This window comes from Thioalkalivibrio sp. AKL17 (assembly GCF_000377885.1).
GTDB classification, from domain to species: Bacteria; Pseudomonadota; Gammaproteobacteria; order Ectothiorhodospirales; family Ectothiorhodospiraceae; genus Thioalkalivibrio; species Thioalkalivibrio halophilus.
This window is the reverse complement of the sequence record NZ_KB898765.1, coordinates 314,822-427,650: the sequence shown is the minus strand read 5'-3', so window position 1 is coordinate 427,650 and position 112,829 is coordinate 314,822. Positions and strand designations below refer to the sequence as shown.

Sequence of the window (112,829 nt, the reverse complement as noted above, 5' to 3'; positions counted from 1 at the left end):
TTTCATGCCCAGCAGGCGGGCGATCAGGATCAGGTTCTCGCGCCCGGTCAGCTTCTCGTCCACCGATGCGTACTGGCCGGTCAGGCCGATGATCTCGCGCACCCGCGCCGCCTCGTCGACGACATCGAGGCCGCCGACCCGCGCGCGACCGGCGGTGGGCGAGAGCAGGGTCGCCAGCATGCGCACCGTGGTGGTCTTGCCGGCGCCGTTCGGGCCCAGCAGCCCGAGTACATGGCCGGCGGGGACCTGCAGGCTGACCTCGTCCACCGCGCGGGTGCCGGCGAAATCCCGGACCAGGCCTTCCACTTCGATGGTGTTGTCCACGCTCACCTCCGCTCGCGCGCGGACGGTCAGGCGTGCTGCAGCTCGCGCGTCAGCTCGCGCCGGATCATCCAGTCCACGTACAGGAACCCGAAGGGCACCACGCCCATGATCAGCACCAGCAGCCACTTCAGAACCGACCAGCCGCGCATGTGGCTGGCCACCACGGTGGCGGCCGCATAGATCAGGAACAGGATGCCATGGATCCAGCCGACCCAGGTGACCGCCATGTGCATGTCCGCGTAGGTGCGCAGCGGCATGGCGACAAACAGCAGCGTGATCAGGGAGATACCCTCGATCACGCTGATCGCGCGAAAGTATTTCATGGCCTTCCGGTATTGCTGGTGAAACGGCCGCGAAGGGTAGCACGCGGGCGCCCCGTTGGCGGCATTCCCGGTGCCTGACGCAGCCCTAAGGGAAACACTGATCCATGTACACGCTCGCGCTTGAGTCGCTTTTGCGTGCGAACAAGGCGCGGCGACCGCCGTGCAGTCATTCTGCACAAGGAAGCCGCAACGCCGTGCGCGCGCAAAAGCGGCCGAGCCCCTACGGGGTTGGGCCCCGGGTTCCCCGATCCGGCGTTGCGCCGCTTGCGGGTAGAACCACTACCCACTGCACGACGCGCCTTGTCTCGGAAAACCCGGGGCACCAACGCGAGCGTGTACATGGATCAGTGTTTCCCTTAGGGGGTGATGGTGACCGGGGGCTCGAGGGCGCCGAGCAGGGCGTCGCCCTGCGGGCCGGCCAGCAGCGGGCTGCGGCGGCCGAGCACCACTTCGGCCGCCGGCTGACGTTCCAGTGTGCGGAGCAGCTCGCGGGGAGCGCTCGAGCGCAGCGAGCGAACCCGCACCGGAGGGTCGTCGGTCGCCACCCATTCGCTCAGGGCCCGGTCCCGCTCCCGCGCGGCGTCGGGGTCGTCCAGCGGGACGAGCAGCACGGTCAGGGGGCGCCTTTGCTGGCGGGCCCGGGCGCGGGCGAAGACGAGCGCTTCGTGCGCGGTCTCCGGGGCATCGACCACCACCAGGACCGGGCTGTCGGGGCGTGTCGGCCGGGTTCCGGTGAGGTGGACCCGTCCCGGGGCTTCATGGACCAGGCTGCGCGCGGTGGAGCCCAGGCGGCTGCCGGTCGCGGCCGACCATCCGATCTTGCCCAGCACGAGGAAATCACCCGGGGTGGTCAGCGCAAGCACCTCGCGGCGCACCGATCCGCGGCGGACCTCGAGCGAGCAGTGGATCCTTGCACGCGCGGCGGCCTGTTCGGCCGCACGGCGGAGGTGGGCGGCGCGGCGCCGCAGGCGGGTTTCCAGCAGCCCGGTTTCCAGTGGCCGCGGCTGTCCGGAGAGCGAACCGATCTCGCGGGTGAAGGGGTAGGCGGCGCTGCGCAGCAGATCGGCCTCCTCGACAAAGATCGCCTGCAGCTCGCCCTGCAGCGTGGCGGCCAGGGTCGCCGCGGCCTCGAGCGCGGCCTGGCTGGCGTGCGAGGCGTCGAGCAGGACCAGGATGCGCCCGGCCTCCGCCGACGGGAGCGGCTGGGTGCCCGCGGGGTCAGTCATCGTCCTCGGCCCGAGGAACGGGTCCGGCGTCCTCGGCGCCCGCGTCGTCGTGCCGGCGATGCCGCGCAAGGCGGGCGAAGGTCGCCAGCCGGTCGGCGACCGCACGGTTGAAGCTCTCCGCCGGGAACTCGCCATCGGCGTCCGCTTCCCCCGGGGGCATGTCGGCGAGCAGGGCAACGGCGTCGTCCACCGTGCGCAGCGGGTACACGCGGAAGTGGCCGCCTGCCACGGCCTCGCGCACGTCGCGGCGCAGCATCAGGTGCTCCACGTTGCTGGCCGGGATGAGCACGCCGTGGCCGTTCATCTCGCCCGCTTCCCGACAGACATCGAAGAACCCCTCGATCTTTTCGTTGACCCCGCCGACGGCCTGGACTTCGCCGTGCTGGTTGACCGAGCCGGTGACCGCCAGCGCCTGCTTCAGCGGGATCCGTGCGATGGCCGACAGCAGGGCACAGATCTCGGCCACCGAGGCGGAATCGCCCTCGATCCCGCCGTAGGACTGCTCGAAGGCGAGACTGGCCGACAGCGACAGCTCCGCATCCCCGGTGTAACGGCTGGCGAGAAAGCGCGAGAGGATCATCACGCTCTTGCTGTGGATGGGTCCGCCCAGTCTGGCCTCGCGCTCGATGTCGATGACCTGGCCCTTGCCCGGCCGCGCGGTCGCGGTGATGCGCATCGGGCGTCCGAACAGGTGGCTGCCCAGCTGCATCACGGACAGCCCGTTGACCTGGGCCGTCTGCGTGCCTTCCGTGGCGATCATCACCGTGCCGCGGCGGATCTGTTCCAGGCTGCGCCGCTGCACGCGTGCCGAACGCTCGATGCGTTCCTCGATCGCGCGTTCGATGTGGGCGGCGCCGATGGTTTCGGCCTCTGCCTGACGCGCCCAGTGGTCGGCCTCCATCAGCAGGTCGCGCAGGGTGCGGTCGTGAGCGGTGAGTTTCGTCTGATCCCCGGCCAGACGGCTGGCGTGTTCGATGGTGCGGGCCACGGCGCCGCGGTCCAGCGGGCGCAGCTCGTCGCGCCGCGCCATGCTGGCGAGCATGCGCGCGTACAGGGCGTAACCGGCCTCGTCGCGCTCGAGGTCGTCCTCGAAGTCGGCCTCGACCTTGAACAGCTCGGCGAAGTCCGGGTCGTAATGCGACAGCAGGTAGTACAGCAGGCGGTCGCCCACCAGCACCACCTTGGGCGATACCGGGACCGGCTCGGGTTCCAGGCTGACCGTGCTGACCAGGCCGTAGAGCCGCTCCAGTGATTCGATGCGGATCTCGCCGGAGAACAGCACGCGCTTCAGGCTGTCCCACGCCATTGGCTGCATCAGCACTCGCCGGGCGTCGAGGATCAGGTAGCCGCCGCTGGCATGGTGCAGCGCACCGGCGCGGATCAGCGAGAAGTCGGTGTACAGCGCGCCGTTGTGCACGTGGTGTTCAATCTGGCCGGTCAGATGCTGGTGATTGGGCAGATCCTCGTAGATCACCGGCGCCCCTTCGGTTTCCGCATGGTCCACCAGCAGGTTGGCGCGAAAGCGGGCCAGCATCGCTTCCGGGGGCGCGTGATCCTGCCCGCTCTGCTCATCCTGCCCGCCGTGTTCGTCGTGGCCGCCGCGGAAGATCTCCGCGTGTTCCACCACGTGGCCGTGGATGGCGTCGAGCTGTTCCGCCACGCGTGGCAGGTGCGCCCACTTCTCCTTCAGATCGTGAATCGGATCGCCGAGGGTCAGCTGCACCATCTCCTCGTTCAGCGAGTGGACCTTCTCCCGCAGTTCCTTGCGCAGGCGGGGCACCTGCTGGATGGCCTGCTGCAGCTGTTTCTGCAGCTCCTCGGCCTTCTGCTCGATGCGCTCGCGTTCTTCCTCTGGCAGCTTTTCGTATTCCTCGGGGTCCAGGACCTCGCCGTCACGCACGGGTGCGAAGGTGAAGCCGCTGGGGGTGCTGACCAGCTCGATGTCGTGCTTGTTGGCCTCTTCCTGGACCTCGCGGACGCCCTCGTTCTGGCGTTCGGACATCTCCTCCTGCAGTTCCCGCAGCCGCCCCTGGTATTCGTCGCTCTCGAAGGCGGCAGGGATGCTGGTGCGCATCTCCTCGACCAGGTTCTCGAGATCATCGCGCAGTTGACGTCCTTCGCCGGCCGGCAGGCGAATCGCGTGGGGGCGTTCCGGCCGGTCGAAATTAAAGACATGGCACCAGTCCGGCGGGACCGCCTCGCTGGCCGCGCGGCGGGCGAGAAAACGGCGCACCAGGTCGTGCCGGTCGCTGCCCTCGGGGCCGAGCACGAACAGGTTGAAACCCGCGCTGCGCATGCCCGCACCGAATTCCAGCGCGCGCAGCAGCCGGTCCTGGCCGCAGGGGAGTTCCAGTTCTTCCAGCTCTTCGGTGGTGTCGAACTCGAGCTGCTCCGGCGGGCAGCGATGGTAGGTCCGTTCCGCGTCCAGGGGTGTCGGTCGGGTCATGCCAGCTCTCCTTGATCCGTACCCCGGACCATAGCCGGATACGCGCCCCGGCGACAAAGACCTGTGCCCCGGGGTTGCCGGGCCGCGTTCCCGAAGCCGGGATCAGCATGCCGGGGTGCCCCTGGTTCGGATGGATGCCCGGGACGGGTCATTCGTTATGTTGCCTGTTGGTAAACCTTTTTCTACACTCTTCTTCGTGTGCCGGTTGAACTACAAGAAGTCGGCACTCAAGTGCCTGGCGCGGATGCCGCGTGGAGAGCGCCAGCGCGTGACCGGGGCGCTGAGCCGGCTGGCGCGGGACCCGGACGAACCGGGACTGGATGTCAGACCACTGCAGGGGCGCGAAGGTTACCGTCTGCGCATCGGCCGGTGGAGGGTTCTGTTTCGTCGGCAGGATGACGATCTGGTCATTCTGGTGTTGGACGCAGGCGCACGAGGAGGCATCTACAAATGAGTGAAGCGGTTCAGATCATCGAGCGCGACGGCAAACCCGAATATGCCGTGGTCCCCATCGACACCTATGAGCGCCTGGTGGCGAGCGCCGAAAAGGCCGAGGACATCCGGACTTTCGACCGCGCCATGGTCGAGCTGGAGCGTGGCGAGGACGAGGTTGTGCCGGAGGCGGTTGCGCAGCGGCTTCTGGCCGGGGACGAGCACCCGATGCGCGTCTGGCGTGAACATCGTGGGTTGACGCAGGAGTCGCTGGCGACGGCGGCGGGGGTGGGCAAGTCCTACATCTCCCAACTGGAAGCCGGTAGCAAGTCCGGTTCCGTGGATGCCATGCGTCGCATCGCCGCTATCCTCGAGGTCGACATCGAGGATCTGCTCCCGGTAGAGCCCTGAGGAACGGCGGCCTTTGGAGGCCCCCGGCGCTGACCGAATGCCGATCCGGGGACAACGCGGATACCCTGCTCAGGCGCGCCGACCGGGCGCTGTACTCGGCCAGGAACGACGGACGCGACCGGATCGAGGTGGTTGATCCGGGGGCCGAGCCGGGGGCGTTCGCTCCGGACCCCGCTGTCCCGGCCGATACGTCGCGAAACGGGCCCGGTGAGGCCCGCTCAGGCCGGTAGCGGAATCAGCCTTCCCCGCGGAACGGACCCAGTTCCAGCAGCTCCAGGCGGTGATTGCCCGAGGGGTGCGGCTCGGAGGGGCCCTGGACGAGCAGGGCCAGGCCTTCGTTGATGCCGTTCTCCGCGAGCCACTGGCGCGCAAAGTCGTTCCAGTCGCTGCGGTCTTCGGCGACGGCCACCGACTGTACGCCGTAGGAAAACTGCAGGCCCTGAGCGGTCTCGGGGTGCGGCGTAAAGGCCGCGATCCAGCAGGGCAGGCCCAGGCCGGCGATGCGTCGGGCGGTGGCGCCGCTCAGCGTGGGCACCAGCGTGACCTGCGGTCGGCTCCGGTGCGCGGTGTGGAACACGCTGCGCGCGATCAGGTCGGCGGCGCGCTCCTGCTCGGGCAGGTCGGGTTCATCCGGATGGTCGGTGCCCGCGGCCGCGTCGCGTTCCGGTTCGATCGAGCGGGCGATGGCCGCCAGCATCGCCACGGATTCCACCGGATAGCGCCCCATCGCGGACTCGCCGGAGAGCATCACGCAGTCGGTGCCGCCGAGGATGGCATTGGCCACGTCGGTGGCCTCGGCGCGCGTGGGCCGGCGCGAGTTCACCATCGACTCCAGCATCTGCGTGGCGGTGATCACCGGGCGGTTGTGTCGGTTGGCGCGGCGGGTGATGCGGCGCTGGGCGAGCGCAATGCTCGCGATCGGGATCTCCACTCCGAGATCTCCCCGCGCCACCATGATGCCGTCCGCGGCCTCGAGGATCCTGTCGAGTTGCTCCAGTGCGGCGGCGCGTTCGATCTTGGCGATGATGAACGGGTTGTAGCCCAGCGCCTCCGCCGCCTTGCGCACGGCCAGGATGTCGTCGCCGTCGACCACGAAGCTCTGGCTGACCGCATCCAGGCCGTGTTCCGCTGCAAACCGCAGCCATTGGTGGTCTTCCGTGGTGAAGGCGCGGATGCCGAGATCGATGCCCGGCAGATTCAGGCCCTTGCGCGAGCGCAGTTCGCCCCCAGTCTGCACGCGGCAGATGACATCAGGGCCTTCGACGCTCACCACCTCCAGTTCGATGTAGCCATCGTTCAGAAACAGGGCGTCTCCGGGCTGCACCGCCTCCGGCAGCCCGGAGAACGACACGCTGACGCGCGCGGCGTCGCCGGTGCAGTCCTCCGTGGTCAGGGTGATGCTGTGGTCGGCGAGCAGTTCGATGGGCTCCTCGCCCAGCTCCCCGATGCGCATCTTCGGCCCCGGCAGGTCGCCGAGGATCGCGACGCGGGCACCGGTCTCACGGGCGACTTCGCGGATACGGCCGATCAGCGCGGCATGGTAGGCGGCATCCCCGTGCGAGAAATTCAGACGCGCCACGTTGAGCCCCGCCTGCATCATGCGCCGCAGCGTCTCGGCCGAATCGGACGCCGGTCCGATAGTGGCCACGATCTTCGTCTTCTGCGCGGGAAATGGCATGGGTGCACCCTGATCCGATCAATACCCCTGAGAGTAAACCGCCCGTGCAAATCTGTCGCCGCAGGGCCGGTGACCCATCGCTTGGCATGCATACGTATCCGGAAGAAGGTGGGTGTCCCCCTCACGGGCCGACACCGTCATCGCGTGGCGCGCAGCGCCGTGGCGATCGCTGACGGGATGCCCGAGCGTTGAACGAGGCGGACATCCGGGGCGGCGTTTGGAGATGGCCGCGGCCCCTTCGGGGCCTCGCCATAACGGGGGCGGGAATGAGCTGCTTGCTGCGCTTCGGCTGCCCGCGCGGGTGGACTAGCGGGAGGTCTCGGCCTTGCGCGCTTCGGCCTCGCTCCGTTGCTCCGGGGTGAGCTGCTGGTGGATGTAGTCGCGCGCCTCGGCCGCTGGCTTGTGTCCCTGATCCGCGGCCCGCGCGAACCAGACCCAGGCCGATACCCGGTCGACCTCCACCCCATAGCCCTCGGCCAGCACGATGCCGAGGTTGTATTGCGCCGGGGCCAGACCCTGGCGGGCAGAGGCCTCATACCAGCGCGCCGCCGCCGCTTGGTCCTGCGGTACGCCCAGCCCCCGATCCAGCAGCACGCCCAGATTGGCCTGGGCCTGGGGATGTCCGGCTTCGGCCGCCGCCCTATACCAGTGCGCGGCCTCTGCCATGTCTTCCGCCGTGCCCTTGCCATCCCGACAGAGATTGCCGAGCTTCGCGGCGGCGTCGGGATCGCCGGCCTCGGCGGCCTGTCGATACCAGCGGACAGCGGCGGTGAGGTCCGGGTCCACCCCGTCGCCCTGTTCCAGGGCGAGGGCAAGGTTGAAGGCCGCGTCGCGGTGTCCTGCGCTTGCGGCCTGCGCGTAGAACTCGACCGCAGCGGCGCGATCCCGCTCGCAGCCGCTGCCTTGCTGGTGCGCCACACCGAGACTGTTCAGGGCGTCAGGGTCGCCGTGTTCCGCGGCGCGTTTCCACCACTGGACGGCTTCGGTGGCGGCGGCATCGTCGCCCTTGTTCTGCAGCAGAACGGCCAGGTTGTTCTGCGCCACGACGTGACCCGCCTCGGCCGCGTGGTGGTACCAGTGCCGGGCCGCCTCCGTATCGGCGGGGTCGGCCTTCTCCGCCATCACGCCCAGGTTAAAGCTGGCATCGCTCAGTCCCTGTGCCGCGGCCTGCTCCCAGTACCCGCGCGCACGCTCGGCATCGGCCTCCAGGCCCAGGCCGTCGGCATACAGAATCCCCATACCCAACCGGGCCCAGGCGGAGCCCGCCTCGGCGCTGGCCGCCCAGAGTTCCCCGGCGGTGCGGTAGTCGCCCCGTTCAAACGCGGCAAAGCCGTCCTGATCGGCTTTGCTCGGACCTTCGGGCGGTTCGTGGTCCGGGGGGCTGGTAGACGTGCCCATAAAAGTCGCTCTCGCTGGCAGATGTTGCGGAGCGTCCGAGAATACAGCCTGGACTACCGGCCGCAAGCAACCCCGGGCGCAGACCGCGCGTTGCGCAGTGTCTTACCGAGGTCCGATCCTGTACTTGTCCTTAATATCCTTTGTCGAGGAAAGAAGCTCTGGTGAATGGTCGGTTGGTTACGGGACGGTTGAGTGCCCCTTGTCGGGTTGATCTTCGAACCGCATCTGCTGGACCGCATCCAGCTTCACGTTCCTGCGTGCACACCAGAGGTCGTGCTGGCGCTGCATGGCCAGCCAGCTCTCCGGCGAGCGGCCGAGCGTTTTGGACAGACGCAGCGCCATCTCGGGACTGACGCCGCTACGACCCTGCAGGACGCGCCCCAGGGTGGACGGCGAGACATCGAGCTTGCTGGCTAGCTGGCGGGCACTCAGTCCAAACGGTTCCAGATAGATCTCGCGAATGAACTCGCCGGGGTGCGGAGGGTTGTGCATGGTCATCAGCGATAATCCTCGAAGCTTAAGGCAGTCGTCATAACCGGAAACGCACCGAAGGGGTCAAGTCTTGCCTTTTGCCCGCGTTGCGAGCAAAAAATGCCCGACGGGGCGTAAAACCTGCAGGGCCCAGGGCGCCGGCGGTCAGGTCTGCCACTTGACCGGCGCTCGGGGGTCGGGCTCATAGGCGAAGTAGGTACCGGTGCGTACGGTCCGCTCGAGGTGCTCGCCGAGCGCTGCATGGTGCTCGGCGATTCGATCGAGGGCGTAACGCAGTGACCGGGTTGCACTGGTTCGTGCCCGTTCCACGCCATCTCCCACCGTTCGGGCGCGGTCGTTCAGGCCCACGCCGCGGCGCAGCTCGTTGATCAGAAACTCGCGGTCGGCGCGGGCCAGTTCTGCCCGGTGAAGGTCGTTGTTGGCCTCGGCCTCTTCGATATCCGCTTCCGTTTCGGCGAGTCGTTGCCGATAGGCTTCGCGCGCCTTCGAGTCGAACACCTCTAGTCCCGCCTGGGCATCGATGTGCAGATCTTCCGCAGAGGATTCGACCGGCAGTGCCCCGCGTTCGGCAGACACCAGGTCGAGGACGTGGAACTCGCGACCGGGTTCTGCCAGCAGGCGCTCCAGATAGCGCATGCCCTTGAGGTCTTTGAGGCGCGCGGTGGTGCCGGCGTACGTTACCGTTCGCATGTCCGCCTCCCGGCTGAAGATGCAGCGTTCGGGCTCGGGTTTTATCCCCGCAGGTTTCTCTGGCGCCCGTTCGCGTGCGAGTTCGGCCCAGGGAGTGGCGTTGAGGTCCCGGAACGCGCTGCAGGCGGCCTCGATCTCCTGCTCGGCCGCCCGGCGGTCGTCTGCTGCGCGATAGGCTTCGGCCAGTTCGATGCGCAGGGTTGCTGCATCAAAGGGCATTCTCAGCGAGACCCACTCGGTGACGGCGTTACTCAACAGCCGGATGGCTTCTTCGGTTTGTCCGTCGTGGAGCGCCAGACGCCCCCGGGCCGCGACGGCCGCGTTGCGCAGTGTGTGGCTCTGATAGGCCTCCGCGGTGGCCTCCAGATCGGCTGCGGCGGCGCGCGCCACATCCACACGCCCGGCGGCCAGTGCGATCACCACCTCGGCATCGCGCAAGGGGGCCCGCCGCAGGGCGCCGGTAGGCGGGCGCTCTTTCGAAGGGATGTCGAAAGGATGTTCGAGTGCGTTCTCGATCATCGAGAAGGCTTCCTCGATGCGCCCCTGGGCCAGCCGCAGCCATGCAAGCCCCGGCTGGGGAAGCCAGGCGTTCTGGTAGGCAGCCATGAACGCCTCTTCGGCCCCGGCGAAATCACCCTTGCGCAGGCGCGCGTTGCCCAGTTCAGTGAGAGGCCAGCCGTACTCGCGGCGCATCCAGGGTCGCAGCTCTTCGCATGCGAGCAACGCCTCCTGTTCAGCCGCATCACAAGGCCCCCGCAGGCGCATGATCTCCGCCTGGTGGACCCGGCAACGCCCGCCAAGCCCCCCGAAGGCCGCGTCGTGCCGCCAGCGTTCCATGGCTTCGGTCCACTGTTCGGCACGGTCGTGTTGCCCGATCCATTGCATCGCACAGATGACCTCGCACCACATCTGACCGGAGGTCAGGGGATCGAGATTGCCGGCGCTCAGCTCAACGGCCACATCGTCCAGCGCACTCAGCCCTTCGTCGACCGCGCCATCATGGATGCGGACTCTGGCGTGGGCTACCTGTCCGATGATCTGCGGGGCCTTCAGGCCGTGCCTGTGTCCCCTTTCCATCGCCTTTCGCGCCCAGTGTCCGGTCCCCGGCATGTCGCCGCACATCAGACGTTCGTAGGTTCTTACCGCAGCGAGCCACGCCCGGACCGGGTTGTCCGGTGCATCCGCGACCAGGCGGTCTGCCCGAGACAGCCAGGCGCGCACGGGTGCCATCAGGCCCGAATCCATCATCAGATACATGCCCACATTTACGGCGGCCTGAGCCGCCTCGCAGGGCTCGTCGTTCTCGAGATGAAGGCGGTACAGGTCGCCATACGCGGCCAGAGCCCCTTCCAGGTCTCCGTCTCCATATGCCGCCATGGCCCGGAGTTCCAGCAGCTCCGACGAAGGCGGGAGGGTGAGGCCGTCAATCAGCTTGCGCGCCCGGGCAAAGTCACCGGCGTCGAGGGCCGCGCGTACCCGTGTCAGGTCTGGCTCCGTCATCTCTCACTTCTCCTTGTCCGTCTCGTAACAGGAAATGTCACGCCTTCCGTGTGGATGCTCGATGCATCTGTTCCGTTTTAACCAGAGCATAGGGAGTAGTTGTCATGTCCGAAACCGAAACGCTTTACGACCGGCTCGGTGGCCAGGCCGGAATCGACAAGCTCGTAAACCGCATTGTCGAGCTTCACCTTCAGAACCAGATGGTGGGTCCCCGATACTGGGCGCTCGACGACGATCAGGTCGACCACGCCCGGGAAAAGGTCAAGGAGTTCCTCGCGGCCGGATCGGGCGGACCGGTGGAGTACACCGGGCGATCCATGCTGGAGACGCATACCGGCATGAACGTCAGCGTGGACGAATTCGTGGCGGTACTCGACGACATCGTGCAGGCCATGCAGGAGATGGATTATCCGCGTCCGGTCTGCGACGAAGTTCTCGGTATTTCCTACTCTCTGAAGGAGGAGATCGTCCACAAGTAGGCCAACCCCGGGCGTCCCTTCTCGCCCGACGCAAAAGTGGAAACGGGGCCGGGTCTCTCGTTTTTTCCGGCCCCTTTCTCCTCCACCGCCCTCATGCACCGATACCGCTACCCCTTCGTATCGGTTGGCACAATCCGTCTCCAGCCGGGGATCCGTGATCCCGTATCTGACCGTAGATTACGGACCCAGTCGAGGAAACCGCCGGACAGCGCGAGTGCCGGGCCAGAGCCCGACGTATCAACCGCGGAGCCGCGTTAGCTCCGGCATCACTGTTTGCCCCGAGGTTCCGCGACCGAGGCCGTTGATTCCGGCCGGTGTGGCCCGGGACGAAGCGCGCCCGGCTTCATTCATCAGTCGAGGAGAGCGACGGATTTGACGAGGGCGTGGGCGCGGGCGCCGGGCTGGAGGGCAAGGCGTTCGGTGGAGAGGCGGGTGAGTTCGGCCATCAGGGTCTGGCCGTCGTCCTGGCGGCAGGTGGCCAGGATGCGGGCGGGTCCGTGGTGTCCGGGGGCCTCGTTCAGGGCCTCGATGGTGACGGGGATGATGTTGAGGATGGAGACGTCCTGGGGTGGGGACAGGGCGATGGAGACGTCGCGGGCGTCGATACGCAGGCGGGCCGGGCGGCCGGCGCCATTGGTGGCGCCGGGTGTCGACGGTACGCGGTATCGCGCTTCGGGTGGGCCGAACGGGTGCAGGCCGTGGGCGTCGGCTGGGCCCAATTCGCCTTGCAGGACGGAGACGGCGCCTTCGTCGCGGAACAGGGGGGAGTCGGCGCGGGCGAGGGCGTCGCGCAAAGGTTCCAGGCGTTCGAGCTGGCCGTCGTGCATGAAGGCGACGCGGTGGGCGAGGCGTTCGACTTCTTCCGGGGCGTGGGTGACCAGCAGCGTGGGGATGCCGGTCCTGTCTGAGAGGCGGGCGAGGAAGGGCATGATCTCGCGCTTGGTCTGGGTGTCCAGGGCGTTCAGGGGTTCGTCGAGCAGCAGCAGGTCGGGGCTGATCAGCAGGGCGCGGCCGAGGGCGACACGCTGGCGCTGGCCGCCGGAGAGTTGGTCGGCGCGGCGCTCCAGCAGCTCGTCGATGCCGAGGAGGTCGGCGACCTCGTCCAGGTGCAGGCGGCGCAGGGGTTCCGGCGTGCGCTTGTAGCCGTAGAGCAGGTTGCCGCGCACGGACAGGTGCGGCAGCAGGGTGGATTCCTGGAACACGAGGCCGACGCGGCGGCGGTGCAGCGGGACGAAGGTCTTGCCGGACTGCCAGGCGGTGTCGCCGAAGTGCAGCTCGGCGCCGGGTGGGTGTTCCAGGCCGGCGATGATGCGCAACAGCGTGGTCTTGCCGCAGCCGGAGCGGCCGAACAGGGCGGTGATGCCCTCCAGCGGTAAGGCGGTGTTCACGTCCAGCGTGAAGCCGGGGCGTTCCAGCCGGGCCTGGATACGCAGGGTTTCGCTCGTGGGCCGGGTCACAGACGCACCGTGTCGAAGCGGCGGTTGATGGCATAGACGATGAACAGCACGGCGAAGGCGAAGATCAGCAGGCCCAGCGACAGGCGGTGCGCGGAGGCGAAGTCCATCGCCTCGGCGTGGTCGTAGATCAGGATGGACAGCACCTGGGTCTCGCCGGGGATCGCGCCGCCCAGCATCAGGATCACGCCGAACTCGCCGAGGGTGTGGGCGAAGGCGAGCGTGGCGGCGACGATGAAGCCGCCGCGGGTCATCGGCAGGATCACGGTGACGAAGCGGTCAATGCGCCCGGCGCCCAGCGAGCCGGCGATCTCCACCGGGCGGCGGCCGAGGTTGGCGAAGGCCTGCTGCAGCGGCTGCACGGCGAAGGGCAGGGAGTAGATCACGGAGGCGATCAGGATGCCCTGGAAGGTGAAGGCCAGGTGGCTCAGGCCCCAGTTCTCGAGCGTGCTGCCGACCGGGCCGGCCGGGCCCAGCAGGACCAATAGATAGAAGCCGAGCACGGTGGGCGGCAGCACCAGCGGCAGGGCCACCAGGGCCTGCACGGCGGTGCGCAGGCCGCCGGGCGCGCGGCCGTTGGCCAGCCACCAGGCGATGGGCGTGGCGATCACCAGCAGGATCAGTGTGGTGTACAGCGCGAGCTTGAGGGTAACCTCGATCGCCATCCAGTCCGTGGGGCTCAGCTCGAACATGTCGGGTTACCGGGCGGCGGCGTCGGGCAGCTCTTCGCCGGGCATCATGAAGCCGTAGCGGCGCATGATGTCGCGGGCGGTATCCCCGTTCATGTAGTCGGCGAAGCGGTGCGCGGTCTCGTTGTGTTCGCCGCGCCGGGTGATGATGAAGCCCTGGGTCAGCGGTTCGTGCAGGGCGTCGTCGATCAGGTGGTGCGGGTGTTCGGCGAGATCGGGGAACTCGGCCAGCGACAGCGCGATGATGCCGATCTCGGCACCGCCGGCCTGGATCATGCGTGCGGTCTGGGCGATGTTGTCGCCGTTGACGATCTTGGACTGCAGGTCGTCCCAGATGCCCACGGACTGGAGCGCTTCCATCGCGCGCACGCCGTAGGGCGCGTGGGTGGGCGAGGCGATGGCGACGCGGCGGATATCGTCGCGCGTCAGGTCTTCCAGCGTCATCGTGGAGGCATCCATGCGGTTGCTCCATAGCACGATGCGGCCGATGGCGTAGACCTCCGGTTCGGTCACGGCGTGGCCTTCGGCGTGCAGCTTCTGCGGGTAGGCGATGTCGGCGGAGAAGAAGACGTCGTAGGGCGCACCGTTCATGATCTGCGTGGTCATGCGCCCGGAGGAACCGTAGGTCACGCGGACCGCGTCGTCCGGGTGTTCGCGTTCGTATTCCTCGATGACGTCGTCCAGCGCGAAGCGCAGGTCGGAGGCGGCGGCGATGGTCAGCGGGTCGTTGGCGGCCACCAGGCCGGGCAGCAACAGGAACAGGGTCAGGAGCAGGGTGCGCAGGTGCATCATCGGTCGTCCTTTTCTTCGGACTGAATGCGTCGGGGGAACGCCTTGTCGGTTCGTTCATCCCCGTACGAGGGTATTCGTACCTTTCACAGCGGATCGGGCCATGGCTGGAGGATCCGGGTGACAGGTCGGCAGGGATTTTTGCATTCGCGTTATGTTTAATGAAACATAACGGGCTCGATTAACCCGGTCAAGCATCGGGCGGTCGGGCCCGGTGGCCGCAGGGGCCGGGGGACCGCCGGCCGGCCGTGCATTCCGGATCCGGGATGCCTCGATTCAGCGCCTTTTTGAAGGAGTGCGCATGAGTAACGAAAGGAACGAACCGATGGACGAGCCGCAGCTGGAGATCAGCGTGGATGCGTCGCGCGAGCTGGTGGATATCGGGCTGGCGGTGCTGCTGGACATCCGCCAGCCGTTCGAGCTGGAGCTGGAAGGCGCGGTGGATGGTGCGGTGTCGGTGCCGCTGTTCCGGTTGAAGCAGCTGCTGGGCAAGCATCTGTCGGAAGAAGAACAGGAGCTGCTGGATGCGGACGAGCCGGACGAGCGGGACTTCCAGCACTTCCTGTCGCTGATCAACCAGCACCATGTGCGCCAGGATCAGATCCTGCTGTGCCTGTGCAACAGCGGGCGGCGCAGTCTGCGGGCCGCGCAGCTGCTGCGGGATCTGGGGTATGCCCGCAGCCTGTCGGTGCGCGAGGGGTTTCGCGGGTGGCAGGGGGCCGGGGAGGCGGATTGAGGGCGTCGGGGTGTTCGCGTGCGAGCACGCTCTCGCATCCGTGGCCTGTTCGCCGTCATGGCGCAGTAGTGGCACGGACTCCAGCTTCCCGCCCTTGCGGCTCACCCGAGAGCGCGTTGTTCCCGCACGGGCATCACATCGATCAAGTGTTTTCCTGGCGCCCGGACGTGCAGCAATGTGACGGGCCGACTATCACTTGATTCCGTAAGCGTCCGGCGAAATCCATTCTTTCGTCGTTCCGCCGCGGGTGGAAGGGAGCGCGGCGGCCGAGTTCGTGCCGGTGACGCTGGTGGGCGATTCGCCGACGGCGGGCGGTGCGGACCTGACCCTGGTGCTGGCCGGCGGGGTGCACCTCGAGATCGGGGTGGCCTGTCCGACCGAGACCCTGAAGCGGGTTCTCGGCGTCCTGCGGGCGTCTGCATGATCGCGCTGGACGCCTATACCCGGGTGTACCCGGCCCGGGGTCCCACAGACATGCGCTGTCAGATCGATGGTCTGGCGGCCCGGGTCGAGGACACGCTGCAGGCGGATCTGTTCTCCTCGCACCTGTTGGTGTTCTGCAACCGGGCGCGGGACAAGATCAAGGTCCTGGTCTGGTATCGCAATGGTTTCTGGCTGTGGTATCGGCGTCTGGAGAAGCAGCGCTTCTGGTGGCCGGAGGGAACCAAGCCGGGGCCGGTGGAACTGTCGGTGCGGGAGCTGCTCCGGCATCAGCGCTTCGGGCCCTAGGCGGAGGGGATCGCGAAGGAGCAATTGGCCCTGTTCGACGAGTCCGAGCAGCTCGGGGTACTGCCCAGACAGTACTATGTGATCCGGACCCGGCGCGCCAAGTACGCCCCGATCGATGCCAGGGGCCGGAGGCCGAGAAGGGGTTGCGCATCGCGCCGCGCCCGGCGCAGCTGCTGCCCAGGGCGATCGGCCACAGCTCCCTGCTGGCTGGGGTGGTCACCGGCAAGTTCGTTGATGGTCTGCCGCTGTACCGCCACGAGAAGATCTTCGCCCGCGAGGGACATCGAGCTCTCCCGCCAGACCCTGTCGGGCTGGCTGGTGCAACTGGTGACCCCGCTGGCCCCGGTGATGGCGGCCCTGAAGCGGCATCTGACCCGGGGCCCGGTGCTGCAGGTCGACGAGCCCCCGGTGCAGGTCCTCGACGAGCCCGGACGGGCCAACACCACGAAGTCCTACATGTGGGTCTACCGCGGCGGGCCGCCCGACCGTCCGGTGGTTTGGTTCCAGTACGCCTCACCCCGGACGATCTCAAAATCCCGACTCCGAACTTGTAAGCCGCAGTCCCTGGGTTGCCCGGACGCTTACGGCCTGCCCGACCCCAACGTCGTGCTGGTGCCCCTCAACGCCGTGTACTTCCTGGGCGAGTGGACCGAGCAGTTCGATCCTGACGACACCCGCGACGCGCCGTTCACCCTGGCTGACGGCGACACCGTCGAGGTAGCGACCATGCACCGCGACGACGACGAGCTCGAGGTCGAGCTCTCGCAGCGGGACGACCATCAGATAATGCGGCTGCCCTACGGCGAGGACGAGCGGTTCGGCACGGAGATCGTGCTGCCCGACGAGTCGCACGACCTCGACGGCTTCGCAGGGACCGAGGCGACCGCGGCGACCGGCGGGGTGATGGTCGAGTCCGAACCACCGGCGCTGCGCATCGACCGGCCGTTCGCCTTCACCGTCTCCGACCGCGAGACCGGCGCCATCCTGTTCCTCGGCACCGTGCACGACCCGCGCGGCTGAACTGCGGTGCTACGACCGCCGGGGTCGTGCCCGGGCGGGTAGCCGACCGCGGCCCGCCCCCGGTCCGGCCGCTGGGGTCAGCCGGTGGCGAGCTCCGAGGCCAGCTTCGCAGCCGCGCTGATCAGCTCCTGCTGATGTGCCTGGAGGTCCTGACCGGCGAACCCGCTGAAGATCGGGTCGAACGGATCCTCGATCCCGGTCGACACCCCGGTGAGCGTCTCGAGCACGGCCAGCCCGCAGAACGGCACGTACGCCGCGCTGTAGCCACCTTCGTGGGTCATCGCGATCCTGCCGTCGCAGACCTCGTCGGCGACCTCTGTCAGCATGCTGGTGATCCGGCGGTAGCCGGCGGCGGTCATCATCTGGCGCGCCAGCGGATCCGCCGCCGAGGCGTCGAAGCCGGAGGCGACCAGCAGCACGTCCGGCGAGAACGATCGCACCGCCGGCAGCACCACCTGCTCGAAGGTCGCTTCATAGGCCCCGACGCCGGAACCAGCCGGCAAGGGCACGTTCAGCGCCGTTCCGTGGGCTCGCCCCTCACCGCGCTCGTCGAGCTTGCCGGAGTCCGGTGGGAACACGTTGTCCTGATGGACCGAGACGGTCAGCACGTTCGGGTCGTTGACGAACGCGGCTTGCGTGCCGTTGCCGTGGTGGACGTCATAGTCGACCACGGCGATCCGCTCCACCTCGGTGGTGGCCAACAGATGTCGGGCGGCGATCGCAAGGTTGGAGAAGACGCAGAAACCCATGCCGGTCTCCGGGGTCGCATGGTGGCCGGGCGGGCGGATCAACGCGTAGGCGTTGCGCACGTCGCCGGCGACGACCGCCTCGGCCGCGACGATGGCACCGCCGGCGGCCAGCGAGGCCACCTCGAAGCCGCCGTGGCCGAAGGGGCTGAAGCCGTCGCCGGCGTCACCGCCCTTGGGCCAGGTGCTCTCCTCGCGGATCCGCGCGATGTGCTCGGCGGTGTGGACCCGGCGCAGCTCCTCCTCGGTGGCATGGCGCGGCGCGAGCGGCTCGAGGTGCGCCTGCAGCCCGCTGGCGCCGAGCAGCGAGTGCATGCGCACCTTCGTCTCCGCGTTCTCGAAGTGCTGCAGCGGCTGCAGGCCCGCCGCCGGGTCGCTCGGCAGGATCCCGACGTTGGTGCCGGTGTCGTGCCAGCCGAACAGCTCGTGCCAGACGTAGCCAGTGGTCATGGTCACTCCCTCGGTCGTGGACCTCTCCGGCCGTGATCCTGCCAGGTCCGCCCGGACCGCGGGCCACTGCACCTCGAGCACGTTCGTCGCAGTCGGCAGCACTGTGGCGTTCCTGCGCCGAGCGCCGCCACGGCCGGGACAACGATCGGTTCGCCACGCAGGCGGGGGCTCGGTACGATTCGCCGGAGGATAGGAATTCCAATTGCCTCCTTCGCAGTATCAAGCCACCGAGTGGACGCGATCAACCCGCGCAACACCCCGCCGTGGACACCGCACCCTTCACCGATGGCGATTCGGCGCCCGTTGGCGCCTTCCTCAATCCCCCCCCGTACACCACTTTCGACAGTAACTCCCGGGTTCAGGCGTTGCAGTTATTCTGTGAATTCAGGGCAGGATTGCTACCGGGTACCCCCCGGCGAAGAAGAGATTCGCCAGAATCAGCGGAAGGAAATAGACGGCATCGTGCGTGAGGTAAAACAGCAGGTACAACGTTGTCAGAACGAGTGACATTGTGGCAGTCAGGTTGGTGATCAGCACCTGGCGGATCACGGCCGGCGATTGGTGGTGAGCGCCGGTCAGCAATTTTGTCCTGAACCAATCCAGCATGACCTGACTCCTCGCCGCTGTAGGGTTTGTTCCGTGACTTCAGGCAGGGCGATGGCGGGCGAACGCCTGGATGGGAATGCTGCCGTGGGGGGTTATGGCGTTGTGAGCGCCTCGGCTACTACCCGGTCGCGGCCGGCTTCCTTGGCACGGTAGAGCAGCTGGTCGGCCGTGTGCACCAGCATCGCGGCGCCGGTTTCTTCCGGGCCGGGCTGCAGGGCGGTGGCGCCCACGCTCACCGTAACCCGACCTGCGGGGGCGGCCTCGCTGGGGATGGCGAGTTCGTGTACCGCCGCGCGAATCGTCTCGCCCGTGGTGCGGGCCCCGTCCAGATCGGTGTTTGGCAGGACGCAGACGAATTCCTCGCCGCCGTAGCGGGCGGCCAGGTCGGTGGGGCGCCGGGTCGAATCCGCGACCGTGCCAGCGACGGCGATCAGGGTTTCGTCGCCGGCCTGGTGGCCATAGTGATCATTGTAGTGTTTGAAGTGATCGATATCGAGCAGCAGGAGTCCCAGCGACGTTTCGCTGCGGGCGGCATTCTTCCATTCGCGTTCCAGGGTGTGTTCGAAGTGACGTCGGTTGGCCAGGCCGGTGAGGCCGTCGATGCTGGAGAGGCGGTTGAGCAGGTCGCGCTGGCGCTTGAGTTCCAGGTGGTTGCGGATGCGCGCCTGGACGATGGAGGGCCGGAACGGCTTGGTGATGTAATCCATGGCGCCCAGGTCGAGGCCCCGACGTTCGTCTTCCTCGCTGTCCATGGCGGTGACGAAGATTACCGGGATGCCGCGTGTGGCTTCGTCCGCCTGCAGCCGCCGGCAGACTTCGTAACCATCCATGCCTTCCATCTGGACGTCCAGGAGGATCAGGGAGGGCTGCACGGTTCGAGCGCGCTGGAGTGCCTGTTCACCGTCGAGGGCGACGCTGACCCGGTATTCGTTGCGCAGCATCTCGTGGAGCATCTGCACGTTGATGCGTTCGTCGTCGACCACCAGGATGCGCGGTGGTTCGTCGGAGGGCATGAGGTTGTGCTCAGGTGTCATCGGCGAGGATCCGGTCGAGGCATTCGAGCGCCTGTTCGAACTCGAAGGTGTCCAGGTGCTGCCCGAGGGCATCGAGCTGCGGCTGCTGCTCCGGGGCCAGGGCGTTGCGCAGGGCGGGCAGCAGATCGGCGGCCTCGGGGTCGAATTCGCCGAGCCGCGTACGCAGGGTGCGGAGAAGGGCCCGCGCCTGGTCGGAGTTGGCGGTGGTGTCCGGTCCCGAGTCGGGCGGGGTGCCTTCGGGCCGCCCTTCCAGGGTCGTGAGGCCATCGAGTACCTGCCGGAGCGCGTCTGCGAACGCTTCCACGGTCGCGGTGTCGGGGGTGCCCTCGCGCAGCGCGGCGTTCAGCGCGCCGGCGGTCCTGGCAAGCTCGGGTAGCACCAGGTTGGCGGTGGTGCCCTTGATCAGGTGGGTGAGCCGTTCCGCACCGGTAAGATCCCCCGATTCCAGCATCTCCCGCAGGCGGTGGTCGGCCTCCCGGTTGTCGTGCAGGAATTCCAGCAGCAGACGCCGGTAGAGGCCGGTATTGCCGCCCAGGCGTTGCAGCCCGGTGTCGACGTCCACCCCGGGCAGGTGCGCGGGCAGTGCAGCGCCGGTGTCTTCCCCGGTTGTTGCCGAGTCCCCGGTGTCTTGCTGGGGATTCGCGGTGGCTGCTGTTTCCTCCGCCGCGGGTAGCCAGCGCGCCAGCATGGTGTGCAGCGTATCCGGCTGCACCGGTTTGGAAAGGTAGTCGTTCATGCCGGCGTCGAGGCAGCGTTCGCGATCACCGGACATGGCGTGCGCAGTCATGGCGATCACCGGCAGCGACTCCAGACCGGGCCGGCGGCGCAGATTGCGGGTGGCGTCATAGCCATCCATGACGGGCATCTGTACGTCCATCAGCACGAGGTCGAAGGTGCCCGACTCGAATCGATCCAGCGCCTCCTGCCCGTTGTTGGCGACTTCCACCGTGACGCCGGTACCCTGCAGCAGTTCGCGGGCTACCTGCTGGTTGATGGGGTTGTCCTCGACCAGCAGTACGTGGCCGACCAGCGAGGCATCGGTCGGTGCCGGCGTGTGTCTTCGGGGAACCGGCGCGTCTGCGGGACCGGTGCTCAGGGTCTCCAGCAGGGTGTCGTGCAGCCGGGAGGGGGTGAAGGGTTTGAGCAGCAGTGCGTCGAGCTCGTCGCGGTCGATGTGGGTGAGCAGCTCTTCGCGACCGTAGGCGGTCACCATGATCACCGTTGGGGGGGGCGGCAGTTCGTGGTCCTGGCGCAGGCGGTGTGCCACCTGGACGCCGTCCATCTCCGGCATGCGCCAGTCCAGCAGCACGATGTCGTAGGGTGACTCGTCCTCGCGCGCCGCGCGATCGATTTCCGCGAGGGCTTCCCGGCCGCCGGCCACCTCGGTGACCTCGGCGCCGAAGTCGCCGAGCATGGCGCGCAGCACCTCGCGGGCGGAGGGGTTGTCGTCCACCACCAGCACCCGCCGTTGATACAGGGCGTGAGGGTCGACGGATTGCAGGGCGTTTTCGGCGCTGCGGGCCAGGCACACGGTGAAATGGAATTCCGTGCCTTGCCCGGGTTCGCTCTGCACCCCGATGGTTCCGCCCATCATCTCCACCAGGTGGCGCGAGATGGCCAGGCCGAGGCCGGTGCCGCCGAACCGGCGGGTGGTGGATGCATCCGCCTGGTTGAATGACTGGAACAGCCGTTGTTGCTGTTCCGGGGTCAGGCCGATACCGGTGTCGCGCACGGAAAAGCGCAGTTCCACCTCGTCCCCGTGGTCCTCGACCAGGGCAGCCTCCACCACCACTTCTCCCTTTTCGGTGAACTTGACCGCGTTGCCGGCCAGATTGTTGAGGATCTGCCCGAGGCGCAGGGGGTCGCCCTTCAGTGCACGAGGAACGCTCCGGGAAAAGGCGATCAGGAACTCCAGGCCCTTCTCCTCGGCGCGCGAGCCGACCACGGCTGACAGGTTGTTGAAGACGGTGTCCAGATCGAACGGGACCTGCTCCAGCTGCAGGCGGTTGGCCTCGATCTTCGAGAAATCGAGGATGTCGTCGATCAGTCCGAGCAGCCCGTTGGCGGCCGTCTGCTGGCGTTCCAGATATTCCCGCTGCTGTTCCCCCAGCTCGGTGCGTGCCAGCAGGTGCCCCATGCCGATGACCGCGTTCATCGGCGTGCGGATCTCGTGGCTCATGTTGGCCAGGAACTCGCTCTTGGAGCGGGTGGCTTCCTCCGCCTCCTGTTTCGCCTGCCGGAGGCCCTCCACGGCGCGGCGGCGGGCGAACGTGCCAGCGATGATCTCGGCGACCAGTTTCAGCGCGCCGATCTGCTCTTCGGTCCATTCGTGTCTTTGAGCCACCATGTCGTAGCCCAGAAAACCGTAGATCCGCTGGTCACTGATCAGGGGCAGGTTCAGCAGGGACTGAATGTTCTGGTGCTCGAACTCGCGCTTTTCCGGCAGGTCGTCGGGAAGTTCGGCGATATCCGGAAGGTGGATGGTCCGCCCCTTCAGGATCTTGCTTGTTGCCCAGGCGTGGATGTCCACGGGGGTCGATTGCACACGCTCGAGCTGGGGAGTCACGCCTTCGTCGCACCATTCGTGGGTGTTGGTCATCGTGGCGAACGACTCGTCGAAGCGGAAGATATAGCTGCGGTCGGCGCCCAAGAACGCCCCGGTACGCTCCAGGGCGCGGTCGATGGCGGCGTCCACCCCCTCTTCGGGGAGGTTGATCAGCTCCGCGGAGACGTCGGCCACCATGGCCTGCAGACGCTCCTGGTTGCGGCGCGCCAGTTCCGTCCGGCGCCGGTCCAGGGCACTGGCGAAGATCTCGGCCACCACCTGCAGCAGGCCGATCTCGTTGTCGTTCCAGTGGTGGGCGTTGCGCACCAGATCCAGGCCGTAGAAACCGAACAGCCGGTCCTCGCTGTGGAGGGGCAGGACCAGCAGGGAGCGAATGGACTGGGCGCGGAACTCGGCCTGTTCACAGGAGGCCTCTGCCGGCAGCGCCTCCACGTCGGGGACATGCACCGGCTCGCGTCGCCGGATGCGTTCGGTGATCCAGGGCAGGGCCTCTACCGGGAGCTCCGAGATCCGGTGCATCTGGGGCTCCACGCCCGTGGCACACCACTCGTGGGTGTTGTCCATCAGGCGTTCGCCTTCCAGGAACTGGAAGACGTAGGCACGATCCGCATCGAAGAAATGGCCGATGCGTTCCAGTGCCCCTTCGATGGCCTCGTCCACCCGTTCCAGCGGGGTGCTGACGAATTCGGCGGAGATGGCCGCCACCATCTCCTGAAAAGCGGCCTGGTAGCGCTGGTTGGCCTCCATGTGCTTCCAGGCGGAGATGTCCCGCCACTGGGCGTGTACCAGTGGTTCGTCGCCCCGATCGTCCAGGCGGGTCAGCAGCACCTCCACGGGGATGTCCTCGCCGCTGGCGGTGCGGTGCAGCCACTCGAACCGGTGCCAGCCCTGTTCGAGTGCCGTCCGGACCATGTGTCCCGCCGCGTTCAGCGAATCGCGTCCGTCGGGCTGATGCGGCGGCGAGAACGCCGCCGGGCTCTGACCGGTGATTTCGGCCGGGTCGTCGTGCCCCAGCATGCGCGCGGCGGCGTGGTTGGCCTCCAGGATGCGGCCATCGGTATTCACCAGGAGCATGCCGTCCGGGTGTGCGGCGAACAGCGTCTCCAGGGGGGTTGCGCGGGCCTGGTTCATGGCTTTCGCTCACCCGTTTCCGGTCCACCCCGGGAGCAGAGTTCGCGTACCTTGCGATCCAGTTCGGCAACCACGGTGTCCAGGAAGTCGCCTTCCGCCGTAGTGGTCACGTAGGGGTCCATCACCGTCGAGCGCAGGCAGTCGAGGGTTTCCGGCTGGCCGTCGAGACCAATTCGATGGGCGAAGGTATCCATGAACGTGTCGCCGTAATCTTTTCGCGCGAACTCGGTGCGGGTGATCATCAGGGGCGGGCCGTCGTCCCGGATCGGTTCCGGTGGATTGAAGGCGACGTGGAAGGCGTCATAGACCCCGGCGTTGAGCTTCGTGAAGCGCTCGGGGTCACTGTTGGGATGACCGTCCGCCCGGAGCGGGTTGAAGACGTAATCGACGATATTCAGATCGGGCCCGATATTGCGAAAGTAGTCGGCGTCCGGCCCGTTCAGGAGTTCCTCCGGGAGATGTCCGGCCAGCTCGCGGCAGCGGTAGTAGTCTCTCGAACGGTCGAGACCTTCCTGCTCGCCCGGCAGCGGGGTGAGCGGGATGCACTCGTAGACGTGGTTGTCGACGTTGAGGGCCATGAGTTTGAGGAACATACGTTTGGCGTTGGCCATGGAGCGACGGACGATGCGGCCGTAACCGGACACGGTGGGGCGGATGACGCGGTGACTCAGGTAGACGGCCGTCGAGGCGGCACCAGGTTTGGAGCCTTCCAGTCCGAAAATGCCAACCGTGGGCTCGCCGGGCTTGACAGAGCCGATACCCCCGATATATGACCCCGTGAAGGTGGTCAGGCGGCGCAGCTCGCCGTTGCGGTAGATCAGGGCGCCGGCCGGGTACTGAACGTAACCCATCTTGTGCGGATCGACCGTGATCGAGTCGGCTTCCCGAAGCTTACGGTATTGTGCCACCACGTAGTCGCTGATCGGCACGTCGGAGACGTCGTCGATATAGGGGTCTGGATCGGTGGGGATCGGCAGGTCGGGGTCGCGCTCCGCATCGCGTGCGGAGCCGACGAATCGGTAGTCCCGGCGAAGGGCGGAGACCACGTAGCCACCCCAGGCGGCATCGGCGTGCACGTTGAAGTCCATGCCCTGGCGTCGGCAGGATTCACGCTCCTCGAGGATAGTCTCCAGCGGATCCACCGCGCTCTCCTCGGTGCTGCCCAGCACTGCCACCACCATCGCCACGGGTCGGCGGTTGGCACGGCACTCGGCCAGGGCGGCTGCAAGTCCATCCTGCCCTGCCACGGGCTGGCGGGCACGGGCGTCGACCCGGATGAAATGCAGGGCCTGCATGCCGAAGCCCGTGACGGCCGCGGCCTTCGGCCAGCTGTAGTGGCGGGTGGAAGGCGTGAAGAGTACTGGCGGTCCGGCGGCCCGTGAAAGCGGTGGCGCGTTCAGTCGGTCGTCCCGCTTGCGAATCTCTTCCCACATGCCGTGCGGTCCCAGGGTGTTCAGGGTATATGGCATGGCAAGACTCCACACCTGGAATGCCGAATCCAGTCCGGCCTGCTCGGCGATCTGGCGGGGCAGGTCCAGGGTGGTGTCCATCGGCAGATTGAACAGCGGCCAGGACGGGATCTCCTGCAGCGGCCGCGTGTCACCGTCGAGCGTGGTGACCTCGAAGTCGCGCGCGGGATGGAGGGCATGGGTAGAGTCCGCGTCGGCGTCGCGTAGCAGCAAGGCCAGGGTAATCGGCAGGTAGCGTTGCTCACGGACAGCCCAGGTGGACTCGATATTGGCGATAGAGCCGTCCGCGGTGATGTGAGCCCATGGATCGCCGTACTGGCGTTCCGGGTAACCCACCATGCGGCACAGGTCCCAGCCCAGCAGTATGGCCAGCGGCGTGGTGGCCGTGGAAGCCTGAATGGTGACGTTGTTGGGGTTGTGCAGCATGGCGGCAAAATAGCCGGCCAGCGCGGGCAGGGTGTTGTCCCACAGCATGTGGCCCTGGTAGCGGAGGCTCGCGTACGGGGTGGAGTAACGTTCCAGGAACTGCACCAGCTCCTCGAAAGCCTCCTCCAACGCTGTCACGGCCTCTCTGTACGCGGGTTCATGCCGGATCGCTTCGGTGATGACCGGCGGATCACCGAAGCGATCGGAGAAATCACGGCGGAAATCGACCGCACTGTCCAGCGCCCGCTGGATCAGCCGTTCAAGCAGCTCGGCATTTTCGGCGTTCGGGCCGAGGAACCAGGCCGCCGTTCGGCCGGGGGAGCCGGCCGTGATGTCGGGTATGGGCCACGATCGGTCGCTGTGGTGGTCCACCAGATCCGGGTGTGCGAAACGGCGCCAGTTCATCAGCGAATCCCCCAGTACGATCGGGCGTTACGGGCCCGGAGCGGCCGTGGACATACCCCTTCAAGGTTTCGGGTTGAAAAATATCACCGAACCGAAGCAGAAGATACAGGGTGAGTGGGGGTTTTGCGCAGGGAATGGTGATCAGCGAGGTTCGTTTCTGGCATCCCAGTGGCAAACATGGCTGTTGTCACATTCGTTATGCTGGCAGCCTGTCGGTGGGCGAGGGCTATTCGCTGTCGTCGCGCAGCAGCGGGCGCATGGCGTCGAGCTCGTCGCGGATGGCCTCGGCGGCGCGCTCCTCCATGCGGCGGTAGCGGGTGAGGACGTCCTCGCCCAGCGGCGTGACCCGCGCGCCGCCGCCCCGGGAGCCTCCACGTGCGGTATCCACCAGAGGTTCGCGGAAACTGCGGTTCATGGTCTCCACCAGGTTCCAGGCCCGGCGATAGGACATGCCCATGTCACGCGCCGCAGCGGAGATCGAACCCGCAGTCCGGATGGCCTCCAGCAGGCGTGCCTTGCCCGGTCCGAGGGCCGTTACCTCGCCCAGCAGGATGCGCAGGCGGGGTGTTGGGTCATGTCGGTTTCCGCTGTTGGGGGCGCTGTCGGGGTTGTCGGGGTCGCTGCTCATGGCTGGCCATGGTCGAAATCTGCGGGGATGGTGCCGTGAAAGGCCGCGGATTGCGAGGCATGCGCCCGGCGGGCGGCGCGGTGCGGCGGTATCTGCGAGACTGAGGGCATGGTGAGCAAGCTTTCCAGATCGGCCCGGTTCCGCGTCGTCCGCTGGCGGGTGGCCCGTTCGCGATGAGCGCGACGATGGCCCGTGAAGAAGCGGCGGCGCTGGAGGATCTGCTGGGGCCGCTGGATGCGGCGCTGGCTTCGCACGGGGCGGCGGTACTGGTGGCCGAGCCCGGGGCGGGCAAGACGACGCGCGTGCCGCTGCATCTGGCCTCCGGGGAGTCGCCCGGGCGCGTGGTGGTGTTGCAGCCGCGGCGTCTGGCCGCGCGCATGGCGGCCACGTTCATGGCCGGGCAGTGCGGCGACGCCGTGGGGCAGACGGTGGGCTATCGCGTGCGCGATGCGCAGCAGGTGTCGGCGCAGACCCGGGTGGAGCTGGTCACCGACGGGATCTTCCTGCGCCGGATCCAGGCCGACCCGTTGCTCGAGGGGGTCGATACCCTGGTCTTCGACGAATTCCACCTGCGCCGGCCGGAGGCGGAGCTGGCGCTGGCCTTCGCGCTGCAGGTGCGCCGGTTGCTGCGCCCGGAGCTGCGCATCGTGGTGATGTCGGCCACGCTGGATGATGACGCGGTGGCGCGCCTGCTGGCCGGGGGCGGGCCAGACGGCGGCTCAGAGGGCGGGGCCGACCCCGTGCCGGTGCTGCGGGCACGCGGCCGGCAGTTTCCGGTGGATGTGCGGCATGCGCCGCCGGGGCCGGACGCGTCGCTGGCGGACGCGGTGGCCGGGGCGGTGCGCGAGGCGCTGGCGGCCGAGAGCGGTTCCCTGCTGGTCTTCCTGCCGGGGGAGCGCGAGATCCGCGAGGTGGCTGGGCGGCTGCAGGCGGGCGGGGAAGCCGGCCTGGATACGCCGTCCGGTTATGCGCGGGTCGTGCCGCTGTTCGGCCGTCTCTCCGCGGAGGAACAGGCGCGCGCGGTGCAGCCGGCCCCGGCGGGCGAACGCAAGGTGGTGCTGGCCACCGACATCGCCGAGACCAGCCTGACCATCGAAGGCGTGCGGGTGGTGGTGGATGCGGGTCTGGCCCGCGAGCCGCGCTTCGATGCGGCCACCGGGCTTTCGCGCCTGGTGACGGTGGCGGCCTCGAAGGCCGCGGCCGAACAGCGTGCCGGGCGTGCCGGACGCACTGAACCCGGCGTCGCGATCCGCCTGTGGGCGCGGGCGGAGGAGGTCGCCCGGCCGGACTATGCAACCCCGGGACTGCGCCAGGTGGACCTGCTGCCGCTGGCGCTGGAGCTGGCGGGCTGGGGCGAGCCGGTGGCCGGGCTGGACTGGCTGGAGCCGCCCCCGGCGCAGGGGCTGGCCTCGGCGCAGGCGCTGCTCGCGGAACTGGGTGCGGTGGACGCAGCGGGGCGCATCACCGATCACGGACGCGCGCTGCTGCGCCTGCCGACCCATCCGCGGCTGGGGCACATGCTGCTGCGTGCGCAGGAACGCGGGTGGTCGCGACTGGCCTGTGAGCTGGCGGTGCTGGTGGAGGAGCCGGGTCTGGCCGGACCGGAGATGCCCCTGGATCTGGAGTTGCGGCTGGAGCGGGCGCGGCGCGCGGGCGGACGTGCCTGGCAGCGATCCCTGCGGCGTCTGGAACAGGGACTGGAACGGGTTGCGAGTGCGGCCGAAGCCGGCGAAGCGGCGGCGGACGGGGCGATGGACGATCCCGCCGCCCCGGGCGTGCTGGCCGCGCTGGCCTGGCCGGAGCGCATCGCCCGGCGCCGTGGCGGCGCGGCCGGGCGTTTCGTGATGGGCAACGGCCGCGGCGCGGTGATGCCGGAGCGCGAACGCCTCGCGCATGCGGAATTCCTGGTGGCCGTGGACTGCAGCGATGCCGAACGCGAGGCCCGCATCCGCTGCGCGGTGGCGCTGGATCCGGCGGAGCTGGAACGCGAGGCGCCGGAGCTGTTCCACCGCGAGACCCGCTGCGACTGGGTGGAGGACGGTGCGCGCCTGGAGAATGCGCGCATCCGTCGGGTCGGGACGCTGGTGATCGAACGGCAGATGATCGCGCTGGAGGATCCCGCCGACACCATCGCCCCGTGGTGCACGCGGCTGCGTCGCGAGGGGCTGGAGCGGCTGCCGTGGGACGCGGCGGCGAGCCAGCTCCGCGCGCGCATCCGCGTGCTGCACGAGGCGATGCCGGAGGCGGGCTTTCCGAATATGGACGATGCCGCGCTGCTGGCGGACCTGGAGCAGTGGCTGGGCCCGTATCTCGCCGGGATCACGCGGCGGCGCGATCTGGAACGCCTCGATCTGGCGGCGATCCTGCGCGCACGCCTGGACTGGGCGCAGCAGCAGCAACTGGAGCGCGAGGCGCCGGCGCGCATCGAAGTGCCCTCCGGTTCCGCGCACCGGGTCGACTACACCTGCGACCCGCCGGTGCTGGCGGTCAAGCTGCAGGAGCTGTTCGGTCTGACCGACACCCCGACGGTCGCCGGCGGCCGGGTGGCGGTGATGCTGCATCTGCTGTCACCGGCCGGGCGCCCGGTACAGGTCACTCAGGATCTGAAAAGCTTCTGGGCGAACGGCTACCCGGAGGTGCGCCGCGAGCTGAAGGGGCGCTATCCGAAGCATCCGTGGCCGGAGGATCCGTGGAACGCGCCGGCGACCCGGCATGCGAAGCGGCGGTGATCGCGGGGGCCGCTCCCCCGGAGTCCGGCTCCGGCTCGGGTCCACGATGCGGCGCGCGGCGTTCTCGGGTAGTGTCGCGTTCAGCACCACTGCGAGAAGATTCCCCCGATGCTGAAGTTCCTGACCGCGATCCTGATCCTGCTGTTCATCTGGTGGCGGGTGTCGCGCTGGCTGGAGGTGCGCCGGCGCCGGGCACGCGGCGAGGACATCTCCTACGAGGTGCGGATCAAGGGTTATCGGCCGATCACCATCCTCAGCGTGATCTTCCTGATCCTGTACGGGGGGTATGTCGTCTGGTACCTGCTGACGGAACATCTGGGACTGCTGTAGTCCGTTCGTCCCGCAAGCGGTGTGCGGGGCCTCGCCGAGGAGAGGCCCCGCGGGTCGAGCCGCGGGTCAGCAGTCCCCGATGCGCTCGCCCTCGATCTCCATGATGATCGTCATCGGGCCCATGGGGCTGTCGACGTCGGTGGTCATGGTACCTTCGGAGCGCGTCCCCATGAAGCGCATCTCGCCTTCCATGGTGGCGCGGCCGCCCTGCGGATCGGTGCAGGTCATGGCGAAGTCGGCGCCGTCGGAGCGGACGTCCACGTGATCCAGGGTGCATTCTTCCGGAACCTCGATGACGTCCTCGCCCTTTTCGATGTCTTCCTGCGTCACGCATTCGCGGGTGACTTCGACCTGGTCCTGCATCTGGGGCATGCCTTCGATGGTGGTCGTATGGGTGTACTCCCATTCGCCGGGTTCGATGTTGGGCGTCTCGGCCTGGGCGGCCACGGGCAGGGCCAGCAGGGCCAGCGGGATCAGGAATCGAAGCATGACGGTTCTCCGGATGCGGAAAAGGGCTTTCCCGATCCATCTTGCATGGGGGCCGGAGGTGTGGCAACTCTGCATTTGCAGGGGAAGAGGAGCACGCAATGACGGGACGCTGGTGGTTGCCTCTGGTCGTGGTGCTGGTCGCGATCGGGGGGTGGCGCGAACTGGTGGAGGAGGGGGCGGAGCAACCGGGGAATCCGGTCACCACCCTCGCGGAGCATCCGGTCGCTCCGGGATGCCGGCTGCCGGTGAGCTTTCACCTCGACCGGGTCGACGCCGAGTTCGGACTGTCGGAGCGCGAGGTGCGCGCGGCCCTGCGCGATGCCCGGGGGATGTGGGAGGAGACCACTGACGCGGAGCTGTTCCGTGAGGAAGAGGGTAAGGGGGTTGCGGTGCGGCTGGTGTTCGACGAGCGTCAGGCTGCGGCCCTGCGGCGGGATCAGGCCCGGACGGGCCTGGAGGAGCTGTATGCGGAGATCGAGCGCCGGCGCGAGCGTCTGGATCACGCACGTTCCGCGCTGGAGGCGGATATCCGGCGCCATGACGAAAACCGACAGGAGCTGGTGGAACGTCAGGCGGCCCACCAGCGCGACGTGGCCTCATGGAATGCCGGAGAAGGGCGCCGCACCGAGGCGCGTCGTGCGCGGCTGGAGCGCGAAGCGGAGGCCATCGAGCGCCAGCGGCGCGAGCTGAACCGCCGGGCCGAGCGGCTGGGCGAACGCCGTGATGAACTGGAGGACCGCCGAGCGGAGCTGGACGCGGCGATCGCGGACTACAATGCACGTGCGGACGGCCATAACGAACGCTCGCGCGAGGCGAGCGGATTCAACGTGGGATTGTACGAGCGCTCCGGCGAAGGGCGTTCGATCACCGTCTATCAGGCTACCGATCGCGAGCAGCTGACGCTGGTGCTGGCGCACGAGCTGGGGCATGCGCTGGGCATCGGCCACGTCGCGGATCCGGCCGCGGTGATGCACGCCAGTCTGGGTGCCGAGAATGCGGGGCGCGAGCGGCTCGCGGAGGCCGACCGGCGTGCGCTGGAACAGGCCTGCGACGTGACCACCGAGTCCACCGGGCCCACCGGGCCCGCACGGGGTCAGTAGCGGTAGCGCAGCCCTGCCGACAGGATGTTCACCCGCCCGCGGGTGCTGCCGCTGTATTCCACCGTGCCGGTGTCGAATTCGCGGGTCAGTTCGATGTCCTCGCTCGACACGTGGACGTAGGAGTAACCGAGGTCGACGCTCAGTCGTTCCGACGGATGCCAGGAGGCCCCCAGCGACAGCCAGGTGCGGTCGCCGTCCGGGGTTCGGGTCGAGCGATGGCTGTCGCGGGTGGGGGTGCGGTCGTACTGGATGCCGCCGCGCAGGGTCCAGGCCGGGTTGAGCTCGTATTCGGCCCCGATCGCCAGCGCGTAGCTGTTGCGATAGTCCTGCTCCAGCTCCTGTTCGGCCAGCGGGTGGTTGGACTCCACCGCGATCTCGTCGAAATTCGACCAGTTGAACCAGGTGTACTGCAGCAGCCCGGTCCAGCGTTCGTTGAAGCGATGGCTGAGCGCGGCGCTGGCGATGTCCGGGAGCTTGAGGTCGGCCTCGCCGGTGGCCACCACCGGCCCGGTCAGCGGCGGGCCGTTCTCCGGCATGGCGACGCGCGCCGTGCCCTTGAGCGTGTGGGTCACCCCGCTGCGATAGTGCAACCCGAGGCGAGTGGTGTCCGCGAGGTCGATCAGCACGCCGAGGTTGTACCCCACGTCCCAGCTGTCCCCTTCCAGGCGGTATTCGCCGTCGAGTGCCGGGTCCGGACCAATCGGGTCCGGGATGGCCGCACGCAGCGTGGCATCGGCGTACTGCAGGTCGATGCCGCCGCCGACGGAGACCCGATCGCTGACCTGCACGGCGATGCTGGGCTGCAGATTGAGCACCCGCAGGTCGGTCTCCAGCGAGTCGTAGCGGGCGAAGAAATCGTCGTCATACTCGCCCTTCAGTCCGAAATGGGTGCCCAGGCCGAAGCCCAGCCATACGCGATCCGACTGTGGCTCGGCCCAGTAGAAATTGGGCAGCGGGGTGGGGTCGTAGGGGTTGTCGCCCTCGCTGCCTTCCACGGGGAGCGTCTGGCCGTTGGCATTCGTGAAGCTCGAGCCGTCGTTGCGGGTGCTGGAGCGCGGGAACAGCAGATGCGCACCGGCCTGCACCTCGGCGCTTTCCAGGCGGGTCATGCCGGCGGGGTTGAAATAGATGGTGCTGGCGTCGGAGGCGATGGCGGCCTCGCCGGCATAGGCCCGGCCCAGGCCGGTCACCCCCTGTTCCTGCAGGTAGAAGCCGGCGGCCAGCACGGTGGCCGGGGCCAGACCGAGCGGCGCGGCGATGGCCGCGGCCGCGAGATGGCGCGCTCGAACAGGCATGGTTCCCCCCTTCACACCCGTGACACGGATTCTCGCGATCCGACTGGCAGCCGAAGGTAGCGAGGCCGCCGGCCGGACACAAGGGCCGGCTTAAGGAAACACTGATCAATGTACACGCTCGCGCTCGAGTCGCTTTTGCGTGGGAACAAGGCGCGGCGACCGCCGTGCAGTCATTCTGCACAAGGGAGCCGCAACGCCGTGCGCGCGCAAAAGCGGTCGAGCCCCTGCATTCAATAACTTGTGGGGGTTGGCACCCCGGGTTCCCCGATCCTGCGTTGCGGCCCTTGCCGGTAGAACCACTACCGGCTGCGTACCGCGCCTTGTCTCGGAAAACCCGGGGTGCCAACGCGAGCGTGTACATTGATCAGTGTTTCCTTAAATCAGCAGCAGGGCGAGCCCGATGCCGGCGGCCGCCGCGCCGCCACCGGCCAGCCCCAGGGTGCGGGCGGTGAAGCGGCCGATCACCGGGCGTGCCCGTTCGCGCCGGGTGAAGGCATCCTGCACGGCGACCAGCGCAGTGATGGCGCCGGCGACCAGCAGGATGATGCCGAAGATGTCCAGCAGTGCGGCGTATTCCATGAAGCTCCCGGGCGAACGACGGATCCTGCATCATGGATCATGCGTTGCGTTCCCCCATTTCGCATCCCAACCCTGATCTCACCGGGGTTGGTTGTGAACGGGGTCTCAGTGCTCGAAGGTGGTAATGACCATTCAGGATAGTGGGTTGTCAGGAGACAGCCAATCGGGAGGGATCTCATGTCATCGTTCTTGCTCAACCATTCGCAGCACGCACGTCACTGGTTTCGGTCGGGCCTGGTGGCCGCCGGCGCGGCCATATTGATGGCCTGCAGCCCCGGTGAAGGGCAGTCCGAGGTGCCCGGGGTGGAGGCGTCCGCGCTGGCGCATCCGGAGGAAGCGGGCGAACTGGTGGTGGTCACCCGCAACGCACCCACCGCCTGGTTCTACGACCGCCATACCGAGACCGCGGGCCCCGAACACGATCTGGTGGAGGCGTTCGCCGACGCCCGCGGCTGGGACGTCGAGTGGCAGGTGGTGGATTCGGTCGATGCCGTGCTGCGGGCCCTCGCCTCGGGAGAGGTCCACATGGCCGCGGCCGGGCTCACGCACCTCGAGTCGCGCGATGCTGATTTCCTCCGCGGGCCGCAGCACACCGAGGTGACCGAGCAGGTCGTCTGTCATCGCGACCAGCGCCCGCAGCCGCAGACGGCCGCCGACCTGGACGGGCTGGAGTTGGCGGTGAGCGCCAGCAGTGCCTACGTGGAAACGCTGCAGGCGCTGGAGGAGCCCGTGCCCTACCGTGCCGAACCCGAGGGTACCGAGCGGCTGCTGGCGGCCGTGGAAGAGGGCCGGCTGGACTGCACCGTGGCGGATTCGCATATCGCCGAACTCAACCGGCGGATGTTCCCGCATCTGGAAGTGGCCTTCGACCTGAGTGACGTCCGCGCGATCGGCTGGTACCTGCACCCCGATTTCGAGGGCCTGGCCGCACAGGCGAGCGCCTGGATGGACACCGACGAAGGGGCGCAGGCCCGCGCCCGGGTGGACGAGCTGTACTACGCCTATGTACCCGAATTCGATTTCGTCGACCTGCGCGCGCTGACCCGGCGCATCGACCAGCGGCTGCCGGATTTCCGCCCGGTGTTCGAGGAGGCCGCGGACGAGCACGAACTGCCCGCCGACTTGCTGGCCGCGCTGGCCTACCAGGAGTCGCACTGGGATCCGGAAGCCCGCAGTCCCACCGGGGTGCGCGGCCTGATGATGCTCACGCAGCGCACCGCGCAGGAGCTGGGCATCGAGGATCGCCTGGATCCGGAGCAGAGCATTCGCGGCGGGGCGCGTTACCTGCGTCAGATGCACGAGCGCCTGGATGAGGACATCCCGGAACCGGACCGCACCTATCTCGCGCTGGCCAGTTACAACATTGGCCGCGGGCATCTGCTGGACGCGCGGCGTCTGGCGCGCGAGCTGGGCCGCGATCCCGACCGCTGGGCGGACATGCGCGAGGTGCTGCCGCTGCTGACCGAGGAGCGTTACTACAGCAACCTGCGTTACGGCTATGCGCGTGGCTACCAGCCGGTGTACTACGTCCAGCGCATCCGCAATTACCGCGACGTGATCCGGCCGGTGTTCGTCGAGGACGAATCGGCGCCGCTCACCGGGCCGCGGGTGGCGCTGGACTGAGCACGCGCCCGGTCAGCTCCTCCAGGGCCCGCGCCCAGGCCGGCAGCAGCGCGGTGGTTTCCAGCGCCGAGACGTCCACCGGTGGCGGCAGGCCGTCGGTGAGCCAGCCGTCCAGTCGCGCGGCCAGGGCCTCGGAGTCGCCGGTCGGATAGCGGTACTCGCAGGGGTACTGTTCGGGGTAGCAAAGGGCGTCCGGGACCAGCGGGCGGGCGCCGGCGGCGCTGGCCTCCAGCATCGACAGTCCCTGGAATTCGTGTGCGGTGCTGCTGACCACGATGCCCGCGCGCCGCAGCAGGGCGTCGTATTCCTCCCGTGGCACGCGCCCGTCGGCGACGATGCATGCACCGAAACGCTGCCGTATTCGTTGCAGGGCGTCGGGGGGCGGTTCCGGGCGCGGACCCAGCAGGGCCAGGCGAAAATCCCGCCCGCGCGCGGCCAGTCTTTCCAGCGCCTCGGCGAAGAGTTCCGGGCGCTTGTCGTATTCCCAGCGGTGGTTCCACAGGATCAGCCCCGGGTCACGTTCGGGTGTGCCCCCGTCGGGTCGCCGCGGCGGCGCGACCGGGACCGGGAGTACGCGCGCCCGCTCGGCCAGGCGCTCCGGGACGCCGGGCGGGACTGCGTCGGGCATGCGCCGCAACAGGGCTCGCAGGCCGTCGAGGAAGGAGTCGCGATTGAATGCGGAGTTGAATGCGATGCGCCCGGCCGACAGCGCGCCGTAGACCTGCACTATCTGCGGCTCGATGGAGCGCACCTGATGCTCGCCGACCGGGTAGGCGAACTGGTTTTCGTGGAAGTAGTACAGCGCGGGCAGGCCCGCCAGCGGCGGGTGCAGGCCCCGCAGCGTGGCCAGATCCACCATCGAGGTGGCAACGATCGCGTCGGCCCGCACGCCTTCCAGCGCATCCAGCCAGGAGATCGGGTTGCCGCGGATGCGCCAGCGGAAATGGCGCCCGGGCAGCTCGAAGCGCTGCCAGTCGATCCCGGGAAAGGCGGTCACCAGGGCGTCCGCCCACGCGGCATGGCTGTCGGCACGATAGGCCGACAGCAGCAGCACGCGTGGACGCATTTCCCGGTTCATTCGGACTGCGCTCTGCCTCAGCCGCCGGCCGGGGCCGTCCAGCGTTCGCCCTGCATCGGTTCGTCCACCGGTGTGGCGGCGATGTGGTTGGTGTAGTTGGACAGGGTCTTGAGGCCGATGGCGAGGATGACCTCCAGCATTTTCTGCGGTGTGTGGCCGGCCTCCAGAAAGGCCTGCTTGGCCGTCTCGTCGACCCAGCCGCGGTGTTCCAGCATGGCCCGGGCAAACCCGCGCAGGGCCTCCAGCGCGGGGTCCTCCAGCGGCCGGTCCTCGCGCAGGGCGTCCACCACCGAATCGGCGACGCCGGCCATGCGGCCGGTCATGCTGTGGGCGGCCATGCAGTAATCACAGGCGTGGAAACGGCTGACGGTGAGCAGCAGCACGGCCTGTTCCTCGCCGCTCAGCGAGGTCTGCTGCAGGAGTTCGTTGAGATCGAGATAGGCCGCGGCCAGGGCCGGGACGGTGGCCATCTTGCGGATCAGGTTGGGGACCATGCCGAAGGTGGCCTCGGCGCGGTCGAAACTGGCGGCCGCCGCGGGGGCCGATGCGCGGTCATGCAGGGGGAAATCGGATTCGGTCGTCATGGCGCGTCTCCGTCGGGATGGGTGGTGAGCAGCAGGTCCTGCAGCGCCGGGGCCAGACGCAGGATGGTGTCCGCGTCCTGTTCCGCCCGTGCCATCAGCAGGATGCCCTCCATCAGCGCGAGCCAGTGATCGGCGAGGCGGGCGGTGTCGGTGCGTGCGTCCAGTTCGCCGTGCGCCACGGCCGCGTCGAGGGCCGCGCGGAATTGCGCGCGGATCGCGTCCAGATGGCCCTGCATGGCTGCCCGCAGGCGTGGGCTCTGCGTGCCGGTTTCCACCGCCAGGCTGCCGAACGGGCAGCCCGGCAGGCGGCCCTCCGCGGCCTGCATGCGGGCCTGGAATGCGTGGATCGCGCCGACGAAGGCGGTGACCCGCTCGCGCAGTCCACCGGGGCCGCGCAGGGCGGGCTCCAGGACTTCCGCTGTGAACTCGGTATACAGCGCCTCCAGCGTGGCGATGACCAGATCCTCCTTGCCCGGGAAGAAGTGATACAGGCTGCCCCGCCGCACGCCGGCGCGCTCGCAGATGCCGGCGATGCCCACCGAACCGTAGCTGCGGGTGAGCACGAGACCGCGGGTGGCATCCATCAGGGCCTGTCGGCTTTGGTCTCCGGTCGTCATGATCTACAGTCTAGTTGACCGATCGGTAAACGCAAGGGGAGGGAATCCAATGGGAGATCCAACGAACGAAGCGAAAGGCCTTGAGGGCGGCGTTTCGGATGACGGGGCCCCGGGTACCTCCGGTGGATCGGCCACGTCGCCGGTGCATGTGCCAGTGCGGTATCGCAGGACATGGGAGGATGGCTTCGGCGCGCGCGGCTGGAAGCTGGCCCTTCCCGGACTGGGCGAGGATGTGATTGCCGCGACGCCGTTCACCGGCGAACGCATCCCCACCTCGGTCTTCGTGCATGACATCGTGGATCACCATCTGTGCGGCTTCGCGCTGTCCGGTTACCTCGACGAGGCGGGGGCGCTGATGCAGCTGGCGCTGCGCACGGGCTCGGATCCGGTGGAGGACTATCGTCAGATGATCGACGAGGACCTGCTGCCCGGGCGTCCGGTCGCGGACGACTGGCCGGCCCTGTTGCCGCAAGCCCTGCGGCCCGGCACGGATACGCGCCCCGATCCGGAACATCTGCGCGGGCTGGCGCAGTGGGCGGGGCAGGGGGCCCTGCGGGCACTGCTGGTTGCGGGTTTCGTGCAGGCCGGGTACGCGCGTCTGGCGAGCGCGCGCGCGAACTGGGAAGGATACGGTCTGGACGTGCGGGCCCGGGAGGCGATTGCGCTGGCGCTGCAGCGCCTGTTCGAACGTCTGGACGAACGCATGCTGGCGGGCGACGTGCGGCACGCCGAGGGGGAATTCGAGATCACCGACCGGCGGGTGGTTTATCGCGATGCCGGCGGAGCGTCGGAGGACGCGGAGATCGTGAGGGAAGACCCCGCCGATGCGTGACCGGCGGGGTCGGGACGTGCCCGTGAATCAGCTCATCACGTGCGCGTCGCACCAGCCGGCTTCGTTGACCAGGACGTTCTGGAAGTCCTGGTGGAAGCAGCCGCCCCAGCCGTCCGGGGCATCCGCGTTGGCGTTCCAGAAGGCGCAGTTGTCGCAGCGCGCGCCTTCCTGGAACTGCGGGTGATCCGCGGCATCGGCCGCGTCGTTGACGTAGTCGTGGGCGTGACCGTCTTCGGCCTTCTCGTCCGCGGCGTGGACGGACTGCGTGCCCATCAGGCTCACCACCGGAATGGCGGCCACCGCGGCGGATGCGCGGCGCAGGAAGGCACGGCGATTGGCGTTGTGCTTGTCGGACATGGAAAACCTCCGTACTTGCGTAGGCTTGTGAATGTTCTTCGCTGACAACGTCCGGTGTTCTTTACTGTGTATTCCGGACGCTGCTTTCGAGTGTTACAGACGATGAGGGTTCCCGGCCAGATCCGGGATCCGTGTCGCGGGGCTCCGGTCTGCACATGGGCCTCAGCCTGAGTAGATGACATGGGGTCGCGGGAAATTCCTTCCGCTCCCGCCGGTGCGGTCGATCGGTACCGCCTCCGGCAGGCTTGCGGGGCACCAGCACCTGCCCCGGGCAGTTTTACGGATCGGGTGTCAGCGTTAAACTACCGTGAAACACAAGCTTTTCCGGGAGTTCGACATGCAGGTACGCAGGATGATGTTCGCAATGGCCGCCGCTCCGCTCCTGGCGGTCGGCACCGCCAGCGCCGACGGGATGGGGCTCAACCCGAGCTTTGCGGTGATGGGGGGTGGCCTCTGGACCACCGACTCCGATCTGCGAGATGACCCGGCCTATGGTCTGGAAATCGGCGCCGACTGCCTGCTGTTCCAGCCGGACAACGGCGTGCTGCGCCATCGTCTGAGCGTGACCGAGTTCGACGACGGCCCGCTGCGGATGACCAGCACCGAACTGAACACCCACTGGGAGTTTGAAGTTGCCGACAGCGTGACCATGGGCTTCGGGCCCGGGCTGGGCTATGTGAACACCAAGCTGGACGGTGACCGCAACGGTCTGTGGGCCGGGCAGTTCGGCGGCTCGGTGCAGTACGACGTGGACGACACCCTGTTCGTCGGCATGGAAGCGCGCTACCAGATCACCGAGAGCGATCGCTTCGCCGGCTCGCGCGAGGACATGGACAACATGCGCGTGATGGCCAAGGTCGGTTTCAATTTCTGAACCGGCAGGGCCTTCACTGAGAAAAAGGGCCGTCCCGGGCGACCGGGGCGGCCTTTTTTGTGCGTTCTGTCACGGAATCGGCGGGCTTGTGGCCGGCGCCGAACTCCGACAGGATTGAACCATGACGCACCAACCACCCGGATGAAGCCCGCCCATGGATGAATCCCGTCCCGATGCCCCTGACACCCCTGACACGCCCGGCGGCTCGGGGGACGATACCGGTGCCAATACTCCGTGGCATGCACTGGAAGCCGACGAGGCCCTGCGGCGCCACGACGCCGCACGCGAGGGGCTGAACGGCGACGAGGCCCGTGAACGGCTGGAGCGTTTCGGCCCCAACGCGCTCAAGCCGCCGGAAAAGGCCGGGGTGCTGCGGCGTTTCCTGCGTCATTTCCACAACATTCTGATCTACATCCTGGTGCTGGCGGCCATCGGGACCGCCCTGCTGGGCCACTGGGTGGACACCGGGGTGATCCTGGCGGTGGTGCTGATCAACACGCTGATCGGCTTCGTCCAGGAGGGCAAGGCGGAAAAGGCGCTGGACGCGATCCGCAGAATGCTCTCGCCGCAGGCGGTGGCCTTGCGCGATGGCGAACGCCGGGAGGTTCCCGCGGATACCCTGGTGCCGGGGGATATCGTCTATCTCCAGGCCGGGGATCGCGTGCCGGCCGACGTGCGGCTGTTCGAAGCCCGCAACCTGCAGGTCGAGGAAGCGGTGCTGACCGGGGAGTCGGTGGCGGTCGAGAAGGATACGGCCGCGGTCGACGAAGGCGCCGATCTGGGCGATCGGCGCGGCATGGCGTTCTCCGGCACGCTGGTGTCCTTCGGCCGGGGTACCGGGGTGGTGGTGGCCACCGGCGGCGATACCGAGATCGGGCGCATCTCCACCATGCTGGGCGAGGTGGAGAGCCTCGAGACCCCGCTGGTGCGCCAGGTGGCGCAGTTCGGCCGCTGGCTGGCCGGCGTCATCATCGTGATCTCGGCGGCGACCTTTGCCTTCGGCTTCTGGGTGCGCGATTACCCGCTGGACGAGATGTTCCTGGCGGCCGCCAGCCTGGCGGTGTCCACCATCCCCGAGGGCCTGCCGGCGATCCTGACCATCGCCCTGGCCATCGGGGTGCAGAAGATGGCCCGGCGCAACGCGATCATCCGCAAGCTGCCGGCGGTCGAGACGCTGGGTTCGGTGTCGGCGATCTGTTCCGACAAGACCGGGACCCTGACCCGCAACGAGATGACCGTGCAGGCGCTGATGACCGGTGCTGGCGAATACGGGGTCAGCGGGGTCGGTTATGCGCCGCACGGCGATTTCACGCGTGACGGGGTGGAGGTGGAGCCGGCCGATGCCCCGTGTCTGGAAGAGGTCCTGCGTGCGGGATTGCTGTGCAACGACGCAGAGGTTTTCGAAAAGGACGGCCAGTGGGTGATGCAGGGCGACCCCACCGAGGGGGCGCTGGTGACAGCGGCGTTCAAGGCCGGCCTGAGCACACGCCACGAGCACGAGTGCCTGCCGCGAACCGACGTGATCCCGTTCGAATCGGATCACCGTTACATGGCGACCCTGCATCACGACCACGACGGCCACGGGCGCATCTATCTGAAAGGGGCCCCGGAACGGGTGCTGGAGCTGTGCGAGCACCAGGCCACCGCCGACGGTCGCGAGCCGCTGCGGGCGGATGAATGGCATGCGGCGATGGACGCGATCGCGGCACGCGGTCAGCGCCTGCTGGCCATCGCCCGGCGCGAGACCACCGCCGAGCAGCGCGAGCTGACCTATGGTGACGTGGAGCAGGGTGGATTCATCCTGCTGGCGCTGGTGGGGATCATCGATCCGCCCCGCGACGAGGCGATCGCCGCGGTGGCCGAGTGCCAGCGGGCCGGGATCCGGGTCAAGATGATCACCGGCGACCACGCGGCCACCGCGCGGGCGATCGGCGAGCAGCTGGGCCTGCGCGGCGAGGGCGGCACGCTGACCGGCCAGCAGCTGGAAGCCATGGATGACGCCGAACTGGCGCGCGCGGTGGAGGATACCGACGTGTTCGCACGCACCACGCCGGAGCACAAGCTGCGGCTGGTCAGGGCGCTGCAGGGCAACGGCCGTATCGTGTCCATGACCGGGGACGGGGTGAACGACGCCCCCGCGCTCAAGCGCGCGGATGTCGGGGTGGCCATGGGGCACAAGGGGACCGAGGCGGCCAAGGAGGCCTCCGAGATGGTGCTGGCGGACGATAACTTCGCCTCCATCGCGCATGCGGTGGAAGAGGGCCGTACGGTCTACGACAATATCCGCAAGGCCATCCTGCACATGCTGCCCACCAATGCCGGGCAGTCACTGACCATCATGATGGCGATCCTGATGGGCCTGGCCCTGCCGCTGACCCCGGTGCAGGTGCTGTGGGTCAACATGGTGACCTCGGTGACCCTGGCGATGGCGCTGGCCTTCGAGCGCACCGAGCCGGGGGTGATGGGCCGTCCGCCGCGTGCGCCGGACACCCCGCTGCTGTCGGGGTTTCTGCTGTGGCGCATCCCGTTCGTGGCGATCCTGCTGTGGCTCGGGACCTTCGGCCACTTCGTGTACATGGAGGAGGTGCTGGGGGTGGCCGATGACCTCGCCCGCACCGTGGCCATCAACACCCTGGTGGCCGGTCAGGCCTTCTACCTGCTGAACCTGCGCCTGATCCATCAGCCGGTGCTGGCGGGTGGCGAGCTGTTCCGCTCGCGGGCGATGTGGATCGCCATCGGGGTGCTGGTCGTGCTGCAGCTGGCGTTCACCTACGTGCCGGTGATGCACACCCTGTTCGGCACCACTGCGATCGATGCCGGGGACTGGACGCGCATCCTGCTGTTCGGGCTGGCGGTGTTCCTGATCGTGGAGGGCGAGAAGCTGGTGTTCCGGCGCATGGGCTGGGCCGGGAACTGACCGCGCCGGTCGGGTCCGGTCAGTTCCCGCCCCGCCCGGTATCAGTCGGTGTGGGTGACCCACTCGCGGCCGGTGGCCTCTTCCCAGTCTGCGGGCGTGGGGGTGTTGCGGTCGTAGTCCAGCCAGGCCTCGTAGACCTCGTCGGGCCAGTGCGACTGCAGCCAGTAGATGATGGCCTCGGCGTCTTCTTCGTCGATCTGTTCCTCGAACGAGGGCATGGTGCCGCCACGGGCCTGGCCGCCGTAACGGATCATGTCCTTGAGCTGCCACCAGGGGTGGTGCCAGGTGTGGGCCGAACCGTCGAGCGGCGGCGGGGGCCAGTTGCCGTCTTCGTCCGGCTGGTGCCAGTTCTCCGCCCCCTCGCGGTCCTCGCCATGGCAGGCCGCGCAGTACTGCTGGTAGAGGTGCTCGCCGCGCGCGAGGATCTCCGGGTTGTCGGTGCGTTCGCGGTGTTCCGGCTCGCCGGACCAGAAGCCGCCGTCACAGCCGGTCACCAGCAGGGCCAGGGCCAGGGCGAGAAGCGGGGACGTTCGCAGGGTCGCGGTCATTCGGCTTCTCCTTCGTCCGGCGCGTCGTCCCCGCCGAAGGCATCACGGACCCCGTCCCAGGCGTCGCGCGAGCCGTCGCGGATGCGGCCCCAGGCGTCCCGCGACCCGTCGCGCACGCCATCCCAGGCCTCGCGGGAACCTTCGCGGACGCCGCCCCAGGCCTCGCGCGAGCCGTCCCGCACGCCTTCCCAGGCCTTGCGCGAGCCTTCGCGGATCGACCCGCCGGCGCGCCCGCTGCGCAGCTCCATGTCGTCGTACCAGGCGGCCAGGGCATCGCGTTCGTCGTCCAGGGCCTGCAAGGCCCGTTCGCGGTTTTCGCGCGTGGCGTCGGCGAGATCGTCCCAGGTCTCGCTGGCCTCCCGGTGCAGGCGCTGCAGGGTGTCATCCATCGCGTCCAGGGTATCCCGGGTGCGTTCGCGTGCGGTCTCGTCGCCTTCTTCGGCATCGCGCTGCAGCTGCTCGCGGCGCTGCTGCCAGTCCTCGCGCAGGCTCTTCATCGACTCGCTGGTGGTTGCGGCGGCGGTGGTCCCGTCGCCGGATTCCGCCCAGGTGGCCGGTGGCAGCGCCAGCAGGAGCCCGAGCACGGCCAGGAGTAACAGTCGGGTGGCTGGATTGCGGGTCATGAGGAGTCTCCGGATGCCTCGATTTGTCCACCATGGTAGACGAGTGCGGCCCGGTGTAGTTTCCCCAGTTCCGTGCGCGACGGCCGACCAGGAGGTGAATCCGTGAATTTCGACGCTTTTGTCCGCGGTGCTCCGGGCCTGTCCGTGATCATCCCCGCGTGGAACGAGGCGGAATGGCTGCCGCGGACCCTGGCCGCGGTCCAGGGGGCGCTGGCCGGTGTCGAACGGGCCAGCGAGATCATCGTGGTCGACAATGCCTCCACGGATGCCACCCCGGAGATCGCGCAGCGCGCGGGCTGCCGGGTGGTGTACGAGCCGGAGCGCAGGATCAGCCGGGCGCGCAATGCGGGTGCCGGGGCGGCTCGCGGGCAGTACCTGCTGTTCGTCGATGCCGACACCTGGCCCGATGCCGAACTGCTGCAGGCCACGCTGGACGCGCTCGACAGCGGAACGGTGTGCGGCGGTGGCGCCCGGGTCGCCTTTGATCATCTCGACCATCGCATTTATCGCTGGGGCGCGGCTGCATGGAACGCCCTCTCCGCGCGCCTGGGGCTGGCCGCGGGTTGCTACGTATTCTGCACCCGCGAGGCGTTCGCGGCCGCGGGCGGTTTCAGCGAGGCGGTCTATGCGGGCGAGGAGGTGTTCCTGTCACGGGCACTGAAACGCCGGGGACGCGCGCAGGGTCAGCGCTTCGAGATCCTGCAGACGCCGGTGCTGACCTCCGGGCGCAAAGAGGACTGGTTCCATCCGGCCCGCCATGTCCTGGTGGTGCTGCAGGTGCTGCTGTTGCCCTGGAGCCTGCGTTCGCGGCGTCTGAGCTGGTTCTGGTACACGCGTCCCCCGCGCAAACCCTGACTCAGAGCACGTCGAAGCGGTTGCGTCCGGATTCCTTGGCCGAATACAGGGCGTGGTCGGCGCGTTCGAGGGTCTCGTCGACGGGTTCTCCGGGCTGCGCGAGGTGGCCCCCGGCGCTGAAGGTCACGGGCGTGTCCTCGGGGGTTTCCACTCCGGCGGCGGCCTCGATGAGGGCCTGACCCATGGCGGACAGGCGTTCCGGGTCGCAGGGATGCAGCAGGACCAGGAATTCGTCGCCGCCCCAGCGCGCCACCCGGTCGTCGGGGCCGAGAAATTCGCGCAGCCGTTCGGCGACCCGGGTCAGGGTGGTATCGCCTTCGGCATGCCCGTGGGTGTCGTTGAGCGGCTTGAAGTGGTCCAGGTCCAGATAGATGACCCCGAACGGCTCGCCGGAATGCCGCGCGCGCTGGGCATGGTCATCCAGCAGCTCGTCCATGCCCCGCCGGTTCACCAGTCCGGTCAGCGGATCCTTGCGGGCCATTTCGTGCAGTGCCTCGGTGCGCTCGCGGACCTTGGTCTCGAGGTTGCGGGTCTGGTTGCGGATGGCCTCCGCCATGCTCTGGTAGTGCCGCATCAGGCGGCCGATCTCGCCGCGCGCCTCGGGCAGTTCCACCGGGCGCAGGTCGCCGGACTGGATGCGTGCCATCGCCTGTTCCAGCGCGGCCACCGGGCGGAAAATCAGGCGCTGCAGGGCCATGTGCAGCAGGACCAGGACCAGGGCCAGGGTGAAGCCGAAGACCACCAGCACCGGCGTGAAATGTCGTACCGGCATCACCTCGTCGAGATCCAGCAGGGTGATTTCGTACCAGTCGAGAGTCGGCAATCGGGCGATGCCCGCCAGCTGGCGCTGCCCGTCGATCTGGACGAAGTCGGTGCGCACCTCGCCTTCCGGGTCGGACAGATCCCGCAGTTCGTCCATCATGGAGCGGATGCGCTGGTGGTCGCGGGGCCGGTCGACCAGGCGTTCCACCGTGCTTTTCTGGCCCTCCGGCTGCACCAGGCTGGCGAATTCGATGAACTCCGGATCGCGGTAGAGCTGGATGGCGCCGCTGAAGTCGGCGAACACCGTGGTGATCCCCGGCTGCTCGATGTCGACGATGTCGCGCAGGATGCCGTCCAGTTCCAGGCCGGTCCCGGTCATGCCCAGGATGGAGCCGTCGCGGTCGCGGATCAGCACGTCGATCCACAGCTTGGTGACCCCCAGCTCGGTGTCCGGATTGACGTTGAGATGGAAGTCGCGTTCCTCCTCGATCAGGCGGAAGAACCAGGCATCATCGGGGTCGTCGGGGTCCAGGTGATAGCGCAGCGGGTCGTCGGCGAATTCGTCGTCGGCGTTGTTGTGGTAGTAGGCGCCGTTTTCGCGCAGGGCCACGAAGTAGTTTTCGTCGCGGAAATTGCCGCGAAAGCTCTCCATCTCCTCGATGGCGGCCGCCTCCCTGTCGGGGTTGTCGGGTTCACGGGCGAACCGGAGGATGGCGGTGGAGTCGGCCAGCTGGTGCGACAGGGCGATCTCGCGTTCCAGCGGCTGCTGCAGGCGGGCGCTGTCGTAGCGCACCTGGATCTCCGCGACGTGCTTCCCCCACTGCTCGATGATGCCTTCGGCAATGCGCTCGAAGGCGAACCAGACGCCGACCAGCCCGACCAGGAGCAGGGCGCCGGCGAGCACCAGGAAGCGGCTGCGCAGGCTCATGGCGGGGGCGGGAACGGGGATGGAAAACCGTGCATGGTTCAAGTTTAGAGAAACGCCGTTCAATGTGCACGCTCGCGCTGGCATCCCCGATTTTCCGGGACAAGGCGCGTCGTGCAGCGGGTCACGCGGCCCGTTTGCGCGCCAGCGTCAGGCCGTCGCCGATCGGCACCAGCGACAGATCCACCCGCTCGTCCCGGTGAACGAACCGGTTGAATTCGCGGATCGCTACCGTGTCCTCGCGTTGATCGCTGCGGTCGGCCACGGTGCCGTGCCACAGGGTGTTGTCGATCATCACCAGGCCCCCGGGCGCCAGCAGGGCGAGGCAGTGTTCGTAGTATTCGCGGTAGCCGGTCTTGTCGGCGTCGATGAAGGCCAGGTCGAAGGGCTCGACCGCGGGATCTTCTTCGCGCAGGGCCTGCAGGGTGTCCGCGGCCGGTCCGAGGCGCAGGTCGATGCGGTCCTCGACGCCGGCGCGGCGCCAGTAGCGGCCGGCGATGTCGGTCCATTCGCGGCTGAGATCACAGGTCACGATCCGGCCGTCGGCCGGCAGGGCCTCGGCGATGACCAGGCTGCTGTAGCCGGTGAAGGTGCCGATCTCCAGGTAGCGCCGGGCACCCGTCAGCCGGGCGAGCAGGGCCATGAACTGCCCCTGTTCCGGGGCGATCTGCATGCGCGCCTCGGGCAGGGCTGAGGTCTGCGCACGCAGTTCCGCCAGCAGCGGCGATTCGCGCAGCGAGGCGTCGAGCAGATACGGGTGGAGTTCGTCGTCGAGGCCGATGGAGCGGGTGGACATGGCAACCTCCGGGTCAAGGAAACACTGCGCGCAGGCGTTGCAGGCCACGCAGCGGGTGGATGGCGGCCACGGTCAGGGCGATCAGCGCCGCCCATTCCAGCCAGTGGGGCAGCCATTCGGTGGCGGCCTCGACCCCGGTCAGCGGATCGAATCCGGTGTACGCCAGGGCCAGATCCAGCAGCAGCCCCAGGGCGACGGTCGATACCACGATCCCGACGAGGTAGCGAACCAGCGCGGCATTGCCCATCTCCCGACGATAGACGCCCAGGGTCGCCATGCTGGTGATCGGCGCGGCCAGCAGGAACACCAGCACGGTCCCGGGCGAAACGCCGGCCACCAGCAGGCCGGCGGCGATGGGCGTGGCCGCCGTTGCACACAGATACATGGGGATGCCCACCAGCGCCATCAGGAGCATGACGGCCGGCCCGCTGCCGTACGCGGCCAGCGCATCCGGCGGTACGGTGGCCAGCAGCACGCCCGCCACCAGCAGTCCGAGCACCAGCCACAGGCGGATGTCGTCGAGGATGTCGCCAAAGGCGTAGGCCAGGCCGCCGCGCAGTTCGGCCAGCCGACCGGGGCCGGCGCCGGGCGGCGCGGCCTCCGTGTCGCAGGCGTCTTCGCAGCCATTCCCGCAGCTGCTGCCGCAGGCGTCGCCGCCGACATTGTCCGGGCCGGGGTCGGGCGGCGACTGGCGGGCGAGGCTTCCCGCCCCGACCAGCAGACCGGTGGCCAGCGCGGTGACCACCGCGCCGAGCCCCCGGACCACGGCCATCAGCGGTCCCAGCAGGACGTAGCTGATCGCCAGCGACTCGATCCCGATGCCGGGGCTGCCGATCAGGAAGGCCGTGGCGGGGCCGCGTCCGGCGCCGCCACGGTGCAGCGCCAGCGCGGCCGGGATGGCGCCGCAGGAACACAGGGGCAAGGGCGCCCCGGCCACCGCCCCGCGCGCCGTGGCCCCCACCGAGGATCCCCCCAGCCAGGCCTGCAGGCGTTCCTGAGGCAACAGGGCGCGCACCAGGCCGGCGACCGCCAGCCCCGCCAGCAGCCAGGGCGCGGCGGCGAGCGCGAGTTGCAGGGTGGCCTGAAGTATGTCGCTTGCCATGAGTCCATCCTTCGCTGTGTGCCGCGCGGGTGCAAGAGCGACCAGTGCGGGTGGCGGTTCGGCACTGCCCGGCGCGAGCGGCTACACTGCCGCCCATTCACGCAATGCAACGAAAGGAGACGATAATGACGGGATACGCACTGGCGAACGTGCTCCACGTCCTGGCCGTGGTGATCTGGGTGGGCGGCATGTTCTTCGCCTGGGCCATCCTGCGCCCGGCGGCCAACGCGGAGCTGGATGACGCCGCGCGTCTGCGCCTGTGGCCGGCGGTGCTGGGGCGGTTCTTCCCCTGGGTGTGGGCCTCCATCGCGGTGGTTCTGGTGACGGGCTTCTACCTGATCTTCGGTGTACTCGGGGGCATGGGCGGGGTGCATCCCAGCGTGCACACCATGCTGCTGCTGGGCATCATCATGATGCTGATCTTCGCGCACATCTTCTTTGCCCCGTATCGTCGCCTGAAGCAGGCCGCCGAGGCCGGGGACGTTGCAGAAGGCCTGCGCCGCATCGGCCAGATCCGCCTGTTCGTGGCGATCAATACCGTGCTGGGCCTGGTCACCGTGGCCGTGGGCTCCGGCGGCCGGCTGCCGCTGTAAAGCGCGTTCAGGGGCCCGGCCCGGAGCGCAGGCGCGGGTGCCAGACGAGTTCCGGCGCCCGCGGCGGTTCGCACTCCACCACTGCGTTCTGCTCGAATTTTTCCAGCCAGTGGTCACGGATCGCCGGCGGGAGGTCGGGGATGCCGAAGCCGGGTTCTTCCGGCCATTCTCCGTCCGGATCGCCGCTGGTGGCCGGCCAGGCGGGCCGTCCCGCGCTGGTGATCGTGGCCCGCAGCTGTTCCTGGCGCCGGGCGTTCTCCGTCGCACCGGACGGCCGACTGAAGGGGTTGTGTGCGGTGATCAGCGTGATCCGTGCATGGCCCCGTGCGCTCAGCTGGCGCGCCAGTTCCGCGTGGGGCTCGCCAATGCGCAGGTCGAGGGTCGTGGCGGCGGTATGCAGGCTGCCGGTAGGGCCCGGCGGCAGCTGCACGCGGTAGTGCGCCGCGGCGTACACCTGCTCCAGACGCCGGATCTCTGCGTTGTCTCCGGGGGCAGACGATCCCCCGCTGCTTGTCTGTTCGGTCATATCGCGGCACTCTCGAGGTTGCACCTGCACGGCAGGCGATTCGACAGGGGGAGCGGGATGTCGGTCAAGCCATGGATCCAGCGGGGCGGGACGTGAGCCGCGGGCCGGCCCCCGGTCGGCTCCCCGGGCGGACTTCGCATCTGACCGGGGCCTTTCTGCTGGTCCTGCTGCTGGTGGCGGCGGTGGCGGTGGTCAGCTGGTTGCGCGTGCAGCAGCTGCAGCAGGAGGTCCAGTCTCTGGCCGCGGAATACGTGCAGCGGGTGGACAGTGTCCACCGCATGCGCGCGCTGGTGCGCGAGCGGACGCTGCGCGCGACGCTGGTCCTCAGCACCGATGACCCCGCCATGCAGGACCAGTACCGCCAGGAATTCCGTGATCTCGCCCGCCGCTTCATCGAGGCGCGCGACGAGGTGGATCGGACGATCGACGATCCCCGCCATGCGCGTCTGCTGGCGGAACTGCGCGAGATGACCGCGGTGGGGGCGCCGCTGATGAGCGAGATGATCGACCTGGCCCTTGCCGGCGGCCGTCAGGAGGCGTTGCCGACCCTGTATTCCCGCATCATGCCGGCGCAGGAGCGCACCCTGGAGCAGATCGAGCGCCTTCTCGCGGCCCTGGAACAGCAGAACGCGGCGGACATTCGCGCGATGGTGCGCCAGCACGAGGATACCCAGCAGGTCATGGTGATGGCCTCGGGCGTGGCCATGCTGCTGATCGCCGGCATCGGTTTTCAGGTGCGCCGGCGCATCCGCCAGGATCATTCGGCGCTGCAGGAGGAGCTGGTGCAGCGCCGCCGGGCCGAAGCGCGCCTGCGCGAGACCCAGGCCGGGCTGGAGGCCGCGGTGGCACGGCGTACCGCCGAGCTTGAGGATGCCTCCGCGCGTCTGGAAGAGGCCCAGCGCATCGCCGGTGTGGGGTACTGGGACTGGGGCATCCGCGGCGAGCAGCTCAACTGGTCGACCAATGTGTTCGAGCTGTTCGGTCTGGATCCCGAACGGGACACGGCCGGTTTCGAGGCCTACATGCACGCCATCCATCCGGACGACCGGGTCCGGGTGCGCCAGGGCATCAACGCCGCGCTGGCCGAGGGCAGCCATTATCACCTGGAGCACCGGGTCGTGCTGCCCGACGGCGGGCTGCGGCACGTGCGGGTGGAGGGCGAGATATCGCGTGATGCTGACGGGCGCCCGCAGCGGGTGCTGGGCATGGTGCGGGACATCACTCGCGACAAGCAATCCGAACAACGCCTGTGGCATCAGGCCCATCATGATTCGCTGACCGGACTGCCGAACCGCAGCCTGCTGCAGGAGCACCTGCGTCAGGCGCTGAGCCGGGCGCGGCGCAACGGCACCCGTCTGGCGCTGCTGGTCTGCGACCTGGACGGCTTCAAGCCGGTCAACGACCGTCTGGGTCACGATGCCGGTGACGTGGTGCTGGTGACCGTGGCCGCGCGCCTGCGCAGCGGGGTGCGCGAGAGTGACGTGGTCGCCCGCGTGGGGGGCGACGAGTTCGTCCTGCTGCTGGAGGCCGTGGGCGGACCCGAGGACGTGCGCGCCGTGGGACGCAAGCTGCACCAGCGTTTCGCCGAGCCGTTGGAGATCAATCAGGAGGCGGTACGCGTGGGTTTGAGTCTGGGGGCGGCGATCTATCCCGACGACGGCGAACGGGCCGAGGAGCTGCTGCAGCAGGCGGACCACGCCATGTACGTCGCCAAGAACGGTTCCGGCCAGGAACTGGTGCTGTCGGATCAGAGGTAGGGTGTGAGCAGCCGGGCGGCGCCGTCGCGCAGGCGTATCGGCAGCGGGCGGCGGTAGACCTCGGTAAGCGTGAGTTCGCGCGAGTCTTCCAGCAGCTCGTCGGCCCACTGCGTCAGGCGTCCGCCCAGCCCCGGGTCGTAGCATTCCAGGTTGAACTCGAAGTTCAGGCGCAGGCTGCGCGGGTCCCAGTTGGCGGAGCCGGCCAGCACCCACTCGCCGTCCACCAGCATGATCTTGGAATGGTTGAACGGCGGCGGGGTCAGCCACAGGCGGCAGCCGCGTTCCAGCAGTTCCGCCTGGCCCGGCTGGCTGGCCCATTGCACCAGCCGCAGATTGTTGTGTTCTGGCAGCAGGATGTCCACGCGGATCCCGCGCAGTGCGGCGGCCTTGAGCGCCCCCACCAGGGCGTGGTCGGGCAGGAAATAGGGCGTGGCGATCACGATGCGCTCGCGGGCCTCGGCGATCGCCGCCTGCAGGGTGAAGTTGAGGACCTCGAAATCCTCGTCCGGGCCGTCGGGCAGCCCGCGGCACAGCAGGGCACCGCCGTCGGCGTCCAGCGGCGGGAACCAGGTCTCGCCCTTCAGCTGTTCGCCGGTGGTGAATTCCCAGTCCTCGGCAAACACCCGTTGCAGCTGGCGGCAGACCGGCCCGCGCACGGCGAAATGCAGATCCTGGATGGGGTGACGTCCGGGGTCGCTGGGGCTGTGCCCGCGGCGGATATTCATGCCGCCGGTGAAGCCACGATACCCGTCGATCACCAGCAGCTTGCGGTGATTGCGCAGGTTGAAGACCGCCAGGCTGCGCGGGATGTGGTGCACGGGCAGGAAGGGGGCGGCGACGAGCCCGGCGCGGCGCAGATGGCGCAGGGTGTTGCGGCGGCTGTAGCGCACCCCGATGCCGTCGACCAGCACGCGCACGGCCACACCGCGTTCGCGCGCCGCCTGCAGGTGCCGGATGAAACGCTGGCCCTGAGTGTCGTAATCGAAGATGTAGGTGGCCAGGGTGATGGAATGTTCCGCGCGATCGATCGCCTCCAGCATCGCGCCGAAGGCCTGGTCGCCGTCGAACAGCGGTTCCATCGCGTTGCCGCCGGTCAGGCGGAACGGGCTCAGGCGGTCGCCGCTGTGTACCAGGCGTTCCCAGCGCGCCGGCGGCGCGGGGCGTGCCCCTTCGTGCGGCTGCAGCCCGGACAGCAGGTGCCCCTCGCGCAGGGCATGCGCACGGCGCCGGATGCGGTTGACGCCGAACAGCCAGTAGAGGATGGAGCCGGCCAGCGGCAGCAGGAAGATCAGCCCGACCCACGCGATCAGCATGCCGGTGTCGCGCCGCTGCAGCAGGGCGTGCGCGGCGGTGGCGACGGCGATCGCGAGCGAGACGACGGCGAAAACACTGGCGGCCCAGCCGCTGTCGAGCACAGCAGGTCTCCCGGTGACGGTGTGGCGTGGCGGCGTTGTGGATGAACCGCCGCAGGCCCGCTACAGTACGCGGGCCGGGCGGCAGCTTAAAGATTTTCCCCGGTGCCCGCCACGGTGGCCCGCGGGAATCCAGCCCTGTCGCCCTCCGTTTCGCTCCCCGGCCGAGAATCGCGCATGAGCCATTCCCTGACTCCCGAATCGTTCGCCAATGGCGAGCAGCTGCCGCTGAAGGATTTCACCGAGAAGGCGTACCTGGATTACTCCATGTACGTGATCCTGGACCGCGCCCTGCCGCATATCGGCGACGGGCTGAAGCCGGTGCAGCGGCGCATCATCTATGCGATGAGCGAACTGGGGCTGTCCGCCACCGCCAAGTACAAGAAGTCGGCGCGTACCGTGGGCGACGTGCTCGGCAAGTTCCATCCGCACGGCGATGCCGCCTGCTACGAGGCGATGGTGCTGATGGCGCAGCCGTTCTCCTACCGCTATCCGTTCGTGGACGGGCAGGGCAACTGGGGCTCGCCGGACGATCCCAAGTCCTTCGCCGCGATGCGCTACACCGAGTCGCGCCTGTCGCGCTACGCCCAGTTGCTGCTCTCCGAGCTGGGGCAGGGCACGGTGGACTGGGTGCCGAACTTCGACGGCGCGCTGGAGGAGCCGAAGATGCTGCCGGCGCGGCTGCCGAACGTGCTGCTCAATGGCGGCTCCGGGATTGCCGTGGGCATGGCCACCGACATCCCCCCGCACAACCTGCGCGAGGTGGCCGCGGCCTGCGTGCACCTGCTGGAACACCCGAAGGCCACGGTGGACGAGCTGTGCGAGCACCTGCCGGGGCCGGACTTCCCCACCGAGGCGGAGATCGTCACCTCGCGCGCCGAACTGCAGAAGCTCTACGCCACCGGCCAGGGGTCGGTGCGTGCGCGGGCGCGCTACGAGCGCGAGGGCGACGATATCGTGGTCACCGCGCTGCCGCACCAGGTGTCCGGGGCGAAGCTGCTGGAACAGATCGCCAGCCAGATCCGGGCGAAGAAGCTGCCGATGATCGAGGACCTGCGCGACGAATCCGATCACGAGCACCCGACCCGCCTGGTGATCACCCCGCGTTCGAGCCGCGTGGACATCGAGGCGCTGATGGCGCATCTGTTCGCCACCACCGACCTCGAGAAGAACTACCGCGTGAACATGAACGTGATCGGGCTCGACGGCCGCCCGCAGGTGCGCGATCTGCCCGGATTGCTGCGCGAATGGCTGGAGTTTCGCATCGAGACCGTGCGCCGGCGCCTGCAGTGGCGCCTGGAGAAGGTGCAGGCGCGGCTGCACGTGCTGGAAGGCCTGCTGATCGCCTATCTCAACATCGACGAGGTGATCGCGATCATCCGCGAATACGACGAGCCGAAGCCCGAACTGGTCAGCCGCTTCGGCCTCAGCGAGACCCAGGCCGAGGCGATCCTGGAACTCAAGCTGCGGCATCTGGCGAAGCTGGAGGAGATGAAGATCCGCGGCGAGCAGGACGAGCTCTCGCAGGAACGCGACCAGCTGGAGAAGACCCTGGGGTCCGAGCGTCGCCTGCGGACCCGCGTGCGCCAGGAGATCGAGAAGGACGCCGCCGACTATGGTGACGAGCGGCGATCCCCGCTGGTGGAACGCGAAGCCGCGCGGCCGCTGGACGAATCCGCGCTGGTGCCGGCGGAGCCGTTGACCATCGTGCTCTCGGAGAAAGGCTGGGTGCGCGCCGCCAAGGGCCACGACGTGGACGCCCGCGGTCTGAACTACAAGGCGGGTGATGCCTTCCGCGCCGCGGTCGCCGGGCGCAGCAATCAGCCGGTGGCGTTTCTCGACTCCACCGGACGTGCCTATACCCTGCAGGCGCACAGCCTGCCTTCGGCGCGCGGTCAGGGCGAGCCGCTGTCGGGGCGGGTGAACCCGGCGGAGGGGGCGCATTTCGTCGGCATGGCCACCGGCGGCAGCGAGGACCGCTGGCTTCTGGCCACCGATCACGGTTACGGCTTCATCACCCGTCTGGAGGAGCTGCTGGGACGGCAGAAGGCGGGCAAGAACGTGCTGACCGTGCCGGCCGGGGCGGCGGTGCTGCCGCCCGTCGCGGTGCCGGATCCGGAGAGCGACCATCTGGCGGTGGTGACCACGCGCGGCTATCTGCTGGTGTTCCCGGCGGCTGCGCTGCCGGAGCTGGCGCGCGGCAAGGGCAACAAGCTGGCCGGGATCCCGGCCGCGTCGCTCAAGGACGGCTCGGAGCGGGTGCAGGAGGTGGTGGCCCTGGCACCGGGCGATACCCTGGTGGTGCATGCCGGCAAGCGCTTCAAGGCGCTGGCGCCGGCGGAGTGGGGCGAATACGTCAGCGAACGCACGCGCCGCGGGCGGCAGCTGCCGCGCGGCTACCAGAACGTCGACCGGCTGGAGGTGCGGCGCTGACGGACGCGGCCGAGAGTTCCCGGTCCGGGGCAGGCGGCTCCGGGTCAGGAGCCCCGGGCGCTGCGTTCGCTCCGTTCTTCGGAGGGCCTGGCCCGATGGCTTGATGCGGGGGTGATCAGGGCGCAGGCCTCGGCCTCCGGCAGGGGGCGATGGTAGAGGAAACCCTGGCCCACCGGGCAGCCGAGTTCGTGCAGCAGGGCGGCGTCCTCCGCGGTCTCGATGCCTTCGGCGACGGTTTGCAGGCCGAAGCCGCGGCTCACCGCGAGAATTGCCTCGAACAGGCCGCGCATGCCGGGGTCGCTGGCAATGCCGTCGACCAGCGCGCGATCCACCTTGACCGTGGATACCGGCAGCCGGCGCAGATAGGCGAGCGAGGAATAGCCGGTGCCGAAGTCGTCGATGGCGATGGACACCCCCAGGTCGCGCAGGGCGTGCAGTTCGTCCAGTGCATCCTCCAGGTTGTGCATGATCGCGGTCTCGGTGATCTCGACCTCGAGGCAGCCGGGCGGGGTGCCGGTGTGCTCCAGCGCCGTGCGTACGGCCTGGGTCAGGGTGTGGCCACGGGCGGTCAGGGCCTCGAACTGGCGCGTGGAGACGTTCACCGCGACCGGGTAGCACTCGCCGGTGGCGGCGCGCCAGCGGGCGGCCGCGGCCAGGGCCTCCTGCAGGGCCCACTCGCCCAGGTTGACGATCGCGCCGGTGGTCTCGGCGACCGGGATGAACTCGCCGGGCGAGACCGGTCCGAACTCGGGATGTTCCCAGCGCATCAGGGCCTCGAAACTGACCACGGAATCCATGGCCAGGTCGATCTTGGGCTGGTAGAGAAGGGACAGACCATCCCCGTTGTGGGCGTCGGCCAGGTCGTGTTCCAGCCGGTGGCGCCGGCGCGCGGCCTGCTCCAGCTCCGGGACGTAGCTGAGCCAGGGTAGCTGCCGCCGGTCGGCCCTGGACAGCGTGAGCATCAGCCGGCGGATCAGTTCGCCGGTGTCGTGGCCGGCTTCCGTGGTTCGGGCATGTCCGGCCACGATCTCCGGGCGGACCTCGTACTGGCCGATGCGCAGCGTCCGGGTGCCGCTCTCCAGCATGGCCTGCAGGGTGTCGTCGGCCAGACCGTGCTCGCTGCCGGCCAGCAGCAGAAAGGTGGACCCGCCCCACAATCCGCACATGCCGCCGGTCATGCCGGCGCGACCGCCGACGGCGGCATCCAGACATCCCTGCAGGCGCTGGCCCGTCTCGCGCAGCATCAGGTCGGCGGCCGCGTGGCCCTCCAGGCGTTCCAGCGGCTCGTGTCCCCCCAGACGCAGCATCACCAGATCGATCACCGGGATCGCCGGGTCCTGCAGCCATTGCTCCAGGGTTTCCAGCAGCGCCGCGCGGTTGGGCAGGTCGGTGGCCAGATCGTGGTGGGCCAGGTATTCCAGATCGCGATCCTTGCGCTGCAGGGTCAGGGATTGCTTCTGGAGGCTTTGCGACAGGTCCTGCACCTCGTTGTGCGTGGCGTTGTGCAGGGCCCGCACCCGCAGCAGGTTGCTGATGCGCTGGACCACCTCGGAGGCGTCGAACGGCTTGGTGATGAAATCCAGGGCGCCACCCGCCAGGGCCTGCTGGCGGGTGTCGGGGTCGATCTGCGCGGTCAGCACGATCACCGGCAGCCAGTCGCCTTCGCCCAGTTCCGCGTTCAGGGTCTCCATCACCTGATGGCCGTCCATGCCCGGCATGCGGATGTCCAGCAGCATCAGGTCGCGCGGGTCCTCGCGCCAGGACTCCACGGCCTGCTGCGGGCGGGTCTCGCCCCGGACATGCTGAAAGCCGGCGTCCTCCAGGATGGTGGTCAGAAGCTCCACGTTCATCGGGTTGTCATCCACGATGAGGATGCGGGCGTCGCTCTGGCTCTGGTCGGGGGTCAGCATGGCAGGTCGTAGGGTCGGTCAGTCGGCAGGGTTCAGCAGCCGGTCGAGGATGCGGTTAAAGGCCGGAATGTCCAGCGGTTTGGTGACGTAGTCCTCGAAATCCGGGTTCTGGTTCCCTTCGCCGGCTCGATTGCGGGTCGCGTCGGCACTCAGCGCGATCAGGGGCGCGTCGCGGGTTTCCGGCCGTGACTTGAGCACGCGCGCGGCGGCGGTGCCGCTCATTCCGGGCAGATGGATGTCCAGGATAATCAGGTCGGGTCTCCATTCGCGGGCCGCGACCAGGCCTTCCTCGGCGCTGGTGGCCACCCGGAGCTCGGCCTGGCCGCGCTGGCGGACCAGCTCGTGCATCAGCTCCATGTTGGTCGGGTTGTCTTCAATGTACAGGATCCGCCGGGGCCGTGCGGGCGCGGCGTCGGTGTCCGTTTCGGGGGCTGCTTCCGGCTCCGCCGTTTGCGTTTCATTCGCGCCCGCAGTGGCCCAGGGCGGCTTCCGGGTCGCGTGGCCGCTGCGCGGCAGGCGGACACGGAAGCTGGAGCCCTCGCCCTCGGTGCTGGAGAAATCGAGGGAGCCGCCCATGCGCACCGCGAGCTCGCGGGAGATCACGAGTCCGATACCGGTTCCCTCGATCCCCGTGCCTTCCTGTTCCAGGCGCTCGAACGGCTGGAACAGGCGTTCCTGGTGTTCCTCCGGGATGCCGGGGCCGGTGTCCTGCACCTCCACGGTCAGGCTCCCGTGCTCCGTCGATTCTTCGCCACCGTTTTCGGGGTGGACAAGCACGTCGACACGGCCATGATCGCGATTGTACTTGACGGCATTCGTCAGGAGGTTGATCAGGATCTGGCGCACGCGGGTAGGGTCGGCGTGGACCGTTGGCAATGCGGCGTCGGGGTCGGGGTGGTGGAGCGCCACGCTGCGTTCCTCGGCCAGCGGCCGGACCATGTCCAGGGCTTCCCGCAGTACCGCGCCGATCGCGGTGGCCTCCGGCGACAGGGTCAGGCGGCCGGTCTCGATGCGCGAGAGGTCGAGGACATCGCTGATGAGACTGAGCAGGTGGGTGCCGCTCTCGCGGATGTGGCCGACCTGGCGGGCCTGGCGTTCGCTCAGCGGCTCGCGCGGGCTCTCCGCGAGCAGCTGGGCGAAGCCAAGGATGGAGTTCAGGGGCGTGCGCAGCTCGTGCGACATGTTGGACAGGAACTGCGACTTGGCCCGGCTCGCGCGTTCGGCCTCGTGCATCGCCCGTTCGAGCTCCTTGCGGTCGCGGCGGCGCGCCTCGCGGTCGCGCAGGGCGCGGATCAGGATCGCGTAGGTCGCGGAGAACGGGGCGAGGAAGTCGGCCAGTTCCTGGTCGTAGCCGCCCGGGCGGTCGGCGATGCCGAACATGCCCACCAGCTCGTCGCCGTGGTAGAGCGGCATGCCGAGATACGGGCCGAGTTCCGGATGCCCTTCGGGGAGGCCGCCGGCGCGGGGGTCGGTCATCACGTCGTCGGAGATCAGCATGCGGCCCTCGTGCATGACCCGACCGATCAGGCTGTTCGCCCCGCACAGCCGCATGTCGCCGCTGAGCAGTTCCTGATAGAGCCGTTCGGAGGCATCGCTCCAGGCCAGGTTGGTGATCGCGTGGATCTTGAGACACGGCTGGCCGTCGTGCCATTCGGTCTCGCCCATGAAACCGTAGTGACTGTCGGTCACCTGCAGCAGGGTGTCCAGCAGGAACGGCCAGACGTCCTCGGCGGAGTCGGTCTCCATGTACTGCGTGGTGGCCAGGCGCATGGCCTCCAGCAGATGCTGCTGGCGCTGCTGCTGCGCGGTCGCGTTGCGGTAGGCGTCGATGTCCTGGACGATCCCCAGCAGGTGTCGCGGGCGGCCACGGTCGTCGCGTTCCAGATCGCCCTGGGCGCGCAGCCAGCGCGGCGGCGAGGTGCGGATGCGGAATTCCACGTCCAGCGGGATCCCCGAGGCCAGGCTTTCGTTCAGCGCTCCCTGGACGCGGGGACGGTCCTCCGGCAGCACGATGTCGGTGAGGAAACGCGGATCCCGCAGCGCGGGATGCTCGGCGCCCTCGGTCAGGGCGGCGGCCTCCGGGGTCCAGTCCAGCTCGCCGGTGACCGCGTCCACGCTCCAGTTGCCGATGCGCGCAAAGCGCTGCGACAGGCTGCGACGGCGTTCCGCCTCGCGCAGGGCATTCTGCGCATGGGTGATCTCGCTGAGGTCGTGGGCGACGGTGATGACGCCCTCGGAACGCCCGTCCTCGCCGACCAGCGGGGTCTTGATCAGTTCCAGTTCCCAGCTCCGGCCGTTGTGCTCGAAATGCAGCGGCTGGGTGCGGGTCTGGCCGGTGGTCATGACTTCGTGGTCGAGGCCGCGGGCATAGTCGGCCACGTCGGCACTGAAAAGATCGTGGGCCGTGCTTCCGAGGGCCTTTTCCGGCGCGAAGCCCAGCAGTGGCTCGCAGGCCGGGTTGGCCACCACGTAGCGGCCGTCGGCGTCGCTGGCGTAGATCGGATTGGGGGCCCCGCGCAGCACCGCGTTGAACAGGCGGCTTTCGCGCAGTTCGCGTTCCTGGGCCTCGTGCAGTTCGGTCAGATCGTTGACGATGCCGATGTAGTGTTCTCCGCCGTCGATCCGGATGGAGGAGACCGCGAGCTGCATCGGAAAGGTGTGCCCGTCGCGATGCAGGCCGCGGACCTCGCGGCCGATCCCGATGATGCGCGCCTCCCCGGTAGCCTGGTAGTGGCGCAGGTAGTCGTCGTGCTGGCTCGCCCAGGGGTCCGGCATGAGCATGGACACGTTGTGGCCCAGAACCTCGGCCGCGGAGTAACCGAACAGGCGCTCGGCCGCGGGGTTGAAGCTCTCGATGAGGCCACCGGCGTCGATCTGGATGATGCCGGCGGCCGCGGTCTCGAGCACGGCGTGCAGCTTGCGGCTCTGGTGCTCGTGTGCGGAGCGGGTGGCGTCATAATCTCCGCGCAGGAACTCGGTACGCAGGATGTGCCCGGCGAGCCCGGCGAAGTCCTCCAGCGCGCGGATCCGGTCCGCATCGAACCGGCGCGGCCGGGTATCCATCACGCTCAGGGTACCTACCGCGAGGCCGTCTTCCAGGGTCAGCGGTATCCCCGCATAGAAACGCACGCCCGGCTCGCCGGTGACCAGCGGGTTGTCGGCAAAGCGCGGATCGTCGGTCGCGTCGTCGACGATGGTGGTGTGCTGCGGGGTGGCGATGGCATGGGCGCACAACGAGACCTCGCGCGGTATGCGGCGGTGACAGGCGCCGTAGGCGCCCAGCAGTCGCTGGTGGTCGTGGTCGATCACCGAGACCACCGTGATCGGGACCTCCAGGCGTGCCGCTGCCTGACGCAGCAGCGGCGCGAACAGGCGCTCGCCGTCGGTCTCCTCGAGCAGGAGACGGCGCACGCCGGCCAGTCGCCGGTCTTCGTCTTCGGGGGTGGGGGGTGCCCGCATGCATGAACCTGGGCGGAGGATTGTCTACGAAGGGATGATACGTCATGCAGGCGACGGTGTGTGTGGCCGGGACTTGAACCCGCGTGTATCGCCCCTATCTAATACACCGTCCGAAATGCCTGATTCCACCCGCAACGGAGAACGAGTTCATCCGATGAAACGCATACTGCTGTTCCTGGCCACCAACTTCGCCATCCTGATCGTGCTCAGCATCACGCTGCGCATCCTCGGGGTGGAGAGCATCCTCGACGAGCAGGGGGTCAACCTCGACCTGACGGCCCTGCTGATCTTTGCCGCGGTGTTCGGTTTCGGCGGCTCGTTCATCTCCCTGGCCATCTCCAAGTGGATGGCGAAGAAGACCATGAAGGTCCAGGTGATCGAGAAGCCTTCGAATGCCACCGAGCAGTGGCTGCTGGAGACCGTCCAGCGCCAGGCGAAGCAGGCGGGCATCGGCATGCCCGAGGTCGGGATCTACGATTCGCCGGACCCCAACGCCTTCGCCACCGGCATGAGCAGGAACAACGCGCTGGTCGCGGTCAGCACCGGGCTGATGCAGAACATGGGGCAGGGCGAGGTCGAGGCCGTGCTGGGCCACGAGGTCGGCCACGTGGCCAATGGCGACATGGTGACCCTGGCCCTGATCCAGGGCGTGGTGAACACCTTCGTGATCTTCCTGTCGCGCGTGATCGGGCACTTTGTCGATCGCGTGGTGTTCAAGAACGAGTCCGGTCACGGCCCGGCGTTCTGGATCACCGCCATCGTGGCCGAGATCATCCTCGCGATCCTGGCTTCCATCATCGTGTTCTGGTTCTCGCGCCAGCGCGAGTTCCGCGCCGACCGGGCCGGAGCCGAACTGGCCGGGCGCGAGAAGATGATCGGGGCGCTGGAGTCGCTGGCGCGGGCATCCGGCCGGCCGGTGGACATGCCGGATCAGATGGCCGCCTTCGGCATCCGTGGCGGCATGGCGCAGGGCCTGAAGAAGCTGTTCATGAGCCATCCGCCGATCGAACAGCGCATCGCCGCGCTGCGCGCCGGGGCCTGAGGCAGGCCCCGCGCCGGGGTTCATCCGGCGAGCACGTGATCGGCGACGAACGGATTGCGCCGGCGCTGCTCGCCGAAGGTGGACTCCGGTCCGTGGCCGGGGATGAAACGGACGTCATCTCCGAGTGGCCACAGTTTCTGCGTGATCGACTCGATCAGTACGCGCCCGTTACCGCCGGGGAAATCGCTGCGCCCGATCGCGCCGTTGAACAGCACGTCCCCCACCAGCGCCAGCCGCGCGGACGGGCTGAAGAACACCACATGCCCCGGGGTGTGTCCCGGGCAGTGCAGCACCTGCAGCCGTTCGTTCCCCAGCTCCAGGGTCTCTCCGTCGTCCAGCCAGCGGTCCGGGGTCAGCGGCGCGATTTCCGGAAATCCGAACATCGCGGCCTGCTGCGGCAGCTGCTCGAGCCAGAACGCGTCCTCGCGCTGCGGGCCGATGACGGGCGCGCCGGACAGCCGTGCCAGCTCGGCCGCGCCGCCGGCATGATCCAGGTGGCCGTGGGTCAGCAGGATGGAGTCCAGTTCCAGGCCCTGATCGCGCACGCGGGCCAGCAGGGTCGGGGCCTCGCCGCCGGGGTCGACCCAGGCGGCGCGACCGGTTTCGTTGCACCAGATCAGGGTGGCGTTCTGCTCCAGCGGGGTTACCGGAAGGGTGCAGTGTTCAAGCATCGGGGTATCGCTTCGCGGCGAACGCGTCGGGACGGAATAGTTGTGCGGCGTATGCGTCTTACGGGTGTGCAGATCGCAAGCTTAGGAGAAAAACCGGTCCGGCGCGACCGCTTTCTGTTCGTCGCTCGCGGGAAGTGCTTGACAGGAAAATCCTAATATTAGAAGATCTGCATACGCTGAATGTTGTCCCCCCTGACAGCATCGGCGGACTCCTCCATCCTCCTTTGGTGGTTTTCTTGGCGCGGGCTCTGTCCCGCGCTTTTTTTTGCCCGTTCGCATCGTCCGGCCGGCGCGCCTACCATGGCGGCATGCCCGCCCCCGGTTCCCATCGATCATGACGCGACGCCTGAACAGCCTGCGCAACGTGGTGGTGATGTTCATCCTGCTGCCGCTGCTCCTGCTGGTGGGGGCGGTGGTCGCGCTGGGCCTGCAGGAATTCCAGACGCAGATGGAAGACCGCATGCAGGACGACATCGAGCTGGTTGCGCGGGCGATCCGTCTGCCGGTGTCCACGGCGATCGTTGAACAGGACGTGGCCGCCGTTCAGGAGTCGCTGGACTCGCTGTTCCAGATCGACGAAGTCTTCGGGGTGTACGTCTACGACGCGCGCGGCGAGCTGGTGGCGACCTCCGGGCCGCCCAGCCCGTCGCTGCGGCATCGGGGAGAGGCGCAGGCGATCAGCGAGACCGGAACCCTGGGCGCGTTCGATGAACATCGCGGGCGCGAGGTTTTTTCGTTCTTTCTGCCGCTGGCGGACCATGCGGGACGAATCGTGGGCCTGCTCCAGGTAACCCGTGACGTGTCTCCGTTTCGTGCCTACGTCTCCCAGCTGCGCTGGCAGGGCGCGGTGCTGACCGGGGCGGTGACGGTGCTGTTCCTGGCCCTGGTGCTGGTGGGGTACCACCGGGCCGTGGGGCGCCACGTCGAGCGCCTGACCGGGGTGATGCACGACATCGGCGAAGGGGTGCGCGGCGTGCGGGCACCCGAGGCCGGGCCGGCGGAGCTGCGCCATGTCGCGGCGACCATGAACGGGATGCTGGAACGGCGCGAGGCGTCCGAAGCCGCGCTGGAGGCGCAGCGGGCCGAGCAGCGAGCGCTGGAGGAAAAACTGCGGCATTCGGAAAAGCTGGCGGCGATCGGCCAGCTGGCGGCCGGGGTGGCGCACGAGCTGGGAACCCCGCTGGGGATCATCGCCGGACGCGCCCAGCGGGCCGCCCGCCGCCTGGCCGAGGACGATCCGGCGCGCAAGGAAATGCAGGAGCTGCGGGCAGAAACCGAACGGGTGGAGACCATCGTGCGGCAGCTGCTGGATTTCGCTCGGCGCAATCCGCTGCAGCGCCGCAGCGTGAATCTGGATGAACTGGTCCGGGAACTGGTGGATCGCGTGCGCGGTCGGGGACATTGTCCGGACGTGCAATTCGAGCTGGAAGGCGCGCCCCTGCAGGTGGAAGCGGACCGGCTGCGACTGGGCCAGGCGCTGGAAAACCTGATCGAGAACGGCGGGCAGGCAGCCCGGTCGCGCGTGCGGATCACCTGGGGCGTGGAGGACGAGCAGGTCGAAGTCACCGTGGCCGACGACGGCCCGGCCGCCGGAGGCGGTATCGATGCGGAGGCCGCGGAGCGCCTGTTCGAACCCTTTTTCACCACCAAGCCGGCCGGAAAGGGTACCGGTCTCGGGCTGGCGGTGGCCCAGGTGGCGATGGAGGATCATGGCGGGTCGATCGCGCTGGATCGTTCGGCCCCGGGTGAGACCCGTTTCGTGATCCGGTTTCCCCGGGCTGCGGATGCCGCGGGAAGTGCCGCGCGGGATGGAGAGGATGGAACATTGCCGGAGGAGGGTGCATGACCAATCCGGAGTCGGTGCTGGTGGTGGAGGACGATCGCGGTCACCGGGATCTGCTGGTGGAGGAGCTGCGCGAGGCGGGGCATGACGTGGTGGCCGTGGGCAGCGCCGAAGAGGCGATGCAGGCCCTGGGCCAGCAACCCTTCGGCCTGGTGGTCAGCGATCTGAGGCTGCCGGGCGAGGATGGCTTTCGCGTGCTGGAAGCCACGCGCGAGGCGGTGCCGGAGCCCGGTTTCATCATGCTTACCGGCTTCGGAACCATCGACCAGGCCGTGGCCGCGCTCAAGGCGGGGGCGGATGATTTCCTGACCAAGCCGGTGGACCTCGATCATCTGCGGCTGGCGGCCGACCGGGTGATCGAGGCCCGGCGGCTGAAGGCCGAGGTGCGCCAGTATCGCGAGCTGCTGGCGGCCGGGGAGGGCTTTCACGGCATGCAGGGGAACAGCCCGGCGATGTTGCGGCTGTTCGACCTGATCCGGAGGATCGCGGCTTCCGATGGATCGGTGCTCATCACCGGCGAATCCGGTACCGGCAAGGAGCTGGTGGCGCGTGCGCTGCACGCCGAGAGTGCTCGCCGCGACGGTCCCTTCGTTGCCCTGAACTGCGCCGGCATCCCCGAGAGCCTGCTGGAATCGGAACTGCTGGGGCATGTCGCCGGGGCTTTTTCCGGGGCCAGGGGCGCGCGCCGCGGCCTGTTCCGCGAGGCCGACGGGGGCACCCTGTTTCTCGACGAGATCGCCGAGATGCCGGTGGCGATGCAGAGCAAGCTCCTGCGGTTGCTGCAGGACGGGCGCGTGCGCCCGGTGGGCGGCAACGAGGAGGTGGACACCGACGTTCGCATCGTGGCGGCGACCCACCAGGACATCCCGGGGCGCATCGCGCAGGGCGAGTTCCGCGAGGACCTCTACTATCGGCTGGAGACCTTTCGTATCGAGATCCCGCCGTTGCGCGACCGGGGCGAGGATATCGAACGCCTGGCCCTGCAGTTCCTGCGCCAGCACGCCCTGGCTCACGGGCTGCCGGAGCGCCGTCCGAGTCCCGAGGCGATGCGGGCCCTCCTCCACTATGCCTTTCCCGGCAACGTGCGCGAGCTCTCCAGTCTGATGGAACGCGCCGCGACCCTGTCTTCCGGTGACCAGATCGAATTGCGCGACCTGCCGGAGCGGGTGCACGCATCGGCATCCGGCGGGACACCCGCCGGTACGTCCCCAAGTGACGGCGCTCCCGGAGCCCGGGACGCCCACTGGCCTTCGCTGGCCGAACTCGAGACCGATTACATCCAGCGCGTGCTGGAACACTGCGAGGGCAACAAGCAACGGGCAGCGCGCATGCTGGGGATCGGCCGCAAGACGCTTTATCGGCGGCTCGGCGAGTCCGATACGAACTGAGCCCTTTCCCTTGCGCGGTGTGTCATGCGGACGCGGTGACACGTTTCATTGCGACCCATGTGTCGAAAAGAAACAGTTCTGATCTTCTTTCTGTTCTCCTCCCGGCCGCACGGACGGCCTTCATATCTCTGATTGAAAAGATATTTTTTTGTGTTCTGAATGTTGGCCCGTGGGTTGCATCATGTGACTTGTCCGTAGCGAAATCCGCAAACCACAGGAGGTCGCATGACGACTTTCCGCAAAACCGCAACGGCCATGGCGCTCGGTTCGGTGCTGACCCTCGGCTTTTCCGGGGTGGCCGCGGCCCAGGCGGGCCAGGGCGGTGCCCCCGCCGGCGACATGCCTCCCGAGGCCGGAACCCCGGGGCAGGGCCAGCCGCCCGAGCCGCGGCAGGACGCACCGGCACCGCAGGATGCCCCGCCACCCGGCGGGAGCGGCCAGGGCGGGGGGCTTCCGCCGGGCGGGACCGGACAGGAACGCGGGCTCCCGCCCGGCGGGCAGCCCCCCGAACCGCAGACCGGCCCGGGGCAGCCGGATCGGCCGCAAGGTGCGCCCCCCGAGCCGCGTGACGCGCCGCCGGGGAGCATGGAACCCGAGCGCACGGATCCGCGTGGCGGTGCCACCGGCCAGCAGATGCCGGCCCCGGGCGAGCGGCCCGAGGGCGAGGCGATGCCCGAGCCCGGCGAAGACCCGCGGCAGGGCACGGAGCGGGACTGGTAGTCCGGCCCGCAGATCATGATTTTCGTGAATACAGACCGTCGTAAAGACCAAGGAGCAAACGCAATGATGAACTTTCGCAAGACCGCAATGGCTTTCGCCCTGACTTCCATGTTCGCCTTCGGTGGCGTGGCCTCCGCCCAGATGGGTGGCGGCGCCGAGGGCGGTGCTCCGCCGGAAGGTGGCGCCCAGGGCGGTGCTCCGCCGGAAGGTGGCGCCCAGGGGGGTGCTCCGCCGGAAGGTGGCGGCGCCCCGATGCAGCAGGAGGCCCCCGAGGTCGACCTGTCCGATGAAGACATCGACACCTTCGTCGAAGCCTTTGTCGGTGTGCAGGAGGTCCGCGAGGACTTCTCCCAGCGCCTGCAGGAAGCCGAGGACGAGACCGAGGCGCAGCAGATGCAGCAGGAGGCCCAGGACGAGATGGTCGCGGCCGTGGAGGATGCCGGCATGACCGTTGAAGAGTACAATGAGGTCGCCATGGCCCTGCAGAACGACCCCGAGCTGATGCAGGAGGTCCAGCAGCAGGCCGAAAGCGCCATGTAAGCCCGCAAGGGACAGGCATGCGCTGACGGGGCCGTCCTTCGGGGCGGCCCCGTCTTTTTGCGCGATCGCTCGTGGGACCCTTGAATGACGGGGTACAACACGGTATTCTTTCGCGCTTTCTGAATCGCCCCGACATCGGAGCATCGATACATGAGCACCATCAGCGCCAAGCCGGCAGAAGTCGAACGCGACTGGTTCCTTGTGGATGCCAGTGACAAGACCCTCGGTCGACTCGCCACGGAAATCGCGCGTCGGCTGCGCGGAAAGCACAAGCCCGTCTACACGCCGCACGTGGATACCGGCGACTACATCGTCGTGATCAATGCGGACAAGATCCGGGTCTCGGGCAACAAGGCCTCCGACAAGATGTATTATCGCCATACCGGTTATCCGGGGGGCATCAAGGAGGCGAACTTCTCCCAGATGATCGAACGTCATCCGGAGAAGGTGCTCGAGCTGGCCGTCAAGGGCATGCTGCCGCGCAACCCGCTCGGCCGGTCGATGCTCAAGAAACTCAAGGTGTATGCCGGAACCGAGCACCGGCATGCGGCCCAGCAGCCGCAGCCGCTGGACATCTGATCCGCGGCGCCGCCAACCAGAAACAGGGAAATCGATTCCAATGGCTATGAATCAGTACTACGGTACGGGTCGCCGCAAGACGGCTTCCGCGCGTGTCTTTCTGCGTCCCGGCTCGGGCAACGTGACCGTCAACGGCCGTCCGCTGGACGAGTTCTTTGGTCGTCCGACCTCGCGCATGGTTGTCCGGCAGCCGCTGGAAGCGGCGGAAGCCCTCGACGGCTTCGACGTGGTGGCCACGGTCTCCGGCGGGGGCGGCAACGGTCAGGCGGGTGCCATTCGTCTGGGTATCGCCCGCGCCCTGGTTGAGTATAATGAGGACCTGCGCAGCACGCTGCGTCGTGGCGGTCACCTGACGCGGGATGCCCGCGAGGTGGAGCGCAAGAAGATCGGCCTGCGCAAGGCCCGTCGCGCGACGCAGTACTCCAAGCGCTGATCCGGTTTTCGCCGGTGTATCCGGAGGTTTCGGGCACTGGCCAGAATTGGGGGATCGTCTAGCGGTAGGACTACGGACTCTGACTCCGTCAACCCAGGTTCGAATCCTGGTCCCCCAGCCATCCATGGAAAAGGGCCCCCTCGCGGGGCCCTTTTTCATGGATATGACCGGCCAGGATGAGAACCTGGAAGGTTCGGCGGAGCGCAGCGGAGCAACGCACACGCGCAGCGTGTGCGGCCCGAAGGGTGAGGCGCGCAGCGCCGAATAACCCTGGTCCCCCAGCCATCCATGGAAAAGGGCCCCCTCGCGGGGCCCTTTTTCATGGATATGGACCCGGACCAGGATGGGAACCTGGAAGGTTCGGCGGAGCGAAGCGGAGCAACGCACACGCGGGGGCTCTTCTGCGGAATGTCGGGTCTTCTCCGTGCGTCTGTGGTCTATAGTCAGTCCCAGGTTTCGAGCGAGGAGAAGCCATGTCCGTACCCGAGAATCCGTATTCCGAGGTCACTGTCGATACCCGTGCCCGCCAGGTGGAAGGGACCAATGCCTGGTACATGATCGGTCTGTCGGGCATCCCGGGCCCCGACAACGAGGGCCACACCTCCAACGCCGGTTTCGTGGTGACCGACGAGGGCGTGGTGGTCTACGACGCTCTGGGTACCCCGGCCCTGGGGTTCGAGATGATCCGGCGGATCCGGGAAGTCACGGATCAACCGATCCGCTACGTGATTGCGGGTCATTACCATGCGGACCATATCTACGGTCTGCAGGCATTCGCCGATCACACGCAAGCACGCATCATCGGGCAGCGGCGCGCCGAGGATTATCTGCGCGGGCCCGCGGCCGAAAACCGGCTGGAACAGCGCCGGGGCGTGCTCTATCCGTGGGTGGACGAAGACACCCAGGTGATCCCGCCGGACGAGCTGTTCGACGACGAGTACGCCATCGAGCTGGGCGGCAAGACTTTCCGCCTGCTGCATGCCGGTCCGGCGCATTCACCGGATGACGTCATCATGGTGGTCGAGGAAGACGGCGTGGTGTTTGCCGGCGATATCGTGTTTGACGGCCGCATCCCGTTCCTCGGCGATGATGCCCTGGATTCCGGCAACTGGGTGAACCGCCTCGAGCAGGTGGAGGCGATGGAGCCGAACTTTCTGATCCCGGGGCATGGCGACGCGACCGCCAATGCCCGGCGCGCGGTGCGTTTCACCCGGGACTACCTGGTGAAGCTGCGTGAGCACATGGCGGAATCGGTCGAGGACATGATGTCCTTCGAGGAGGCCTACGCTGCCATGGACTGGTCCGAATACGAAGACCTGCCGGCGTTCGACCAGACCAACCGCTCCAACGCCAATGCGGTGTTTCTGGAGATGGAATCCAAACTGTTCTGACGCCGCATTATCTCCGCAGCCGACCGGGCCCGGGCTGTTCCGGGCCCGGTCGGACGTGCACGTCGATCAGGGTTTCCTTAATATTGCGCAACTACTTTGGTGCCAAAAGAATGGACCGCGAGTGCGAGATCGTGCTTTCGGTCCGGCTGGCCGTTAACCTTGCGCTTCACTCTGATCGGGAGGCCCCGCCTCAATGACCGCCGAACGCGTGCGCGAAATACCGTATAACTACACCTCTTTCTCCGATCGCGAAATCGTTATCCGCTTCCTCGGTTCCGATACCTGGGAACTGCTCAACGAGCTGCGTGGCGAGCGCCGTACCGGCGTGTCCGCGCGCATGCTGTTCGAGGTCCTGGGGGATATGTGGGTGGTGACGCGCAACCCGTATATCCAGGACGATCTGCTGGGAGACCGCAAGCGTCGCCGTTCTCTGATCGATGCGATGCAGCACCGCCTCGATCAGATCGAGGCCCGTGCCGAGGGCAACGAGAAGGCCCTGACCCTGGCCCGGCGCGCCCAGGCGGCACTGACCGCGTTCGCGGAGGAGTTCGACAAGACGCTGGCGTTGCGCGACAAGGTTCGCAAGCGTATGAACGGGCTCACGCACAAGGATAATATCCAGTTCGGCGGGCTGGCCCGCGTCTCGCACGTGACCGATGCGACCGACTGGCGCGTGGAGCTGCCGTTCGTGGTGCTGACGCCGGATTCCGAAGAGGAAATGGGCCCGCTGGTCGCGGCCTGTATCGAGCTGGGTCTGACCGTGATCCCGCGCGGTGGCGGTACCGGCTATACCGGCAGTGCGGTTCCGCTGTCCAAGCGCTCGGCGGTCATCAACACCGAGAAGCTGGAAAACATTAGCGACGTGCAGCGGCGCACGCTGCCGGGTGTGGACAAGGAAGTGCCGGTGGTGCATGTCGAGGCGGGCGTGGTCACCAAGCGCGTTTCCGAGTTGGCCGACAATAACGGCCTGGTATTCGCGGTGGATCCGACCTCGCAGGACGCATCCACTATCGGCGGCAACGTGGCCATGAATGCCGGCGGCAAGAAGGCGGTGCTGTGGGGCACCGCGCTGGATAACCTTGCGGCCTGGACCATGGTCACCCCCGAGGCCGACTGGATGTACATCGAGCGCCTCGATCACAACCTCGGCAAGATCCACGATGCGCAGACGGTGCAGTTCCGCGTGACTCGCTACGAGGCCGACGGGAAGACCCAGAAGGGCGAGCCCGAGATCCTCGAGATGCCCGGGGCGCAGTTCCGCAAGACGGGGCTCGGCAAGGACGTGACCGACAAGACCCTGATGGGGGTGCCGGGCATCCAGAAGGAAGGCTGCGACGGCCTGATCACCTCGGCGGAGTTCATCCTCCACCGCATGCCGGACAACATCCGCACTGTGTGCCTGGAGTTCTATGGCACCGACCTGCACGAGGCGGTCCCGGCGATCGTCGAGATCAAGGACGCGGTGGATGCCGAGGACGAGGTCCTGCTGGCCGGGCTCGAGCACCTCGACGAACGCTACGTGCGCGCGGTGAAGTACACCCCCAAGGGGGCGCGCGGCGACCTGCCGAAGATGGTCCTGGTGGCCGACATCGTCTCCGACAACGAGGACGCGCTGGGCCGGCTGGCCGGGCAGATGGTGCGTGCGGCCAACGCCCGCAACGGCGAGGGCTTCATCGCCGTGAGCCCCGAGGCACGCAAGCGCTTCTGGGCGGATCGTGCCCGCACCGCGGCTATCGCCCATCACACCAACGCGTTCAAGATCAACGAGGACGTGGTGATCCCGCTGGAGCGGCTGGCGGAATACACCGAGGGGGTGGAGACCCTCAACGTCCGCGAATCGCTGAAGAACAAGCTGGCGATGATCGACGAGATGCTGGAGTGCATGCGCGGCGATCATCCCGAACTGCGCGAGCTGCTGGAAGACGCCGAGGGCGAGGGCCAGCAGTGGTTCGAGTCCAAGCGCCAGCGGGCGGTCGAGGTGCTGGAATCCGTGCGCGATCGCTGGTCGCGCATCGCCGACAACTTCCACACCCTGGCCTCCGAATGCGACGAGCTGCTGGATGACGCCGCGCGTGCGGACATGCGTCCGCATGACAAGCTGATCCACCTGCTGCTGCGCCGCAGCCTGCGCATCTCCTACCGCGCGGAGGTCGAACGGCCGCTGTTCGACATCTTCAACGGCCACCAGATGGAGTCGGTGCGCAAGCGCCTGACCGCCATCCATGACCGGGTACTGACGAGTCGTCTGTTCATCGCCCTGCACATGCATGCGGGCGACGGCAACGTGCACACCAACATCCCGGTCAATTCCAACGACTACCCGATGATGCATCAGGCCGAGCGCCTGGTGGACGAGGTGATGCGCCTGGCGCGCGAGCTGGACGGGGTGATCTCCGGTGAGCACGGCATCGGGCTGACCAAGATGCAGTACCTGGACCCGGAGTCGATCACGTCCTTCGCGAAGTACAAGAAGCAGATCGACCCCGAAGGAGTGTTCAACGCCGGCAAACTGATGGAAGGCTCCGGCCTGAACAATGCCTACACGCCGTCGCTGCGCCTGGTAAAGCAGGAGGCATTGATCCTGGAGCAGAGCGAGCTGGGGGATCTCAACGACGAGATCAAGGACTGCCTGCGCTGCGGCAAGTGCAAGCCGGTGTGCAACACGCACGTCCCGCGGGCCAACCTGCTGTACTCGCCGCGCAACAAGATCCTGGCGACCGGGCTGATCGTCGAGGCCTTCCTCTACGAAGAGCAGACTCGGCGCGGGCTGTCCCTCAACCACTTCGAGGAAATGAACGACGTGGCCGATCACTGCACGATCTGCCACAAGTGCCTGAACCCGTGCCCGGTCGATATCGACTTCGGCGACGTGACCATGCACATGCGCTCGATCCTGAACAAGAAGGGCAAGCGCAAGGCATCGCCGGCGACCATGATGTCCATGGCCTTCCTGAACACCAAGGATCCCGCCACCATCAAGGGTATTCGCAAGGGCGCGATCCAGATGGGGTACGCGGCCCAGCGCCTGGGCCACTGGTCGTTCAAGAAGCTCGGCCTGACCGGCGAGGGCAAGACCCCGCGTTCGACCACCGGCAAGCCGCCGGTGCACGAGCAGGTCGTGCATTTCGTGAAGAAACCCATGCCGGCCGGGCTGCCGAGCCAGACCACGCGCCAGATGCTGGGGCTGGAGGACTCGCGCTACGTCCCGATCCTGCGCGATCCGGTGAAGACCGATATGGACTCCGATGCGGTGTTCTACTTCCCCGGCTGTGGCTCCGAACGCCTGTTCAGCCAGGTCGGCCTGGCCACCCTGGCCATGCTCTACGATGCGGGGGCGCAGACCGTGCTGCCGCCGGGCTACCTGTGCTGCGGCTATCCGCAGAATGCCGGTGGCGATTTCGAGAAGGGCTCGCAGATCAGCACCGAAAACCGCGTGCTGTTCCATCGCATCGCGACCACGCTCAACTACCTCGATATCAAGACCGTGGTGGTTTCCTGCGGGACCTGCATGGATCAGCTGCTCAAATACGAATTCGAGCGGATCTTCCCGGGCTGCCGGCTGCTGGATATCCACGAGTACCTGATGGAGAAGGGCATCAAACTGGAAGGCCTCCAGGGGGTTCAGTACATGTACCACGACCCCTGCCACTCGCCGATGAAGTCGCACAAGCCGACCGAGGTGGCCGGCAACCTGCTGGGCCAGCCGGTGCTGGAGTCCGACCGCTGCTGCGGCGAGGCCGGGACCTTCGCGGTCAGCCGCCCGGACATTGCGACCCAGGTGCGCTTCCGCAAGCAGGAGGAGCTGCACAAGGGCATCAAGCAGCTGACCGGCGAGGAGAAGGCGGAAAACGGCAACGTGAAGATGCTGACCTCCTGCCCGGCCTGCCAGCAGGGGCTGTCGCGCTACCGCGAGGATACCGGCCTGGACACCGATTACATCGTGGTGGAGATGGCCAACCGGCTGCTGGGCGAGGACTGGCAGAAGGGCTTCATCGACCGGGCGCGTGAAGGAGGCATCGAGAAGGTCCTGCTCTGAACGACGGTTTCCCGTACACTGCGCAGTGGAATAAACGGAGTTCACAGGGCGTCGCAGGGAAGGCCGTATCCCGCGGCCCCCTGCTGACGTCAACGGAGATCGCATGAGCTTTCGTCATTTCGCTGTTCGTTCGGGTGTGTTCGCCCTTGCCGCCGGCCTGCTGGCCACCCCTGTCATCGTCTCGGCCCAGCTGGCGGAGTTTCCGGGGCGTCATCTTTACGAACGCTTCGGGGTGGAGGCCATCGAACTGTTCGACCTGCGTGGTCAGTTCAGCGGCTCGACCCTGGTGGACGTGCGCCCGCGCGCGGAATTCGACGTGATGCGGATGCGCGACGCCCATCACGTGAATCTGCACGCCCCCGATTTCGACGAGCGTGTCCGCGACCTGGAAGCCCGCGAGGGCAGCCCGCTGGTGTTCTACTGCAACGGGCGCGACAGCCATCGGGCGTACCGTGCCGCGGCGCGGGCCAGTGATGCCGGGCTTGATGCCGTGCTGGCGTATGACGCCGGCATGAACGACTGGGCGCGGAGCTATCCGCGCTTCTCCCGCCTGTTCGGCGAAGCGGTCGAGGACGACGATCTGATCCCCGACGCGTCGTTCGCGGCGCGGTTGCTGGATGGAGAGACGTTCGCACGCCGGGCCCAGGAAGACGACAGCCTGCTGCTCGACATCAGTGGTGCCGGGGACGAGGATGACATCGCCCTGTTCGGCGGACGCGAGCGGGTCATGCCGGTGAATGAGCCGGCGGCCCTGGACGACGCCCTGCGGGCGGCCGCCGCGGACGGCGACACCCTGCTGATCTTCGATCAGCACGGACAGCAGGTGCGCTGGCTGCAGTATCGCCTGCGCGAGCTGGGCATCGAGGACGAGCGTTATTACTTCCTCGAGGGCGGAATGGAGGCGTTCTACGACGAGGTGATGGGCTGAGAGCGGGGATCAGCGGCGGAAGAAGCTCAGGATCAGTGACAGCACGATGCTGACGATGATCATGGTCGTCAGCGGGAAGTAGAAGCGGCTGTCACCGCGTTCGATCACGATGTCCCCCGGGAGCCGCCCCCAGGGGATCTTTCCCAGCCAGGGCCACAGCAGCCCGATCAGGACGATCGCGCCGCCGATGATGATCAGCCACTTGCCGGTCTCGTTCATCGTGCCTCAGTGGTGGTGCAGTTCGCGCACGCCCTTCTCGCTGCCGATCAGCATCACGTCGGCCGGGCGCCGCGCGAACAGCCCGTTGGTCACCACCCCGGCGATGTGATCGATCTCCGATTCCAGCTCCACCGGGTTCATGATGCGCAGGTTGTGGACGTCGAGGATGACGTTCCCGTTGTCGGTGACGAAGCCTTCGCGCAGTTCCGGATTGCCGCCCAGGTTCGACAGCGCGCGCGCCACGTGGCTGCGGGCCATCGGGATGACCTCCACCGGCAGCGGGAAGTTGCCCAGATAGTTCGCGATCTTGGTGTCGTCGACCACGCAGACAAAGGTCTCGGAGGCCGCGGCCACGATCTTCTCGCGGGTCAGCGCGCCGCCACCGCCCTTGGTCAGGTGCAGGTGGGTGGTGGCCTCGTCGGCGCCGTCGACGTAGATCGGCAGCGGGCCGGCCGAATTCAGGTCCAGGACCTCGATGCCATGTTTGCGCAGGCGCTCCGCGCTCGCCTCGCTGGAGGCGACGGCCCCGTCGATGCGGTTCTTCATGCCCGCCAGGGCATCAATGAAATAGTTGGCGGTCGATCCGGTGCCGACACCGACCACCCAGCCGTCCTCGATCTTCGACAGGGCCGCTTCGGCCACCGCCTTCTTCATTTCGTCCTGAGTCATCGCTTCGTCTCGCATGTTCTTGATATAACCTGTCGAGCATAACCATCCCGACGTTGACGGGACAAGCGCCGCGCAGCGCGAAGAGCTCACAAGGTATGCGGTGCGCGTGCTATCGTGCGAAGTCATGAAAGACTATCCCTATCTGGAGAAGATCCTCACCTCCAGCGTGTACGACGTTGCGCGGGAGACGCCGCTGGACGTCATGCCCACGCTGTCGAACCGGCTGGGCTGTGATATCCGCCTCAAGCGCGAGGACCTGCAGCCGGTGTTCTCGTTCAAGCTGCGCGGCGCCTACAACAAGATCGCGCAGCTTTCGGAGGAGCAGCGTTCGAAGGGCGTGATCGCGGCCTCGGCGGGCAACCACGCCCAGGGCGTGGCGCTGGGGGCGACCCACCGCGGTATCCGCGCGGTTATCGTGATGCCGGTCACCACGCCGCAGATCAAGGTCGATGCGGTACGCCGTTTCGGCGGCGAGGCGGTGCTGTTCGGCGATTCCTTCGACGAGGCCGCAGCGCATGCCCGCGAGCTGGAGGCGGAGCACGGCTACACCTTCATCCACCCGTTCGACGATCCGGACGTGATTGCCGGCCAGGGCACGGTGGCCCTGGAGCTGCTGCGTCAGCATCCCGGGCCTCTCGATGCGGTGTTCGTGTGCATCGGCGGGGGTGGCCTGGTCTCGGGCATGGCGGCCTACATCAAGCGCCTGCGCCCGGAGATCCGGGTGATCGGCGTGGAGCCGGATGATGCACCGTCGATGTACAAGGCGCTGCAGCAGAACCGGCGGGTCAGCCTGAAACAGGTGGGCATTTTCGCCGACGGCGCGGCGGTGCGTCAGGTGGGCAAGGAGACCTTCCGCCTGACCCGCGAGCTGGTGGACGAGGTGCTGCTTGTGGACACCGATTCCATCTGCGCGGCGATCAAGGACATCTTCGACGACACCCGCGTGGTGGCCGAACCGGCCGGGGCGCTGGCGGTCGCCGGGATGAAGCAGTATGCCCAGCGCGAGGGGCTGCGCGGGGCGCACCTGGCCGCGGTTCTCAGCGGGGCCAACATCAACTTCGACCGCCTGCGTCACGTGGCCGAACGCGCCGAGATCGGCGAACATCGTGAGGCGCTGTTCGCGGTGACCATTCCCGAACGCCCCGGCAGCTTCCGCGAGTTCTGCGAAGCGATCGGCAAGCGCGGCATTACCGAGTTCAACTACCGCTACGCCGACGACAGCACCGCGCATGTCTTCGCCGGGGTCAAGCTGGAAGGCGGGGACGCCGAGCGCGCGGAGATCCTGGCGACCCTGCGCGAGCGCGGCTACGAGGTTCTCGACATGACCGAGAACGAGGTGGCGAAGCTGCATCTGCGGCACATGGTGGGGGGGCACGGTGGCGAGGTGCGCCACGAGCGGCTGTATCGCTTCGAGTTCCCGGAGCGCCCGGGCGCTCTGCTGAACTTCCTCAACCACATGGGCGAGACCTGGAACATCTCGCTGTTCCACTATCGCAACCACGGGTCGGCCCATGGCCGGGTGCTGGTAGGGATGCAGATCCCGAAGGAAGACCGCAAGCGGTTCCGCGAATTCCTCGAAGAGGTCGGCTATCCCTGGCACGAGGAGACCGGCAACCCGGCCTATTCGCTGTTCCTGCGCTGATGGTGCCGTGCGGGGTCAGTCTTCCGGGGCGTCCAGTGCATCCGCCGGCGGGGTGCCCTCGGTCTCGATTCCCTCGCGCATCGCTTCCTCCGCCTCCTGGTTGAGTACGATCAGGGTGATGCGCCGGTTCACCGCGGCTTCGGGGTTGTTCCGGTCGAAGGGGACGGTGTCGGACAGCCCCACCACGCGCGCGATCTGTTCCGGCTCGGTGCCGCCGGCGATCAGCTCGCGCCGAGCGGCGTTGGCGCGGTCGGTGGACAGCTCCCAGTTGGTGTAGTCCTCGCGCTGCAGCGGGCGGGCATCGGTGTGGCCGGTGATCGAGATCCGGTTGGGGACCTCGTTGATCAGCCCCGCGAGCTCGCGCAGGATGCCGCTGGCATGGTCCAGCGGCCGCGCGCTGGCGGTGGCGAACATCGGACGATTCTCGGCGTCGATGATCTGGATACGCAGGCCTTCCGGGGTGATGTCCATCAGCAGCTGATCCTTGAACGGCTCCAGGGCCTGACTGCGGTCGATGGCTTCTTCCAGCGCTTCCTGCAGCGATTCCAGGCGCTCGCGGTCCTCTTCCAGCAGGGTCTCGTCCGCTTCGGAGGGTTCCGGCGGGACGTCGTGACGGTCCGGGAGGCCCTCGAAATCGATGATCGAGGGGGCGGCGCCGGTGCCGTCGCCGATGGCCTGCGACGGTGCCATGGCCCGGCCCTCGAAGGCCGACGGGTTCTGGAAATACTCCGACAGCGCGGCGCGTTCGTCCGCCTCCAGCGCGGCCAGCAGCCACAGCAGCAGGAAGAAGGCCATCATCGCCAGGGCGAAGTCGGCGAAGGCGACCTTCCACGAGCCCCCGTGGTGGCCGCCCTGGACCACCTTCTTCTTGACGATGATCGGCTGGGTCTTGTCCTCGACGCCCATGAGCGGTGTCCGGCCGGCCTCAGGCCGCCTTCACGTGTTCCTCGAGTTCGGTGAAGCCCGGGCGCACGTCGCTTTCCATGGTCTTGCGGCCGAATTCCACCGAGACCTGCGGGCTGTACCCCTGCACGTTGGCGAGGATGCAGGCCTTGATGCACTGCATGTACTTGGTGTCCTCGTGCGAGCGGGCCTCCAGCGCGGAGGCGGTAGGGCCGACGAAGCCGTAGGCCAGCAGGATCCCGAGGAAACTGCCGACCAGCGCGGCGGCCACGTTCATGCCGATGGTCTCGATGTCGCCGCCGATCGCGCCCATGGTGTTGATGATGCCGAGGATGGCCGCAACGATGCCGAAGCCGGGCAGGGCATCCGCCACCTTGTTCACCGCATGGCTGGGGCGCTCCACCTCTTCGTGGTGGGTCTCCAGATCCACGTCCATCAGGGCGTCGAGTTCGTGGGGGTTCATCGAGCCGGAGATGATCAGCCGGAGGTAGTCGGTGATGAATTCGACGGCATGGTGATTCTTCAGCACCCGCGGGTGGGCCTGGAAGAGCTCGCTGTTTTCCGGATCGTCGATGTCGACTTCGACCGCCATCAGGCCCTCCTTGCGGGCCTTGACGAACAGCTTGTACATCAGCGCCAGCAGGTCGAGGTAGTCGGCCTGCGCATACTTGCGCCCCTGCATCAGTTTGGGGATCGACTTGAAGACCGTGACCACCACGTGTGGCGGGTTGGCGATCAGGAACGCGCCCAGCGCGGCGCCGCCGATGATGATGTATTCGTAGGGCTGCCAGATGATGAAGATGTCGCCGCCGTGGGCCACGTAGCCCCCGAAGACGGCGCCCAGTACGACGAGAAAACCGAGGATGAACTTCACGCGCGCAGGCCCTGCGTTGCTATAGTCGGCAGCGATACCTTAATCGAGAACCGCACGCGAGGTACAGCGATGGTCATGGACGAAACGGCGCCCTACGCCGCCCGCGCGCGCGGGCTGGCGGAGACGGACTGGCCGGTGCTGGGTTCCAGCGAGGCGGTGTTCGCCGACACCGACGAACTGGTGAACCGCTCGCTGCGCGAGGTGGGGCAGTATGCCGAGCGTGACCCCGGGCTGGCTTTGCGCCTGATCCTGCGGGCCAACGAGCCGCGCCCGGGGCTGAAGCAGGAGATCCATTCGGTTCCGGACGCCATTGCCATGCTCGGCCTGCGCGCGGTGCATCAGGAGATCGAACGGGCCCCCCGCGTGGAAGACCTTCTGGGGGACCCGCAGCCGTACCGGCGGCGAGCGGCCCAGGCGCGCCTGGCGGCACTGATCGTGGAGGAGCTGGGACGGGTGCGCCACGACAGCGAACCGGGCGAGCTGGGGCTGGCCGCCCTGTTGAACGACCTCGGCATGCTGGCGCTGGAAATGACCGGCGCGCCGGAACTGCCGGGACTGCGCTCGATGCTGCAGCTGCGGGCGGTGCCCGACGAGGCCAGTTACGTGGCCCTGGGCTATGCCACCGACGATCTGTCGCGCGGGATGGCCGAGCACATGCACCTCCCGGAGCTGGTGCGCGGTACCCTGCGCGCGGAAAATGCCGCTCACCCGCGCGCCATGGAAGTGATGGTGGCCTCCGCAGTGGCCGGCCAGATCTTCCACGGCATGGACACCCTGCGCGAGGACCGCGATCTGCGCCTGCTGGCGGGGTTGCTGGGCGAGCCCGACAAGGCGGCGGCGGATCGGCTTGGCCGACTGATGGAGGGCTTCAACCGGGACGCGTGGCTGTATGCCATGGACGACCTGGATCCCTCGGCGGTCGCGCGCGTCTGGCGGGATGACTGCTCGCCGGTGCCGCTGGGCCTGGCGCCGCGCGGCGACATCGCGGTCAGCGGCGAGCTCGCACTGCAGCGCGAGCCGCACCGGGGCGTGCGCCTGCGGCGCCTGTTGCGCGCCTGCCAGTTCGGCCTGGGGCTCAACCGCGTGGTGTTCACGGAGCTGGCCCATGACGGTGAATGGCTGCAGGCTGTCGATCTGGTGGGTACGCTGCACGAGCCGGAGTTCAGCCATTTTGGCATCGGCCGGCATGACCTGGGCGCCATGGGTGCGGTGCTGGAGCAGACCGATCCGGTCTGGTGGTCGCGCGATCATCCTGACACCCCGTTGCCCGGGGCCGTGGCCGAGCTGACCGGCGGCGTGGACTGCCTGCTGGCGCCGGTGCTGGAGCACGGGCGCTGCATCGGGATGATCTACGCCGACCGGCGCTCGCCGGCGCTGGCGCTGGATTCCCGGACCCTCGACGGCTTCGCCCGGCTGCTGGCGGCGGCACGGCGCTGAGGCTCAAGCCGCCTGCGCGGCGGCCGTTACCCCGTACAACGACATTCACGCGACGAGCAAGGGGCGCGCCGGCCGGCGCGCCCGTGGAGACCGAGCAGCATGCGCGAAAATTTTCCCGTCACGGGGACCGAATACACCCTCAACGAGGGCGAGGACCTGATCTCGTCCACCGACCTGAAGGGCCGGATCCGCGACGCCAACGACGCCTTCGTGCGCGTCAGTGGTTTCGACTGGGAAGAACTCCGGGGTTCGGCCCATAACATCGTTCGCCATCCGGACATGCCCGAGGCGGCCTATGCCGACATGTGGTCCACGCTGCAGTCGGGCCGCGCCTGGATGGGCATCGTCAAGAATCGGCGCAAGGACGGCGACCACTACTGGGTGGATGCCTTCGTGACCCCGGCCTACGAGAACGGCCAGAAGGTGGGCTACGAATCGGTTCGTCGGGTGCCGTCGCGCGAGTATGTAGAGCGCGCGGAGAAGGTCTATGCCGCGATGAAGCGCGGGCGCCAGTTCCGGCGCCACCTCTGGGACAGCCTGCTGTTCCGGCTGCTGGGTGTCTGGGGTCTCGGCTTTGCGCTGGCGCTGGGAGTCCTGCTGGCGCCCTGGGGAGTACTGGCCCAGGGGCTGGGTCTGGCCCTGGTGTTCGCCCTGGGGGGCGCGGCCACGGTCGGGCTGATGCAGCCGCTGCAGCGCACCATGCGGGGACTGCGGCGGATCTTCGACAACCCGGCGATGGAGACCATCTACTGCGGCCGGCGCGACGGTTCGGCGACGCTGGAGCTGTTCCAGCGCTTCCACGAGGCGCGGCTGTTCACCGTGCTCGACCGCATCGAGGAGCAGTCGGGGGCGGTAAGCGACGGCGCCCGGAGTATGGCGGGTGCGGTGGAGCAGACCGCCAGCGGGGTCACCCGCCAGCAGGGCGAGATCGATCAGGTCGCCACGGCGATGAACGAGATGACCTCGACCATCCAGGAGATGGCGCAGAACTCGGCGCAGGCCGCGGACAGCGCCCATCACGCCGAGCAGGAGACCCGCTCCGGGGAGGAGGTGGTGAACGCCACCGTGGAAGCGATCAATCGCATGGCGCGCGAGGTCGAGACCACCGCAGAGAAGCTCAACCGGCTGGAGACCGACGCTGCGGAGATCGACAACATCCTCGGCGTGATCCGCGAGATCGCCGAACAGACCAACCTGCTGGCCCTGAACGCGGCCATCGAGGCGGCGCGTGCCGGCGAGCACGGACGCGGTTTCGCGGTGGTGGCCGACGAGGTCCGGCGGCTGTCGCAGCGCACCGATGAATCCACGGTGACCATTCGCCAGATGATCGAGACCCTGCAGAACGGTTCGCGCGAGGCGGTCAGTGCGATGCGCGCAAGCCAGGAACAGGCTGCGCACGGCGTGCAACAGGCGCAGTCGGCCGGCGAGTCGCTGGGGCGCATCCGCGAGGCGGTGGGGCGCATTACCGAGATGAACACCCAGATCGCCACGGCGGTGGAGGAGCAGAGCTCGGTCTCCGAAGAGATCAACCGCAACGTCACGTCCATCCACGACGTGGCCGCCGAAACCGGGACTGTGGCGGAACACGCGCGCGAGGCCAGCGCCGACATGGAACGCCTGGCCGGCGAGCTGAGATCCCTGATCCACCGTTTCGACACCCGCGCGTAGGAGGCCGGCCCTCCGGCCGATTCGGCCCCGGTGGCTCGTCAGGCCGCGATCGGCCAGGAGGCTGGCCTCCCACGGTTGCACCCGCGCGCAGGAGGCCGGCCCTCCGGCCGATTCGGCCCCGGTGGCTCGTCAGGCCCCGATCGGCCAGGGGGCTGGCCTCCTACACGCGGGGGTTCCTGCCCGGTGGCGGGCGGACGTATGCTGTGGGCTGCGACGCCGCCGAGCAGAGGAGCCCCGCCGGATGCCCATCGACTGGAAGCATTACGATTCCGCCCCGTTTTTCGATGAATTGATGGAAGGCCCGGGGCAGCCACGGCCCGCGGCCCGCGCCGTGGCGGAATACCTCGCTACCCTGGACGACGACGAACTGCAGGGGCGCAAGCAGGCGGCCGACAGTGCGATCCTCGAGATGGGCATCAGCTTTACGGTGTACAGCGAGGGCGAGAACATCGACCGCGCGTGGCCGTTCGACATCATTCCCCGGGTGATCCCGCGGCGCGAATGGGAGCGGGTCGCGGCCGGGCTGGAGCAGCGGATGACCGCGCTCAATCTGCTGATCGATGACATCTACAACGAACAGCGCATCTTCCGCGACGGGGTGATCCCGCGCTACGTGCTGGAACAGTCGCGCAACTTTCGCGAGCAATGCGTCGGCATCCACCCGCCGCACGGGGTCTGGGCGCATATTTGCGGCAGCGACCTGGTGCGTGCGGGTGACGGCCAGTTTCACGTGCTGGAGGACAACCTGCGGGTACCCTCCGGGGTTTCCTACATGCTGGAGAATCGCCAGGTCACCAAGCGGGTCCTGCCCGAGCTGTTCCAGAACAGTTCGATCCTGCCGGTCGACGAATACCCGGCGCAGCTGTTCGACATGCTGGCCTCGATCTCGCCGCGCCCGCAGGACTACCCGGAGATCGCGGTGCTGACCCCGGGGATTTACAACTCCGCCTACTTCGAGCATTCCTTTCTCGCCCAGCGCATGGGGGCGGAACTGGTGGAAGGCGCCGACCTGATGGTGGGCGACGACGACTGCGTGTACATGCGCACCATCGACGGCCCCGAACGGGTGGACGTGATCTACCGCCGCATCGACGACGCTTTCCTCGACCCCGAAGCCTTCAACCCCGATTCGCTGCTGGGGGTCCCCGGCCTGATGCGCGCCTGGCGCAAGGGCAATGTCGGCCTGGCGAATGCGCCGGGGGCGGGCGTGGCGGACGACAAGGTGATGTACGCCTTCATCCCCGAGGTGATCCGTTATTACCTCGATCAGGACCCGATCATTCCCAATGTGCCGACCTGGTTGTGCTCCGACGAGGAGCATCGCAAGTACGTGCTGGAGCACCTGGACGAGCTGGTGGTGAAGCCCGCCAACGAATCGGGCGGCTACGGCATGCTGGTGGGTCCCCACGCCACCAAGAAGCAGCGCACCGAGTTCGCCAGGCTGATTCGCAAGGATCCGCGCAACTACATCGCCCAGCCCACGCTGGATCTGTCCGTGGCGCCCACGCTGTGTGGCGAAGCGATCGAGCCTCGCCATCTGGACCTGCGGCCCTTCATCCTGCAGGGGGTGCGCACCGACGTGACCGCCGGTGGCCTCACGCGGGTCGCGATGCGCAAGGGTTCGCTGGTGGTGAACTCGTCGCAGGGCGGCGGCAGCAAGGACACCTGGATCGTGGACGAGGAGGACTGAGATGCTCTCGCGAGTGGCAGAACGGGTGTACTGGATGGCGCGCTATGTCGAGCGCGCCGAGAACACCGCACGCATGGTCCGGGCCTTCAGCCTGCTGGCGCTGGACATGCCGAAATCGGCGCAGCTGTCGTGGCGGGGGCTGGTGTCGGTCACCGGCCACGACGCCGAATTCGAGGCGCATTACCAGCGCGAGGACGAGCGCAACTGCGTGAAGTTCCTGCTGGCGGATGCCGACAACCCGGGGGCGGTGCTGTCGTCGCTGCGCAAGGCGCGCGAGAACGTCCGTACCACGCGCGACCTGGTGCCCTCCGAGGCCTGGGAGGTGATGAACGAGCTGTTCCTGTTCGCGCGTGATCACATCGACCAGGGCATCACCAAGCGCGGCCGTTTCGAATTTCTGTCCGAGGTGATCGAACGCTGCCAGATGCTTACTGGCCTGTTGGCGGGCAGCATGAGCCACGATGCGGCCTACGATTTCATCCGTCTGGGACGCAATCTGGAACGCGCGGACATGACCACCCGTCAGGTCGACGTGGGCGCCCTCAGGCTGCTCAAGCGTGAAGACGACGAGACGGCCCGGCCCTACGAGGGGCTGCTGTGGACCTCCATCCTGCGTTCGGAGGGCGGGTTCCAGATGTACCGGCTGCACGTGAAGCGGCGTATCAACGGGCCGGATGTCGTGCGTTTTCTGTTGCAGGACACCGCATTCCCCCGGGCGGTGGCGCATGCCCTGACCGAGGTCCAGGCGGCGCTGGAGCGGCTGCCGCGCAACGAGATGCCGCTGCGTCTGGTCACCCAGGCGCGCCGCCACGCCCTTAACGCGGATATCGACGAGCTGATCGGCGAGGACACCCTGCATGAATTTCTGGAGACGCTGCAGCAGGACGTGGCCGAGCTGCACGGGGCCAATGTGCGGACCTGGTTCCAGTTTCCGGAAAACGCTCCCGCGCCGGATGTCGCCTGAGACGGCCCGGGCGCTTCAGGACTTCTTCTTCGCCCGGCGACTCACTCGGGTGCCGCGGTCCTTGCGTCCGTGGCGGTGTTCCCAGTCGAAGCGAGGCAGGTCGGTGAAGGCCTTCTTGACGTTCTCGTCCCAGGCATGGGTCAGTGAGCGCAGGTATTCGTCCTCGGCCTCCAGGCAGAGGTAGTGGTCCATCTCCAGGGTGTCGCGCTCGTACACCAGGACCTCGATCGGCGGCCCTACGGTGAGGTTGGAGCGCACCGTTGAATCGATGGAGACCAGCGCGCAGCGCGCCGCGTTGCCCAGCGGGGTCTCGGCCTCGATGATGCGGTCGAGGATCGGCTTGCCGTATTTGCTCTCGCCGATCTGCAGAAAGCGGGTGTGCTGCGAGGTGGTGATGTAGTTACCCTGCGGGTAGACCAGGTAGATTGCCGGGGGCTCGCCGGCGATCTGGCCACCAATGATCAGGGTGGCATCTGCCTTCATCCCCGACTTCGACAGCGCCTCGGAATGCTTCTCCTGCTCCTCGCGGTTGATTCGGCCGAGGTATTCCGCCGCCTCCGACATGTGGGCGACGGTCGCGAGGTTCGGTTCGGCGGCCCCTTCCTGGCCGGCTTCCTCCATTTCCCGCTGCAGGCGATTGACCACGGCCTGGGTGGTGGCGAGGTTGCCGGCGGCGAGGACCACGAACAGGCGCTGACCTTCGATCTCGAAGGTGTGCATCTTGGAGTAGGTGCTGACCTGGTCGACGCCGGCATTGGTGCGCGAATCGGAGGCGAACACCAGACCGTCGTCCAGATCGATGGCGACACAGTAGGTCATCGGGGCCATCCGGGCAGGGCGGAGTCCCGGGATACTAGGCGCCGCCGGCGGGTGCGTCAACGCGGGGCGGCCCGGCACCACCGGGCCGCCGGTCCCGCCTTCTCAGTCCTGCAGGACGCCGTTGGGTGCGTGGGCGTGCATCCAGTCGCGGACCATGTGCCCGTATTCATGGTCATCCTTGCGGATGTGATTCATCAGCCAGTCCCGCAGGGTCTCGCCGAGCTCGCTGGCTACGTCGTGGCCGTCGGCGAAATCCTGCTGATACTGACGGATCCGCTGGCTGAAAGCCTCGTGCGACTTACGATGCTGCTCCAGGTCGGGGTATTCCACGATCTCCAGCATCTCCTCCTCGAAGGCGAAGTGGGTCAGGGTGTAATCCACCACCTGATCGAGCACTTCGTGAACCTGCTCACGTGTCGCCTGGCCCTCGACGGCTTCGCACAGGCGGTTGATGTATTCGACGATGCGCTTGTGCTGGTTGTCGATGACCGGGATCCCCGTATCCAGATCGTCCGACCAGTGAACGTACGGCATGGCTCCATCTCCTGTGGTTTTATCGGTATCCCGTGCCCTCAGCGCGGCGGCCCTCCTCCGCCACACGGGAGAAACCGGGGCGTTCAGCGGCCGAAGAGCTTGCTGAACAGTCCCCGGTTGTGGGCCGTGTCGGCCCCGGTGTGCTGGCGCACGAGCTCGGCGTAATCGGCGTCGTCGTGCTTGATGTGATTGACCAGCCAGGTCTTGAGGACGGTGTGCAGTTCGCGGGCGATGTCCTCGCCGTTCTCGAACTGTTCCTTGAAGGTTTCCACCCGCCGGATGAACAGGCCGTGCACCCGCTGGTGAGCGCGCAGGAACGGGTAGCCGGCCTCCTCCATCATTTCTTCTTCGAAGGTGAAGTGCGACTGGGTGTAGTCGATTAACTGGTTGATGACGTCACCCACCTCGTCGCGATCGCTGTTCTCGATCGCGTGGTGGAGCTCGTTGATGTAGTCAACGATGCGCTTGTGCTGGTTGTCGATGACCTCGATCCCGGTGTCGAGATCGCTGGTCCATTCCATGTGTGCCATTCGTTGCTCCGGGCCACGGATTTGAGAGTGAGAATGTCGTGATGCAAGGATACGGGATGCGGACACCGTTGACAGTGATTCGGCTCATAATCATCGGGTGTTCGGGGTGTTCGGGGTGTTCGGGGTGTCGGGCGGCCGGGTCTGCGCGGCTACGCCGGATCCGTGTACCCTCGGGGCTTTGCGCAGGCCGTCCGCGGGAGAGGACATGACGCTGTTCTGGGTAACGCTGGTTCCGTTCGCACTGCTGTTCGTGCTCCTGGTGTTCCTGCGCCGCCCGGCGTACGAGGCGGCGCCGCTGGCCTGGCTGGCCACGCTGCTGATCGGGCTGTTCGTCTGGCAGTTGCCGGGAATGGTGGTGGCGACCAGTCTGGCCAACGCCGGGGTCGTGTTCCTGGAGGTGATGCTGATCATCACCGTCGCCCTGCTGATGCTGAACGTGCTGATCCGGACCGGGCATCTGGATGCCATCCAGTGTGCCATCGCGCGGGTCTCGGACGATCGCCGGGTGCTGGCCATGCTGCTGGGCTGGGGCCTGGTCGGCTTTGTCGAGGGGATCGCCGGTTTCGGGACCCCGGCGGTGCTGGCCGCGCCGCTGCTGGTGTATTTCGGCCTGCCCCCGTTGAAGGCGGTGGCCATCGCCCTGATCGGCAATTCCACCGCGGTGCCGTTCGGGGCCGCGGGGACCCCGGTGGTGATCGGCTTTTCCGGGCTGGGGCTGAGCGAGGACACCATCGGGCAGGCGGTGTTCCAGACGGCGGCGATCCACGGGACCCTGGGGGTGTTCATCACGGTGTTCATTGCCTGGGTCGCGACCCTCGGCGAGGAGAAGGGCCGTTTTCGCGAGTTCATCCCGTTCGCGGTGTTCTCCGGTCTGGCCTTCGGGCTGCCGTATTTCCTGGTGGCCTGGCTGGTGGGGCCGGAACTGCCGGCGATCATCGGCGGGGTGACTGCCATGGCCCTGATTGCCTGGGCGGCGCACCGCGGCTGGCTGCTGCCGGTGCGCGGGGGGCGCGAGGCGGCCGAGCCGGTGGATAAGCGCGGGGTGCTGCGTGGCCTGGTTCCGTTTTTCGTGATGGCCGTGGCCCTGATCCTGTCGCGTACGGTGGGCCCCCTGCGCGAATGGCTGGCGGGAGTGGAGATCGGGTTTGCCGGGCTCCCGGGCGTCAGCCCGGATCAGACCCTGCAGCCGCTGTTTACCCCGTATTTCTATTTCCTGCTGGCCCTGATCACCGCGATGTTCCTGTTCCGCGTGGATCGCGCGACCCTGGGCGGGGCGGCCGTGGCGACCTGGCAGCGGGTACGTATCGCCGCGATCGTTCTGGTGTTCATCATCAGCCTGACCCAGCTGCTGCTGATCTCCGCGGACAACGGTGCCGGGCTGCCGTCCATGCCGCAGGTTCTGGGGCAGGGGCTGGCGGAACTGCTGGGCGGGGGCTTTGTGCTGTTCAGTGCCTTCGTCGGTGCCCTGGGCTCGTTCATGACCGGCAGTGCCACGGTCTCCAACCTGCTGTTCACCGGGCTGCAGGTGGATACCGCGGAGGCCCTCGCGCTGGCGCTCCCGTCGATCCTTGCCCTGCAGCTGATCGGTGCCGGCGTGGGCAACATGATTTCCCTGCAGAACATCGCCATGGCCGCCGGGGCGGCGGGGCTGGAGGCGCGCGAGGGTCAGGTGATCCGCGAGACGATCATCCCCGTGCTGGTGGTGTGTACCAGTGCCGGGCTGCTGATGCTGGTGTGGTGAGCCGCCCCCGGGACGGGGGCGGCGGGGTGCGTGGACCGGTTCAGTACAGGAAGTCCGGGAGATGCTTGCGCAGGTCGGCGGGCTTCTCGACCTTGGTGACGTTCTTGGCCACCTCCGCGGTCACGGTCTGCGCCACCTGCCGGTCCAGGAGTTCGCGCAGGGCGCCCAGGAAGGAGGGCGCGGCCACGATCACCAGATGCTGAAAACTGCCCGCGTGGTGAGCCTCGCGCAGGCGCTCGGCGAGCTGACGGGCGAAACGGTCGCGCTCCTGGGCTCCGGGATCGGTAGTGTCCTGCATCGCATGGCGGCCATCTCCGCTCGCGCTGCTCCAGCTGCGTCCGGGGCGGTCGGAGACCAGGTCCTGATTGTGGGCCCGGGATTCGCTGTGACTGAGGGCCTCGACATCCTGCATGTTGCTGCAGGCCCGGCCTTCACAACTCAGGATGCGCGCGCGGGCGGCATCGGCAACCACGATCCAGACGTTGTTCATGCATTTCCTCCCGTAGATTGACGTGGCGGGTGCCAGCGGCGGCCCGGGGCGCATCCCGGGCCCGCGGGTCGGCCCCACTCAGGAGTGTAGATGCCGGCACGGTCCTTCGGGTGGTGAGTTCGCCGCGTGTGTGATCCGGATCACTCGACCGAGGCCGGGGCCTGCGTCGGCGTACAGGCGGCCAGAGGGGCGGGCATGGCCAGGCCGTAGCCCTGGCCGTAGGGGATGCCCAGGGCGCGCAGGTGGTTGCCGATATGTTCGTTCTCGACATGTTCGGCGATGGTGGTCAGGCCGACGATGCCGCTGATGTCATGGATGGCGCGTACCATGGCGAGGTCGATGGGGTCGTGCTCGATGTCCTTGACGAAGCTGCCGTCCACCTTGAGAAAGTCCACCGGCAGGTTCTTCAGGTAGGCGAAGGAGGACAGGCCGCTGCCGAAATCGTCCAGCGCGAACAGGCAGCCTTCGCCACGCAGCTCCTGCATGAACCGGGCGGTGCGGGTCAGGTTGCCGACGGCGGCGGTTTCGGTGATCTCGAAGCACAGGCGGTGGCCGGGAATGCCGGCCGAGCGTACCCGTTCCAGCAGGAACTCGGGGAAGGCCTCGCTGTTGAGGGCGGTGCCGGAGATGTTGATCCCGATGACCGGCAGTTCGGCCCCGCGGGCCTGGCAGTCCTGCATCCATTCCAGTGCGGTTTCCACCACCCAGCGATCCAGCTGGCACATCAGATCGTATCGCTCGGCCGCCGGGATGAAGGTCCCCGGGGGAACCGGGTTGCCGTGTTCGTCGCGCAGCCGGAGCAGGAGCTCCTGGTAGGCGGGTGGTCCGTCGCCCAGTGCGAGCACCGGCTGAGCCCAGAGTTCGAATTCCCCGCGTTCGATCGCCTGGGGGATGCGGCTGACCCAGTGCATCTCGCCTGCGCGATCGGCCAGATCGACATCCTGCGGGGTGTAGACGCGGACCTGATTGCGTCCCGAATCCTTGGCCGCGTAGCAGGCGGTGTCGGCGTGGCGCAGCAGCTGCTGGGTGGACTCCGATTCGCCGTCCACCGGCACGACGCCCAGGCTGGCCGACAGGGCAAAGACGTTGTCTTCCCAGAAGAAGCGCATGCCGGCGATCTCGCTGGCGATGCCCACGGCCATCTGGCTGCCCTGCTCGATGTCGCAGTCCTGCATCAGGATGCCGAATTCGTCGCCGCCCAGACGCGCGAGGTGGTCCTGCGGCCGCATGATGCTGCGCAGCATGCCCGCGATCTGGCGCAGCATCTCGTCGCCGGCCTGGTGGCCGCGGGTGTCGTTGATCAGCTTGAACTGGTCGAGATCGAGATAGCACAGCACATGCGGGCGTCCGTCGCGGCGGGCGCCGTGCAGGGCATCCTCGATCAGCCGCTCGAAACGTCGCCGGTTGATCAGGCCGGTCAGGTCGTCGTGCGAACTGTAGTAGGCCATGTGCTGCAGGGCGTCGCGGACTTCGGACACGTCGCGCAGGACGATGACGTGCCCGCGTGCAGTGCCGTCGGTGTCCTGCACCGGGGTGACGGTCAGCTGGACCGGCAGGCGGGTCCCGTCGGAGCGCCGGAGGACCTGCTCGTCGGCGCCGGCGCCGCGCTCGCTGGCCGGGGGGCCGGCCCCGGGGGGCAGCGGGTCCAGGGGGCGGCCAGTGTTTTCGTCTTCCAGCTGCAGCACCCGTTCGAGCGGCTGTTCGGTCAGTTCTTCGACCGGCTGGTGCAGCAGTCGGGCGGCCATCGGATTGGCGTAGTCGATCCGACCGGTGGTGTCCACGGTCAGCACGCCGTCGCCAATGGAGGCCAGGGTGGTCTGCGCGCGGCGCTGTTCACGCGCGTGGCGGGCACGCTGCTCTTCGATGATCGCCTGCTGATGCCGGCGTTCCAGGCGCATGCCCAGCCATTCGGCACACAGCCCGAGGAAGCCGCGGACCACCGGGTCGGGCGGGCGGCGGGTGCGGTGGCCGCGGCGACAGGCGGCCAGGACCACGGGCTCCGGGGGATCGATCGGCACCCGCACGAGGTCCACCCGTCCGGCCGCCGGCAGCTCCAGTTCCTGTCCGGGGACGCTCCGGGGAACCGGTTCTTCGACGCCGCGCGTGCACAGCGCGGTGGCCCGCTCCTCGATCAGACAGGCCGGGCGCTGCGGATCGCGCGCCCAGTGGGCCAGACGCTCGATGCCCGTGTCGCCTTGCCGGAACAGCGCGATCTCGTCACTGTCCAGCTCGCCGGCTGCGGCCTCCAGAAGACGGTGGAAGGCGCGGGCGTCGTCCTCCGCTTCCGGCTCGCGGGTCCCGGCCGTCACCGCCGCGAAGGCACGCAGCACGTGGGTGTGCGACGCGAGTACGCGGATGCGCGCGAGCATGATGCCGAACAGCAGCCCGACCGCCGACGGGATAACGAACAGCTGCGGCGGGAAGCCTTCGACCGCGTAGACGAAGCGCACCTGGACCACCGCCAGCACGGCGACGATCGCCACGGCCAGCGCCGTATAGCGCAGATAGATCGGCCAGGTGTCCCGCCAATCCGGATGCTTTTGCATGTTTTCCCCCTTCAGGAAACGCACACATGGATCAGCGTTTCCTTAACGGACCGCGTGGCTTTTTTGTGCTCTGGCGGCCCCTCCTTTGATCGCCGCATACGCTACACCGCCGGGCGCGGCGGGTACAGTCCGGCGGGCGCCGGATCGCAGGGCCGTCCGGGTGTGGGATACTGGCGGTATCAAGCGACCGCCGGGGGCGAGGATGACGACCGCGCTGACCTGGATCGGCGTGCTGCTGTGCCTGTCGCAGTCGGCGATCCTTTCGGGACTCAACCTGGGGCTGTTCGCCCGCAGCAAGCTGGAGCTCAAGGTGGAGGCCAGCAAGGGGGATGCCCGGGCGCAGCGGGTGCTGCATCTGCGCGAGGATTCCAATTTCGCGCTGGTGACCATCCTGTGGGGCAACGTGGGCGTCAACGTGCTGCTGGCGCTGCTCTCCGGCTCGGTGATGGGCGGCGTGGCGGCGTTCCTGTTCTCCACGGTGGTGATCACCATCTTCGCCGAGATCATCCCGCAGTCGTACTTTTCCCGCCACGCCCTGCGCGTGGCCTCGGTGCTGTACCCGGTACTGCGTTTCTATCAGTTCCTGATGTATCCGGTCGCGCGGCCCACCGCGTGGGTGCTGGACCGCTGGCTGGGCGGGGAGGAGATCCGCTATTTCCCGGAACGCGACCTGCACCAGGTGCTGGATCTGCACATGCGTTCGGGCGAGAGCGAGATCGCGCGGGTGGAAGGGCGCGGGGCGCGGAACTTTCTCGAGCTGGATGACATCGCCGTGCGCCACGAGGGCGAGCCGGTGGATCCGGCCAGCATCCTGACTCTGGAGTTCGACGGGGACCGGCCGCGGTTTCCGCACATCGAACCGCGGGTGGACGACCCGTTCCTGCGCAGCATCAACCGGGCGGCCTGCTCCTGGGTCATCCTCACCGACTCGACCGGCGAGCCACGCCGGGTGCTGCGCGCTGCGGATTTCACCCGCGAGGCCCTGTTCGCGCCCGAGAGATTCGATCCGCTGCACCATTGCCTGCATCCGGTGGTGGTGCGCGACGGCAACCGGCGGCTGGGCGGATTGATCCCGCATTTCCGCGTGCGTCCGGCGCACGAGGGGGACACCGTGCTGGGCGAGGACGTGATCCTGCTGTGGGGAGAGCACCGGCGCATCCTCAGTGGCAGCGATATCCTCGGCCGGCTGCTGCGGGGCGTGGCGCGCGCTACGCCGGAGTGATCGCCCGGGAGGCGCGGGGCGGCCCGGTTCAGTCCTTGCCCGGGTCCTTCAGACGTTCGGCGAGGTCGGCGAAGGGGTTCCAGGTGGCGCCCCCGGACGCCGCAGCGCCGGTCCCCCCGGCGGACGGCCCCGCCGCGCGCGCCTCGCCATGGCGCTGGTGTTCGTTGTCGTGGCAGTACAGGCACAGCAGTTCCCAGTTGCTGCCATCCGGCGGGTTGTTATCGTGGTTGTGGTCGCGGTGGTGGACCGTGAGTTCGTGCACGTTGGCGCGGGTGAACTCGCGGCCGCAGCGTCCGCAGACCCAGGGGTACATGCCCAGGGCGCGCTCGCGGTAGCCGCGCTCGCGCTCCTGACGCTCGCGCTGGGTGCGCGCGACCAGTTCGTCCAGGCGCTTCGAATCGCTCATGCCCCGAGGATAGCTCAGTCGCGCGAGCGCGGGGGTGGTAGCAGGAATTCCGCCGGGTGGCGCCGCAGGTGGCGGCCGTAAGCGCGCAGCAGCCGCGCCGGGGAGCCGATGCGCACGCCGCGGGCGCGCAGCGCCACGTACAGTGCCAGGCCGAAGCTCACCCACAGGTTGATCGCGCCGATCAGCAGCACGAACGCCAGGAACAGCCCGAACGTGGTCAGGGCGAGTCCCTCGGTCACCGTGACGTAGCCCAGATTGGCCGACGCGAACGCCACGTGCTGGATATCCAGCGGCAGCCCGGTGAGATAACCGACATAGCCGGTCGCCCCCAGCAGGGCCCCGAACACCATGTTGCCGAGCACGGCGCCATAGTGGTAGCCGACCCAGTTCGCCAGGCCGTGGCGCGCCCGCTGCGGCAGCAGGCGCCGCAGCAGCGGGTGTTCGCGCAGGCGCCCGGGCAGGTCGAGATAGGCGCAGCGGTTGTCCAGCCAGCCGGCCACCAGCCCGGAGACGAACAGCCACACCCCGGCGATGGCCGCGAACAGCAGGGCCAGCCCGGCGACCGGGCGCAGACCGTCCAGCAGATAGCCGGCCTTCGTGCTGTCCAGCACCGGCTGTTCGAAGACCGACAGCGCGAACAGGCCGATGAACAGGGCCATCGGCAGCGCCACGCCCACGTTGCCGAGGATGGCGGCGAACTGCGAACGTCCCACCCGGACCAGCAGATCGGCCAGTTTCGACGGGTCGGCGGTGCCGCGTTCGGTCTGTTCAATGGCCGCGGCCATGCGCGCCGCGGTCATCGCGGGCTGTTTGGTGGCCACCGTGAGGTGCAGCATGTGGATCAGTACGAAGCCCAGGCCGTAGTTGAGGCTGGACCAGAATGCGTACCAGCCTTCCGACAGTCCGAGGTGGCCGATCTGGATCTTGATCAGGGCCATCAACGCGATGATGACCCCGGCTCCGGCGCCGGACCCGAGCATGCCGAAGTATTCCTGGCGTCCCCGGGTGATGTATTTCTCCCCGGTGTCGGAGACGTGCTGGGTCACGCTGCGCGAGACCTGGCGGATGTTGTCCTGCCAAAGGGCGCGCACGCCGTGGCGCCGGGCGCTGGTGGTCACCAGCTCGCGGAACAGGCCGACGCCGCTGGCCCGGGTGGTCGCGGCGTCTTCGGGCTCGAGCAGATCCAGCAGCTTGTGGATGCGCGCCAGCGTCTGGTTCAGCCGCTCCAGCAGGTGCGTCAGCGACAGGCTGTTGCCACGGCTGTGCGACAGCGTGCGCAGCTTCTCGATCTGCTCGGCGCACTGCTCCAGCAGGACCCGCGCATGGCGGTCGTCACGGCGCTCGCGGGTCGGGTCCTGCAGCCAGGCGCGGTACTCGCGCACGTAGGCCGCGATCTCGCGTTCCTGCGCCACGAAGGCCGAATTGCGCTCGGCGATCGACGGATCCAGACGCAGGAGTTCGGGTTCCAGCTCCTCCGCCGCGATCCAGATCGAGAGCATCTCCAGGGCGTAGAGGATCTCCTCGCGGGCCCGTTCCAGGACCCCGGGGTGCTCGCCGGAAAGACAGCCGAGCGCGCTCAGCAGGCGCAGCCAGGCATCGTCCGGCAGGCGTGCCACCCAGACCGCGTCGTCCGGATCGTGGAACACGTGATAGAGCACGTCGCGCAGGTCGGTGCGATCCATCGGCGACGGGTTGATGCGCTCGTACAGCAGTTCCGCGGCCTCGCGGAAGAAGCCGCGGCGCGAAAACAGTCCGATCCCGGTGTACAGCGTCAGGTGGCGGGCGTCTTCCAGCCCGGCTTCCAGGCGTTCACGCAGGCGTTCGCGCAGCGCAGGCTGGTCCTGCAGGGCCAGTACCAGGGATTCCAGGCGCGCGATCACCGGAGCCACATTGCGCGGGTCGTCCGGGCGCAGCCATTCGACCAGGCGCCGGAGGATCTCCGCCAGGTCGATGTCGGGGTCGTTTTCGAGAGCGGTCAGCAGGTCTGCGGGGTCATCGGCTTGCGACATGGTATTCGGGCTGGGTTCCGGATGATGGCGCGAAGCTTATCATTCGTTCTCGGTGACCGCGTGCCCGCGGATTTGATCGGCGTCGCCCCGCAGTCCAGAATACGCCCCCTGCGGCCGGCCCCGGCGACCTTCCCGACGAAATCGATGATCAAGCTCCGTACCTACGTCTACATGGACTCCCTGCAGCCGCAGCTGGCGGCCTACATGGCGACCGTCTCGCAGGGATTCCCGCCGGTGCCGGGAGACTCCTGCCTGTGGGTGGAGGTCTCGCCGGGCATGGCCGTGCACCGCCTGACCGACATCGCGCTCAAGTCCACCCGCGTGCACCTGTCGCAACAGGTGGTGGAACGCGAATACGGCTCCATGGTGGTGCACCAGCGCGACGACTCCGACGTGCAGGAGGCCGGGCGCGTGCTGCTCTCGCGCATGGGGGCCGAGGTCTCCGACCGCCAGCAGTGCAACATCCCGTGGCAGGAGATCATCCGCGGGATGTCGCCCGACCACACGGTGCTGATCAACCGCCAGAACCGTCGCGGTTCGATGATCCTGCCGGAACAGAGCATGTTCATCCTCGAGGCCGAGCCGGCGGGCTATATTATCTATGCGGCGAACCAGGCCCTGAAGGCGGCGCACGTGACCCTGATCGACGTTAGTGCCGTGGGGGCCTTCGGCCGTCTGATCCTGGCCGGCAGCGAGGCCGACATCGACGAAGCCGCGCGCGCCGCCAGCGCCGCCCTGGAACGCCCTGCGGGAACCTGAGCGCCATGCATCGCGAACAGCTGCTGCATCTGCTGCAACGTCACCAGGCCCCGTTCATCGAGGAGGCGGGCTTTCGCCGCCGCGCGCTGGATTTCGTCCGTCGGCACCCCGACTGCTTCAACTGCGATCTGCTGCCGGCGCATGTCACCGGCTCCGCCTGGGTTCTCAGCCCCGACCGCGAGCGGGCGCTGATGTTGCTGCACGGCAAGCACAACCGCTGGTTCCAGCCCGGCGGCCATGCGGACGGTCAGGCCGACATCCTCCAGGTGGCCCTGCGCGAGGTGCACGAGGAGACCGGGCTGGCGCGCGAGCACATCCGTCTGGTCACCGAAGACGTATTCGACCTGGATATCCACACCATCCCCGCCAGCCCCGAGTTCCCGCAGCACGATCACATCGACGTGCGCTTTCTGGTGGAGATCGACGACCGCCTGGAGATCCCCGGCAGCCACGAATCGCACGCCGTGCTGTGGGTCCCGCTGCAGCATGTCTCGCGCTACAACAACAATCGTTCCTGCTGGCGCATGGTGGAAAAGAGCCGCCGACTGCGCACCGCCGAGCATGTCGACGACCCGGTGCCGGCCCACCGGGTACCGGGTCCGGGCACCCGCCCGGGGTACTGATTCGCGGTCAGGGTTGCCCCGATGCCTGTGGGAGCCTGCTTGCAGGTGAACAGGGCCGGGCCGGCGCCGCATGATCAGAACCGCCGGGCACCATGCCCGGGCAGGGGCACCGCCTCCACGTGCACGCGCACGTTGCGCAGCTCCAGCGGCCCGTCGGAATCCACCCGGCGGGTCTCGCCCCGGCGCCAGCCGGAGCGCCACGGCAGGCGGGCCGCGCCGTACTCGTTGCGGCCACGGGACGGCAGATCCAGCAGCAGCAGACCTTCGCGGTAGGCGACTTTCATCTCCCCCGAACGTCGTTCGCCGTGGACCTCCACCGTGCGTGTCTCGCCATCCGCCAGGGTGAAGGCCAGCGGGGCATAGCGCCGTTCGCGGCCGCCGATGCGCATCCGCCCGCGCTCCAGGCTTACGCGGATCAGGTCACCGAAGTGCCCCTCCTCGCCGCGGTGGATGCGGTCGATGCGCGCCTGGCGTTCCGCCCGCTCGCGCGCCTCGATCTTCTGCTGCTCGCGCCGGGTCTGCTCGCGCTCCTTCTGCACCGACTCCCAGGCGCGCATCGCCTCCTGGCGCTCGGATTCGCTCATCTGCTCCCAGTGCTCCTCCGGCACGCCGTAGATACGCGGGGCACAGGCGGCCAGCATCAGCGCCAGGCTCAGCACGGCGGACATCAGGATGAGACGGGCAACGGATCGGGTCATGGTCATGGCGGCAATCCCTGTCGGATGGAACACGATGGCCGCCGGGGCGGCTCGGTCAGTCTATCCTGCCGGGGCTGCCTGAGTGGCGGCTGAACGGCCATGCCCGTGCTTGACCGCTGCCGCGGGGTCTTGAGCTGGCGCTGCGGAGTCCGGGGCTTTCGGCTGCCGCCGGGGGGTGCGCTCTCTCGCGAGCGCGCCGCGAGGTCCTTTCTTGCTTGCCCAAGAAAGGACCCAAAGAAGGGCACCCGGAGCTCGCCCGGGAACCTTGCTCCGGGCACCTCGCGCCGGCGGCGCCGAACTCGCGAAGCTGCGCTTCGCTCAGACATCCGGCGCCTTGTTTCCGGCGCGAGGCACCCTCCGCAAGGGGCTCGCAACGGGAGGGGGTAAACCGGAGGCGTTCCGGCCATTGGTGCCCGGGTCCCGGCCCGCTTCATCGCGGGGCGCTCGAATCGTGCGTTTCCTGGTTCCTGATGCAAGGGCGGCCCGGTGCACCAACGGGTTCAAGCTTTGGTACGGGCCCTTCGCAGAGCTCATTTCCGTCCATCCTTGCAAAGGAATCGCCTGCGGGCAGGGGCCGGACCCACCCCCAAGCCCTGATGGAAGAAGGTCATGCGGCTCGGCAGGGCATGCCCATGGCCCTACCCGGGCACCCTCCCGGTGCCGGGTGTGCAAAGGTGGCTGTGGGAGGCGAGCCCTCTCGCCGATCCGGCATGATCGGTCGCCAACGATCCTGTTCTCGGCCGGGCCGTTCACAGCCGCGGCCTGCCCGCCTGGCGGAAAAGGAACGGGCGGTGGGCCGGCGGCCCCGTTTGCCGCACCGAGCGCAGAGGTCGGGTGCGGGAGAAAAGGCGCTGCTTGTCTGAGCGAAGCGCAGCTTCGCGAGTTCAGCGCCGCCCGCGCCCGGCCTCGGAGCGAGGGAATCCCGGGCCGCGTCAGCGGACCGGGATGCGGCAGTCGGGGTGACTTCTTTGGGTCCTTTCTTGTTCACACAAGAAAGGACCTCGCGGCGCGCTCGCGAGAGAGCGCAACACCCCCGGCGGCAGCCGAAAACCGCCGACTCCGCAGCGTCAGCTCAAGGCCTGGCGGCAGCGGTCAAGCACGGGCACCAGCAGCCCGATCGCTTGCTTGCAAGCTCCTGCAGCCGCATCCGGGCGCCGGTGCGGGTGGCGCCTACGCGCCGTGCCCCGTGCGTTCGCGCAGGGCCGCCACCAGCCCGTCCATCGGCAGGTGTTCGGCCTCGCCGGCGGTGCGGGCCTGGTATTCGAGCTCGCCGGCGTCCAGGCCGCGCTCGCCGATCACGATCCGGTGCGGGATGCCGATCAGCTCCATGTCGGCGAACATTACGCCGGGGCGCTGTTCGCGATCGTCCAGCAGGACCTCGAAGCCGGCCGCCTGCAGCTCGTCGTGCAGCTGTTCCGCGGCCTCGCGCACGCGCTGCGACTTCTTCGCGCCGATCGGGCACAGGGCGATGTCGAACGGGGCGATGGCGGTGGGCCAGCAGATGCCGCGCTCGTCGGAGTTCTGCTCGATGGCGGCGGCGACCACGCGCGAGACGCCGATGCCGTAGCAGCCCATGGTGACGATCTGCTCGCGCCCGTCCTCGTCCAGTACCCGGGCGCCCAGGGCCTCGGAGTACTTGTCGCCGAGCTGGAAGATATGGCCGACCTCGATGCCGCGGCGGATCTCGATGGGGCCGGAGCCGTCGGGCGCGGGTTCGCCCTCGGTGATGTTGCGCAGGTCGGCACCCTCCGGGCGCGGCAGGTCGCGTTCCCAGTTGACGCCGGTCAGGTGGTGGCCGTCCTCGTTGGCGCCGACCACCATGTCGGCCATGCCGAGCACGGCGTGGTCGGCCAGCACCGGGATCGGGCTGTCCACCGGGCCCAGGGAGCCGGGGTCGGTGCCGAACACGGTACGGATCTCGGCCGCCTCTGCCATGCGCAGCGGCTCGGCGATCCAGGGGTGCTTCTCGGCCTTCACGTCGTTGAGTTCGTGGTCGCCACGCAGCACCAGGGCGACCAGATCGGCGTCGATCGCGTCGCTGGCGGCCACCACCAGGGTCTTGACCGTGCGTTCGGTCGGCACGTCGAGGAAGGCCGCGAGATCGGCGATGGTGTGGATGTCCGGGGTGGCGACCTTCTGCAGCGTCTCGGCGGGGGCGGCCGGCGCGGCCGGGCCGGGGCAGGGCGCGAGTTCGACGTTGGCGGCAAAGCCGCCCGGGGAGAAGGCGATCGCGTCCTCGCCGGAGGCGGCCAGCACGTGGAATTCGTGCGAGGCGTTGCCCCCGATCGCGCCGGTATCGGCTTCCACCGCACGGAAATCCAGGCCGCAGCGCTGGAAGATGCGGCAGTAGGCATCGTGCATCTGCTGGTAGGTCTGCCCCAGCGAGTCGGCATCCAGATGGAAGGAGTAGGCGTCCTTCATCAGGAATTCGCGCGCGCGCATCACGCCGAAGCGCGGGCGGCGTTCGTCGCGGAACTTGGTCTGGATCTGGTAGTAGTTGACCGGAAGCTGGCGGTAGCTGCGGATCTCGCGGCGGACCAGGTCGGTGATGACCTCTTCGTGGGTCGGGCCATAGCAGAAATCGCGTTCGTGGCGGTCCTTGATGCGCAGCAGCTCGGCCCCGTAGAAGTCCCAGCGTCCGGATTCCTGCCACAGCTCGGCCGGCTGGATGGCCGGCATCAGCACCTCCAGGCCCCCGGCGCGGTCCATCTCCTCGCGCACGATGTTCTCCACCCGGCGCAGCACGCGCAGCCCCAGCGGCAGCCAGGTGTACAGCCCGGAGGCGAGCCGGCGGATGTAGCCGGCGCGCAGCATCAGCTGGTGGGAGACGATCTCGGCGTCGGCCGGGGTTTCCTTCAGGGTGTTCAGCGGGAATTGCGAGACGCGCATGGGGCTCGGGCCTTGTGGTCGGTGGTCGTTGAGCGGACGGAGTTCGGGATCAGAACGTGGTGCCGTTGGTGCCCCAGAAATGGCGCGGGGCATCGGCGAACTCGATGTAGACGCGCGCCGGCTCCACGCCCAGTTCGGCCTGCAGGGCGTCGCACAGCTTGCGTGACAGCTCGCGGGTCAGGCCCTCGGGCAGACCGATGCTCTTGAGTTCGCAGTAGGCGAGCGCCTCGGTGCTGCCGCCGAAACGCATGTGGGCGTTGTGGCCGAGGGCGACCATCACGTAGCCCTCGGGCTTGTTCAGCCATTCGGCGACCGCGGTCGACAGGCGGGCGGTGACGGCATCCGGATCGGCGGGCAGGGCAACGTTGGTCTCGATACGCAGCAGTGGCATGGCGGTCTCCCGGGAATGAAACGGCGGTCGGGGAACGTCCCCGTGCGGGTGCCGACATGATACGGACAGACGCGGCGCGGTGCAGGGGGTTGCAGGGCTTTGCTGCAAAACCGACGGGGAAAGCTATACTCCGGGCAGTTACCGGGGTTGCGGTCGGGGATTTGCCTGCCCGTGGCCGGCTCCGTTACATTAGGGAAAACTAATATATTAAAGAACGGCCCCGTGACGGCTGACCGCCCCGCAAGAAGGGTGGCAGGAGAGGGCCGAATATCCGGAAGGACCACACCATGACACGACTCCCGATCCTCGGGGCCGCGCTGCTTGCGCTGGCTCTGCCGCTGACGGCCCAGGCCGATGATCTGCCCTTTGAAACCGCCGAAGCCGAGCGTCTGACCCTGCCGCAGGAGCGTGTGCTGGATGGCCGTGTCGAGGCGGTCCAGCGCTCCACCATCTCGGCCCAGACCTCCGGGCGGGTCCGCGAGATCTACGTGGACGTGGATGACTTTGTCGAGGAAGACGAGCTCCTGCTGCGCATCAGCGATGTCCAGCAGCAGGCGCGTCTGAGTCAGGCCGAGGGTGACCTGGCCGATGCGCGGGCACGTTTCCGCGAGGCGCGTTCGGAGTTCGAGCGCATTCGCGAGGTGTTCGAGCAGAACGTGGTGTCGCGCTCGGAGTTCGAGCGCGCCGAGGCCCAGCTGGAATCGGCCCGTGCGCGCCTGCGCTCGGCCGAGGGGCGGGTGGACGAAGCCCGCGAACAGCTGGGTTACACCGAGGTGTATGCGCCGTACTCCGGGATCGTGACCGAGCGCATGGTCGAGGTCGGGGAATCGGTGTCGCCGGGATCGCCACTTCTGGCGGGACTGAGCCTGGATCGCCTGCGGGTCGAGGTGGACGTCCCGCAGCGTCTGATGCCCGGGTTGCGGGATCGCCGCGAAGCCGAGGTCATCCTGGATTCCGGTGAGCGGATCGCCGCCGAGAATCTGACCCTCTTCCCCTACGCGGATCCGCGGAGCGGCACCTTCCGGGTGCGCGTGAACCTGCCCGAGGACGAGAACAATCGTGGTCTGTTTCCCGGCATGTTCGTGAAATCGGCTTTCGTGCTGGACGAGGTCGAGCGGCTGATGGTGCCGCAGGAGGCCGTGGCCTATCGCTCCGAGGTGATCGCGGTGTACGTGATCGACGAACAGGGCCGGGTGCGCTTTCGTCAGGTCCGGACCGGGCGCGAGCATGACGGCATGATCGAGATCCTCGGTGGTCTGCGCGAGGGTGAACGCGTCGCCCTGGATCCGGTACATGCCGCGATCTTCATGAAGGAACACCAGCAGGTGACGCGATGAGCGGCGGCAGCGCGGAAGCGGCCCCGGAGCGCATGGGGATCTCCGGGCGCATCGCGAAGGCGTTTCTGACGACCCAGATCACGCCCCTGCTGGCGCTGGTGGGCCTTTTGCTGGGGTTGTTCGCCATCCTGGTGACCCCGCGCGAGGAAGAGCCGCAGATCAACGTCACCATGGCGGACGTGTTCATCCCGTTCCCCGGAGCCAGCGCCGAGGAGGTGGCCCACCTGGTTTCCACGCCGGCGGAGCAGGTGCTGTCCGAGATCGAGGGGATGGATGACATCTACTCCACCTCGCGTCCGGACATGGCGCACATCACCGTGCAGTTCGAGGTCGGCGAGGACCGCACCGCGGCGCTGGTACGGCTGTACAACCAGATCTTCTCCAACGATGACTGGATACCGCAGAACCTCGGGGTCGGCGAGCCGATGGTGCGGCCGATGGGCATCGACGACGTGCCCATCGTCAACGTGACCCTGTGGACCGAGGACGAGGAGCGCGGCGGACACGACCTGCTGCGGGTGGCCCACGGGCTGGAAACGCAGCTCAAGCGCGTCTCCGGCACGCGCGACATCTACACCGTGGGCGGGCCCGATCACGTGGTTCACGTGCGCTTCAAGCCGGAGATGCTGGCGGCGCACAACCTCGCGGTGGACGACCTGCGCGAGGCCCTGGCGGTGTCGAACTTCTCGCGCGATGCCGGGCATCTGTATCAGGACGACGAGGAGATCCTGATCCAGGCCGGCGATTTCATCACCGAGCCCGAGGCGTTTGCGCGGCTGGTGGTGGGGATGCATGACGGACGTCCGGTGCATCTGGAAGACGTGGCCGAGGTCGAACAGGGCCCCGGCTATCCGAGCGAGCACGTACGCTTCGCCCATGGTGCCGCGGCCGAGGGCGGCGGGCACATCGGCCAGAGTCACCCGGCGGTGACCGTGGCGGTGGCCAAGCAGCCCGGCACCAACGCCCCTGACATCGCCGACCAGGTCATCGAGCGTCTGGATCAGCTGAAGGGGACTTACATTCCCGAGGGCGTGGAGGTCTCGATTACCCGCAATTACGGGCAGACGGCCGAGGACAAGGCGTCCACGCTGATCCAGAAGCTGATGCTGGCGACCGCATCGGTGATCATTCTGGTATGGATCGCCCTGGGCTGGCGTGAAGCCTTCATCGTCGGCGTGGCGGTGATCATTACCCTGGCGCTCACGCTGTTCGCGTCCTGGGCCTGGGGCTTTACCCTCAACCGGGTGTCGCTGTTCGCGCTGATCTTCGCCATCGGCATCCTGGTGGACGACGCGATCGTGGTGGTGGAGAACATCCACCGACACATGGTCCAGGGCGGGCGCAAGTTCCTCGAATCCATCCCGCTGGCGGTGGACGAGGTGGGCGGCCCGACCATCCTCGCGACCTTTACCGTGATCGCGGCGCTGCTGCCCATGGCCTTCGTTACCGGGCTGATGGGGCCGTACATGAGCCCCATCCCGATCAACGCCTCCATGGGGATGGTCCTGTCGCTGGCGGTGGCCTACGTGGTGACTCCGTGGCTGACCTACAAGGTGCTGCGGCGTCAGGGCGAGCAGCTGGAGGCCGGCGGCGGCCATGGTGCGCACGAGGGCGAAGCTGCTTCTGCCGGCCTGATGCGCCTGTTCAATTTCGTCCTGCTTCCGTTCCTGGGAACCGGCGGGCGGAAGAAGGTGAATCGCATGGTGCTTTGGGGCGGCACGCTCGTGCTGATCCTGGGCTCGGTGTCGCTGGCCTATTACCAGCTGGTGGTGCTGAAAATGCTGCCATTCGACGACAAGTCGGAGTTCCAGGTCGTGCTGGACATGCCCGAGGGCACCAGTCTGGAACGCACCGGCCAGGTGCTGGGCGAGATGGCCGACTACCTCAAGACGGTGCCCGAGGTGCACGACGTGCAGACCTACGCGGGCACGGCCACGCCCATCAACTTCAACGGCCTGGTGCGGCAGTACTATCTGCGCGAGGGGAGCCATGTCGGCGACATCCAGGTGAACCTGACGCATGCCTCCGAGCGCGACCGACGCAGCCACGACATCGCGCTGTCGGTGCGCGACGAGATCAATGCCATCGCCGGGCGCTATGACGGCGCGGCGGTCAAGGTGGTCGAGGTGCCGCCGGGACCGCCGGTGATGTCGCCGATCGTCGCCGAGATCTACGGTCCGGACTACGACGGTCAGATCGAGGTGGCGAAGCAGGTGCGCGAGGTGTTCGAGGACACCGAGGGTCTCACCGACATCGATGACTCGGTGGAACACCCGGGGCCGAAGAAGATCCTGCAGGTGGACCGCGAGCGCGCCGCGCACCTGGGTGTGCCGCAGATGGCCGTGGTCGAGGCCATCGATACTGCGCTGTCGGGCGAGGATGTCACCTACCTCTACGGCTCGAACATCAAGTACGCGGTACCGGTCCGTCTGGAGTTCGATCGCGCGGAGAAGGGCAGCCTGGAGCCGGTTCTGGGACTCAAGGTCCGCTCGCAGAGCGGGGAGCTGGTGCCGCTGTCCGAGGTAGTGACCGTGGTGGATTCGAGTCGCGAGCACTCCATCCATCACAAGAACCTGCTGCCGGTGGTCTATGTCCAGGGTGACCTGGCGGGGGGTCTGGACAGTCCGCTGTACGGCATGTTCGACATGTTCTTCGGGCTGCGCGACACGCCCATGGTCCATGGCGAGCCGCTGGAACAGCGGTTCATCAGCCAGCCGGGCGATCCGTATAACTACAGCCTGAAATGGGACGGCGAGTGGCAGGTGACCTACGAGACCTTCCGCGACATGGGCATCGCCTATGGCGTGGGGCTGATCCTGATCTATCTGCTGATCGTCGCGCAGTTCCGCTCGTACATGGTGCCACTGGTCATCATGGCACCCATCCCGCTCACGGTGATCGGGGTGATGCCGGGACACGCCCTGGTGGACGCGTTCTTCATGGACGCCAAGTTCACGGCGACCTCGATGATCGGGATGATCGCGCTGGCCGGGATCATCGTGCGCAACTCGATTCTGCTGGTGGACTTCATCAACGATGAGCTGCGTCGCGGGGTGGATACCATCGAGGCGGTCGTGCATGCCGGTGCGGTACGCGCCAAGCCCATCGTGCTGACGGGCCTGGCGGCGATGGTCGGGGCCGGGTTCATCCTGGATGACCCGATCTTCTCCGGGCTGGCGATCTCGCTGATCTTCGGGGTGTTCGTCTCCACGGTGCTGACCCTGGTCATCATCCCGGTGCTGTACTACCTCTACGTGCGCAACCGGGTGGACCAGATCCGCGAACAGGAGGCGTAAGCCGGCCCCGTCATTGCGAGGAGCGTAGCGACGAAGCAATCGCCATGGCGACCCCCGGCCCCGGTGCACTGCGGGCAGCAACCGATTGCCACGTCGCCTTCGGCTCCTCGCAATGACGCAGGCGGGGGCGAGTAGCGGCCCCGGCACGTTGTTGCATGGCAATGGCACGACCGGAGTCCGGCGTTTTCGCCGGGCGACGGTACCGGCATACAATTGGGGGCCCGAACGAACCGGAGTGGCTCGATGAATGTGGACATGGGAGACGAGGGCCTGGATGTCACCGGGATCAGCCGCGAACAGTGCGCGACCCTGGTGGAGGCCCTGAAGGCCAGCAGTGATCAGAGTTTCATGGAGGATCCGGAGCTGCGCAAGCTGTTCAAGCTGCTCGCCGTGCTGCAAAGCGATCTGTGGGACGAGATGACCGCGGGTCAATTCGATTTCAGTCAGTACAAGAAGCAGTAAGCCACTGCAGGAGACTGTCATGTCCGATCCGTCCGGCGGCCGCCCCTCGAATTTCGTCATCGGCAATATCCTGCTGGGGCTGGCGGCCCTGATGCTGTTCTTCTTCGTTCCGCTGTGGGAGCGGATCGGCGTGGTGGCCCTGTTCCTGTGGATGGTCCTCGCTGCGGCGGGGGTGTACTTCATCGTGAAGGACAAGGACATAACGCCCGGTGGACCGCCGAACTGATGCCCCCCGGACGGGGGAGCAGGCAGCCGGTATCGAGACCCCGGACACCGTGTCCGGCGGGCGCTCGCGGGCCGCTTTTCCGGCCTTTCTGAGCGAGCGCCTCGCACGCCTGCGCGACGCCGCGGGCGAGCTCGATCAGGGTGAATGCTCCGGGGACTGCGTGGACCGGCTGTATCGCGAGGTCAGCGCCCTGGCCCGCGTGGCCCGGACTCACGGGGTGCAGGAGATCCTGCGCCTGGCCGAGTCACTACAGGCGACCCTGGCCGGGCTGCGGGCCCGTCCGAACACTGCCGATCGCGAACTGCTGCGTCTGGGCCTCGCGCGCCTGGAGGCCGCCGCGGAGGCCTGGGCGCGTCAGGAACAGGGGGTGCCGGAGACGCGCCTCCAGCCGCAGGTGTCGGCGGATGCGGGTGGCGGCCGGGTGCAGGTGGTCGCGGAGGTCCCGGAAGTCGGCGAGGCAGTGGCGGGCATGCTGCGTGATCACGGCTTCGCCGTGGTGCTGACCGGCGCCGAACCGGACGCGGCGGGCGCCGGCGGGGTCACCGCGCGGGTGGTCTGCGTCGGCGAGGTAACCCCGGAGTCCGCGGTGCTCACGCGACTGCAGGAACCGGGACGCGGGTTTTTGCCGACCCTGGTGGTGGCGCGCTCCTGGAGCCCCGGGGCGCGCCTGCAGGCCGTGCGCGAGGGAGCGGCCCGCTGCCTCGATTACCCGCTGGCGGACGATACTCTGCTGGAGCAGCTGGTGCAGATCGGCGGGGTGGTCGCGGATACGGGGTATCGGGTTCTCCTGGCGAGTGCCCGCCCCGAGGCTGCCGACGACACCCTGGTGGCGGGTCTGCGGGAGGCCGGACTGACGGTGGAGGTCCAGCCGGACCCCGATGCGGCGCTGGCCGGCCTCCACGGCGGCGAGGTCGAGGTCCTGGTGCTGGATCTGGACGAAGGGGGGTGCAGTGCCGAGGAGTTCGCGGCCCTGCTGCGCACCCGCGACAACGGTTCCTCCATCCCCATGCTGGTCCTGACCGCCGATCCCGGACGGGTGAACGAGCTGATGGCCCTGCACCCCGGGGCGAGCGGGGTGTTCCTCAAACCGGTGGAACCGCGCCGCCTGGCGGATGCGGTGGTGGCGCGCGCCCGCCAGCAGCGGCAGATGGACGGGGTGACGCGTGCTTATCGCCAGGCGCTGTACGAGCGCGAGCGGGAACACCTGGCGGTCAACGAGCACGCGCTGGTGAGCATCACCGACGTGGCCGGCGACATCATCTATGCCAACGAGCGGTTCGCGCGGGTCAGCGGCTATAACGTATCCGAGCTGCTGGGGCGCAACCATCGCCTGCTGAAATCGGGGGTGCACACTCCCTCGGTCTATGCGGAACTCTGGGAAACCATTGCCGCGGGCCGCATCTGGCAGGGCGAGCTCTGCAACCGCGCGCGGGACGGCTCGCTGTACTGGGTCGAGACCACCATCGTTCCCTATCTGGATGGCGACGGCCTGCCGTATCAGTACGTGTCGATCCGCACCGACATCACCACGGTGAAGCGTCAGGAGCATCGCCTGCGCAGCAGCCAGCGCTTCGCCAACATGGGGACCTGGGAATGGACCCCGGGACGCGAGGAACTGCAGTGGTCCGAGCGTATCGCGCCCCTGCTGGGCCACTCTCACGGAGACCTCGAGCCCACGGTGGAAAACTTTCTCGGTGCCGTGCACCCGGAGGATCGCGAGCGGGTGGAAAACGCCATCCGCAGTTCCCTGCGTCGCGGGTCCTATCTCGAACTGGAGCACCGGGTGGTCTGGCCGGATGGCACGGTTCGCTGGCTGCTGCAGCGCGGTGACGTCGAGCGCGACGCCAGTGGCGGCGTGCTGCACATGCTGGGTGTGTCGCAGGACATCACCAAGCGCAAGCAGTCCGAGCTGGCGTTGACCCGTCAGACCACGCGGCTGCGCGAAGCCCAGCGCCTTGCGCGCGTGGGGCACTGGGAACACGATCCGGTGACCGGGGCGCTGTGGTGGTCCGACGTGGTCTACGAGATCTTCGCCCTGTCCCCGGGCGACGCCCCGGTGAGCATGGAGGGCTTTCGTGCGTTCGTGCACCCCGAGGATCGCGAGCGGCTCGACCGCGAATATGCCGGGGTGCTGGCCGAGGGGCGGGGCGAGGTGTTTCTGCGCATCCGGCGCGATGACGGCGAACTGCGGCACCTGCATCTGATTGCCCATGGCGAAAGCACCGGGGGCCGGGAACAGAACGGCCGGCTGACCGGAACCGTTCAGGATGTCACCGAGCTGCAGCAGGCCCAGGAAGAACTGTCGCTGTTCCGGCGCATCTTCGAGGCCTCGGAACAGGCGATCTCGGTCGCCGACCGGGAAGGCCGCATGGTGTACAACAACCCCGCGGTGCTGGAGATGACCGGCTTCGAGGAGGCCGATCTGGCGGGCCGATCCTATCGCGAACTGATCCCGGCGGAGGCGGAACAGTCGGCGCGCGAGATCGACGAAATCCGCGAGGCCGGCGGGGCCTGGACCGGTCAGCTGCCGATCCGCTGCCGCAACGGCGCGGTGTTCATGTCCAGCAGTACCATCGGCGTGGTGCGTGACAGCCGTAGCGAGCCGCAGTACATCTTCAACATCTTCGGTGACTTCACCGCCGAACTGCAGCGCCGCGCCGAACTGCAGCGGGCCCGCGAGGAGGCCGAGCAGGCGAGCCGGGCGAAGTCCGACTTCCTGTCCAACATGAGCCACGAGCTGCGCACGCCGATGAACGCCATCCTGGGCTTTGCCCAGCTGTTGCAGCGCGACACGTCGCTGGGCGAGCGCCAGCAGAGTCAGCTGGACGAGATCGCCCGCGCCGGTCGGCACCTGCTGGAGCTGATCAACGAGATCCTGGACCTCGCGCGCATCGAATCGGGGCGGCTGCAGGTGATGCCGGAACCGGTGGACGTGGCGGACGTGGTGGACGAGTGCCTGTCGTTGCTGCGGCCGCTGGCACAGGAGCGCGAGGTTCGCCTGGAAGGCGCGCGGGCGGCCACCGCGGATGCCCCCCGCGTGCAGGCCGACCGTACCCGGCTGAAACAGGTCCTGCTGAATCTCTTGTCCAACGCCATCAAGTACAACCGCGAAGGCGGGCGGGTGACGCTGCTGGGCGCCCCGGGGCAACAGGGGCTGCAGCTGGAGGTACATGACACCGGCCCCGGACTGACCGCCGAGCAGCAGGAACGGCTGTTCCAGCCCTTCGACCGGCTGGAGGCGGACGCCAGCGGGGTGGAGGGCAGCGGGGTGGGACTCACCATTACCCGGCACCTGGTGGAGATGATGGACGGCCGGCTGGGCGTGACGAGCACGCCGGGCGAGGGTTCCTGCTTCTGGTTCGAACTGCCGCTGGCGGCGGACAGCGATCCCGGGGCAACACCCGGGGGCGGGCCCGATCACCCGGCCGCGACCGGCGCCCCGGAACTGCCGGCGTCCGGCACGCCGCGCACGGTGCTGTGCATCGATGATCAGCCGGCCAACCTGCGCTTGATGGAAGAGGTCCTGGGGCCGGAGCCGGACCTGGAAACGGTGGTGGCCGAGACCCCCCTGAAGGGCCTGGAGGAGGCGGCACGGCTGGCGCCGGACCTGATTCTGCTGGATCTGGCGATGCCCGGCATGGACGGTTATCAGGTGCTGCGCGCGTTGCGGGCCGACGACCTGCTGGCCGGCGTCCCGGTGCTGGCGGTGACCGCCGATGCCACCGACCCGACGCGTGAGCGTGCGCTGGCGGCCGGTTTCGCTGAGGTGATCACCAAGCCGGTGGATCCGGCCGGACTGCGTGAACGGGTGCGCCAGGCGTTCGCGGGCAGCGCTCAGAGGTAGAGCCAGGCGACGATCGCGACCGCGGCGACCACCGCCACCGCGTCGGCGCTCAGCGCGGCCGCCAGGGTATGGCGGACCCGCTTGACCCCGATCGCGCCGAAATAGACCGCGAGCACGTAGAAGGTGGTCTCGGTGGAGCCCTGCAGGGTGGACACCAGCATGCCGACGTGGGTATCCGGCCCGGTGGCCGGGTCCTGCATGATCCCGGCCATGATGCCGTAGGCCCCGGACCCGGACAGTGGCCGCAGCAGTGCCATCGGCAGGGCCTCGGCGGGCAGCCCGAAGGGCGTGGTCCACGGCCCGACCAGCCCGACGAACATCCCCAGCGCGCCGCTCTCGCGCAGCATGCCCACCGCGACCAGGATCGCCACCAGATACGGGATGATCCGCAGGGCCACGTTGAAGCCTTCCTTTGCCCCCTCGACGAAGACCTCGTATACCGGCACGCCGCGGATGACGCCATAGGTGAGGAAGCCCACCACCAGTCCCGGGATGATCCACGGGGCGATGGCCTGGCCGTAGATGATGGTCAGCGGGATGATCGCCAGCACCCCCAGCAGGACCAGGATCGAGACCCAGGCGGGGTAGCCCTCGGCCGGGACCTCGATGTTCATCGGCTGGGGCTGCTCGCCCGGCTCCGTGTCCCGGTCCGCATCGGAACGCCGGTCCCCGGGGTCGGCTTCGGCGTCGGGGTCGTCAAGGCCGCCGGGCGGGATCTCGCGGGTGGCCGCCGGGGGGCGGAACCAGCGTTGCAGGACCAGCGCGCTGGTGATTCCGGCGACCGTGGCGAACAGCGTCGCGAACAGCGTGGTCGGCAGGATGGCGGCCGGATCCTCCGAGCCCAGCGAGGCACGCAGCGCGATCACCCCGGTGGGCAGCAGGGTGATGCTGGAGGTGTTGATCGCCAGGAACAGCGCCATCGCGTTGGTGGCGGTGCCCGGGTGGGGATTGAGCTTCTCCAGCTCCTGCATCGCGCGGATGCCGAAGGGCGTGGCGGCATTGCCCAGGCCCAGAATGTTGGCGGAGAAGTTGAGGATCATCGCGCCCATTGCCGGATGTTCCGGCGGGACGTCGGGGAACAGGCGCACCATCAGCGGCCGCAGCAGGCGGGCGAGGACGGTGAGCAGGCCGCCGGCCTCGGCGATCTTCATCAGGCCCAGGAACAGCGCCATCACCCCGACCAGCCCCAGCGCCAGTTCCACCGCGGCGCCGGCTGCCTCCACTGCGCCTTCGGAGAGGTCCGCCATGGGGCGTTCCTCCGGATCGGTGGAGCGCAGCTCGCGCAGCGCCGCGGTGGTGAACGCGATGACGACCAGCGCAAGAAAGATCGCGTTCATGCGCCGGGGGCCGCGACCGTCAGCGGTTCTCGCCGCGCGAGACCAGCCGCAGGAAGGCGTCCATCCAGCGCGCCGGCAGGATTGCCCGGAGGAAGGCGAACAGGTGCGTGGGGAAGGTCACGCGGTAGCGCAGTTTCGGCCGCCGCGCCTCCAGGGCGTGGATCACGCAGCGGGTCACGGCCTCCGGCCCGAGGGTGAACGGGGCGTCGGCCTCCGCGTTCGCCATGCGCGCCTCGGCGGCCTCGTAGGTCCGCGCCCAGGGGCTGTGTGCCCGGTGGATGTGCTGGCGGAAGGCCTTCAGCGCGTTGGCGCGGAATTCGGAGCGGATGGGACCCGGCTGGATGATGGAGACCCGGACGCCGCTGCCGTGGAGTTCCTGGCGCAGGGTGTCGGACATCCCCTCGATCGCGAACTTGGAGGTGACGTAGGCCCCGCGCAGGCGCAGCGGGGCGAAGCCCAGCACCGACGAGTTCTGGATAATGCGCCCCTCGCCGGCGCGGCGCATCGCCGGGATCACCAGGTTGGTGAGCTCCAGCCAGCCCAGCACGTTGGTCTCCAGCTGGGCGCGCAGGGCGGCGCGCGAGAGGTCTTCCACCGCCCCCGGCTGGCCGTAGGCGCCGTTGTTGAACAGGCCGTAGAGCTTCCCGCCGGTGCGGTGCAGGACCTCGTGCGCCGCGCTGCGGATGCTGGCGGAGTCGTTGAGGTCCAGTTGCAGGGCCTCGAAACCCTCGTTCTTCAGACGCGAGATGTCTTCCGCGGCGCGCGCGGTGGCGAACACGCGATAGCCACGGTCGCGCAGAGAACGGGCTGCGTGGGCCCCGATCCCGGAGGAGCAGCCGGTGATCAGGACGGCGCGGGCATCGGTATCGGCGGCACTCACGAGGGATCCCCCGGAATCAGTAGGTGAGGGAGGCGACACCGTCCTCGACGACCTCGCCGATGAAGGCCCCGCCGCCACGCATGCCATCGAGCTCGGGCACCGCGTTGTCCAGCGTCAGGCCGTTTTCGTCCATCGCGCCGGCGCAGGCGTAGAATCGCGCGCCGGCCTCGTGGGCGTCCTGCATGAAACTGTAGACCGATTTTTCCTGCGCTTCGCCCGGGTACATCTGCTCGGCCACGCCCCGGCGCAGCAGACGGGTGGTCTGCGCGGCGAAGTAGATCTCCACTTCCAGATCCATGGCGGCGGCCACGGTGGCCTGGAAGAACGGCGCGCCCAGGGTGCCGGGGCGGTCGAGGTCCAGGTTCAGGAGCATGATCACGATCTTGTCGGCCATCTCTTCTCTCGCTTTTCAGGGCGGGTTGGATACGGTTTGCGCAATGCGCTGCATGATCCGACCTCCGGCCGCGCGAAGCAATCGCCATGGATGCTTTTAATCCGGGCCGCCGCCCGCATAATACGGCTATCCACTGTTGATCGATGAACCGACTTCGGGAGAATACCGTCATGCCGATCTATGAATACGCCTGCCAGGAATGCCGCCAGGTCTCCGAGATCCTGCAGAAGATCTCCGACCCGCCCGCCACCACCTGCCCGCAGTGCGGCGCCGAAGCCCTGACCAAGCAGGTCTCGGCCGCCGGGTTCCGCCTGTCGGGCGGCGGCTGGTACGAGACCGACTTCAAGCAGGGCGGGCAGCGCAACCTGAAGGACGGTGCAGGTTCCGGGGGGAGTTCCGGTGCGGACAGTTCGGGGAGTTCGGGTTCCGGTGACAGCGGTGGCAAGGCTGCCGCGTCCGGAGGCTGAGCCGTATGCTGGCCGCGCTCCGGCGTTACGTGATCGCGGGCCTGCTGGTCTGGTTGCCACTGGTGGTGACCGGCTACGTCATCAAGCTGCTGGTGGACCTGCTGGATTACAGCGTGCTGGTGCTGCCGGAGGCCTGGCGCCCGGAGGCATGGCTGGGCTTCGACCTGCCGGGTGCCGGGGTGGTGCTGGCGGTGGCGATCGTGCTGGTGACCGGGATGATCGTGGCCAACATCGTTGGCCGCCGTCTGGTGCACCTGGGCGAGGCGGTGGTGCGGCGCATCCCGCTGGTGAGCACCATCTATGGCGCGGTGAAACAGGTTACCGAGACGGTCTTCACCAACGGCGGGGAGTCGTTTCGCAAGGTGGTGATGATCGAGTATCCCCGTCGGGGGACCTGGTCCATCGCGTTTCTGACCGGTACCGCCACTCCGGAGACCCGCGAACGCACCGGCGAGGACATGGTGACGGTGTTCGTGCCCACCGCCCCCAACCCGACCTCCGGCTTCGTCCTGCTGACCCCGCGCACCGAGGTCACCGAGCTGGACATGTCGGTGGAGGACGGGCTCAAGTTCGTGATGTCGCTGGGGGTGGTGATACCGTCCGATGATCCCGTCAGCGCGCCGCTTCCGGTTGCGCGGGACGGGGGCAGGCCGTAACATTTCCGGCCCTTTGACGGGCGTGACGCGCCCGTTTTCCCCGATCAACCCGCGCGGCCGCCATCACCGGCATGCCGCGCCCGGCAGCTGGAACGGCGCAATGCGAACGCATCTCTGTGGGCAGGTCACCGAACGCGACCTCGATTCCGAAGTGACCCTGTGTGGCTGGGTCAACCGCCGCCGCGACCACGGCGGCGTGATCTTTGTCGATCTGCGTGATCACGCGGGACTGGTGCAGGTGGTGTTCGATCCCGACCGTGCCGAGGTCTTTGCGCGCGCCGAACAGCTGCGCAGTGAATACGTGATCCGCATGACCGGGCGCGTACGCCGGCGCCCGGAAGGCACCGAAAACCCCGAGCTGACCACCGGCGCGGTGGAGATCCTCGGGCTGGAGCTGGAGGTGCTGAACGCGGCGAAGACGCCGCCGTTCCCGCTGGATGACGAGGACGTGGGCGAGGATACCCGCCTGCGCTATCGCTACATGGATCTGCGCCGGCCGGTGATGCAGGAGCGCCTGCGCCTGCGCGGGCGGGTCACCGCGGCGATGCGCCGGTTCCTCGAGGAGCGCGACTTCCTCGATCTCGAGACGCCGATGCTGACGCGTGCGACCCCCGAGGGCGCGCGCGATTACCTGGTGCCGTCGCGCACCCACGCGGGCAGCTTCTTCGCCCTGCCGCAGTCGCCGCAGCTGTTCAAGCAGCTGCTGATGATGTCCGGCATGGACCGCTACTACCAGATCACCCGCTGCTTCCGCGATGAGGATCTGCGTGCCGACCGCCAGCCGGAGTTCACCCAGCTGGACATGGAGATGGCGTTCGTCGACGAGGCCGACGTGATGGGCGTGACCGAGGAGCTGATGCGTCATCTGTTCCGCGAGGTCATGGGCATCGAGCTGGACGATCCGTTCCCGCGCATGAGTCATGCCGAGGCGATGACCCGCTTCGGCTCCGACAAGCCGGATCTGCGCATCCCGCTGGAGTTCACCGAGCTGACCGAGGTGATGCAGGCGGTGGAGTTCAAGGTCTTCAACGCGCCGGCGAACGACCCCGAAGGGCGGGTGGCCGCCCTGCGCGTGCCGGGCGGGGCGGAGCTGACCCGCAAGGAGATCGACGGCTACACCGAGTTCGTCGGACGCTACGGGGCGAAGGGTCTTGCGTACATCAAGGTCAACGACCCCGCCGATCCTGCGAACGGGCTGCAGTCGCCGATCCTGAAGTTCCTGCCCGAGGACGTGATCCGCGAGATTCTCGCGCG

General features: G+C 68.0%; 96 protein-coding genes, 1 tRNA gene and 1 other RNA gene (2 of these 98 running past the window's edge). 47 read left to right on the top strand and 51 right to left on the bottom strand.

Annotation, left to right across the window (positions count from 1 at the left end; genetic code table 11):
* The 4 genes from D577_RS0105240 to D577_RS0105225 form a co-directional block, all read right to left on the bottom strand.
* Nucleotides 1–324, bottom strand: the 5' portion of a protein-coding gene (locus D577_RS0105240) for a daunorubicin resistance protein DrrA family ABC transporter ATP-binding protein (RefSeq protein WP_018946499.1). It extends 657 nt beyond the left edge of the window; 324 of the gene's 981 nt are visible here — the first part of the coding sequence; it begins with the start codon at nt 322–324; its stop codon lies beyond the left edge, outside the window.
* 26 nt (nt 325–350) lie between these two features.
* Nucleotides 351–647, bottom strand: a complete 297-nt coding sequence (locus D577_RS0105235) for a DUF3817 domain-containing protein (RefSeq protein WP_018946498.1) — start codon at nt 645–647, stop codon at nt 351–353.
* A gap of 356 nt (nt 648–1,003) precedes the next feature.
* Nucleotides 1,004–1,873, bottom strand: a complete 870-nt coding sequence (locus D577_RS0105230) for a universal stress protein (RefSeq protein ID WP_018946497.1) — start codon at nt 1,871–1,873, stop codon at nt 1,004–1,006.
* On the bottom strand, nt 1,866–4,319 hold the full coding sequence (locus D577_RS0105225) for a Lon protease family protein (RefSeq protein WP_018946496.1): 2,454 nt from the start codon (nt 4,317–4,319) through the stop codon (nt 1,866–1,868). Before D577_RS0105225 ends, D577_RS0105230 begins: the two co-directional genes overlap by 8 nt.
* A 205-nt stretch (nt 4,320–4,524) precedes the next feature.
* Between D577_RS0105225 and D577_RS0105220 the strand changes: the two genes are divergently transcribed.
* Complete coding sequence (locus D577_RS0105220) at nt 4,525–4,773, top strand: type II toxin-antitoxin system RelE/ParE family toxin (RefSeq protein WP_244263432.1); 249 nt, start codon at nt 4,525–4,527, stop codon at nt 4,771–4,773.
* Nucleotides 4,770–5,162: a helix-turn-helix domain-containing protein gene (locus tag D577_RS0105215; RefSeq protein ID WP_018946494.1), complete on the top strand. Its 393-nt coding sequence runs from the start codon at nt 4,770–4,772 to the stop codon at nt 5,160–5,162. Before D577_RS0105220 ends, D577_RS0105215 begins: the two co-directional genes overlap by 4 nt.
* A gap of 235 nt (nt 5,163–5,397) precedes the next feature.
* Here the strand turns inward: D577_RS0105215 and pyk are convergent, their stop codons facing one another.
* From pyk to D577_RS0105195, 4 genes are all read right to left on the bottom strand, one after another.
* Complete coding sequence (gene pyk / locus D577_RS0105210; protein ID WP_018946493.1) at nt 5,398–6,840, bottom strand: pyruvate kinase; 1,443 nt, start codon at nt 6,838–6,840, stop codon at nt 5,398–5,400.
* Nucleotides 6,841–7,146: 306 nt separating this feature from the next.
* Nucleotides 7,147–8,238, bottom strand: a complete 1,092-nt coding sequence (locus D577_RS0105205; protein WP_018946492.1) for a tetratricopeptide repeat protein — start codon at nt 8,236–8,238, stop codon at nt 7,147–7,149.
* Between the two features lie 177 nt (nt 8,239–8,415).
* Nucleotides 8,416–8,736: a HigA family addiction module antitoxin gene (locus D577_RS0105200; protein WP_018946491.1), complete on the bottom strand. Its 321-nt coding sequence runs from the start codon at nt 8,734–8,736 to the stop codon at nt 8,416–8,418.
* A gap of 138 nt (nt 8,737–8,874) precedes the next feature.
* Nucleotides 8,875–10,920 (bottom strand): hypothetical protein, encoded by a 2,046-nt coding sequence (locus D577_RS0105195; protein WP_018946490.1) that lies wholly within the window; start codon nt 10,918–10,920, stop codon nt 8,875–8,877.
* 104 nt (nt 10,921–11,024) lie between these two features.
* Here D577_RS0105195 and D577_RS0105190 point away from each other — a divergent pair, with 104 nt between their 5' ends.
* A complete protein-coding gene (locus tag D577_RS0105190) occupies nt 11,025–11,399 on the top strand; it encodes a group 1 truncated hemoglobin (protein WP_018946489.1) in 375 nt (124 codons plus the stop codon).
* Between the two features lie 350 nt (nt 11,400–11,749).
* Here D577_RS0105190 and modC read toward each other — a convergent pair whose 3' ends face one another.
* The 3 genes from modC to modA are packed head-to-tail and all read right to left on the bottom strand — an operon-like array spanning nt 11,750 to nt 14,331.
* Nucleotides 11,750–12,856 (bottom strand): molybdenum ABC transporter ATP-binding protein, encoded by a 1,107-nt coding sequence (gene modC, locus D577_RS0105185; protein WP_018946488.1) that lies wholly within the window; start codon nt 12,854–12,856, stop codon nt 11,750–11,752.
* Nucleotides 12,853–13,545 (bottom strand): molybdate ABC transporter permease subunit, encoded by a 693-nt coding sequence (gene modB, locus D577_RS0105180; RefSeq protein ID WP_018946487.1) that lies wholly within the window; start codon nt 13,543–13,545, stop codon nt 12,853–12,855. Before modB ends, modC begins: the two co-directional genes overlap by 4 nt.
* A 6-nt stretch (nt 13,546–13,551) precedes the next feature.
* Nucleotides 13,552–14,331, bottom strand: coding sequence for a molybdate ABC transporter substrate-binding protein (gene modA, locus D577_RS0105175; protein ID WP_026288917.1), 780 nt, complete (start codon nt 14,329–14,331; stop codon nt 13,552–13,554).
* A 301-nt stretch (nt 14,332–14,632) separates the two neighbouring features.
* Between modA and D577_RS0105170 the strand changes: the two genes are divergently transcribed.
* From D577_RS0105170 to D577_RS0105150, 4 genes are all read left to right on the top strand, one after another.
* A complete protein-coding gene (locus tag D577_RS0105170; RefSeq protein WP_024328523.1) occupies nt 14,633–15,067 on the top strand; it encodes a rhodanese-like domain-containing protein in 435 nt (144 codons plus the stop codon).
* A gap of 247 nt (nt 15,068–15,314) precedes the next feature.
* Nucleotides 15,315–15,491 carry a hypothetical protein gene (locus tag D577_RS14220; protein WP_018946484.1) on the top strand — a complete coding sequence of 59 codons (177 nt, stop codon included), beginning with the start codon at nt 15,315–15,317 and terminating at the stop codon, nt 15,489–15,491.
* Nucleotides 15,488–15,796, top strand: coding sequence for an IS66 family insertion sequence element accessory protein TnpB (gene tnpB, locus D577_RS13585; RefSeq protein ID WP_018946483.1), 309 nt, complete (start codon nt 15,488–15,490; stop codon nt 15,794–15,796). Before D577_RS14220 ends, tnpB begins: the two co-directional genes overlap by 4 nt.
* 234 nt (nt 15,797–16,030) lie before the next feature.
* Nucleotides 16,031–16,816: a serpin family protein gene (locus D577_RS0105150; protein WP_155985559.1), complete on the top strand. Its 786-nt coding sequence runs from the start codon at nt 16,031–16,033 to the stop codon at nt 16,814–16,816.
* 77 nt (nt 16,817–16,893) lie between these two features.
* Here D577_RS0105150 and D577_RS0105145 read toward each other — a convergent pair whose 3' ends face one another.
* From D577_RS0105145 to D577_RS0105120, 6 genes are all read right to left on the bottom strand, one after another.
* On the bottom strand, nt 16,894–18,012 hold the full coding sequence (locus D577_RS0105145) for a class II histone deacetylase (protein ID WP_018946481.1): 1,119 nt from the start codon (nt 18,010–18,012) through the stop codon (nt 16,894–16,896).
* A gap of 384 nt (nt 18,013–18,396) precedes the next feature.
* Complete coding sequence (locus tag D577_RS0105140) at nt 18,397–18,618, bottom strand: hypothetical protein (RefSeq protein ID WP_018946480.1); 222 nt, start codon at nt 18,616–18,618, stop codon at nt 18,397–18,399.
* Nucleotides 18,619–18,710: 92 nt separating this feature from the next.
* Entirely contained in the window at nt 18,711–19,631 is a 921-nt protein-coding gene (locus D577_RS0105135; protein WP_018946479.1) for a diguanylate cyclase, read from the bottom strand.
* A 10-nt stretch (nt 19,632–19,641) separates the two neighbouring features.
* The gene (locus tag D577_RS13800) at nt 19,642–23,349 is read right to left on the bottom strand and encodes a response regulator (RefSeq protein ID WP_018946478.1); all 3,708 of its coding nucleotides are present in this window, start codon (nt 23,347–23,349) and stop codon (nt 19,642–19,644) included.
* Entirely contained in the window at nt 23,346–25,649 is a 2,304-nt protein-coding gene (locus D577_RS13575; RefSeq protein ID WP_018946477.1) for a pyridoxal-dependent decarboxylase, read from the bottom strand. Before D577_RS13575 ends, D577_RS13800 begins: the two co-directional genes overlap by 4 nt.
* A 226-nt stretch (nt 25,650–25,875) precedes the next feature.
* Complete coding sequence (locus D577_RS0105120; RefSeq protein WP_018946476.1) at nt 25,876–26,277, bottom strand: winged helix-turn-helix domain-containing protein; 402 nt, start codon at nt 26,275–26,277, stop codon at nt 25,876–25,878.
* Nucleotides 26,278–26,462: 185 nt separating this feature from the next.
* On the opposite strand from D577_RS0105120, the gene hrpB reads away from it, so the two are divergent.
* Complete coding sequence (gene hrpB, locus D577_RS0105115; protein ID WP_018946475.1) at nt 26,463–29,006, top strand: ATP-dependent helicase HrpB; 2,544 nt, start codon at nt 26,463–26,465, stop codon at nt 29,004–29,006.
* A gap of 108 nt (nt 29,007–29,114) precedes the next feature.
* Nucleotides 29,115–29,336, top strand: a complete 222-nt coding sequence (locus D577_RS0105110) for a hypothetical protein (RefSeq protein ID WP_018870091.1) — start codon at nt 29,115–29,117, stop codon at nt 29,334–29,336.
* 66 nt (nt 29,337–29,402) lie between these two features.
* Here D577_RS0105110 and D577_RS0105105 read toward each other — a convergent pair whose 3' ends face one another.
* On the bottom strand, nt 29,403–29,825 hold the full coding sequence (locus D577_RS0105105; RefSeq protein WP_018946474.1) for a DUF3617 family protein: 423 nt from the start codon (nt 29,823–29,825) through the stop codon (nt 29,403–29,405).
* 98 nt (nt 29,826–29,923) lie between these two features.
* Here D577_RS0105105 and D577_RS0105100 point away from each other — a divergent pair, with 98 nt between their 5' ends.
* Entirely contained in the window at nt 29,924–30,925 is a 1,002-nt protein-coding gene (locus D577_RS0105100) for a matrixin family metalloprotease (RefSeq protein WP_018946473.1), read from the top strand.
* On the opposite strand, the gene D577_RS0105095 is transcribed toward D577_RS0105100, so the two are convergent.
* Both D577_RS0105095 and D577_RS0105090 read right to left on the bottom strand, forming a co-directional pair.
* The gene (locus tag D577_RS0105095; RefSeq protein ID WP_018946472.1) at nt 30,919–32,220 is read right to left on the bottom strand and encodes an OmpP1/FadL family transporter; all 1,302 of its coding nucleotides are present in this window, start codon (nt 32,218–32,220) and stop codon (nt 30,919–30,921) included. The genes D577_RS0105100 and D577_RS0105095 overlap by 7 nt on opposite strands.
* A gap of 375 nt (nt 32,221–32,595) precedes the next feature.
* On the bottom strand, nt 32,596–32,799 hold the full coding sequence (locus D577_RS0105090; RefSeq protein ID WP_018946471.1) for a DUF3185 family protein: 204 nt from the start codon (nt 32,797–32,799) through the stop codon (nt 32,596–32,598).
* Nucleotides 32,800–32,976: 177 nt separating this feature from the next.
* Between D577_RS0105090 and mltF the strand changes: the two genes are divergently transcribed.
* Nucleotides 32,977–34,422 carry a membrane-bound lytic murein transglycosylase MltF gene (mltF, locus tag D577_RS0105085; RefSeq protein WP_018946470.1) on the top strand — a complete coding sequence of 482 codons (1,446 nt, stop codon included), beginning with the start codon at nt 32,977–32,979 and terminating at the stop codon, nt 34,420–34,422.
* Here mltF and D577_RS0105080 read toward each other — a convergent pair.
* Genes D577_RS0105080 through D577_RS0105070 form a run of 3 tightly spaced genes read right to left on the bottom strand, consistent with a single transcriptional unit; the run spans nt 34,394 to nt 36,668 of the window.
* Nucleotides 34,394–35,500 carry a DUF3524 domain-containing protein gene (locus D577_RS0105080; protein WP_038036002.1) on the bottom strand — a complete coding sequence of 369 codons (1,107 nt, stop codon included), beginning with the start codon at nt 35,498–35,500 and terminating at the stop codon, nt 34,394–34,396. The two genes, mltF and D577_RS0105080, sit on opposite strands and share 29 nt — an antisense overlap.
* 17 nt (nt 35,501–35,517) lie before the next feature.
* Nucleotides 35,518–36,084, bottom strand: coding sequence for a carboxymuconolactone decarboxylase family protein (locus tag D577_RS0105075; protein WP_018946468.1), 567 nt, complete (start codon nt 36,082–36,084; stop codon nt 35,518–35,520).
* Entirely contained in the window at nt 36,081–36,668 is a 588-nt protein-coding gene (locus tag D577_RS0105070; RefSeq protein WP_018946467.1) for a TetR/AcrR family transcriptional regulator, read from the bottom strand. Before D577_RS0105070 ends, D577_RS0105075 begins: the two co-directional genes overlap by 4 nt.
* Nucleotides 36,669–36,750: 82 nt before the next feature.
* Between D577_RS0105070 and D577_RS0105065 the strand changes: the two genes are divergently transcribed.
* On the top strand, nt 36,751–37,533 hold the full coding sequence (locus D577_RS0105065; protein ID WP_024328532.1) for a hypothetical protein: 783 nt from the start codon (nt 36,751–36,753) through the stop codon (nt 37,531–37,533).
* Between the two features lie 27 nt (nt 37,534–37,560).
* Here D577_RS0105065 and D577_RS0105060 read toward each other — a convergent pair whose 3' ends face one another.
* A complete protein-coding gene (locus tag D577_RS0105060; RefSeq protein ID WP_018946465.1) occupies nt 37,561–37,890 on the bottom strand; it encodes a high-potential iron-sulfur protein in 330 nt (109 codons plus the stop codon).
* A 337-nt stretch (nt 37,891–38,227) separates the two neighbouring features.
* Here D577_RS0105060 and D577_RS0105055 point away from each other — a divergent pair, with 337 nt between their 5' ends.
* Both D577_RS0105055 and D577_RS0105050 read left to right on the top strand, forming a co-directional pair.
* Nucleotides 38,228–38,764: an outer membrane beta-barrel protein gene (locus D577_RS0105055; RefSeq protein WP_019589264.1), complete on the top strand. Its 537-nt coding sequence runs from the start codon at nt 38,228–38,230 to the stop codon at nt 38,762–38,764.
* A gap of 154 nt (nt 38,765–38,918) precedes the next feature.
* Nucleotides 38,919–41,681 carry a cation-transporting P-type ATPase gene (locus D577_RS0105050; RefSeq protein WP_018946464.1) on the top strand — a complete coding sequence of 921 codons (2,763 nt, stop codon included), beginning with the start codon at nt 38,919–38,921 and terminating at the stop codon, nt 41,679–41,681.
* Nucleotides 41,682–41,722: 41 nt separating this feature from the next.
* Here D577_RS0105050 and D577_RS0105045 read toward each other — a convergent pair whose 3' ends face one another.
* Together D577_RS0105045 and D577_RS0105040 are read right to left on the bottom strand one after the other, a co-directional pair.
* Nucleotides 41,723–42,229 carry a cytochrome c gene (locus D577_RS0105045; RefSeq protein WP_018946463.1) on the bottom strand — a complete coding sequence of 169 codons (507 nt, stop codon included), beginning with the start codon at nt 42,227–42,229 and terminating at the stop codon, nt 41,723–41,725.
* A complete protein-coding gene (locus D577_RS0105040; RefSeq protein WP_018946462.1) occupies nt 42,226–42,852 on the bottom strand; it encodes a hypothetical protein in 627 nt (208 codons plus the stop codon). The genes D577_RS0105045 and D577_RS0105040 overlap by 4 nt, the downstream gene beginning before the upstream one ends.
* A gap of 102 nt (nt 42,853–42,954) precedes the next feature.
* Here D577_RS0105040 and D577_RS0105035 point away from each other — a divergent pair, with 102 nt between their 5' ends.
* On the top strand, nt 42,955–43,707 hold the full coding sequence (locus D577_RS0105035; RefSeq protein ID WP_018946461.1) for a glycosyltransferase: 753 nt from the start codon (nt 42,955–42,957) through the stop codon (nt 43,705–43,707).
* A 1-nt stretch (nt 43,708) separates the two neighbouring features.
* Here D577_RS0105035 and D577_RS0105030 read toward each other — a convergent pair whose 3' ends face one another.
* The 3 genes from D577_RS0105030 to D577_RS0105020 form a co-directional block, all read right to left on the bottom strand.
* The gene (locus D577_RS0105030) at nt 43,709–45,397 is read right to left on the bottom strand and encodes a sensor domain-containing diguanylate cyclase (protein WP_018946460.1); all 1,689 of its coding nucleotides are present in this window, start codon (nt 45,395–45,397) and stop codon (nt 43,709–43,711) included.
* Nucleotides 45,398–45,518: 121 nt separating this feature from the next.
* Nucleotides 45,519–46,190 (bottom strand): O-methyltransferase, encoded by a 672-nt coding sequence (locus D577_RS0105025; RefSeq protein ID WP_018946459.1) that lies wholly within the window; start codon nt 46,188–46,190, stop codon nt 45,519–45,521.
* Between the two features lie 13 nt (nt 46,191–46,203).
* The gene (locus D577_RS0105020) at nt 46,204–47,292 is read right to left on the bottom strand and encodes an SO_0444 family Cu/Zn efflux transporter (RefSeq protein ID WP_018946458.1); all 1,089 of its coding nucleotides are present in this window, start codon (nt 47,290–47,292) and stop codon (nt 46,204–46,206) included.
* A 125-nt stretch (nt 47,293–47,417) separates the two neighbouring features.
* Between D577_RS0105020 and D577_RS0105015 the strand changes: the two genes are divergently transcribed.
* Nucleotides 47,418–47,885 (top strand): CopD family protein, encoded by a 468-nt coding sequence (locus tag D577_RS0105015; RefSeq protein WP_018946457.1) that lies wholly within the window; start codon nt 47,418–47,420, stop codon nt 47,883–47,885.
* A gap of 7 nt (nt 47,886–47,892) precedes the next feature.
* Here the strand turns inward: D577_RS0105015 and D577_RS0105010 are convergent, their stop codons facing one another.
* Nucleotides 47,893–48,339, bottom strand: coding sequence for a DUF3293 domain-containing protein (locus tag D577_RS0105010; RefSeq protein ID WP_024328540.1), 447 nt, complete (start codon nt 48,337–48,339; stop codon nt 47,893–47,895).
* Between the two features lie 143 nt (nt 48,340–48,482).
* Between D577_RS0105010 and D577_RS0105005 the strand changes: the two genes are divergently transcribed.
* On the top strand, nt 48,483–50,168 hold the full coding sequence (locus tag D577_RS0105005) for a diguanylate cyclase domain-containing protein (RefSeq protein WP_018946455.1): 1,686 nt from the start codon (nt 48,483–48,485) through the stop codon (nt 50,166–50,168).
* On the opposite strand, the gene cls is transcribed toward D577_RS0105005, so the two are convergent.
* Nucleotides 50,159–51,583, bottom strand: a complete 1,425-nt coding sequence (gene cls / locus D577_RS0105000) for a cardiolipin synthase (RefSeq protein WP_018946454.1) — start codon at nt 51,581–51,583, stop codon at nt 50,159–50,161. The genes D577_RS0105005 and cls overlap by 10 nt on opposite strands.
* A gap of 174 nt (nt 51,584–51,757) precedes the next feature.
* On the opposite strand from cls, the gene parC reads away from it, so the two are divergent.
* Nucleotides 51,758–54,013 (top strand): DNA topoisomerase IV subunit A, encoded by a 2,256-nt coding sequence (parC, locus tag D577_RS0104995; protein WP_018946453.1) that lies wholly within the window; start codon nt 51,758–51,760, stop codon nt 54,011–54,013.
* Nucleotides 54,014–54,057: 44 nt separating this feature from the next.
* On the opposite strand, the gene D577_RS0104990 is transcribed toward parC, so the two are convergent.
* Together D577_RS0104990 and D577_RS0104985 are read right to left on the bottom strand one after the other, a co-directional pair.
* Nucleotides 54,058–55,923, bottom strand: a complete 1,866-nt coding sequence (locus tag D577_RS0104990; RefSeq protein WP_018946452.1) for a bifunctional diguanylate cyclase/phosphodiesterase — start codon at nt 55,921–55,923, stop codon at nt 54,058–54,060.
* 18 nt (nt 55,924–55,941) lie between these two features.
* Nucleotides 55,942–59,382, bottom strand: coding sequence for a PAS domain S-box protein (locus tag D577_RS0104985; protein ID WP_018946451.1), 3,441 nt, complete (start codon nt 59,380–59,382; stop codon nt 55,942–55,944).
* Between the two features lie 154 nt (nt 59,383–59,536).
* Between D577_RS0104985 and htpX the strand changes: the two genes are divergently transcribed.
* Nucleotides 59,537–60,424, top strand: a complete 888-nt coding sequence (htpX, locus tag D577_RS0104980) for a protease HtpX (protein WP_018946450.1) — start codon at nt 59,537–59,539, stop codon at nt 60,422–60,424.
* A gap of 20 nt (nt 60,425–60,444) precedes the next feature.
* Here htpX and D577_RS0104975 read toward each other — a convergent pair whose 3' ends face one another.
* Nucleotides 60,445–61,095, bottom strand: coding sequence for an MBL fold metallo-hydrolase (locus tag D577_RS0104975; protein ID WP_018946449.1), 651 nt, complete (start codon nt 61,093–61,095; stop codon nt 60,445–60,447).
* A 334-nt stretch (nt 61,096–61,429) separates the two neighbouring features.
* Here D577_RS0104975 and D577_RS0104970 point away from each other — a divergent pair, with 334 nt between their 5' ends.
* The 11 genes from D577_RS0104970 (at nt 61,430) to D577_RS0104920 (ending at nt 72,953) form a co-directional block, all read left to right on the top strand.
* Nucleotides 61,430–62,941: an ATP-binding protein gene (locus D577_RS0104970; RefSeq protein WP_018946448.1), complete on the top strand. Its 1,512-nt coding sequence runs from the start codon at nt 61,430–61,432 to the stop codon at nt 62,939–62,941.
* Entirely contained in the window at nt 62,938–64,326 is a 1,389-nt protein-coding gene (locus D577_RS0104965; protein ID WP_018946447.1) for a sigma-54 dependent transcriptional regulator, read from the top strand. The genes D577_RS0104970 and D577_RS0104965 overlap by 4 nt, the downstream gene beginning before the upstream one ends.
* 225 nt (nt 64,327–64,551) lie before the next feature.
* Nucleotides 64,552–65,046, top strand: a complete 495-nt coding sequence (locus tag D577_RS0104960) for a hypothetical protein (RefSeq protein ID WP_024328549.1) — start codon at nt 64,552–64,554, stop codon at nt 65,044–65,046.
* Between the two features lie 66 nt (nt 65,047–65,112).
* Complete coding sequence (locus tag D577_RS0104955) at nt 65,113–65,586, top strand: DUF4168 domain-containing protein (RefSeq protein ID WP_026288911.1); 474 nt, start codon at nt 65,113–65,115, stop codon at nt 65,584–65,586.
* 150 nt (nt 65,587–65,736) lie between these two features.
* Complete coding sequence (rplM, locus tag D577_RS0104950; protein WP_018946445.1) at nt 65,737–66,165, top strand: 50S ribosomal protein L13; 429 nt, start codon at nt 65,737–65,739, stop codon at nt 66,163–66,165.
* Between the two features lie 40 nt (nt 66,166–66,205).
* On the top strand, nt 66,206–66,598 hold the full coding sequence (gene rpsI, locus D577_RS0104945) for a 30S ribosomal protein S9 (protein WP_024328551.1): 393 nt from the start codon (nt 66,206–66,208) through the stop codon (nt 66,596–66,598).
* 47 nt (nt 66,599–66,645) lie between these two features.
* A tRNA-Gln gene (locus D577_RS0104940) sits at nt 66,646–66,719 on the top strand.
* A gap of 34 nt (nt 66,720–66,753) precedes the next feature.
* Nucleotides 66,754–66,883, top strand: a non-coding RNA gene (locus D577_RS13950) — RtT sRNA.
* A 188-nt stretch (nt 66,884–67,071) separates the two neighbouring features.
* Nucleotides 67,072–67,989, top strand: a complete 918-nt coding sequence (locus D577_RS0104930; protein WP_018946444.1) for an MBL fold metallo-hydrolase — start codon at nt 67,072–67,074, stop codon at nt 67,987–67,989.
* A 193-nt stretch (nt 67,990–68,182) separates the two neighbouring features.
* Nucleotides 68,183–72,025: a DUF3683 domain-containing protein gene (locus D577_RS0104925; protein ID WP_018946443.1), complete on the top strand. Its 3,843-nt coding sequence runs from the start codon at nt 68,183–68,185 to the stop codon at nt 72,023–72,025.
* A 103-nt stretch (nt 72,026–72,128) separates the two neighbouring features.
* Nucleotides 72,129–72,953: a rhodanese-like domain-containing protein gene (locus D577_RS0104920; RefSeq protein ID WP_018946442.1), complete on the top strand. Its 825-nt coding sequence runs from the start codon at nt 72,129–72,131 to the stop codon at nt 72,951–72,953.
* A 9-nt stretch (nt 72,954–72,962) separates the two neighbouring features.
* On the opposite strand, the gene D577_RS0104915 is transcribed toward D577_RS0104920, so the two are convergent.
* Nucleotides 72,963–73,172, bottom strand: coding sequence for a DUF2905 domain-containing protein (locus D577_RS0104915; RefSeq protein ID WP_018870056.1), 210 nt, complete (start codon nt 73,170–73,172; stop codon nt 72,963–72,965).
* Between the two features lie 6 nt (nt 73,173–73,178).
* On the bottom strand, nt 73,179–73,841 hold the full coding sequence (rpiA, locus tag D577_RS0104910) for a ribose-5-phosphate isomerase RpiA (RefSeq protein WP_018946441.1): 663 nt from the start codon (nt 73,839–73,841) through the stop codon (nt 73,179–73,181).
* A 124-nt stretch (nt 73,842–73,965) separates the two neighbouring features.
* Between rpiA and ilvA the strand changes: the two genes are divergently transcribed.
* Nucleotides 73,966–75,483: a threonine ammonia-lyase, biosynthetic gene (gene ilvA / locus D577_RS0104905; RefSeq protein WP_018946440.1), complete on the top strand. Its 1,518-nt coding sequence runs from the start codon at nt 73,966–73,968 to the stop codon at nt 75,481–75,483.
* Between the two features lie 15 nt (nt 75,484–75,498).
* Here the strand turns inward: ilvA and motB are convergent, their stop codons facing one another.
* Together motB and motA are read right to left on the bottom strand one after the other, a co-directional pair.
* Nucleotides 75,499–76,389 carry a flagellar motor protein MotB gene (motB, locus tag D577_RS0104900; protein ID WP_018946439.1) on the bottom strand — a complete coding sequence of 297 codons (891 nt, stop codon included), beginning with the start codon at nt 76,387–76,389 and terminating at the stop codon, nt 75,499–75,501.
* 19 nt (nt 76,390–76,408) lie between these two features.
* Nucleotides 76,409–77,260, bottom strand: coding sequence for a flagellar motor stator protein MotA (gene motA, locus D577_RS0104895; RefSeq protein ID WP_018946438.1), 852 nt, complete (start codon nt 77,258–77,260; stop codon nt 76,409–76,411).
* Between the two features lie 69 nt (nt 77,261–77,329).
* On the opposite strand from motA, the gene D577_RS0104890 reads away from it, so the two are divergent.
* From D577_RS0104890 to D577_RS0104875, 4 genes are all read left to right on the top strand, one after another.
* Nucleotides 77,330–78,697, top strand: coding sequence for an HDOD domain-containing protein (locus D577_RS0104890; RefSeq protein WP_018946437.1), 1,368 nt, complete (start codon nt 77,330–77,332; stop codon nt 78,695–78,697).
* A 99-nt stretch (nt 78,698–78,796) separates the two neighbouring features.
* A complete protein-coding gene (locus tag D577_RS0104885) occupies nt 78,797–80,365 on the top strand; it encodes a PAS domain-containing methyl-accepting chemotaxis protein (RefSeq protein ID WP_018946436.1) in 1,569 nt (522 codons plus the stop codon).
* Between the two features lie 241 nt (nt 80,366–80,606).
* Entirely contained in the window at nt 80,607–82,055 is a 1,449-nt protein-coding gene (locus tag D577_RS0104880) for a circularly permuted type 2 ATP-grasp protein (protein WP_018946435.1), read from the top strand.
* Between the two features lies 1 nt (nt 82,056).
* Nucleotides 82,057–83,019 (top strand): alpha-E domain-containing protein, encoded by a 963-nt coding sequence (locus D577_RS0104875; RefSeq protein ID WP_018946434.1) that lies wholly within the window; start codon nt 82,057–82,059, stop codon nt 83,017–83,019.
* A 15-nt stretch (nt 83,020–83,034) separates the two neighbouring features.
* Here D577_RS0104875 and D577_RS0104870 read toward each other — a convergent pair whose 3' ends face one another.
* From D577_RS0104870 to D577_RS0104860, 3 genes are all read right to left on the bottom strand, one after another.
* A complete protein-coding gene (locus tag D577_RS0104870; RefSeq protein ID WP_018946433.1) occupies nt 83,035–83,838 on the bottom strand; it encodes a proteasome-type protease in 804 nt (267 codons plus the stop codon).
* Nucleotides 83,839–83,940: 102 nt separating this feature from the next.
* Nucleotides 83,941–84,372 (bottom strand): bacteriohemerythrin, encoded by a 432-nt coding sequence (locus D577_RS0104865; RefSeq protein ID WP_018946432.1) that lies wholly within the window; start codon nt 84,370–84,372, stop codon nt 83,941–83,943.
* An 83-nt stretch (nt 84,373–84,455) separates the two neighbouring features.
* On the bottom strand, nt 84,456–84,902 hold the full coding sequence (locus D577_RS0104860; protein ID WP_018870045.1) for a bacteriohemerythrin: 447 nt from the start codon (nt 84,900–84,902) through the stop codon (nt 84,456–84,458).
* Nucleotides 84,903–85,107: 205 nt separating this feature from the next.
* On the opposite strand from D577_RS0104860, the gene D577_RS0104855 reads away from it, so the two are divergent.
* Nucleotides 85,108–86,643, top strand: coding sequence for an L-lactate permease (locus D577_RS0104855; protein ID WP_018946431.1), 1,536 nt, complete (start codon nt 85,108–85,110; stop codon nt 86,641–86,643).
* Between the two features lie 40 nt (nt 86,644–86,683).
* On the opposite strand, the gene D577_RS0104850 is transcribed toward D577_RS0104855, so the two are convergent.
* Both D577_RS0104850 and D577_RS0104845 read right to left on the bottom strand, forming a co-directional pair.
* On the bottom strand, nt 86,684–87,133 hold the full coding sequence (locus D577_RS0104850; protein ID WP_018946430.1) for a host attachment protein: 450 nt from the start codon (nt 87,131–87,133) through the stop codon (nt 86,684–86,686).
* A 140-nt stretch (nt 87,134–87,273) separates the two neighbouring features.
* The gene (locus D577_RS0104845; protein WP_038036045.1) at nt 87,274–89,679 is read right to left on the bottom strand and encodes an EAL domain-containing protein; all 2,406 of its coding nucleotides are present in this window, start codon (nt 89,677–89,679) and stop codon (nt 87,274–87,276) included.
* A gap of 202 nt (nt 89,680–89,881) precedes the next feature.
* On the opposite strand from D577_RS0104845, the gene D577_RS0104840 reads away from it, so the two are divergent.
* On the top strand, nt 89,882–90,901 hold the full coding sequence (locus D577_RS0104840; protein ID WP_018946428.1) for a DUF21 domain-containing protein: 1,020 nt from the start codon (nt 89,882–89,884) through the stop codon (nt 90,899–90,901).
* A 28-nt stretch (nt 90,902–90,929) separates the two neighbouring features.
* On the opposite strand, the gene D577_RS0104835 is transcribed toward D577_RS0104840, so the two are convergent.
* On the bottom strand, nt 90,930–91,307 hold the full coding sequence (locus tag D577_RS0104835) for a YajD family HNH nuclease (protein WP_018946427.1): 378 nt from the start codon (nt 91,305–91,307) through the stop codon (nt 90,930–90,932).
* A 14-nt stretch (nt 91,308–91,321) separates the two neighbouring features.
* A complete protein-coding gene (locus D577_RS0104830) occupies nt 91,322–93,316 on the bottom strand; it encodes a site-specific recombinase (protein WP_018946426.1) in 1,995 nt (664 codons plus the stop codon).
* A 144-nt stretch (nt 93,317–93,460) separates the two neighbouring features.
* Between D577_RS0104830 and D577_RS0104825 the strand changes: the two genes are divergently transcribed.
* Together D577_RS0104825 and D577_RS0104820 are read left to right on the top strand one after the other, a co-directional pair.
* Nucleotides 93,461–94,075, top strand: coding sequence for a BMC domain-containing protein (locus D577_RS0104825; protein ID WP_018870039.1), 615 nt, complete (start codon nt 93,461–93,463; stop codon nt 94,073–94,075).
* A gap of 5 nt (nt 94,076–94,080) precedes the next feature.
* On the top strand, nt 94,081–94,698 hold the full coding sequence (locus D577_RS0104820) for an NUDIX hydrolase (protein WP_018946425.1): 618 nt from the start codon (nt 94,081–94,083) through the stop codon (nt 94,696–94,698).
* 74 nt (nt 94,699–94,772) lie between these two features.
* On the opposite strand, the gene D577_RS0104815 is transcribed toward D577_RS0104820, so the two are convergent.
* The 3 genes from D577_RS0104815 to D577_RS0104805 all read right to left on the bottom strand — a co-directional run bounded on the left by D577_RS0104815 (nt 94,773) and on the right by D577_RS0104805 (nt 98,676).
* Nucleotides 94,773–95,402, bottom strand: coding sequence for a hypothetical protein (locus tag D577_RS0104815; protein ID WP_018946424.1), 630 nt, complete (start codon nt 95,400–95,402; stop codon nt 94,773–94,775).
* A gap of 1,164 nt (nt 95,403–96,566) precedes the next feature.
* Nucleotides 96,567–98,285, bottom strand: coding sequence for a proline--tRNA ligase (locus tag D577_RS0104810; protein WP_018946423.1), 1,719 nt, complete (start codon nt 98,283–98,285; stop codon nt 96,567–96,569).
* Between the two features lie 49 nt (nt 98,286–98,334).
* The gene (locus tag D577_RS0104805; RefSeq protein ID WP_018946422.1) at nt 98,335–98,676 is read right to left on the bottom strand and encodes a phenylpyruvate tautomerase MIF-related protein; all 342 of its coding nucleotides are present in this window, start codon (nt 98,674–98,676) and stop codon (nt 98,335–98,337) included.
* 287 nt (nt 98,677–98,963) lie between these two features.
* Here D577_RS0104805 and D577_RS0104800 point away from each other — a divergent pair, with 287 nt between their 5' ends.
* The 5 genes from D577_RS0104800 (at nt 98,964) to D577_RS0104780 (ending at nt 107,841) form a co-directional block, all read left to right on the top strand.
* Nucleotides 98,964–100,013: an efflux RND transporter periplasmic adaptor subunit gene (locus D577_RS0104800; RefSeq protein WP_018946421.1), complete on the top strand. Its 1,050-nt coding sequence runs from the start codon at nt 98,964–98,966 to the stop codon at nt 100,011–100,013.
* Complete coding sequence (locus tag D577_RS0104795) at nt 100,010–103,309, top strand: efflux RND transporter permease subunit (RefSeq protein ID WP_018946420.1); 3,300 nt, start codon at nt 100,010–100,012, stop codon at nt 103,307–103,309. The genes D577_RS0104800 and D577_RS0104795 overlap by 4 nt, the downstream gene beginning before the upstream one ends.
* Before the next feature lie 243 nt (nt 103,310–103,552).
* Nucleotides 103,553–103,771, top strand: a complete 219-nt coding sequence (locus tag D577_RS0104790; RefSeq protein WP_018870032.1) for a hypothetical protein — start codon at nt 103,553–103,555, stop codon at nt 103,769–103,771.
* A 19-nt stretch (nt 103,772–103,790) separates the two neighbouring features.
* Complete coding sequence (locus tag D577_RS0104785) at nt 103,791–103,997, top strand: hypothetical protein (RefSeq protein WP_018870031.1); 207 nt, start codon at nt 103,791–103,793, stop codon at nt 103,995–103,997.
* Complete coding sequence (locus D577_RS0104780; protein ID WP_026288910.1) at nt 103,981–107,841, top strand: PAS domain-containing protein; 3,861 nt, start codon at nt 103,981–103,983, stop codon at nt 107,839–107,841. Before D577_RS0104785 ends, D577_RS0104780 begins: the two co-directional genes overlap by 17 nt.
* Here D577_RS0104780 and D577_RS0104775 read toward each other — a convergent pair.
* The 3 genes from D577_RS0104775 to D577_RS0104765 are packed head-to-tail and all read right to left on the bottom strand — an operon-like array spanning nt 107,832 to nt 110,452.
* Nucleotides 107,832–109,178, bottom strand: a complete 1,347-nt coding sequence (locus D577_RS0104775) for a nucleoside recognition domain-containing protein (RefSeq protein ID WP_018946418.1) — start codon at nt 109,176–109,178, stop codon at nt 107,832–107,834. The genes D577_RS0104780 and D577_RS0104775 overlap by 10 nt on opposite strands.
* Nucleotides 109,179–109,197: 19 nt before the next feature.
* Nucleotides 109,198–110,058 carry an SDR family oxidoreductase gene (locus tag D577_RS0104770; protein ID WP_018946417.1) on the bottom strand — a complete coding sequence of 287 codons (861 nt, stop codon included), beginning with the start codon at nt 110,056–110,058 and terminating at the stop codon, nt 109,198–109,200.
* A 16-nt stretch (nt 110,059–110,074) separates the two neighbouring features.
* Nucleotides 110,075–110,452 (bottom strand): DsrE family protein, encoded by a 378-nt coding sequence (locus D577_RS0104765; RefSeq protein ID WP_018946416.1) that lies wholly within the window; start codon nt 110,450–110,452, stop codon nt 110,075–110,077.
* 170 nt (nt 110,453–110,622) lie between these two features.
* Between D577_RS0104765 and D577_RS0104760 the strand changes: the two genes are divergently transcribed.
* The 3 genes from D577_RS0104760 to aspS all read left to right on the top strand — a co-directional run.
* Nucleotides 110,623–110,919: an FmdB family zinc ribbon protein gene (locus tag D577_RS0104760; protein WP_018946415.1), complete on the top strand. Its 297-nt coding sequence runs from the start codon at nt 110,623–110,625 to the stop codon at nt 110,917–110,919.
* Between the two features lie 5 nt (nt 110,920–110,924).
* Nucleotides 110,925–111,575 (top strand): DUF502 domain-containing protein, encoded by a 651-nt coding sequence (locus D577_RS0104755; protein ID WP_018946414.1) that lies wholly within the window; start codon nt 110,925–110,927, stop codon nt 111,573–111,575.
* Between the two features lie 100 nt (nt 111,576–111,675).
* Nucleotides 111,676–112,829, top strand: the 5' portion of a protein-coding gene (gene aspS, locus D577_RS0104750; protein ID WP_018946413.1) for an aspartate--tRNA ligase. 634 nt of this gene lie beyond the right edge of the window; the window shows 1,154 of its 1,788 coding nt (coding positions 1–1,154); its start codon is at nt 111,676–111,678; the stop codon falls past the right edge of the window.

Excerpts from the sequence above, each read along its gene's own strand:
- D577_RS0105215 (WP_018946494.1), top strand. The coding sequence starts at position 4,770 with ATGAGTGAAGCGGTTCAGATCATCGAGCGCGACGGCAAACCCGAATAT.
- tnpB (WP_018946483.1), top strand. The coding sequence starts at position 15,488 with ATGATCGCGCTGGACGCCTATACCCGGGTGTACCCGGCCCGGGGTCCC.
- D577_RS0105190 (WP_018946489.1), top strand. The coding sequence starts at position 11,025 with ATGTCCGAAACCGAAACGCTTTACGACCGGCTCGGTGGCCAGGCCGGA.
- D577_RS0104870 (WP_018946433.1), bottom strand. The coding sequence starts at position 83,838 with ATGACCTACTGTGTCGCCATCGATCTGGACGACGGTCTGGTGTTCGCC.
- D577_RS0104990 (WP_018946452.1), bottom strand. The coding sequence starts at position 55,923 with ATGCTGACCCCCGACCAGAGCCAGAGCGACGCCCGCATCCTCATCGTG.
- rpiA (WP_018946441.1), bottom strand. The coding sequence starts at position 73,841 with ATGACTCAGGACGAAATGAAGAAGGCGGTGGCCGAAGCGGCCCTGTCG.
- D577_RS0105235 (WP_018946498.1), bottom strand. The coding sequence starts at position 647 with ATGAAATACTTTCGCGCGATCAGCGTGATCGAGGGTATCTCCCTGATC.
- D577_RS0105080 (WP_038036002.1), bottom strand. The coding sequence starts at position 35,500 with ATGAACCGGGAAATGCGTCCACGCGTGCTGCTGCTGTCGGCCTATCGT.
- D577_RS0104820 (WP_018946425.1), top strand. The coding sequence starts at position 94,081 with ATGCATCGCGAACAGCTGCTGCATCTGCTGCAACGTCACCAGGCCCCG.
- D577_RS0104925 (WP_018946443.1), top strand. The coding sequence starts at position 68,183 with ATGACCGCCGAACGCGTGCGCGAAATACCGTATAACTACACCTCTTTC.
- D577_RS0105105 (WP_018946474.1), bottom strand. The coding sequence starts at position 29,825 with ATGCTTCGATTCCTGATCCCGCTGGCCCTGCTGGCCCTGCCCGTGGCC.
- D577_RS0104960 (WP_024328549.1), top strand. The coding sequence starts at position 64,552 with ATGACGACTTTCCGCAAAACCGCAACGGCCATGGCGCTCGGTTCGGTG.
- D577_RS0105120 (WP_018946476.1), bottom strand. The coding sequence starts at position 26,277 with ATGAGCAGCGACCCCGACAACCCCGACAGCGCCCCCAACAGCGGAAAC.
- D577_RS0104765 (WP_018946416.1), bottom strand. The coding sequence starts at position 110,452 with ATGGCCGACAAGATCGTGATCATGCTCCTGAACCTGGACCTCGACCGC.
- D577_RS0105145 (WP_018946481.1), bottom strand. The coding sequence starts at position 18,012 with ATGACCACTGGCTACGTCTGGCACGAGCTGTTCGGCTGGCACGACACC.
- hrpB (WP_018946475.1), top strand. The coding sequence starts at position 26,463 with ATGGCCCGTGAAGAAGCGGCGGCGCTGGAGGATCTGCTGGGGCCGCTG.
- D577_RS0104800 (WP_018946421.1), top strand. The coding sequence starts at position 98,964 with ATGACACGACTCCCGATCCTCGGGGCCGCGCTGCTTGCGCTGGCTCTG.
- D577_RS0105090 (WP_018946471.1), bottom strand. The coding sequence starts at position 32,799 with ATGGAATACGCCGCACTGCTGGACATCTTCGGCATCATCCTGCTGGTC.
- D577_RS0104775 (WP_018946418.1), bottom strand. The coding sequence starts at position 109,178 with ATGAACGCGATCTTTCTTGCGCTGGTCGTCATCGCGTTCACCACCGCG.
- modA (WP_026288917.1), bottom strand. The coding sequence starts at position 14,331 with ATGCACCTGCGCACCCTGCTCCTGACCCTGTTCCTGTTGCTGCCCGGC.
- D577_RS0104805 (WP_018946422.1), bottom strand. The coding sequence starts at position 98,676 with ATGCCACTGCTGCGTATCGAGACCAACGTTGCCCTGCCCGCCGATCCG.
- rpsI (WP_024328551.1), top strand. The coding sequence starts at position 66,206 with ATGGCTATGAATCAGTACTACGGTACGGGTCGCCGCAAGACGGCTTCC.
- D577_RS0105045 (WP_018946463.1), bottom strand. The coding sequence starts at position 42,229 with ATGACCGCGACCCTGCGAACGTCCCCGCTTCTCGCCCTGGCCCTGGCC.
- D577_RS0105200 (WP_018946491.1), bottom strand. The coding sequence starts at position 8,736 with ATGACCATGCACAACCCTCCGCACCCCGGCGAGTTCATTCGCGAGATC.
- D577_RS0105225 (WP_018946496.1), bottom strand. The coding sequence starts at position 4,319 with ATGACCCGACCGACACCCCTGGACGCGGAACGGACCTACCATCGCTGC.
- pyk (WP_018946493.1), bottom strand. The coding sequence starts at position 6,840 with ATGCCATTTCCCGCGCAGAAGACGAAGATCGTGGCCACTATCGGACCG.
- D577_RS0104885 (WP_018946436.1), top strand. The coding sequence starts at position 78,797 with ATGCGCGAAAATTTTCCCGTCACGGGGACCGAATACACCCTCAACGAG.
- rplM (WP_018946445.1), top strand. The coding sequence starts at position 65,737 with ATGAGCACCATCAGCGCCAAGCCGGCAGAAGTCGAACGCGACTGGTTC.
- D577_RS0104880 (WP_018946435.1), top strand. The coding sequence starts at position 80,607 with ATGCCCATCGACTGGAAGCATTACGATTCCGCCCCGTTTTTCGATGAA.
- D577_RS0104865 (WP_018946432.1), bottom strand. The coding sequence starts at position 84,372 with ATGCCGTACGTTCACTGGTCGGACGATCTGGATACGGGGATCCCGGTC.
- D577_RS0104850 (WP_018946430.1), bottom strand. The coding sequence starts at position 87,133 with ATGAACAACGTCTGGATCGTGGTTGCCGATGCCGCCCGCGCGCGCATC.
- D577_RS0104955 (WP_026288911.1), top strand. The coding sequence starts at position 65,113 with ATGAACTTTCGCAAGACCGCAATGGCTTTCGCCCTGACTTCCATGTTC.
- modB (WP_018946487.1), bottom strand. The coding sequence starts at position 13,545 with ATGTTCGAGCTGAGCCCCACGGACTGGATGGCGATCGAGGTTACCCTC.
- htpX (WP_018946450.1), top strand. The coding sequence starts at position 59,537 with ATGAAACGCATACTGCTGTTCCTGGCCACCAACTTCGCCATCCTGATC.
- D577_RS0104920 (WP_018946442.1), top strand. The coding sequence starts at position 72,129 with ATGAGCTTTCGTCATTTCGCTGTTCGTTCGGGTGTGTTCGCCCTTGCC.
- parC (WP_018946453.1), top strand. The coding sequence starts at position 51,758 with ATGAGCCATTCCCTGACTCCCGAATCGTTCGCCAATGGCGAGCAGCTG.
- D577_RS0105065 (WP_024328532.1), top strand. The coding sequence starts at position 36,751 with ATGGGAGATCCAACGAACGAAGCGAAAGGCCTTGAGGGCGGCGTTTCG.
- D577_RS13800 (WP_018946478.1), bottom strand. The coding sequence starts at position 23,349 with ATGAACCAGGCCCGCGCAACCCCCCTGGAGACGCTGTTCGCCGCACAC.
- D577_RS0105020 (WP_018946458.1), bottom strand. The coding sequence starts at position 47,292 with ATGGCAAGCGACATACTTCAGGCCACCCTGCAACTCGCGCTCGCCGCC.
- D577_RS0105100 (WP_018946473.1), top strand. The coding sequence starts at position 29,924 with ATGACGGGACGCTGGTGGTTGCCTCTGGTCGTGGTGCTGGTCGCGATC.
- D577_RS0104840 (WP_018946428.1), top strand. The coding sequence starts at position 89,882 with ATGACGACCGCGCTGACCTGGATCGGCGTGCTGCTGTGCCTGTCGCAG.
- D577_RS0105060 (WP_018946465.1), bottom strand. The coding sequence starts at position 37,890 with ATGTCCGACAAGCACAACGCCAATCGCCGTGCCTTCCTGCGCCGCGCA.
- D577_RS0104855 (WP_018946431.1), top strand. The coding sequence starts at position 85,108 with ATGACGCTGTTCTGGGTAACGCTGGTTCCGTTCGCACTGCTGTTCGTG.
- motB (WP_018946439.1), bottom strand. The coding sequence starts at position 76,389 with ATGGGCGTCGAGGACAAGACCCAGCCGATCATCGTCAAGAAGAAGGTG.
- D577_RS0104810 (WP_018946423.1), bottom strand. The coding sequence starts at position 98,285 with ATGCGCGTCTCGCAATTCCCGCTGAACACCCTGAAGGAAACCCCGGCC.
- D577_RS0105110 (WP_018870091.1), top strand. The coding sequence starts at position 29,115 with ATGCTGAAGTTCCTGACCGCGATCCTGATCCTGCTGTTCATCTGGTGG.
- D577_RS0105040 (WP_018946462.1), bottom strand. The coding sequence starts at position 42,852 with ATGACCCGCAATCCAGCCACCCGACTGTTACTCCTGGCCGTGCTCGGG.
- D577_RS0104985 (WP_018946451.1), bottom strand. The coding sequence starts at position 59,382 with ATGCGGGCACCCCCCACCCCCGAAGACGAAGACCGGCGACTGGCCGGC.
- D577_RS0104875 (WP_018946434.1), top strand. The coding sequence starts at position 82,057 with ATGCTCTCGCGAGTGGCAGAACGGGTGTACTGGATGGCGCGCTATGTC.
- D577_RS0104930 (WP_018946444.1), top strand. The coding sequence starts at position 67,072 with ATGTCCGTACCCGAGAATCCGTATTCCGAGGTCACTGTCGATACCCGT.
- D577_RS0104860 (WP_018870045.1), bottom strand. The coding sequence starts at position 84,902 with ATGGCACACATGGAATGGACCAGCGATCTCGACACCGGGATCGAGGTC.
- D577_RS0105030 (WP_018946460.1), bottom strand. The coding sequence starts at position 45,397 with ATGAGCCTGCGCAGCCGCTTCCTGGTGCTCGCCGGCGCCCTGCTCCTG.
- D577_RS0104890 (WP_018946437.1), top strand. The coding sequence starts at position 77,330 with ATGGTCATGGACGAAACGGCGCCCTACGCCGCCCGCGCGCGCGGGCTG.
- D577_RS13575 (WP_018946477.1), bottom strand. The coding sequence starts at position 25,649 with ATGAACTGGCGCCGTTTCGCACACCCGGATCTGGTGGACCACCACAGC.
- D577_RS0105015 (WP_018946457.1), top strand. The coding sequence starts at position 47,418 with ATGACGGGATACGCACTGGCGAACGTGCTCCACGTCCTGGCCGTGGTG.
- D577_RS0105055 (WP_019589264.1), top strand. The coding sequence starts at position 38,228 with ATGCAGGTACGCAGGATGATGTTCGCAATGGCCGCCGCTCCGCTCCTG.
- D577_RS0104975 (WP_018946449.1), bottom strand. The coding sequence starts at position 61,095 with ATGCTTGAACACTGCACCCTTCCGGTAACCCCGCTGGAGCAGAACGCC.
- D577_RS0105005 (WP_018946455.1), top strand. The coding sequence starts at position 48,483 with ATGGATCCAGCGGGGCGGGACGTGAGCCGCGGGCCGGCCCCCGGTCGG.
- D577_RS0104915 (WP_018870056.1), bottom strand. The coding sequence starts at position 73,172 with ATGAACGAGACCGGCAAGTGGCTGATCATCATCGGCGGCGCGATCGTC.
- D577_RS0104835 (WP_018946427.1), bottom strand. The coding sequence starts at position 91,307 with ATGAGCGATTCGAAGCGCCTGGACGAACTGGTCGCGCGCACCCAGCGC.
- D577_RS0104825 (WP_018870039.1), top strand. The coding sequence starts at position 93,461 with ATGATCAAGCTCCGTACCTACGTCTACATGGACTCCCTGCAGCCGCAG.
- D577_RS0105050 (WP_018946464.1), top strand. The coding sequence starts at position 38,919 with ATGGATGAATCCCGTCCCGATGCCCCTGACACCCCTGACACGCCCGGC.
- D577_RS0105070 (WP_018946467.1), bottom strand. The coding sequence starts at position 36,668 with ATGGATGCCACCCGCGGTCTCGTGCTCACCCGCAGCTACGGTTCGGTG.
- D577_RS0105135 (WP_018946479.1), bottom strand. The coding sequence starts at position 19,631 with ATGCCCTCCGACGAACCACCGCGCATCCTGGTGGTCGACGACGAACGC.
- D577_RS0104970 (WP_018946448.1), top strand. The coding sequence starts at position 61,430 with ATGACGCGACGCCTGAACAGCCTGCGCAACGTGGTGGTGATGTTCATC.
- D577_RS0105230 (WP_018946497.1), bottom strand. The coding sequence starts at position 1,873 with ATGACTGACCCCGCGGGCACCCAGCCGCTCCCGTCGGCGGAGGCCGGG.
- D577_RS0104755 (WP_018946414.1), top strand. The coding sequence starts at position 110,925 with ATGCTGGCCGCGCTCCGGCGTTACGTGATCGCGGGCCTGCTGGTCTGG.
- D577_RS0104760 (WP_018946415.1), top strand. The coding sequence starts at position 110,623 with ATGCCGATCTATGAATACGCCTGCCAGGAATGCCGCCAGGTCTCCGAG.
- D577_RS0105170 (WP_024328523.1), top strand. The coding sequence starts at position 14,633 with ATGAGTAACGAAAGGAACGAACCGATGGACGAGCCGCAGCTGGAGATC.
- D577_RS0105150 (WP_155985559.1), top strand. The coding sequence starts at position 16,031 with ATGGTCTGCCGCTGTACCGCCACGAGAAGATCTTCGCCCGCGAGGGAC.
- D577_RS0105205 (WP_018946492.1), bottom strand. The coding sequence starts at position 8,238 with ATGGGCACGTCTACCAGCCCCCCGGACCACGAACCGCCCGAAGGTCCG.
- D577_RS0104785 (WP_018870031.1), top strand. The coding sequence starts at position 103,791 with ATGTCCGATCCGTCCGGCGGCCGCCCCTCGAATTTCGTCATCGGCAAT.
- D577_RS0104815 (WP_018946424.1), bottom strand. The coding sequence starts at position 95,402 with ATGACCATGACCCGATCCGTTGCCCGTCTCATCCTGATGTCCGCCGTG.
- D577_RS0104845 (WP_038036045.1), bottom strand. The coding sequence starts at position 89,679 with ATGCAAAAGCATCCGGATTGGCGGGACACCTGGCCGATCTATCTGCGC.
- D577_RS0104965 (WP_018946447.1), top strand. The coding sequence starts at position 62,938 with ATGACCAATCCGGAGTCGGTGCTGGTGGTGGAGGACGATCGCGGTCAC.
- D577_RS0105095 (WP_018946472.1), bottom strand. The coding sequence starts at position 32,220 with ATGCCTGTTCGAGCGCGCCATCTCGCGGCCGCGGCCATCGCCGCGCCG.
- D577_RS0104790 (WP_018870032.1), top strand. The coding sequence starts at position 103,553 with ATGAATGTGGACATGGGAGACGAGGGCCTGGATGTCACCGGGATCAGC.
- D577_RS0105075 (WP_018946468.1), bottom strand. The coding sequence starts at position 36,084 with ATGACGACCGAATCCGATTTCCCCCTGCATGACCGCGCATCGGCCCCC.
- D577_RS0104830 (WP_018946426.1), bottom strand. The coding sequence starts at position 93,316 with ATGTCGCAAGCCGATGACCCCGCAGACCTGCTGACCGCTCTCGAAAAC.
- ilvA (WP_018946440.1), top strand. The coding sequence starts at position 73,966 with ATGAAAGACTATCCCTATCTGGAGAAGATCCTCACCTCCAGCGTGTAC.
- D577_RS0105195 (WP_018946490.1), bottom strand. The coding sequence starts at position 10,920 with ATGACGGAGCCAGACCTGACACGGGTACGCGCGGCCCTCGACGCCGGT.
- D577_RS0104795 (WP_018946420.1), top strand. The coding sequence starts at position 100,010 with ATGAGCGGCGGCAGCGCGGAAGCGGCCCCGGAGCGCATGGGGATCTCC.
- D577_RS0105025 (WP_018946459.1), bottom strand. The coding sequence starts at position 46,190 with ATGTCCACCCGCTCCATCGGCCTCGACGACGAACTCCACCCGTATCTG.
- mltF (WP_018946470.1), top strand. The coding sequence starts at position 32,977 with ATGTCATCGTTCTTGCTCAACCATTCGCAGCACGCACGTCACTGGTTT.
- D577_RS0105140 (WP_018946480.1), bottom strand. The coding sequence starts at position 18,618 with ATGCTGGATTGGTTCAGGACAAAATTGCTGACCGGCGCTCACCACCAA.